The organism is Arthrobacter sp. Z1-9, from assembly GCF_054792695.1.
The window spans coordinates 1,021,896-1,137,238 of the sequence record NZ_CP096456.1; the positions used below are offsets into that span (position 1 = coordinate 1,021,896).

The following is a 115,343-nucleotide window of genomic DNA, read 5'->3' on the forward strand; positions in this document are numbered from 1 at the left end:
GAGCTGGACGAGTCCAAGAAGGAACTGCCCCTGCCGTTCCGGACGGCCGCCGAACTGCTGGAGCACTGCCGGGAAACCGGCCTGAGCATCAGCGAGGTGATGCGGGTCAATGAGGAAGACAGCCGCACGCCGGAGGAAATCCGCGAAGGTCTGCTGCACATCTACTCCGTGATGGAGGGCTGCGTGGCCACCAGCCTCAAACGCGAAGGCGTGCTGCCGGGCGGGTTGAAGGTCCGGCGCCGTGCCCCTGACTGGTACGAGCGGCTCAAGAAGGAAAGTTCCCGCCCTGACGGTGATGGCCAGGATGAGGACTTTCACGACCCGAAGTATTGGCAGGAGTGGGTTAACTTGATCGCCCTTGCCGTGAACGAAGAGAATGCCTCCGGCGGCCGCGTTGTCACCGCTCCGACGAACGGTGCTGCCGGGATCATCCCGGCGGTGCTGTACTACGCGCTGCACTTCGCGCCGGGGATGGAGAACGCCACCCAGGAGGACCGCGACGACGTGGTGGTGAGGTTCCTGCTCGCCGCGGCCGCCGTCGGGGTGCTGTACAAGGAGCAGGCGTCGATTTCGGGGGCTGAGGTGGGCTGCCAGGGTGAGGTGGGGTCGGCGTCGTCGATGGCTGCGGCCGGGCTGGCCGAGGTGATGGGCGGTACCCCGGCGCAGGTGGAAAACGCCGCTGAGATCGCGATGGAGCACAACCTGGGGCTGACCTGTGATCCGATCGGCGGGTTGGTGCAGGTGCCCTGCATTGAACGGAACGCGATTGCTGCGGCGAAGGCGATCAACGCCGCGAAGATGGCGCTCTGGGGCGACGGGTCCCACCGCGTCTCCCTGGACGAGGTCATCGTGACCATGCGCGAGACCGGCAAGGACATGAGCTCCAAATACAAGGAAACGGCGATGGGCGGCCTCGCCGTCAACGTGGCCGTGTGCTGACGCCGGCCGGCCACGTCGGCGCGCTGCGCCGTCAGTTGTGGACGGCGGCCCAAACGTTGAGCGTGGCTGCGAACACCAGCCAGGTGATGTACGGCAGCAGGAGCAGTCCGGCAGTCCGGCTGATGGGGCCAAAGTACAGAACTGTCACCGAGACGGCGGCGATGAGGGCGACAATGATGACCATCGCCAACCATAAGGCAGCCGTCCCGATGGCGGGATAAAGTCCGAAAAATACGGGGGTCCAGGCCAGGTTCAGCGCCAGCTGGACCGCGTAGGCCGTCAGGGCGCGCCTGGTACCTGATGCCTGTTTCCGCCACACCAACCAGGCCGCAACCGCCATCGCCGTGTACAGGATGGTCCAGACCGGCCCGAAAACAGTGTTCGGCGGCGACCAGGGGGCCTTGACGGCAGTGGTGTACCAGCCGTTCACGTTGCCTGCGGTGGCAAGGGCACCCAGCCCGGCGACAAGGGCGGATGCGGCAAGGAACACAGCCAAGGCCACGATCTGCCTGCCAGGCCCCGACCGCTCAAGACGTCTATCCTGGTGGCGCCTCAACTGTCCGGGATACGGCTGCATGCTTCAACCCTTGCCAAGACGCAATCCCCAGTCAAGGCAGCGGGCTCCGGCATCTCCGGCAGCGTCGGCAGGAGGGCTTGTGCCCGCCACGCTGGAAAGCCCGCACCCCGCCAGGCTTTAGACTTGAGGCTGCATGTCCGCACGCAGCCACGAGTACAGAACCGCGCACAACCCCTGATTGGACACGGCCCCCTTGCGAGAATTCACCGCACGTTTTGCCACAGCCGAGGAAATTGAAAACTGGGACAAGCACGTCACGGCCAACCCGAACGGCGGCAACATGCTGCAGTCGGCGGCATACGCGTCGGTAAAGAACGGCACTGGCTGGAAGGTCCGGTTCCTGGTGCTGGAAAGCTCCGGCACCGCCAGCTACAACCTGGTCCTTGAAAAGAAGTTCCCGGTGCTCGGCCGGCTCTGGTACCTCATCAAGGGCCCTGACCTCGCTGATGCCGGAGACCTGAAGCAGGCCCTTCAAGCCTGCGCCGACTTTGTCCGCGCCCGGAAGCTCAACGTCTTCACCATCAAGATCGAACCGGACGTCGTGGACTCGACCGAAGCCCAAGCCCACTTGGCCGCCGCCGGCCTGGTCAAGGCCCCCAACATCCAGTCCAACGACTCCACCGCCCTGTTGAACATTTCCGGCCCGGAGGAAGCGGTCTTCAAGGCCATCTCCTCCCGCGCACGCAACGCCATCCGCCGTGCCGAGCGGGAAGGCTGCGAAGTGCTCCGGAAGGAACACAGCCCGGAGACCTACCGGGCACTCTACGACCTGATGGCGGACACTGTCAGCGCCAAGGGTTCCATGCCCCTGCGCAGCTATGAGTACTACGCCGCGTTCTGGGAGGAGTTCTGCAGCCGCAGCCAGGGCAATTTCTTCTTCGTCTACGAGGACGGCAAACCCAGCGTGGGTGCGTTCGTGATCAACTACGGAGCCAAAGCCACCTACAAGGACGGCGGTTCCACCCAGAACCGCAAGCAGTACGGTGACTCACACCTGGTCCAGTGGGCAGCCATCCGGCGCGTGCAGGAACTGGGCTGCACCGAATACGACTTCTGCGGCACGCCGCCCTCCGCCCGGATCAAGGACAAGAGCCACAACCTGTACGGCATGGGCATGTTCAAGACCAGCTTCACCAAAACGGTCACCGATTTCGTAGGCTGCCACGACTACATCCTTGCGCCCCTGAAGCACCGTTTGTGGGTCAAAGGCGCCGAAAGGGTCTTCCGCCGGATCGAAACCGCCCGGACCGGCCAGCAGTTCTACTGACCTGTTACCCGGACCAGCCGCGCGCGGTTGGCCGGCCCCCTGCCCGTCATTGCCCTGCGCCTGCCACTGCCAGGCCGCACAACAGCGAATGAGGAAATCCCTTGAATCCAGTCACCACCGGCACCGATCTTGAATTTAACCTCCTCAGCGACGCGGACTTCGAGGCCTATGCCCTGAAGCACCCGCAAAACAGCTTCCTCCAGTCCGTTGACTTCGCGGCGTTCCAGCGTGCCCGCGGCCAGCAGGTGGAGCTTTTCGGCGTGCGCCGCAACGGCGAACTCGTGGCTGCCGGGAAACTGAACTACACCACCACCCGACTGGGCTACACGGTGTGTGAATGCGCCAAGGGACCCCTGATGGACTACACGGACGCAGACCTGGTGCGCGCCGTCGTCGGACTCCTCCGCCAGCGCGCCGCGGAACGCAAGGCCGCCGAGCTGCGGATTTCGCCCAACCTCAAGTACATCGCCCGCGACGCAGACGGCGCGGAACACCCCGAAGTTGAGGACAACCGCCCGCTGGTGGCCCGGCTTTCCGGGCTCGGATTCCAGCACCAGGGGCTGGACATGAACTTCGTCAACGTGAACTGGATGTTCATCAAGAGCCTTGCCGGCGTGAGCGATGCCGAAGAGCTCATCATGGGCACCAGTTACCGGACCCGCAAAGCCATCCGCAAGGCAGAGAAAAACGGTGTTTTCCTGGAACAGGCCACGCTGGAAACCCTCGACGATTTCTACGGTGCCCTGAGCAAGGCCGGGGACGAAAAGGGCTTCGTCTACCGCGAACGTGCCTACTACGAGCACCTGCTCCGGACCACCTCGGCAGAGTTCACCAAGCTCATGATGGCCAAGATCGATATCCCGGCCTACCGGAAATCCATCACCGAGCGGCTGGAGGCCGAATCCGCGACGGCCGCGGAGCTGCGCCGCGAGGTGGAAGAGACAGGAAGCAAGAAAAAGGCGAACCGGCTCAAGGTGGTCCAGGACCTCGTGGACAGCTACGAACGGAGCCTGAAGGACATTGAGCGGTTCCCCGACTCGGTGGGAGTCGCCACCGTCGCAGCGATCCACTTCGTCTGCTACGGGGATGAGGTGGTCTGCGTCATCGGCGGCACCGTGCAGGACTACATCTACTTCAACGGCGCCACCTCCCTGTACTGGGGCATGATGCTCCACGCACTCGAGAAGGGCTACCCGCGCTACAACTTCTACGGAACATTCGGCATCTCCGGGCAGGACGAGGAAGGCCACGGCGGCTATGAGTTCAAAAAGGGGTTCGGGGGAGAGGTTGTCCAGCTGGTGGGTGACTTCGTGATGCCGGTCCGCCCCGCCGTGTTCCACGCCAACAGGCTGGCCCGCGCGGCGGCCGGGGCTGCCCGCACCCTGCTGGGCAAGCTGCCCCTGAAACGATCCGCCTGAACTACCAATCACAGCACCGCACCGGGAGGAGGCAACCATGACTGACCGGCCCGAACGTCCCGGGCGCAGGCCGCACACGGACGGCCTGCCCCGAACAGAGCCGCTGACCCCTGCCCAGGCCCGTCAGAACGCCGCAGCCAAAAAAATGCTGCGGCGCCTGGTGCAGGGTGAAAACCCGCCCACCGCACCGATGAGCATCGTGGACCGGTTGACGGGAAGTCCCTACGCCAACCCCACCATCCAGGTGGGCGGCGTTGACACCTCTGCCCGCAAGACCCTCGACTTCGCCCTGCACCTGGCCGAAACCATGTTCCGGTACGGAGCCGGTGCGCTGGAGGTGGAGACGAGCATCATCGCCGTCACCGCTGCGCTGGGCCTGAAGAACATCGAAGTGGACATCACCAACCAGTCCGTCGGCATCAACTACGCGCCCAAGGACCAGACACCCATCTCGCTGCTGCGGGTGGTCCGCTCCTGGACCAACAACTACGCCGGCCTGGCCAAGGTGCACCAGCTGGTGACCGACATTGTGGCCGGGGGAGTAGGCCGGGACGAGGCGATCCGCCGGCTGGATGAGGCCATCACCAGCCCCAAGCCCTTTCCGCGCTGGATGGTCACCGTGGCGTTCGGTACGTTCGCGGCTGTCTTTGTGGGAGTCCTGGGCGGTGGACCGGTGTCCTCGGCGATCGCCTTCGTGGCCAACATCGGAATCAGCCTGCTGGCGCGCCAGCTGGGGCGCTGGCGCGTCCCCGACTTCTTCATCACCGCCAGCTGCTCTTTCGTGGTGACACAGCTGGCACTGGTGCTCTGGCAGTTCGGGCTGACAACATCTCCGGCCATCGTGGTGGTGGGCGGCATCCTCCTGCTCCTGCCGACAGGACGCCTCGTCTCGTCGGTGCAGGACGCCATCAACGGCTTCCCGGTGACGGCAGCAGGACGGTTCCTGTCAACACTGCTGACCTTCGGCGCCATTGTTGCCGGCATCGCCGTCGCCTTCGTCGTGGGTGAGCTGACCGGGATGCAGCGCATCGACGTCACCGAAACTTTCCCGCCGGCCTACGATCTGTGGGTCCTGGTGATCTTTGTGGCGGTGGCCGTGATGGCGATTGGCATCACCGAACAGACCAGCTGGCAGCTCCTGCTGCCTACAGCGGCCGTGGGAGTGGCCGGCTACCTCGTCCTGCTCGCGGCCGGCCAGCTCGGCGTGGGTGACCGCTTTTCACCGGCCCTGGCCGCCGTGGTCATCGGCCTGCTGGGGCGTGTGGTGGCCCTCAGGATGGGCGCGCCGCAGCTGGTGGTTGCCGTGCCCGCAGCCCTGATCCTGCTGCCCGGCCTGACCATCTTCCGGTCCATGTATGTGCTCACCATCGAGGAAGCCGAGATCCTCCTGGGCGCCGGCGGAATGCTCAACGCCGGTGCCATCGTGCTCGGTACGGCCGGCGGGATCGTCCTCGGTGACACGCTTGCCCGGCCGTTGACACGCAGCCTCGCGAGCAACGAACGGCGGCGAGCCCGCCGGCGTTGACGCCGGAGCTGACGTCGGGATAAGGGCTGTGGATGGGCCAGGGCCGGCCAGGGCTGTCCTGGCCGGCCCTGGCCCGGCTGGAGTGGGCTTGGCTTGATCCGGCCTGGCTAGATCTGGCCCACCGGCAGCTTTTTCTCGGCCTGGAACACGTCCTCGACGCGACCCTTGGCCCAGTAACCCGAGAGGGAGACCTGGCCGCGTTCCAGGCCCCGCTGATCAAAAAGGATCCGGCGCAGCGCCTTCATGTAGCCGCGCTCGCCATGGGCGAAAACGTCCACCCGGCCCGCCGGCCATTCAGCGTTTGCCACGGCCTGAACCAGGAGGTCGCTCTCGCCTGCAGGGACACCGTTGCGGACAAGCCAGTGGATTCTCACCCCCGCGGGGGCCGCGATGGACTGGATGTCGGCGTCGGAATCCACCTCCACAAAGGCCAGGCCATCCGCCTCCGGCGGCAGGGACTCCAGGCAGGCAGCAATCGCGGGCAGCGCCGCCTCGTCCCCCGCATAGAGGTACCAGTCCGCATCCGGGGCCGGATTGTAGGCACCGCCGGGGCCGGTGAAGATCAGGGTGTCGCCCGGCTGCGCCTTTGCCGCCCAGGGGCCAGCCAGGCCTTCGTCACCATGGACCACAAAATCAATGGCAAGCTCGCGGGCCACGGGGTCCACCCAGCGGATGGTGTACGTCCGGGTGAAGGGCCACTGTTCGCGCGGCATGGTCTCCCGGATGCTCCACAGGTCCAGGGGGGAGGGATACTCCACGCCCGGCTGGGGAAAGACAATCTTGACGTAGCGGTCCACGTAATCGTTGTTGACGAAGTCCGCGAAGCCGTCCCCGCCGGCCACAATCCGGACCATGTGCGGGGAAAGCTGTTCCCGGCGCAGCACGGAGAGGTTGATTTGCGGACGGCTTTTCTTGCTGGCGCTGGTAGCAGCGGGGAGGGCGTTCATAAGGTAAGCCTAAGCTAGGGGGCTGCGGGGAGCTCCCAGGTTACGCCCAGGGCACCCTGCGCCATCAGGAGTTCGTTGACGCGGCTGAAGGGCCGGGACCCAAAAAAGCCGCGGGACGCGGACAGCGGGCTGGGGTGGGCGCTCGCCACGGCAGGCGCCCCCTCCAGGAGGGGGCGGACGCTTTCGGCGTCCTTTCCCCACAGCACTGCAACCAGCGGCATCCTGGACCCGTCCTGGTCCTGCCGGCGGGCGACCGCGGACACGGCCGCCGTCGTGATCTTCTCCCAGCCTTTGCCGCGGTGTGAGCCGGCCGATCCCGCCCGCACCGTCATCACGCGGTTCAGGAGCAGCACGCCCTGGTCAGCCCAGGCGGAAAGGTCGCCGTGGATCCTGGCCGGCAACCCAAGATCAGATTCCAGCTCCCGATAGATGTTGGCCAGGCTGCGGGGGATGGGCCGGGTGCGCGGATCCACCGAAAAGGACAAGCCCACTGCGTGCCCCGGCGTCGGGTAAGGATCCTGGCCCACGATCAGGACCTTCACGTGGGCGAGGGGCTGCCGGAAGGCCCGCAGGACGTTCGACGGCGCCGGCAGGACGTGGTGCCCGGCCGCCACGTCGTCGGCGAGGAAAGTGAGCACCTCCCGAAGTTCGTGTTCGACGCCCGCGAGGGCAGCGGCCCAGTCGGGGGCCATAAGCTCCTCCAGCGGGAGCTGCGCCAGTTCGGCGAAACCGACGCCCTGCGCCGGTTCCTGCCCAAGTTCAAACAAGGCATCTGATTCAAACACGGTCCCATTCTTGCAGGGCAACCTTTCCCGGGCGCAGCCTGCCCTCGGTGCCGCAAATGACATTGCTGTTATTCGTCCGTAGCATGGGGGTCAGACATTTTTCGTAACCAGCTAAGGAGTACGCCGTGGCGGAACCAGCCCGGGAGCACCTGCCAGAGCAGGAACCCCGGCAGTCCCTTCTGGCCGACTTCAAGCTCCGGGAGTCGCCGCTCAGCGAGCGTGACCAGCAGATGCTTGCCCTGGAGCGGCAGTGGTGGAAGTACGCCGGTGCCAAGGAACAGGCCATACGGGAGCTCTTCGACCTCTCCGCAACCCACTACTACCAGCTGCTCAACGCACTGATTGACACCGAGGATGCGCTGGCCCACGACCCCATGCTCGTTAAGCGATTGCGTAGACTACGTACGTCGCGTCACCGTGCACGTACCGCACGGCGCCTGGGTTCCGACGCGTAAGACTCTCACGCTGAGCTTTCAGCAGCAATGAACAAGGATGTCATTCCATCATGACCAAATACGCCCGCGATGAATTCGACAAGGTCCCCGAGACCGCGTCGCGACAAGGTGTCCACCGCATGGCTTCAGCCCCCTCACGGGTACGCCTTTGGCCCATCCTCGCGGTGGGGGTGGCCGCACTGGCCATTGGGTTGGTGTCCTTCCTGATCCTCCCCAAGCTCGGCTTCAGCGGGCCCGGCAGCCAGGCCGCTGCGAGCCAGGAGGCGTCCCCGCTGGCCGCCACCGGTTCGGCACCTTCGGCTACTCCGGACGTTTCTGCGGAACCCTCTGCAGAGGCATCGCCCGCTCCGTCCAGTGAACCGGAACCCAGCGCGGACGCCGAGCCGGAACCAAGCGTTTCAGAACCGGCCCCCGTGTTTGTCGACAAGACGCAAAGCGTCGCCATCTACAACGCCGCCGGGACGGCAGGACTCGCCGGCCGGGTTGGCGGGATGGTCCAGGCGGACGGCTGGACGCTGGGACAGGTGGGCAACTGGGCAGGTTCTCCCCAGCAGGCCTCGATCGTCTACTACCAGGGGGCAGACCAGCTGCCCAACGCACAGGCCCTTGCGACGCTTCTCGGCATTCCCACGGTGGTCAACAGCACCGATTTCCAGGTACCGCTGGTTGTGGTGCTGGCACCTGGTTACCGGTAAGCAGTGTCCCGCCCGCCTGCGCCCTGTTGCAGCGGTCACGCCTCAGTAACTATTGAGGACCGGCCAAAGCCCGCCCCGCGCCACCGGCGCTGAATTGGCTAGAGTGATTTTTCAGGGTCGGTTCGGGGTCAGTCGACACACACCGGCGTGGGCGCCGGGAAACAACGGAAAGAGTGGTCATCATGGCACTGGGAACCGTCAAATGGTTCAACGCTGAAAAGGGCTACGGCTTCATCACCGTTGACGGCTCGGGCGATGACATTTTTGTCCACTGGTCCGCCATCCAGGGTGAAGGTTACCGGGCCCTCGACGAAGGCCAGCGCGTGGAGCTAGAAGTTGGCGAAGGCGAGAAGGGCCCGCAGGCAGAGAGCGTCCGGCCGGCCGAGTGAACCATCCGATCCTCCGTCCCGGACTCATCCGCCGGGCGCTCACCATGGCTGCCGCCTGCTCCACCCTGGCTCTGACTGCCTGTTCCGGCGTCACCGGTAATGCGCGGGTGGAAGCCGCAGAGGCTTCCGGCGACGGTACCCTGCGCGTAGGCCTGATTCTGGACAACACAGGCCAAAACGGCTTCCTCAACGCCCCGCAACTGGCCGCGGCCAAGCTCGCCGTGCAGGAGATCAATGCCGCCGGCGGGCACAAAGGCAGGCCTGTGGAGCTTCTTCCCGGCGACACAGGGCAGGACACGGCATTGCAGGCCCAGGCGCTGGTTGCCGCAAAGGCGGACGCCGTCATAGGTCCCACGGATTCGAGCCATGCCGCAGCGGCCATCGACATCCTTTCCCGCGCGCGGACTCCGCTCATCTCACCCGCCAACACCGCCGCAGGGCTGAGCAGTATCAGCAGCGGCGGCTATTACTTTCGAACCGCACCGGCCGACGTCGCGCAGGGTCCCGTCCTGGCAAAACTGGCCAAGGACGCCGGAGCCACGTCAGTTACGGTGATGTACCAGGAGGGCTCCTACGGCAGGGACCTTTCGGCTGCCGTCGCCGCTTCCGCCGAACAGGCGGGTATGGAAGTGCTGGCCAACACCGAATTCAAGGCGGGCGGTGCCGGCAGTGCGGCCAATGCTGCCGCAAACGCTGACCCGGGTGCCGTCATCGTCATAGCCCGTGATGGTGCGCAGGGCGCCCTGGCGGAACTGGCAAATTCGGGTGTTGACGGAAAGCGCATCATCCTCAGCGACGGCGCCTTCGGCCGTTACGGTCCAGGGCTGGCCGCCGGATACCTGGAGGGCGCCCGCGCGGTGGTTCCCGGACAACTTCCTGATGCCGATTTCCAGGCCAGGCTCCTGACGGTGGACCCGGGACTGAAGGACCTGTCTTTTACCGCCGAAGCCTATGACGCCGTCACCGTTGCGGCTTTGGCTGCTGCAAGGGCGCAGGACGACGGCGGCCGGTCGATTGCCGCCAACCTGATCGCTGTTTCGGGAGGATCAGCGGATAGACCAGCAGCGGACGCGTGCTTGTCCTACAAGGACTGCCTGGCACGGTTGAAAGCCGGGCCGGATGCCAATTACGACGGCGAATCCGGGGCGGTTGCCTTCGACGCCAACGGCGACATCACCACGGCCACCTTCACCGTCTACACCTACGGAGCCGACAACAACCCGGCAGCAAGCGGTCGCGAGACGGCGGGACGGGCTTCGCACTGAACCTCGCCGCCGCCGGCCGGCGGCACTGTTTTCCGCGCCCTTTCGCTTGCACTCTCACGTGGGGAGTGCTAATTATTGAGTTAGCACTCTGACGCACCGACTGCTAAAGCAAAGCTGGTTCCGGCCTGCGGCGCGCGGCACCGGGCGAGGAGCGAAGAAACACCTAACTGGAGTGAGATCCGCACCCGGAGGCATACAGAGGCCAACGGCAAAGGATCGTCCGTCGCGGGCACTGCAGCGAAGGTTCATTCTTAACGACTGTCCCGAAAGGACTATTGCCGTTATGGCCAAGATCATTGCATTTGATGAAGAGGCACGCCGCGGCCTTGAGCGGGGTCTGAACATCCTCGCCGACGCCGTTAAGGTCACCCTCGGCCCGCGTGGACGCAACGTCGTCCTCGAAAAGAAGTGGGGCGCCCCCACGATCACCAACGATGGTGTTTCCATCGCCAAGGAGATCGAGCTGGACGATCCTTACGAAAAGATCGGCGCCGAGCTGGTCAAGGAAGTTGCCAAGAAGACGGATGACGTCGCCGGCGACGGTACCACCACGGCTACCGTGCTGGCACAGGCGCTGGTGAAGGAAGGCCTGCGCAACGTTGCAGCCGGCGCCGACCCGCTGTCCCTCAAGCGCGGCATCGAGAAGGCAGTTGAGGCCGTCACGGCCGAGCTGCTGAACTCCGCCAAGGAAATCGAAACCAAGGAAGAGATTGCCGCCACGGCTTCCATCTCCGCAGGCGACGAGGAAATTGGTGCACTTATTGCCGAAGCCCTGGACAAGGTTGGCAAGGAAGGCGTCATCACGGTCGAGGAGTCCAACACCTTCGGCCTGGAGCTTGAGCTCACCGAAGGCATGCGCTTCGACAAGGGCTACATCTCCGCCTACTTCGTCACGGACACCGAGCGCCAGGAAACGGTCCTTGAGGATCCGTACATCCTGATCGTCAACTCCAAGATCTCCAACGTCAAGGAACTGGTTGCTGTCCTCGAAAAGGTCATGCAGTCCAACAAGCCGCTGCTGATCATCGCCGAGGACATCGAGGGTGAGGCACTTGCCACCCTGATCGTCAACAAGATCCGTGGCACCTTCAAGTCCGTCGCCGTCAAGGCTCCGGGCTTCGGTGACCGCCGCAAGGCCCAGCTTGCCGACATCGCTGTCCTTACCGGCGGCCAGGTTATCGCCGAGGAAGTTGGCCTCAAGCTGGAAACCGCCGGCCTGGAACTCCTGGGCAAGGCACGCAAGGTTGTTGTCACCAAGGACGAAACCACCATCGTCGAGGGTGCTGGCGACGCCGACCAGATCGCCGGCCGCGTATCCCAGATCCGCGCCGAGATCGAGAACTCCGATTCGGACTACGACCGCGAGAAGCTGCAGGAGCGCCTGGCCAAGCTGGCCGGCGGCGTGGCAGTCATCAAGGCCGGTGCCGCAACCGAGGTTGAGCTCAAGGAGCGCAAGCACCGCATCGAAGATGCAGTGCGCAACGCCAAGGCTGCTGTTGAAGAAGGCATCGTCGCCGGTGGCGGCGTGGCCCTCATCCAGGCCGGTGCCAAGGCATTCGCCAACCTGCAGCTCTCCGGCGACGAAGCAACCGGTGCGAACATCGTCCGCGTTGCCATCGATGCTCCGCTGAAGCAGATCGCCTTCAACGCCGGCCTGGAGCCGGGCGTTGTGGTGGACAAAGTCCGCGGCCTGCCCGCCGGCCACGGCCTGAACGCTGCAACTGGCGAATACGTCGACCTGCTGGCCGCCGGCGTCAACGACCCCGTCAAGGTAACCCGCTCTGCCCTGCAGAACGCGGCTTCCATTGCCGGCCTCTTCCTCACCACCGAGGCAGTTGTAGCCGACAAGCCGGAGAAGAACGCCGCTCCGGTTGGCGGCGGCGACGACATGGGCGGCATGGGCGGCTTCTAGCCTTCCTGCCGGGCCTGTCCCGCACGTACACACGCCAAAGCGGCCCCCTCGTATGAGGGGGCCGCTTTCGCGTGTTTCGGAGTTTTTGCCGGGCTGTTCTACTTCCTGGCGCCGGCCAGCATTCCTTCGACTTCCTTCTTGAACGCGTCGGCAGCCGCCTGCGGCGTCAGGCGGTCGTAGAGGACCTCGTCGGTGTACCGCTTGATGACGTTCTGCACGCTGCCGGCGCCTACCGGGGGAACGGGCGGCGCTTCCTTCATGTCGGGGGAGATGTCCTTCAGGAAGCTGACCACCGTGGTGTCCGCGGGCTTCAGAGAGGGCGTAATGCTGTCCACGATTTCCGTGTTGGTGGGAACGCCCCGGTCGGTCATCAGGATGGCGCCGGCATCCGGGCTGTTGGCCAGGTAGTTGATGAAGGTGGCCGCGGCTTCAGGGTGCTTGGACCGCGAAGAAGCAGACCAGAACATGGTGGGCTTGTAGTACATGCCGTTACCTGCAGCGGAGCCGTCCTTGCTGGGCGCCCGGAGCATCTTGATGCTGCTGCCAGTGGTGGCTTCGAGGGAGCCGAGCTGATTTGTCCACCACCATGCCATGCCCACCCTGTTGGTGCCGAAGAGGCTCTCCTCCAGGCCGGCGCCAGAGTCCTCGGTGGCGACTGTCGCCGGCGGGCTCGCCTTCGAATCGCGCTGTTCCTTCAGGCGCTCCCAGAAGGAGGCGGCCGTTTTGGTGTCGAAGTCCAGCTTGCCGTCCTCGGAGTAAAGGTTCTCCCCATGCTGGCGCAGCCAGATGATCAGGTCCGCCTCATTGCTGCCGTAAGCCGCGCCGTAGTTCTTGCCGTCTCCTGCAGCGCTGATCTTGGACGCAGTATCGATGAACTCATCCCAGGTCCATTTGGTGTCATCCGGCAGGGGCACGTTGGCGGCCTCAAAGACCTTCGTGTTCGCCATAATGACATAAGCGTTCTGGCCCGTGCTCAGCCCATACTGGGCATCCTCGTACTGGCCCGAGGCCAGAGCTTCCTTGTCCAGCTTGGAGGTATCGATTCCCTCCTGCTTGGACAGGTCCAGCAAGGCTCCGCGGCCGCCGTACTCGGCAATGTATTTTTGGTCCATCTGGATGACATCAGGGGCATCGTTGGCGGCCGTTTTGGTAGCCAGCTTGTCCCAGTAGCTGGCCCACTCGCCGGGTTCAGACTCGATTTTGATATTCGGGTGCTCTGCTTCGAAAGCGTCGATGACCTTTTCGGTCTGCGCATTGAGATACTCGTTGCCCCACCAGGCAAACCTCAGGGTCACTTCCTCGTTGCTGCTGGGGCTGGTGGACGCGCCACAGCCGGTTGCGAGGAGGGAGAGCGCCAGGGCTGCCGCGCCGAGCTGGAATTTCCTCCGGCTAACGGTTGGAATCGTCATTGATGTGCCTTCCTTGTTCTGATGAACGCGCTTCCCCAAGGGCTTCCCGTCCGGCATCTGCGCCTTGGGCGGAAGTGAGAAAGCGTTTTCTCGTATGACATCCGATTGTGCCGGTGCTTTGATCCCTGCGTCAAGAGGTTTGGTAAACGCTTTCCTCGTTTGCCTTCAGAGTGTCTTTGCTGCCGGCGTCCGTTCGTTATGCTGCAGGCGCTCTGAGGGTGGCGGAGGAGCCCGCATCCGCATTGTCACCGACTTCTGGCAGGATGGACCGGTGACAATTACTGCAGCGGCCGACGGTTCGGCTTTGGGAAACCCCGGCCCGGCCGGTTGGGCCTGGTACGTGAATGACGATTGCTGGCGGGCCGGCGGATGGCCCCATGGCACCAACAACCAGGGCGAGCTGATGGCTGTCCTGGATCTGCTGCGGGCCACCGCGCACCTCCGCCACGAGGACCTGCACATCCTCTGCGACAGCCAGTACGTCATCAACTCGATCACCAAGTGGATGCCGGGGTGGAAGCGCAAAGGCTGGCGGAAGGCGGACGGAAAGCCGGTGCTGAACGTCGATCTGCTGAAAGAGCTGGACCGGGAGCTCGCCGGACGTAAGTACAGGTTCGAATGGGTCAAGGGGCACGCCGGGCATGACCTGAACGAAGCCGCCGATGAACGGGCCCGGGCCGCTGCGGCCGCGTACCAGCAGGGGGTGGCGGCCAGGTCAGGACCAGGGTTTCCCGGCACCCACCCTGCACCAACCGGCGGAAGTTCGATAGTCGGCAAAGCCCCTGCGGCTGCCCAGCCACCAGCAGCCGCCTCCGGCGAGCCCGACCTCTTCAGCCAGCAGGACACCACTGAACAGGAAGCAAGGCGCCTGACCGACCTGCGGCAGGAACGAAGCCCCAAGGAACCGGCCCCCGAGGAATTCACCCAACTGGACTTTACCCAGCTGGACGGCGCTTTTGACCTGGCCGGGGCCGCAGGCCGGGCGGAAGCAGCACCGCCCGAAGCGCTCGTGGAAGAGCTGGAGCGCGAACTGCTCGGACCCCTGGTGCGCGGCGACATCGGCAGGACAGCAGTGCTGCTGCACCCGGATTTTCTGGAAATCGGCAGCTCGGGCAGGGTCTGGACGCGGGACGCCATGATGATGGCACTCGAGGAAGACCCCGGCGAGCGGAGCGACATCGAGATCCTCGGCGCGGACCGCATCGGCACCAGTGCGGTCCTGCTGACGTACCGAAGCTACGCACGCTCCGGCACAACGCTCAGGAGCTCATTGTGGGTCCTTGATGGCGGCCGGTGGCGGCTGCGGTTCCACCAGGGCACCCCCGAAGCGTAGGACGGCCGGCAACATCAGCTGAACCTTTGGGTGTTTCCCTGCTCCGCCTGCGCATATGTTGCCGCAGCCGAAGCGAGTGCCATGTTGATTGACGCCAGGGAGGCCTCCACCCGGCCCTGGGTGATGGTCCATTCCGTGATGAGTGCCTGGAAGTTTGTGGCAGCGGAGCCCCGCCAGCTGCCTTGGAGCTCGTCCAGGCCGCGTTTCATGGCCTGAACGTCGGCGCTGATCCGGTCCACTGTCGCTTGGACGTTGGCGGACTTGAGCTGGAGGAGTTCGGTGTCGACGGAAATGATGCTCATGGCGGTGCCTTTCACTGGAACGGGCAGCGTCTGCTCCCGCGCCCGGACTGTCCGGGCCACTGTTATGAGCCTAGAAACGCAGGGGTACCGGTGCCATAACCGGGAAACTATATGTGGATAACCCTGCCGTCGCTGCCCCGGGCGTCCGTGCCGGCCTGCCGGGGAAACGACCCCAGGCTCTCGGCCTCGGCGCCGTCCGCGGACTCATTCCCCGGTGCGTCATCGCGGTGCGGGAGGGTTACCACCAGTGTGGCGCCCCCGCCGTCGGTATTTTCCACACGGACCGAACCGCCATGGGAGCCCACGATCGCGGCGACGATGGCCAGCCCCAGCCCGCTGCCCCCCGTCTCGCGTGTACGGGAGGTATCCGCCCGGTAGAAGCGTTCGAAGACCTTTGTCGCGTCTTCCTGGGAAATCCCGGGTCCGTGGTCGCGGACTTCGATGACTGACCGGAGCTGCCCGCCCTCCATGGCGCGGACGCCCACGGCCAGTTCGATGGGGCTGTCCTCCGGGGTGTAGCGCAGGGCGTTGCCTACGAGGTTGCCCACCACCTGGCGGAGTTTGGCTTCGTCGCCCAGGACGGGGGCGGGTGCTGCCGGACCGCCGTCGAGCCCGGTGAGCGATATCGCCCGTGAGCGGGCGCTGGCCTGTGTGTCCACCACGGTGTCGTGGGCGATCAGCTGGAGGTCCACGGGCTTTTGCTGCAGCGGCCGCTGTTCGTCAAGGCGGGCCAGCAGCAGCAGGTCCTCCACCATGGAGCCCATGCGCTTGGCTTCGCTCTCGATCCTGCCCATGGCAGTGGCCACGTCCTCGTCCGTGGCCAAGGCGCCGTGCCGGTACAGCTCGGAGAAGCCGCGGATGGTCACGAGCGGCGTACGCAGCTCGTGGGAGGCATCGGCGGCGAACCGGCGCATCCTTGCCTCTGATGCAGTGCGCGCGGAAAAGGCCGTTTCGATGTGGGCGAGCATGGCGTTCAGGGAGCTGCTGAGCCGCCCCAGCTCGGTGCTGGCGTTTTCCACGTCCACGCGGCGGGAGAGATCGCCGGCGGCAATGGCGGCGGCGGTCTTTTCCACCCGGGCAAGTGGCCGGAATGAGCGCGATACAGTCCAACTGGCGATCAGGGATGCCAGCAGCAGCGTCAGCAGGCCCACTCCGGTAACAACCAGGCTGGCATGCTTCAGCACATCATCGACGCTCTGCAGCGGCAGCCCGATGACCACCACAGCATCAGATTCCTCGGTCTGCACAGGCACCGCTACTACCCGCCAATTCTGGCCGTCATCGCCGCGGACCTGGTAGGGAACCGCGCCGCGGTCCCGGGCCTGCTCCACGGTGATGGAAGGAATGTCCGGGCCGCCGTCGTCCGGGTCGCCGCCGAACGGATACGGCTTTTGCCCAGGAACAAAAAGAATCAGCGAATAGTCGGTAGGGACCATGGGGTTGCGTGCCTGCAGCGGCGTGAACGACTGCTGCTCCTTGGCGAGGTCCACGGCTGCGTACAGCTTGGCGTCCACCTGGTCCTGCAGGTAACTGCGGAGCAAGGCAAGTGTGCCTGCCCCGGTCACCGTCAGGGCAACTATGAGCAGCGCCATGATCATGGCCACAAGTTGCGTCCTGAGCGAGGCCGACTTCCACCGCTGCAGCAAGGTCAGCGCTTTTCTGCCGTCCGGAGCACGTACCCCACGCCCCGCTTGGTTTGGATCAGGGCCGGAGCCTCAGGGTCGATGTCCACTTTCCGGCGCAGGTAGGAGATGTACGACTCGACGATGGAGGCATCGCCGTTGAAGTTGTACTCCCACACATGGTCCAGGATCTGCGACTTCGACAGCACCCGGTTGGCGTTGAGCATGAGGTAACGGAGCAGCTTGAACTCCGTGGGGGACAGTTCGATGACGGTGCCGCCGCGCCGCACTTCGTGGGCGTCATCGTCAAGTTCCAGGTCATCGACACGGATCACGGCGTCGTCGTCAAGCAGGGGCTGCGTCCGGCGCAGGACGGCGCGGATGCGGGCAACTACCTCGTCGAGGCTAAAAGGTTTGGTGACATAGTCGTCCCCGCCGACGGTGAGGCCTGTGACCTTGTCCTCGGTATCGTCCTTGGCTGTCAGGAACAGGACGGGGAAGTGCTTGCCGGAAGCCCTGAGGCGGCGGGTGACGGTGAACCCGTCCATGTCCGGCAGCATAACGTCCAGCACGGCAAGGTCCGGTGCGTGCAGGTCGGCAGCGGCAAGGGCGTCGCGTCCGTTGGCTGCGGAGACGACGTCGAATCCGGCGAACCGCAGGGATGTGGAAAGCAGCTCCCGGATGTTGGGTTCGTCATCCACTACCAGGAGCTTCGCCTCAGGGCCGTTCTTGTTCATGTTCCCATCATGCTCCCGGAGTCTGGGAGTTGTCTGGATAGTTTGTGTAAGCCGGGTGGGGACGGCAGAGCTCACCAGTGCATTGTCCCCGGGTCGCCTTTGAAGGGACCCGCTACACTGTCAGTGATCCAACCGCCGTAGAAGCCGCCGGCCTGCGGGCGGACCCGCTCGCCCGCAACCTCGCAGTAGTCCATTTTGCCGGGGTACACCGCAACACGGTCAGCGAGGGCCTCGTAGCCCTGTGCAGGTTCCGGATAAAACCATGCGGCGGCCTCGGCCACCACACCGCCTCCGCGGACGGTAAGGTACTGCGCCGGGCCCTTGAACTCGCAGAAGCTGCTTCCCTGGGCCGGCTCCAGTACTCCCGGGCCAAACGCTGCCCGGGGCAGGTAGTAGACCGGAGGATGGCTGGTCTCCAGGACCCGAAGCGAATCCACGGTGTCCAGGATCAGCTCTCCGCCCAGTACGATCCTGATGCGTTCGGTGCTCGGTTCGACACGAGGGGGACGCGGGTAGTCCCACACGGATTCCTGCCCGGGCCGGGGGACCGCGGGGGTGGCTTCGCTTCGCATGTCTCCAGTGTGCCTGACGGGAACCGAACCTGTAACGAGAACGTACCCAGCTGCGCATCTTCCCCCGGGCCCGGGGCGGGAATACAGTGGTGGAGCCGGGCCCGTTCCCATCCTCGGATTCACTGATTGAAGGGGCGGCGCCGGTGCCCAGGCGCCCCGCGTTTGGCTGCCCCACACCGTGTTCTCCAAAAATTTCCGGCCCACTGAAGGGGACTGACATCATGACCGATTTGAGTGCTTCCGAAAACACCGCTTCCAACGACCGCAGCATCCGCGACTGGGCAGACCTGGCAGAGGAAATGTGGTCCTATCTCACGGGCAAGGGCGCTGCCATCAACTACCAGTTCGTGGATATGACGATCGAGGTGCCCCGGGACATCGGCCCTGATGCTCCCCGCGCCACCTGGAAACTTAACGGCACCTTGCGCGTAACGACCAGCGACAAGGATGCTGCCGGTTCCGATCTGAACCGCAGCTGACGGACATGCCTGAGTTCCGCCTGGACGTTGACCTGTCCTTCTCCTATATGGATGAGTCGGGCGCGGTAACGAAGGGGAGTGCTGTGTCCTCGGGCACGGACGTCAAGGTGGCACTGGACAGCCTGGCACCCCTGGGAAGCGGCCGCATGCCGTCGTTGGACGAGGTCAAACCGTTGGCTGAGATGCTCGCCGGCAAGGGAATCAGCGTCACGCTCTCCGGCCCCGGTGGAAGCATCATCAGCCTTGGAGCCGTGGACAGTCCAGCCTCGCAACGGCTCGTCACACGTTCGCCGTACATCAAGCTGGGGAAACTGGGGGCGCTGGTGCCGCTTATCCGGCCGCGCCGGCGCAAGCCCGCTGCCGCCCGGCTCCTGCCGCCGTCCACCCCCTTGCCCTTGCTGCCCACGGTCCGGCGAAAGATCAACCGCCGGATCACCACCACCCACTACACCCGGGGCAGCGGCCGCCCGCGGCTAATCTTCGTCCAGGACGCAGCCGTCTGGACGGGCCAGATCCCCCGGGAGGTCACACTGGCAGGGGAGACCACCACGATCGGAAGCGACCCCGGCTCCGACATCCTGCTCAAGGGGCTGGACGGACTGCACGCCGAGATACGGCACGATGAACAGGACGAGTACGTGCTGGTCCCCCATGGGGCGGTCAGCGGCAGCGTCGCCAGCAACGGCCCCTCGATACTCCGCACAGGTGCCAGGCTACAGATGGGGCAGTGGTGCCTCGCCTTCTTCCGGGAAGAATTCGCCGATCACGGCCGTCCCTACGGCGGCCGCAGCGGCGGCGAACTGGCTTATGAGCGTCCGCAGTTTGATCCGCGGTCGGGGCGTATCGAGCGCGACAGCTCAAGGGGGGTCACCTGAGCGGAGGCGACCTCGCTACTCCGCCGTTTCCACGTCCTTGGCGTCCATGATGCGGTAGGCGTACCCCTGCTCGGCAAGGAACCTCTGGCGCTTGGCCGCGAAGTCCTGGTCCAGGGTGTCCCGGGCCACGAGCGAGTAGAAGCGGGCTGCCCGGCCGTCCTTCTTGGGCCGCAGCAGCCTGCCCAGCCGCTGTGCTTCCTCCTGCCGCGATCCGAAGGAACCGGACACCTGGATCGCCACAGAGGCCTCGGGAAGGTCGATGGAAAAGTTCGCAACCTTCGAGACCACAAGCGTCTGGATCCCCCCGGCACGGAAGGCGTCAAAAAGCTTTTGGCGCACCTTTACGGACGTGTCGCCCTTGATGACCGGTGCCCCCAGACGCTCACCGAGGTCGTCCAGCTGGTCAATGTACTGGCCGATGACCAGCAGCTGTTCCCCGCTGTGCCGGGCCACCAGCTGTTCCACCACCTGCGTCTTGGACTCGGAGGTGGCACAAAGCCGGTACTTGTCGGCGTCGTCCGCCATGGCGTAGGCGACCCGCTCGTCCCGCGGCAGGTCCACCCGGACCTCCACGCAGTCGGCCGGGGCAATGTACCCCTGGGACTCGATGTCCTTCCACGGTGCGTCGTAACGCTTGGGGCCAATCAGGCTGAACACTTCGCCCTCGCGGCCGTCTTCGCGCACCAGGGTTGCCGTCAGGCCAAGGCGGCGCCGGGCCTGCAGGTCTGCGGTCATCCGGAAGATCGGTGCGGGCAGCAGATGGACTTCGTCATAGATGATCAGGCCCCAGTCATGCCCGTCCACCAGTTCAAGGTGCGGATACAGGCCGCCGCGCTTGGTGGTGAGGACCTGGTAGGTGGCAATGGTCACCGGCCGAACTTCCTTCACCGCTCCGGAATACTCACCGATCTCGTCCTCCGTAAGGGAGGTGCGCTTGAGCAGCTCGTCCTTCCATTGCCGGGCAGCAACGGTGTTGGTGACCAGGATTAGCGTGGTGGTGGAACCGGTGGCCATGGCTGCTGCGCCAACCAAAGTTTTGCCCGCCCCGCAAGGCAGCACCACAACCCCGCTGCCTCCTGCCCAGAAGTTGTCACTGGCCATCTGCTGGTACGGCCGCAGTTTCCAGCCGTCCTCATTCAGGGCAATCAGGTGCGGGGTGCCGTCCACATAGCCGGCGAGGTCCTCTGCCGGCCATCCGATCTTGAGCAGGAGCTGCTTGAGTTGTCCCCGCTGGGACGCGTGCACCACCACTGTTTCGCCGTCAATGCGCGACCCCAGGAGCGGCTGGATCTTTTTGGACCGAATCACTTCCTCGAGAACCGGGTAATCGTCAGTGCGCATGACCAGTCCGTGCTGCGGGTCCTTTTCCAGGCGCAGCCGGCCGTACCTGGACATGGTTTCCTCGACGTCGATCAGCAACGAATGGGGCACAGGGAACCGGGAGTATTTGAGGAGGGTGTCCAGGACCTTCTCGGCGTCCAGTCCGGCCGCCCGGGCGTTCCACAGGCCCAGCGGCGTCAACCGGTAACTGTGGACATGCTCGGGGGCACGTTCCAGCTCAGCGAACGGCGCGATGGCATGCCGGGCTTCAGTGGCGAGCTCATGATCAACCTCTAGCAGGATGGTCTTGTCGCTTTGGACTATCAGGGGTCCGTCGTTCACGCGGGGGAGTCCTTCACTGGCGCAGTTCCTCTGCGGCCTCAATGTCGATGATGCGGTGGATGGACAACACCCGCTCGGTGTCCTTCGCAGGGTCGAAGACCCGCACCCGTCCGCCGCTTACGGACAAGGGAACAACAATTTCCAGGTTGGCATTCCCCAGGCCGTCCACCACGTTCATGCTGATGCGCTGCTTGAGCCGGATGGCCCGCTGCAGCGCCTCCAGGCCAAGCTGCGTGGCTGCCTCACCGGAATGGTTTCCTTCCCCGCCGGGGTGCGTTTCGACGGCGGCAGGACGGTGGCGCAGCACATCGAGTTGTGCTTGCACTTCCTCCGCCGGCGGAGCTGTCCGCGGGGCAGTGTAGACGGGGCGGGAGGGGGTGTTGGCTGCCGGAACGCGCCGCAGCCGAAGCACCGGCTGCTCCGAATCGTCGATGGACGGGGAGAGGCCCAGGCTACGGAGGACATGCGCTGTTTCACGCGGCGGCGACGAAGAGATGAGGACCGTGGGTGCAATCCGGACCAGGCCAAGGCCCTCCGTTTTGGGCCCGGACAGCAGCTCCAGCAGTGCAGCTTCGTCCTCGCTCTGGACGAAACTGGCGGCTGCACCAACGCGCAGCCGGCCGTGCCGGGCGGCCGTATCCTCCACGAGGTATTGCAGCGGCTGGGGTATCGCGGTGGCCGAGTGCTCCCTCAGGAAATCCAGCACGGTGGAGGCATCATGGCCGTTGTCCAGCGCCCGCCTGATGGAGCCGGGTGAGAACCGGTAGATGGTGGCCGGTCCCTGGCCTTCGGCGTCGGCCATCAGCAGCAGTTTCTCCGTCAGCGCCGGGGCAAGGTATCCGGGGGCAACTGCGGTGAGGTCCGCCTGGAGCAGTACGTGGTTCAATGCCGCGGGCAGGTGCTCGCCCAGGATGGAGAGGGCGGCGTCGGGATCGTCGTCCGCGATGGCGCTTCCCAGTTGGCTCAGGGCTCCTGAACCCACCAGTCCGAGTATTTCGGCTTCGGCCAGGACTCCGCGGATCAGGGAGCTGAACCGCCGGGCCATCCGCGGCTGGGCCCACTCTGCGCGCTGGAGCACGGCTGCGGCGTCGAGGACCGGTGCCGTTCCGTCGGGGGCCGCTGCTTCCTGCGTGAGTTCGTTCAGGATCTCCAAAATCCGCTTGCGGATCACGGGGGCGTCGGGCCGCTGCGCCTCGGCGGACAACGCGATGATGGTGCTGCCGGACGCAGTACGGTGCGCTGCCGCTCCTGGCGTCCCGTTAATGGGCTGCCCTACAAGGGACGGTACGCGCTCGCTGGCCAACCACGCGTCGACGAGCCAAAGCCATTGTTCCTGCCTGGGCAGGATCAGCCACTCCAGCTCCGGCGGCTGGACCCATGATGATGAGTCGACATCCAGCCGGATCAGTCCTGCCAGCCCGCAGAGCTCCAGGAGAAGCCCGGCACGGGACTGGTCGATCCGGAGCGCCTCAGCCAACCGCCTCATCTCGCGGACTCCCACGCCCCCGCTGCGCAATGTGGCCAGAGGCTGTTCCCGCACCGCATGCAGGACTTCGCCCACCAGCCGCAGCGTTTCACTGATGGCACCCAGGGCAGCATTGCGCCGCAGCGCGGCGCTCGTCCGGCCGAGCTCGGGAACCGGCGGCGACAGCCTGAAGTCATTGATGATTGCACCGCCCCGCAGCGAAAGCCCAACGCTGTGCGGCAGCTCTACGTGGGCGGCGTCCAGCGGCACCAGCAGGCCGCGGGCCAGCAGCCAGTCGATGGGCCCGACGTCGGATCCCTCAGTGGTGATGGACGCCTTGCGTTGAGCCTGGGGAACGGCGCCCATGGCCCAGTTCCTGAAGCGGGCAAGCAGGGCGGTAGTCCGTTCCGGAGCTGTGGCCAGAATGTCCTGGAGGGCCTCCGGCGAGGACGTCCAGTGCTGCAGGGCAAGCGCTGCCTCCATGGGCGTTGTGGCTCCATGGATGGCTGTACCGCTGCGGTGAAGTTCGGAAACGAGCTGGACCGCCCGCTGCGCGAACGCCGGCTGGAGGCGCACCAGTTCCGTATAGCTGCGGCCAAGCCCGGCGGGATAAATCCCCACGACGTCCTTGAGGCTGCCGACCGGAAGGTAGTAGCGCTGCCTGGTGCCGGCAGCGGGTGATCCGTGCGGGGGTTCGGCGCGGTGTACCAGGGCGAGTTCCTGAAGCGACGCCAGGATCCGTTCCACAGCCGCCAGGGTGGAACCTGAAATCAGTTTGCGTAACCCTGCGGCGGAGGCGCTGTGCTCCGTATCAGTGTTGGTGCACAGGTGGAGGGTTTCCAGGACCTGCATCTGCGGCCGGTTGAGGCGCTCCAGGGCGCGCTGGACGCTGACGCGCCCGCTGGCACGGGCAGCAAGGGCGGCGAAGTCCGGTACCGCGGGGGAGATGAGGTCCGGCCGCGCGTCGAACAGCGCCCGCAACGAGTCGTCGCTGCGGGCCTCCAGGTCCTTGCTGAGCGCGCGAATAAGGGACATCAGTCCAACGTTACCGCCCGCCCGGTTTTCCTGCCCGGCGGCGTCCGGCAACACTGTCCAGAACAAGGAACAGCATCAGGAGGAACGCCAGCGGCAGGCCGTACAGGGCGGAGTAGGTGACCCAGGCGGGAGCGACTGAACCGGCGAAGGCGAATGCCATCACGGCAGCCACCGCCGCCAGCGAAAGCACGGCAATAACTGCCGCGAGGATCGTCAGGGGACGCCGGTAACGCGAGGGTGTCATGAACGTAACGCTAACAGGCCGGACTGACAGTCCCGCCACCTGTACCGGGTGCCGTTGCGCAGAGCCATCGAAAGCAGGTTTACGGCAGCGGGCAGGATAACCTTGAGGGATACAGACCAACACGGTCTTTAGCCGTCATACCTTGGACCCGCACAACACTGTGGATGCGGTGGCGGCTGGCCGTGTCTCAAGACGTCAGAACGAAGAAGGTTGATTACGTGCCTACCGGCAAGGTCAAGTGGTATGACAAGGAAAAAGGCTTCGGATTCCTCGCGGGCGAGGATGGCCAGGAAGTTTTCCTGCCCAAATCGTCGCTGCCCGAGGGCGTAACAGAGCTGAAGGCCGGCACCCGTGTCGAGTTTGGTGTGGCTGACGGCCGCAAGGGTGCACAGGCCCTGGGCCTGCGGGTGCTGGACAAGACGCCGTCCATCGCCAAGGCCAAGCGGCCCAGTGCCAGGGATCTTGCGCCGCTGGTCCAGGACCTGGTGACTGTTTTGGACAACCTGTCGGGAACCCTTTCCAAAGGCAAATACCCGGAAGGCAATAAGGGCAAGGCCATCGCCACCGCCCTGCGTAAGGTCGCCGACGAGCTGGACGTTTAGGCCTTTATGAACCCGGAAGCTAACCAGCCGGACCTGGAATCACCCGATCCGGAGTCGACGCCCCTGGAATCACTGGCCCTGGAGCCATTGGACCTGGAGCCACGGGACACGGAACCGACGGATCCGGTGCCGGTGGATACGGCGCAACTGCAGGCACGTTCTGCAGCGCCCGGTGTGGCCAAGGCGGCAAAGCGCCGTGCCGGTGTGCCCGTGTGGCGGACGGGCAAGCCGGATGCTTTCCTTGCCGCTGCCGTCGACACGGCACGGACCGCCATTGAGGGCATCACCGCGGCGTCGGACATCGGGCGGCACCTGGCAGCAAAGAGCGAAGGCGACCGCCTGGTGACCCACCTCTTTGAATGCAGGCTGCCCGGCTACGGCGGCTGGCAGTGGTTCGCCGTGCTGACCCGGAATTCAAGGTCCAAGGTGGTCACGGTCAACGAGCTCGGGCTCCTGCCGTCAGAGGAGTCCATCCTCGCCCCCGAATGGGTTCCCTGGGCCGAACGGGTCCGGCCCGAGGATGAGCAGGAACAGGAACCGGAAGCCGGCGAACACCAGGCCCGTGGGCGGGAAGCTGCCGCCACTGAGCCTGCCGCCACTGGGCCTGCCGACGCGGATGCTGGACCCGTGGAAGCTGCATCCCAGGATGACCAAGCACAGGTCGATGAAGCCGCGGAAGCGCCGGAATGGCCCTCAAACCACGACGACGGCGCGGCCTCAGGAGCCTAAGGCCGCGCCACGGCACGGAAGTAATCCTGCTAAGACGCACAACGGCGCCGGCCGGGCAGGACCCGGGCGGCGCCGTCGCAGTTTAAGGCTGAAGCGCTAAGGCTGGAGCGTTACGCAGACGGGTTACCTGCGGAGTTCAATCACTTGCGCAGTTCGCCCACCACGTAATCAATGCTGCCCAAAAGGGCGGAAACATCTGCCGGCTCGATGGCCACGAACGTTGCAATACGCAGCTGGTTGCGGCCGAGCTTGCGGTACGGCTCGGTATCCACGATCCCGTTGGCGCGCAGGACCTTGGCGACCACTGCTGCGTCCACGGACTCATCGAAGTCGATGGTTGCGATGACGTTGGAGCGCTCATCCGGCTTCGTGACGAAGGGGGTGGCGAACTCCGAGGCCTCTGCCCAGCTGTAGATCCGGCCGGCAGAATCAGCCGTGCGCGCGGAAGCGAAATCCAGGCCGCCGTTGGAGTTCAGCCACTGCACCTGGGCGTCCAGCGTTACCAGCGTGGACAGTGACGGTGTGTTGTACGTCTGGTTCAGGCGCGAGTTGTCAATGGCTGTCTGCAGGTCCAGGAAATCAGGAATCCAGCGCTCGCCCGCCTTGATCCGGGCTGCACGCTCCAGGGCGGCAGGGGAAAACAGCGCAAGCCAGAGACCGCCGTCGGACGCAAAGTTCTTCTGCGGCGCAAAGTAGTAGACGTCACTTTGCGCTACGTCCACGTCCAGACCGCCCGCGGCGGAAGTGGCATCGACCAGTACCAGGGCACCCTCGTCAGCGCCGGCAACACGCTTGACAGGGGCTGAAACGCCCGTGCTGGTCTCGTTCTGCGGCCAGGCGTAAACGTCCACGCCTGCTTCGGCCTGGGCCGAGGGCCGTGTGCCCGGCTCGGACTTGATGATGGACGAGGCACCCAGGAAGGGCGCCTTGTTGGTGGCTGCGGCGAACTTGGAGCCGAACTCGCCGAAGGAAAGGTGCTGGGCCTTGTTTTCAACCAGGCCGAAGGTTGCCACATCCCAAAATGCCGTGGAGCCGCCCACGCCCAGGACCACTTCGTAGCCGTCAGGGGCACGGAAGAACTGGCTGAGACCCTCGCGGACGGAGCCAACCAGGTTTTTGACCGGGGCCTGCCGGTGGGAGGTGCCAAGGATGTTCTTCGAGGCCGCGGAGAGCGCATCAATCTGCTCCTGCCTGACCTTGGAAGGCCCGGCGCCGAACCGTCCGTCCCGGGGCAGGAGGTCGGCGGGAATAGTGATGCTGGTTTCGCTCACGGGTGCTCCAATTTCGGCGTGGACATGGCTTTGGTCCGGACGGGTGTTGGTGGCCGGCAGCCGTCGACGACTGCAGCCAGGGGCCTTCCTCATTCTGCCTGAACCGCTGTATCGGCGGGAACCGGAAGCGTCATAGTCCAGCCAATGAGACGCCCCGCTCCCGTCCAGGTGAACTATTAGGACAAAGTCAAAATAGGCTAAGCTTTTCCACGGACTACGTCGCGGTGAAGGCGATACGGTGGGACAACGCTAGGTACTGTGCTCGAGGAGCTGAGCTGGATGACGGATCTGATCGATACTACGGAGATGTACCTTCGGACCATTCTGGAGCTCGAGGAAGAGAACATCGTTGCCCTTCGTGCGCGTATCGCCGAGCGGCTGCGCCACTCCGGTCCCACCGTCTCCCAGACCATCGGGCGTATGGAGCGCGACGGCCTGGTGGTTGTCTCCGGCGACCGCCATCTGGAGCTCACGGAGACAGGCCGGAAGCGTGCCACGGAAGTGATGCGCAAGCACCGCCTGGCTGAACGACTTCTGGCCGATGTGATCGGGCTGGACTGGGCCTATGTCCACGACGAAGCCTGCCGCTGGGAGCACGTCATGAGCGAGCGGGTGGAACGGCGCATTTATGAGTTGCTGAACCATCCCACAGAGTCTCCTTATGGGAATCCGATTCCGGGCCTTGCTGCCTTGGGCGGGGTATCGTCCCTGGGTTTCGCCGACGGAGCGATGAGCCTTCTGGAGGCGATGAAGTCCTACGGGCCAGCCTCCGTGGTGACCATCAGCCGCCTTGCCGAGCCCATCCAGGTGGAACCCGAGCTGCTCTCCCAGCTTGATGAGGGCGGCATCCGGCCGGGCGCCGCTGTGTCCCTGGAGCGGGTGGGCGACTATATCTCGGTCCGGGTTCCGGGGATCGAGGGTGCGCTGGAGCTGCCTCCGGAGGTTGCCGCACACGTGTTTGTGGCGCTCAGCTAGAAGGCATTGAGCTGGTGCCATACCCGGTGTGAAGTGCGTTACGCAAAGATAACGGAATTGTTACTTTCGGGCTTAAGCATCTATAGTTGAACCAAGCGTAGATAATAAAAAGTTACCTGATCTGGAGCCGAGCTCTGCCAGCGGATCAGGAGCACGAGTCGTAACTGGCAGAGGCGGGGGAACCACAAGCGGCAGCGGGGGACTGCCTTGGGGTGAAGTCCGTCAGCAGCAAGCCTCTTCCAGTGAAGGATTCCTCCGGGGATACCTCTGTGCCGAAGCTTGCTTACGGCGGACCGGGTCATTGAACTCTCTGACCCGAATCCGACAGCTAACTTCGCAGGCTTTCCAGAGAGGAACCCTTCTTGTCCATGCAGAATTCCAGGGGACGCCGCCGCGCGGCGGTCCCTGCTTCGACACCGCGTGTTGTCGAAGTCATCACCTCGGAGCGCCCCCGCGATCCGCACCGTGATGCGCGCCGCCGTCGGGGTCCCTTCCGTCAGGTCACAGAATTCGCTGCTGCCAGCGGGATCGGCCAGAAGGCCGGAATCGCCCTGGCCACGACCGGACTGGTACTCACCGTGACCGTACCGGCCACCAGCCCCGTGATGGCGACAGATGCCTCCGGATCCACTCCTGTTGCTGCGTCCGCTGTTGTGCCCCAGCCCCAGGTTTCCGCGGAAGCCGGGGCCCAAATCGACTTCAGCCGCTCCGCTGTGGTCACGCAGGCGGACCCGGACGGCAAGCTGAAGCAGCTGCTCAGCGCCCAGTCCGCGGGCGCCATCACCCCCGCCGCCTCCGCAGGAAGTCTTGGCGCCCCGCTCGCTGCTTTGAGCACTGCTTCCCCGTTCGGCTACCGGGTCAGTCCGATCACCGGAGGCTCCGGGGACTTCCACCGCGGACAGGACTACGTGGCCCAGTGCGGCACCTCTGTTCTGGCCGCAGCCACTGGAACGGTCACATTCGCCGGCTGGCACCAGTACGGCGGCGGCAACCGCGTCGTAGTGGATCACGGCAACGGCCTGGAAACCACCTACAACCACCTGTCGTCCTTCAGCGTGAAGGAGGGGCAGACAGTCTCCCGCGGTGACGTTGTGGCCCTCAGCGGGACCACAGGAGCTTCCACGGGCTGCCACCTCCACTTCGAGGTCCAGGTCAACGGCGAAGTTGTTGACCCGACCGGCTGGCTTTAGTCAAATGACGGTGAGCTATCACATGATGTTGACATCCCGTGACCTGAATGTGACATTCAGTCAAAACTGCTGTACCGTCTAACTCGCGTCAACTTTTCCGAAGTTGACGCTCTTGTGCGGATTGCCTAACTCTGCCACCGCTCAAGGTCCGTTCGCATTTCATCGTCTGGCAGGGGCGGGGGAACCAATTTTGGCCTTCAGCTCTTCGAAGGCCTTGGGGTTAAGTCGCACAAGCTTCCCAGGAAGCCGCGCGGCCGGGTGACTCCCATCCGAATCCGACAGCTCACCTCGTAGGCATTGGGAGAGGCTACCTTCGTGTCTTCACGCCATAATTCTGCGCGCCACCGTGCGCAAACGGTTCGCACCAACCCCCTGGACTCCATGTCCAAGGCTGTTAGTGCCAATGCCGGGACAGTAGGTCGCCAGGCTGCAGTCATCGCAGCTGCCTCGGGACTCATCCTGACCATGGGCCTGCCGGCCACCGCAGCGGACACCACCGCTGGTGTCTCCGCTTCCACGGAGTCCGGATCCGCAGAGACCGTCCTGGCCGTTACGGCGGCACCCACGGCTACGGTTTCCTTCGAGCGCCCCGAGGTTACGACCACCCCGGCACCCGTTGTTGAGCGGGTAGTTGCGCAGTCGACGGACTCAGACGATGACGAGGGTGTTGCCACTGCCTCCACCGCGTCCGTTGCGGAAAAGGCCGTAGAGACAGTAGCCTCCGCTTCCACCTCCGGAATTGCCGGCCTCGCCTACACCGGCATCGGCCGCCCGTACGTCTGGGGCGGCACCACCCCCAACGGCTGGGACTGCTCAGGCTTCACCCAGTGGGTTTACGCCCAGGCCGGGATCAGCATCCCCCGTGTCAACGCGTGGACTGCAATGAAGCCCACCTCCACGCCGCAGCCGGGTGACCTGGTCATGCAGAACGGCGGCGCGCACGTCGGCATCTACGTCGGCAACGGCATGATGATCAGCGCCCTGAACCCCTCCCAGGGAACGCTGCTGCACTCGGTAGCCGCTACCGGCTCCTCCGCATTCTTCACGATGAACTAGTTCTTCGACCCCACGGTCCAAGGGCTTTTTCTTTGCCCAAACACGCTCTTCGCTAAATCACCACACATCCCCGTTCGGGGCGTGCCGGCGTACCCCCAAGATGCCGGCGCGTCCAAACACCTATGGCTGCCTACATGCGGCCTAAGGCAAACGAAAGAGAGAACTGATGACTACTCGTGCAACCGCACGGCACCGCGCCGAGGTCACCAAAACCAACTCGCTCGCCATCATTGCCAAGGCTGTCGGCGACAACGCCGGCGGCGTAGGACGCCAGGCAGCTGTCATCGCAGCCGCTTCCGGCCTGGTCCTGACCAGCGGCCTCGCGGCCAACGCTGCTGATGCCAACGTCCAGCGTGATTCCGCTCCGGCCTCCACGCTGGAAGTTGAATCAACGGTTGAGGCTCCGATCTCGGCTGCTTCGACCATTGCCATCTCCTTCGAGAAGCCTGCCGTGACCACCACGCCTGCTCCCGTTGTTGAAGCTCCGGAGCCCGAGGTTGAGGTCCAGGAAGCCGCTCCGGCTCCCGCTCCTGCTCCGGCCGCAAAGACCGCCGCTGTCGCGAAGGTGACCGCCACGGCTCCGGCTGCAGCAGCCCCCGCAGCTCCCGCTTCGGCAAGCGGCAAGGGTGCAGCCATTCTGTCCGCCGCCTACGCCCAGCTTGGCGTAATGCAGGACTGCACCATGCTGGTCACCAACTCCCTGGCCGCCGTGGGCATCAACTTCCACGACTGGCCTGCAGGCTACCTTTCCCTGGGCCGCACGGTCAGCGCTGCCGAAGCCCAGCCGGGTGACCTGCTCTACTACGCCGACGGCGGATCCGGCATGGCGCACATCGCTGTCTACGCCGGAAACGGACAGGCAGTGCATGGCGGCTACAACGGCAACCAGACTGTTGTCTTCAGCGCCAACGTTGGCTCCGGCCCGGTCTTCATCCGCGTCAGCTAGTGATTCTCCAGCCCCGAACGGGTGGCTGATCAACACCGAACAGGACCCCTGCCCTTGCGGCAGGGGTCCTGTCGGTTAACTACCGGGGCAGCTGCGGGGCTCCATCGAATTTGGGCCGGACACGGCAACCCGGTTACAGCAATTAGCTGATAGTGCACTTCTTTGTTTACTCTTGTGGTGTCGATCCATAGCCCGGACATGCCGAGGGCAGCCGGCCCTCGTGCCCCTGACGGGTGCGGCCGTGAAGAGGTACGTGCATGCGCACTCTCGTTCTGAATGCTGGATATGAACCGCTGGCGGTTATTACTTTCCGCCGGGCGCTGGTGCTTGTGCTCACGGGCAAAGCGAGCGTTGTGGCTGAAGGGGACGATCCCGTGGTGGGCCCCCAGGAGATCCTGGGCCGCCCGTCCGTGATCCTCCTGAACCGCTACATCCGTCCCAGATACAACCACTCCACCGCCGTCAGCCGGAGGGGAGTGCTGCGACGTGACGGGCATAAGTGTGCTTACTGCGGAAAAGCTGCCCACACCATCGACCATGTCCACCCCAAATCACGCGGGGGTGCCGAATCCTGGGAGAACCTGGTGGCTGCCTGCCTGCGGTGCAACAACCTCAAAGGTGACCACACCCCGGCGGAGATGGGCTGGAAGCTGCGGTTCGTGCCTGAACCTCCACACGGCACCATCTGGCAAATCAAGGAACTCGAGAAGCCAACGCCCGCTTGGGACCCGTTCCTGCTGCCCGAGCGTGCTGCCTGATTCTGCTGCCCGGGCAGGATGCCCCGCCTCCCCGGGCTAGGCTGGGGGAGTGGAGCAAGAGCGGTTGGACTTTAGCGCCCTGATCCTGGCTGGCGGCCGGTCATCCCGGCTGGGCGGTGTACCCAAGCAGGGGTTGGTCTTTCAGGGCGCCACCCTCCTGCAGCGGTCACTTGCCGCGGCCTCCGGGGCGATCCGCACGGTAGTGGTTGGTCCGGACCCCGGCGCTCTCCCCCCGGGTGTGCTGTCCTGCCGCGAGGAGCCGGAGTTTGCCGGACCCGCCGCCGCGGTTGCTGCCGGCCTGGCGGCGCTCGCGCAGGCTGGAAGCGAAGGAATTTACACCCTGGTTCTGGCGTGCGACATGCCTGGGGTGTCGGCTGCGGTGCGGGCACTGACGGAAGCATTGGCGTCGGGGGAGTGCGGGGCTGACGCAGTCATCGCGTGCGCCGAGGACGGCAGGGCACAGCAGCTCGCCGGGTTTTACCGCACGGACGGGTTAAAAAGGGCCGCCGAGGAACTGGCCTTCCGGGGCGCCTTAATCAACGGCTCCATGCGGGCGCTCCTTGCTAGTCTTGACGTGCAGCTTGTCACCGTCCCCGCCGGTTCCACAGCCGATGTGGATACCTGGGATGATGCCGCCGCACTGGGAATTGACGCCGGAAGCCTGGACGAGGGCCAGGACCGGCGCGGCAGCAGCTAAATTGGGAGGCAGTTCGTGAAAAGCCAGGATGAAACTCTGGAGGAATGGTGCAGGTCCCTGCTCCAGGCTTATGAGCTTGAAGACGTCCAGGTGGACGTCAACGCCATCCTCGCCCTCGCCGGTGTCGCTGCGCACTCCGTTGTGCGGCCGGCGGCGCCGCTCACTACCTTCATCGCCGGCTACGCGGCCGGTCTGGCATCGGCGTCCGGACGCAGCACCGACGCCGCGTCCATGGAAGGAGCCCTGGCTGTGGCTCGTTCCCTGGCTGCGGATTACGACGCTGAAGCCGCCGGGACTCCCGGCGAATGACTGCGGAACCCGGGGAAGAACGGAGTTCAACCGACCTGCCTGAGGCGCCTGGGCACCTGGACCATACCTGGGCGGAAGCGCGGCAGGCCGCTTTTGACGCAGCCACGCCGATTCCTGCCGGCCCGGTTCCCCTGAACCTGGCACTGGGCCGCAGGCTGGACCAGGACATTGTGGCGTTGCAGGACATGCCCCACTACGCGTCCTCGGCTATGGACGGCTGGGCAGTGAACGGAACCGGGCCATGGATCCTGGCAGAGCCCGGTACCCGGCTGGCGCCACATCAGGCCAGTCCCATTGTCACCGGCGGACTCATTCCTCCCGGCGCAAAAGCAGTGCTGCGCAGCGAGAGCGCAGTGGTCAGCAAGGACGAGGACGGCCTGCCTGTCCTGATGACCGGGGGCAGCGCCAGGCCGGGCGAGCCGAGGACCGGCCAGCACATCCGGAAAGCCGGGGAGGAAGCGCTGGCGGGGGACGTCCTGGTTAAGGCAGGAGCGGAACTCAACCCTGCCCATCTTGCAGTGGCTGCCCTGGCCGGCTACGACGAGTTGCAGGTCCAGGGCAAACCCCTGGTCCGGTTGCTGCTGACCGGTGGCGAGGTGATGAGCCAGGGCGTTCCTGCTCCCGGCCAGGTGCGGGATACGTTCGGTCCGCAGTTGCCCGCCGTCGTCGGCATGCTGGGAGGAATAGCAGGGGGGCAGCAAAGGATCGGGGACTCCTACGACGAGTGGCTAGCCGCCCTGGAGGACGTGGTGCCGGAGGCGCCGGGCGCTCCTGACCTGCCGGCCGACGTCGTCATCACCACAGGCGGGACCGGACGGTCGGGCACTGACCATCTCCGTGACGCGGTGGCGGAACTGGGCGGGCGGCTCATCATCGACGGGATTGCGATGCGGCCCGGCCACCCCGCTGTCCTGGCTGAACTGCCGGATGGCCGTTTTGTGCTCGGTCTACCGGGGAACCCCCTGGCCGCGATGATGGCGCTGTGCACCGTAGGAGCGCCGCTGCTCGCCGCCCTCGGCCACGGCAGCCTGCCCGGGATCCAGGAGCTGCCCTGCGGAAGCACGATCGAACCCGATCCCGGGCGCACCCGGCTGATGCCGTTCCGGCTCCTCTACGGGATGGCATCTGCAGCCCAGCACACCGGGCCGGGCATGATGCGCGGCCTGGCGTCGGCCGACGGCGTGATGGTGGTGCCGCCGCACGGTGTCCAACTCGGCGAACTGGTGCCGGCGTTTGCGCTGCCCTGGGGGCCACCCATCCCGCCGGTCACTGCTGCTGCCGGCAAAGCCAGGCCAAGGAACGCGGCACGGCCAGGCAGGCCGGCCGCCAAAACGACGGCCGCCGGCCCCGTGGACTGGAGCGCGCTTCTTGGCTGATGATCCTCCGGCCCGACGTGCCCCGCTGGCATCACGCACCGGCAGTCGTCATGATGGACATATGAAAAGGCAGGGGTGGACATGGGCCGCGTGACCCAGCGCCGCAAGGTGCACAAGTATGTGCTCGACGGTTCTCCGAAGGCCCTCGAGTTTCCGGTACGCCACCGCGAGGATGTCCTCGCCGTGGAGGAGCCGCTGGAGATCCGGCTGGGCCAGCTCTCCTTCTCTGTCACCATGCGCACGCCAGGCGACGACTTTGACCTGGTTGCCGGGTTCCTGGTGTCGGAGGGCATCATTTGGACCTCCGAGCAGCTCGTGTCGCTGCGTTTCTGCGCCGGCGAGGATGAAAACGGCGTCCAGACCTTCAATGTGGTTGAGGTCCAGTTGCGGCCTGACGTCACTGTTCCGTCCATTGGCCGCCACATCTATACGTCCAGCTCCTGCGGCATTTGCGGAACCGATTCGGTGGAGTCCGTCCAGAAGTCCTCGCACTACAGTCCGGCTGCGGATCCGCTGGCCATCGACGCGGAGATCCTCGCATCCTTGCCGGGCCTGCTGAGGAAGTCCCAGCGCCTTTTCGAGGACACGGGGGGTGTGCATGCGGCCGGGCTGTTCAGGATCCAGGACGACGGCGACCCGGAGCTTTTGTGCCTCCGGGAGGACGTAGGGCGCCACAATGCCGTGGACAAGGTAGTGGGCTGGGCCCTGCGCGAAGGGCTGCTGCCGCTTCGCGGAACGGTCCTCCAAGTATCGGGGCGGGCCTCCTTCGAGCTTGTGCAGAAGGCTGCCCTGGCGGGGATCCCGGTGCTCGCCGCCGTCAGTGCTCCCTCCAGCCTTGCTGTTGAACTGGCAGAGGCAAGCGGCTTGACCCTCGCCGGGTTCAGCCGGGGAACCAGCCTCAACATCTATGCCGGGGACCACCGAATCGTCAGGCCCGTCGCCCAGGCCCCCGCCGCTGCGCGGTCCTGACGGATCCGTTGCGCTGCCCTGACGGATCCGTCGCCAGGCCCACTATTTCCAGAGACTCCAGGGATGTTATCCGCAGCGATGGGCGAGTAAGCTACCAGCGGGTAGGTTTTATCCACTGAATGGACACTATGGTCCATGTTTCCAGCGCTGAAGAGGGCCAACATTGCATGACGACCGCCGGATCACGGAAGTCCGCCTCGAAAGATTCATCCGCGAACGCATCACTCCCGCCGTATACAGCCGGAGCCTTCCCCTGACGCTCAGCAGTTGGGACGTGCCGGACGAACCGGTGCCGGCCCTCGAAGCCATGCGGCAAAAATTCCAGCCGCAGGAACACGGCGCCCCGTGGGGGAAGCCCTGGGGTACCAAGTGGCTCCGCCTGCAGGGCGAAGTCCCCGAGTTCTGGGGCACGGAACCGGACACGACCGTTGAAGTGGTGGTTGACCTCGGCTTCACCATCGAAGTGCCCGGCTTCCAGTGCGAGGGCATCGCCTGGCGCGCCGACGGCACCATCATCAAAGCGGTCTCACCCCGCAACCAGTACATCCCGCTGAAGCTGCTGGGAGGCGGCATGGCGGTGGACTTCTATGTGGAGGCCGCCGCCAACCCCGATGTGGCCCAAGGCTGGACTTTCGCGCCCACGCCGTACGGGGACAAGGCAACGGCCGGGGCCGCATCGCAGTACAGGCTGGGAACTGTCGCCATCGCGGAGTTGAACCAGACCGTCTGGGAACTCCAGCAGGACATCTGGACCCTGTCCGGGCTGATGGCGGAGCTGCCCCTGGAGCTTCCGCGGCGGCACGAGATCCTCCGGGCCCTTGAGCGCATGATGGACGTGATGGATCCCGACGACGTTGCCGGGACCGCAGCAGCCGGTCGCGCTGCGCTCGCCGAAGTGATGTCGAGGCCGGCCTATGCTTCCGCCCACCAGCTCGTTGCCACAGGCCATGCCCACATCGACTCGGCCTGGCTTTGGCCCGTGCGGGAGACTATCCGCAAATGTGCCAGGACGTTCTCGAACGTGGTGGCCCTGATGGATGAATACCCCGATTTCGTTTTCTCCTGTTCATCAGCCCAGCAGCTGGCCTGGATCAAGGAGTTCTACCCTGAGCTCTTCGGCCGGATCCGGGAAAAGGTGCGGGCGGGGCAGTTCGTACCTGTTGGCGGCATGTGGGTGGAATCGGACACCAACATGCCCGGCGGCGAAGCCATGGCACGGCAGTTCGTGGAGGGGAAAGGCTTCTTCCTGGCCGAATTCGGAGTGGACTGCCGGGAAGCCTGGTTGCCGGACTCCTTTGGATACTCCGCGGCCCTCCCGCAGATCGTTAAGTCCGCCGGCAGCCGGTGGTTCCTCACCCAAAAGATCTCCTGGAACCAGACCAACAGGATGCCGCACCATACCTTCAACTGGGAGGGAATCGACGGCACCAGGATCTTCACCCACTTCCCGCCGGTGGACACCTACAATTCCCAGCTCAGCGGACTCGAACTGGCCCACGCCGAGCGGAACTACCGTGATCACGGCCGGGGAACGGTGTCGCTCGTGCCGTTCGGCTATGGCGACGGCGGCGGCGGCCCTACCAGGGAGATGCTTGCGGCCGCCGCCCGGACGGCGGACCTCGAAGGCTCCCCGAAGGTTCGGATCGGAACCGCGGAGAGCTTCTTCCGGCAGGCGGAGGACGACTATTCCTCCCTGCCGGTGTGGGTGGGCGAGATGTACCTGGAACTGCACCGCGGAACCTACACCAGCCAGGCCAGGACCAAGAAGGGCAACCGGCGCAGCGAACACCTGCTGCGCGAGGCGGAACTGTGGTGCGCAACCGCTACAGTCCGGACAGGGGGCTCGTTTAGCTACCCCGCTGCCGAGCTCAAGAGGCTCTGGCGGCTGGTGCTGTTGCAGCAGTTCCATGACATCCTTCCGGGCAGTTCCATCGCCTGGGTCCACCAGGACGCCGAACGCAATTACCAGGCCATCGAAGCTGCCCTCGAAACGCTGATCGCGCAGGCTGCCAGGGCCGTGCTTGGCAGCGGAAAACGGCAGTTCCTGCTGAACGCGGCGCCACACGCCCGCGACGGGGTGCCGGCGCTGGCCGCGGGCGAGCCAGTGGCGTCGCCACTGCCGGCCCGTGCTGCCGCCCGGGACGGCGGCTTCGTTCTGGACAACGGCATCATCCGGGCAGCCCTGGACGCGGACGGCTTGCTCACCTCGCTTCGGGACTACGCCAGCGGACGCGAGGCAATTGCCCCCGGGGAGCGCGGCAACCTGCTGGAACTGCACCGTGACACCCCCAACGAGTGGGACGCCTGGGACATTGACGGGTTTTACCGCCGCAACGTCACACCATTGACGTGCGCGGAGTCGGTGCGGCTCGAGGAGAGCGACGGCGAAGCCGCTGTTGTGGTGGAGCGGGTGGCAGGATGCTCCGCCATCACCCAGCGCATCAGCCTTGCTGCCGGAAGCCCCTCCCTCTCCATCACCACGTCGGTGGACTGGCAGGAGCGGGAAAAACTGCTGAAGCTTGGCTTCGCACTGGATGTCAGGGCGGACCGGTCCGCGGCGGAGACGCAGTTCGGGCATGTTTTCCGCGCCACGCATACCAACACGTCCTGGGAAGCGGCGAAGTTCGAAATCTGTGCGCACCGCTGGATCCACGTGGGGGAGCCGGGCTACGGCGTCGCTGTTTCGAACTCGTCCACCTACGGCCACGACGTCACCAGGAGCATCAGGGAGGCCGACGGCGGCACCACCACCACAGTGCGTATGTCACTGCTGCGCGCCCCGAAGTTCCCGGATCCGGACGCGGACCGTGGCCAGCACGAGCTCACAGTCACTATCCGGCCTGGTGCCGGCATCGCCGATGCCGTCCAGGAAGGCTACCGGACGAACCTTGCTCCGAGGCTGGTCGCCGGCGCTGCACCTGTGGAGCCGCTGTTTTCCCTCTCCAATCCAGCCCTGGTCATCGAGGCGGTAAAGCTCGCTGAGGACGGTTCCGGGGACGTGGTGGTCCGGTTGTACGAGTCCCTGGGGCAACGCTCCGCTGGGCGGCTCTCAGCGAACTTCCCGGTTCAGCGGGTCGGCGCCGTCGATCTGCTGGAGCGCCCCGTGCAGGCGCCCGGCGTCGAAGCGGGGCCGGAGGGGGCGGAAATGCTCCTGCGGCCGTTCCAGCTGGTTACCTTGCGGTTTGTTCGTGCTCTGCCTGGGACACCGGCTTAGCCACGGCTTTGGCCACGGTTCCAGGAAAAGAGCAGAAAGGGCCTTAAATGGCTGAGTGGGGGCGGTCCCCAACGGCCGCCACCACTCATCCCCCCAAAGCGTGCAAAGGCCCCCGGGAGCCAAAATCGTTCAAGAAAGTAACCCCGTTCGTAAACGTCCGGCGCTCCCACCTTCACACATTCATGATTGTCTCACATTCTAATGTTTTTGTGAAAGCCCCAAAGGTTACGTTTCGGTAGATGTCCTTTTCGGCTTAAAGCTCTTGCCGTTCCTCACCCTGGCGGCCCAAATCAACGCCAGGCCGACGACGAAGCAGAGCACCGCTGTGTAATTGACGATGAACTCCAAAGCGACCCACTCCGGCGGCACGACAGGGAACAGCAGGGTCACGGCAATTGCCACTCCGCCTACTGCCAAAAGCCCGGCGGCGAGCCGCACCAGTATGGGGAGCCTGCTGCCCACTGCCCGAACCATGGCCGGCAGAAGTACCAGGGAAACGTAGGAGGGATAGGCGCGGCCAGCCGCTCCGTAGTACTCCACCAGGATGAAGTTGCGCTCGCTTTTGCCTGAGGTTGCCCACAACCCCGCAGAAGTGCCGGCAGTGTCCATCTGGAAGAACAGCAGCGACATTGCCAGGGAAACTGCCAGCAGGACAGCCATGCCGGCTTTTCCGGTGATGAGCCGGTAAGCATGGTCGGCACCGAAACCGCGGGTGACCCGGACTCCAACAAAGTAGATGGCGGCAAAAATGATGAAGCGCAGCAGCAGGTTGGCCAGGTTGACGCCGCCCAAAGCCGTGTCAACGGCGATGTAGGGAGCCTCGATGCTCAAAAGGATGGCCATGGTCAGCAGGGCAAAGATATAGAAAAGCGACCTGTTTTCTCCCCGGACGGCGCTGGGCACCCGGGCTGCGGCAATCAGGCCACAGATGGCCAGCGTTGACCACTGAAGCGTTTCGATCATCCCAGGTTCTCCCAAATCTTTTCCGTCTGCGCTTGGTCCTGCTCCTGGCGCCGCAGCACCTTGCCCAGTGCCTGCAGCCTGTCGCCGGCCAGAACCGCGAGGTCGCCGTCGGACAGGCTGTCCAATGCCGCCTGTCGCGCGTCGGGAGGCCAGCCTGCCTCTTCCTCCGTAATCAGCCCTGTGGCCACCAGTCCGTCTGTCAGTCCAACACCTGCCGCCCGGGCCGTGGCAACCGCCAGTCCAGCTGACAGCCGGTTGGCGGACAACTGGGCGGAATAGTTCTGCGGTGCGATGCCGGTAGCGGCGGAAACCCGGTGCCGCACTTCGCCGTCGTCAATGGCATCAACCCAGTTCTTGACGGACGTGGCGTGCGGTGCCGGCGACAGTGGCGGCCGCTTATCGCCCGGTTGCCCGGCAGGGTCCATCGCCGGGCGTGACAACAAGGCGCGGAGGAGGTCGGCAGTTGAAATCTGGCTTACCAGCTCGCAGCGCGTAGGCGGCTGCTGGGGAACGGCCAGTTCCCGATACGGTTCGAAGTCAGCCAGGGCCGCCACCGGGTTGATCCTGTACGCGCGGCTGATGCTGACCAGGGTGCTGACGGAGACTTTTCCACGGACCAGCTGCTGGGCCAGCGTGGTCCGCTTGATCCCGGAAATCCTGCAGACGTCTGCAGTACTGGCATCCGGCGCAATGCCTTGCAGCCAGCGCTGGAACGCCTTGGCGGGGAGGGTCATGAAGGGCTCTCTGGAGAACGGATGGTTTGTCGATTTTAGCCTGCCGTCATCGTGCCGATTTTACCCGCCCGCGTGTTTCGGCTATGCTTGATGGTCGAGCCCGTTGGTCCGTACACCCCCCAAGTCCGGACCAGCGGGTTCTTTTATGTCCGGGCTCCGGGCGCCGTCCTCCTGCCGGAATGCGCGAGGCTTTGCGGGCCGAAAGGCGCCCAGACCTGCTGCGCGCTCCGGTGAAAAAGGATGGACCCCATGACTGCGACCCTTGTTGCGAAGGATGTTTCCGGCGGCCACGACCACCGGCTGCTCTTTTCCCAGCTTTCCCTCACCGTCGCCCCCGGTGATGTTGTTGGTGTGGTGGGTGCCAACGGCGCCGGCAAATCCACCCTGCTCCGCCTGCTGGCCGGCGTCGACCAGCCGCAGGACGGGAACGTCAGCCTCGCTCCCGCCGACGCGTTCGTGGGCTGGCTGCCCCAGGAGCACGAGCGGGTTCCCGGGGAATCAGTTGCCGCGTACATAGCCCGGCGGACCGGCTGCGCCGAGGCCACGGCAGAAATGGAATCCACGGCAGAGGCGCTTGGTTCCGGCGCGCCCGGTGCCGATGACGCCTACGCGCGGGCTTTCGACCGCTGGATGGCCTCCGGCGCTGCGGACCTCGATGACCGCATCCCCGCCGTCCTGGCCGATCTGGGCATGGACACCGGGGCGGACGCCGAAATGACAGGTTTGTCAGGCGGCCAGGCAGCGCGCGTGGCTCTCGCGGCACTGCTGCTCAGCCGGTTCGACGTCGTCCTCCTGGACGAGCCCACGAACGATCTTGACCTCGCCGGACTCGCGAAACTCGAGGACTTTGTCCGCGGACTGCGCGGCGGGGTGGTCCTTGTGAGCCACGACAGGGAGTTCCTGGGCCGCTGCGTCACCACCGTGGTGGAACTGGACCTGGCGCAGAACTCCGTGGCCGTTTACGACGGCGGCTATGACGCCTTCCTCGAAGAACGTGCCGTGGCACGGCGCCACGCGCGCGAAAAATATGAGGAGTTCGCCGCCACCAAGGCGGACCTGGTGTCACGGGCAAGGACGCAGCGGGAATGGAGCTCGCAGGGCGTCCGGAACGCCATGAAGAAGAACCCGGACAACGACAAGATCCGCCGCGCCGCCAGCACCGAGTCCTCCGAGAAGCAGGCCCAGAAGGTGCGGCAGATGGAATCGCGGATCGCCCGGCTGGACGCGGTGGAGGAGCCCCGGAAGGAATGGCAGCTCCAGTTCTCCATCGGCAAGGCGCCGCGCTCAAGCGCCGTGGTGGCCACCCTCCGCGACGCCGTGGTGCGGCAGGGCAGCTTTACCCTCGGCCCGGTGAACCTGCAGCTCAATGCGGGGGAGCGGATCGGCATCACCGGCCCCAACGGCGCCGGCAAGTCCACCCTGCTGCGCCTTCTTTTGGGTGACCTCGCACCGGAGTCCGGCAGTGCTGCCATGGGCGCTTCGGTGGCCATCGGCGAGATCGACCAGGCCCGCGGGCTGCTTGCAGGCCACCTTGCCCTGGCTGACGCCGTCGAGGCCGTACTGGTGGACCTGAACGCGGCCGATGTCCGTACACTGCTGGCCAAGTTCGGCCTCAAGGCGGACCACACTGCCCGTACCGTCGACTCGCTGTCGCCGGGCGAACGGACCAGGGCCGCCCTGGCCCTGCTGCAGGCGCGCGGGGTGAACCTCCTTGTCCTGGATGAGCCCACCAACCACCTTGACCTCCCGGCCATCGAACAGCTCGAGGAGGCACTTGAAAGCTACGACGGCGCCCTCCTGCTGGTGACGCACGACCGGAGGCTGCTGGAAAACGTGCGGCTGGATGTACGTTGGAATGTGGACAACGGGACGGTCACCGAGCAGCGCATCGGCAGCAGCATTTGAACGGAAACGACAGTATGGGCAGTAACGTGAGCGCGGAGCAGCAGCTATGAGCATGGAAGGCGTTGCCTGGAACTCCCTGCACAAGATCACCCGGGCCAAGAGCGGTTCCAAGCCGTTCTCCAAAGAAACCCTGAAACGGGTCCTGGCCTTCGCCCGCCCGCACCGCGGCAAGCTGCTGGCCTTCGTGGCGCTCTCGATCGTGATGGCCTTCCTGGCCGTGGCCACTCCCGTCCTTGCGGGACAGGTGGTGGACGCCATCGTGGCCAAGGCCGGCGCCGGCGAGGTGCTCCGGCTTGCGGTGCTCATCGCCGTCGTCGCCATCGCCGAGGCAGGGGTGGGCCTGGTCAACCGCTGGCTTTCCTCCACCATCGGCGAAGGGGTCATTGTGGACCTTCGCACGCGTGTCTTTGACCACGTGCAGAAGATGCCCATCGCATTCTTCACCCGCACCCGGACCGGAGCCCTGGTCAGCCGGCTCAACAACGACGTCATCGGGGCGCAGTCAGCATTCGCCGGCACACTTTCCGGAGTGGTCAGCAACGTGGTGGCCCTGATCCTCACCCTGATCGTAATGCTGGGCACCTCCTGGCAGGTGACAGTCCTGGCGATGATCCTGCTGCCCGTCTTCCTCATCCCGGCCCGGCGGATGGGATCCAGGCTGGCGGACCTGCGGCGCGAGGCAGCGGAGCACAACGCCGCCATGGGCACGCAGATGACCGAACGCTTTTCGGCGCCGGGCGCCACGCTGGTCAAACTCTTCGGCCGCCCCGACGAGGAGTCCCGGGAATTCGCCGTCCGCGCAGGCCGCGTCCGCAACATCGGCGTCCGGACCGCCATGCTGCAGTTCACCTTCGTGACGGCCCTGACACTGGTCTCCGCGCTGGCCCTCGCCCTGGTGTACGGGCTGGGCGGGTGGCTGGCGATCACCGGCCAGCTCGCACCCGGCGACGTGGTGGTCCTGGCGCTGCTGCTCACCCGCCTGTACGCCCCGCTCACGGCCCTGTCCAACGCCAGGGTTGAGATCATGAGCGCCCTGGTCAGCTTTGAACGCGTTTTTGAGATCCTGGACCTCAAACCCCTGATCCAGCAAAAGCCGGACGCCGTGCCTGTTCCGCCGGGCCCGGTGGCCGTGGAGTTCGACGACGTCCGGTTCGCTTACCCCGCCGCGGACAAGGTCTCGCTGGCCTCCCTGGAGGAGGTGTCCACCCTGGACACCCGCGGCGGGGAGGAAGTGCTGCACGGCATCAGCTTCCGTGTTGAACCCGGCCAGACCGTGGCGCTCGTGGGCTCCTCGGGGGCTGGGAAATCGACCGTCGCCCAGCTGCTGGCCCGGCTCTACGACGTGGACTCGGGCGCCGTGCGCCTGGGCGGAACCGCTCCCGGGACCGGGCTGGACCTGCGTGACGCCACCTTTGACTCACTGCGGGACACACTGGGCATGGTGACGCAGGATGGCCATCTCTTCCACGAAACCATCGCCTCCAACCTCCGGCTCGCACAGCCGGAAGCCACCGAGGAGGACATGTGGGAGGTCATCCGGCAGGCGCGGCTTGAAGCCATGGTCCGCTCCCTGCCCGACGGGCTGGACACAGTGGTGGGTGAACGCGGCTACCGGCTCTCCGGCGGTGAACGCCAGCGGCTCACCATCGCGCGGCTGCTCATCTCCCAGCCCCGCGTGGTCATCCTCGATGAGGCAACCGCCGCGCTGGACTCCACCAATGAGGCGGCAGTGCAGGCTGCCTTGGGCGTGGCACTCGAGGGGCGCACCGCCGTCGTCATTGCCCACCGTCTGTCCACCATCCGTGCGGCTGACGCGATCCTGGTGGTGGAGGACGGCCGGATTGTGGAGCGCGGCACCCACCCTGAACTCCTGGCCGCTGAAGGCCGTTACGCCGAGCTGTACCGAACGGCCTACAAGTCTGAAGACCCTGTCTTAGGAGGTTGACAGTCTCACCAACAGCAAAAAGGAAGGACCTTACCTGTTTAGGTGAGGTCCTTCCTCGGTCTAACTAGAGGGCACGGAGCCAGGTGCTGGTTTCCGTGTTGTACGTCTCCGTGTAGGGCTTGCATGGTGGCGGCGGAGGCGATATTTACGGGTTGGTAGTGCAGTGGCTGCCTCACTTCCAGTCTGTCTGGAGAGCGGCGACGTACTGACTGTGTGGAAGTTGGATCGGCTCGGGCGCAACACCCGTCACGTACTTGAGGATGTTGAGGAACTGCGAAAACGGGATGTCGGGTTCCGTTCGCTGACGGAGGGCCTCGATACAAACGGCCCTATGGGGACAGCCATGCTGACGATTATGGCGGCTTTCGCTCAGCTGGAGCGGGACACCCTTGTGGAACGCACGCGCGCAGGCCTGGCAGCGGCTGCTAAAAACAACCGCCACGGCGGTCGTCCCCGAAAGATCGACGACGCAGCCGCTGTGCGCGCTGTAGCTCTCAAAGCCAAGGGGCTCAACGCGAGTGACATAGGCAAAATGCTCGGAGTCTCGCGGGCGACCGTCTACCGGTACCTGGCAGCCTAGGGGAGATAGGCTCTCCAGCCTGGGTTACCCAGGGCCGCATGAGGGTTGGTTAGGCGTATGCAGGTTTCAGCTCCGCGCGGTTCCCAAAGCTGGAATTACCTCGATCACTGTGCACCTGGCAGTTTTGCTTTGCAGTCTTTTAAGGCGGATGCAAGGCAAACGAGGTAGAAAGTTTTGTAATCGGAATTGCAACGCGGCTGGGCTTACAAAAACTTTTTGTAAGGTGAACAGAGGACTGCGGCCGTATGGTTTTCTGAGACAGCTTGATGGGAGCTTCGCTTCAGATGACTACGCCCAGAAGGAAATATGATGCCGCTTTCCGTGAGGAAGCAGTGCGGCTGGTTTTGTCCACGAACCGTTCGGTGAAGCAGGTCGCTGAGGAGATCGGGGTGAAGGAAAGCACGCTGGGGAACTGGCTTCACCGGCATCGGGAACGTCAACCAAACGCTTCTGTTGCACCTGAGGACCGGGGCCCGGTGGCGTGGGACGAGCACCAAAAGGCCTTGGCCGAGAACGCCCGGCTGAGGGCTGAGGTTGAGTTCCTGGGAAAAGTCAGCGCCTTCTTTGCCGCGAAGCAAAAGTAGAGGACTTCTACGAGTTTATCGAAGCGGAGAAGGCCAACCATTCCGTGGTGTGGCTGTGCCGGGCGCTGAAGGTCTCCCGGGCCTCGTTCTACCGGTGGCGCAACCCCGCCAGGCCCTCACCGCGCGCCGTGCGGCATGAGGACCTGACCAGTGCGGTGACCGGCCTGTACGAGAAGGAAGAGGGCCGCGCCGGGCGGGATCAGCTGACGTTGCTGCTGAACGCGGCCGGGACCAAGGTCTCGGCCCCGACCGTCGGGGCCATCATGCGTGAGAACGGCCTGCGTGCCATCCGCACCCAGGCCTGGAAACGGACCACGGTCCAGGACCCCCAGGCCAAGACCGCCCACATCGAAAACCACATGCTTGATGGCCAGGGCAAACGCGACTTCACCTCCAGCGTGCCCGGGACCCGGCTGGTCGGCGACATCACCTACCTGCGCACCGGCGAGGGCTGGCTCTACCTGGCCACCGTCATCGACCTGTTCTCCGGGATGGTCATCGGCTGGGCCATGGCCGAACACATGCGCGCCAGCCTGTGCACCGCGGCCCTGCAGATGGCCCGGAACCACGGCCGCCTCAACGAGCACTCTGTGGTCTTCCACTCCGACCGCGGCACCCAGTACACCTCCGACGAATTCCAGACCTGGTGCGGCACTCACAGGCTCACCCAGTCCATGGGCAAGGTCGGGGTCTGCTGGGACAACGCAGTTGCCGAGAACTTCTTCTCCCACCTCAAAACCGAGTTCTACCACCACCACCGCTTCGGCTCCCGGCTCGCCGCCAGGAGCGCCGTCATGGGCTACATCGAAGGCTGGTACAACCGCCGCCGGCCCAACCGCAGAGCCGGCGGCGTCCCACCAGCCACCGCCCACACCAACCACCAAGCCAGCGCCCAGAAACCCCTGGCCGCCTAACCAACAACAACAACGACCTGTCTCAAAAACTTGACGACCGCAGACGGTCTTTGAATCAAGGGAGGCTACGCTGGCCTTCACATCGGATCGCAAAATGATGATTTCGTCCACAATCCTAGCGAGGCTAAATTGAAGATGTTTGCAGTCGTGACAGACCAGCTCATTGCTATACCGGAGACTGCCCTTTGCCACGTCCACGCCGGAGGGTTAGTTGGCTCTGGCCTCCGCGTGGACGATTGCTCCGAGGATTTAGCTCTCGCGTGCCAAGTCTGTGGCGTAAGTCGTCACAACGAGCTGGATCCGATTTACCAGAACCGTCCGAGTTTAGAAGCTTATCCCGAGGACACGTGGGATTAGATCGCTCCTAGTTACCGGCGTTGCCTTGTCCAGCGGAATCTCCGCTGATCCGTGTTGGCTGCATTGCGGAGCGATGGTGGAAACATTTAGGTCGGTTTTTGGAAGTACAGCACCAGGGCGCTCGCCGAACTTGCGCAAAAAATTCCTAATATACCGCCCATCTGTCAACCATGGTTCAGCTCAGGGAACCTTGTACTCATGGAACCTTGTACTGATAGAACCGTCGCGAGCGTCTGGGCAAAGGGCACATCAAGTGATAGAGCGTCGGAGAAGAGGGCGCACCAAGTAACGAGCGTCGCAGTGGGGGCGCAGGGTGGTACCTCTACTCCGCTGCCGAGGCCTTGGGCCAGAACCGGGACGAGATGACGGACGCGCTGGCGGCCGGGCGGTCACCGAAGCGGGGCCAGGCCGGCGGCAAACGGAACCCGGCGAGCTGTGTCTCCAACGTCACCGGAGAGCTTTGCCGGACGCAAAGCGCGACGCCGTTGGAGCCGAGGGTGCCGTCAGTTGACCACCGTGAAGGGAACCACGGTCACGCCGGAGTTGGTCGATCCCAGTTTGTCGTCCCGGCATGAGGTCCGGAGGTGCAGCTTATGGACGCCGTTGGCCAGGGTCCTGGTGTCGATCGCGATGGGGGCCGCCCCGAAGGGCTCGGGTCCGTATGGGCCTGCGGAGTCCCAAAGGACCAGTCCCGGGTTGGCCGGAGCTGCGTGGAAGTCGGGGTCGATCGAGATGAAGGAGTGGCTCGCCGGGAGTGAATCATTGGGGTGGGTGGTCAGGCCCACTGCCGGCTTCCAGATGCCCGATACCGAGCCGTCGGGAAGGGGAATGCTCCGGAATGAGGCCTCACAGTACCCGGCATGTGTGTACCAGCCCTTGCCACGCAGAAAGGTGTACTTTGAGAAGTCGGACCGGGACTTTCCGTTTTGGATGTCCGCTTGAAAGTTGACGCTGGCCCGCATTTCGTTGCCGTCCGGCTCCGGGACAAACGCGCGAAAATGGACCTCCTGCAGGCCTGCATTCTTGAATTTCGATATTGGGACCGAGAACGTCAGCCAGCGCTCGCAGGTGCCGGTGCACACGAAGTCGCCTTTGCCTGTGCTGGACGGGCCGGGGCAGGTGAAGTCCGGTGCAGAAGCCCGCAGGTAGCACTTCTGAACGGCGCTTTCGCTGTCGGGGGTTACGAACACCATGGAGACGTAGTTCGCCTTGCCAGGGTTTTCGTGGAGAATCACCCTCACTTTCACGGTGAGGTTGCCCGAACTGATCGTTTCGCGCTCAGGTAGGCACGCCCCCAGATGCACATGGCCGGTGTTGGTGATGGAGTTGTTGGCCTGGTCAATGTCCGGCACCCACCACGCCTGGGTGTCCACGAACTGCCGGGTCTCCCCGTATACGGTGCCGTCGGCGGGAGGTGCCCCCACGCACAGTCCGGCCGCAGCCCGGGCAGTACGGGAGCCCAGTCCGGCGATGACAGTGCAGGCCAGCGCAACAGCAATCGAAAGTGCAAGGAACCGTCTCATGACTGTCCATCCGCCGGTGTCTGTCGAATCGGGAAAGCTGCGCGCCTGCGCTATGACTGTCGCCGGCGTCGAAATGCCGAACCGTGAGAATTCACTGATATTGGGCCCATAAGGCCCGGCCAGTATATGCCTGGGATGAGGGGCGAACCAGAGTCCTCGGGCAGGTATTACGACGGCGGCACGCGCCGGCCGCAGCATGTGATGGCGCATGGAGGTAGCGCTGTTGGAAGTAGGCCTCCTGGGACTATCGCTTTCAACCTGGTGTTGACACTGGGACCGAGTGCGAGGCTTGTAGTACCCAAGCCTCGCATCGCCGGCTCAAATCCCAGGGTAGTAACGCGCGATCCGTCTCACTTCGGAACTAACCAGGACGTCGTCAGCAATCCCGCTGATGTCCGGCGTTCCACCCTGAAACTTGCCCCCGCATGAGCACTCGCAGTTATCGGCTTTTGCGGCCCTACATGCCGCTGTGCAGGCTTGGTTTGTCCGGTAGTCCCGCGATACCGCGATACGCAGACGCCTTGATATCGCCTTTGAAGGGCCTCTGTGAGCCTCTCATGGTGCGTTTTAGATGTCTCCCACCAGACCGTTCCGTTTGTATCCGAAAACCAATTCAGAGCGGCTCGATCGCCAAGGATTTCCCTGAGGTATCCGCGTACCCACTTTCCCCCATCGGGGAAGTTGATGTGGAGCTTGGTCTGATCAAGTAGGGAGTAAATAGTTGCTTCTCGCATGATGCGATCCTTTGGTAGGTGTTGCTTGGATCGTCACTACGTCATTTCGTCTTTAGCGTTGTGCAGGTCGCCGTGCAGGTCTTTCAATTGCATCAGACCTGCACGACTTGCATTTATCGGGGTTCCACTTGCATATACCTGCATTTCGGTTGGGTCCTGCCACTAACCTGCACACCTGCATCTCCCCCTATAGGGGATGCAGTGCAAGAGGTGCAGCAGGTTCGTGACGCGATTTAGGCGGCCGGTTCGTCGTAGTCAGGAGAAATGATCTCCCAGCGGGGGCGGGTAGAAGTACCAAGGTTTTGGATGATGCCATCAGCCTGAAGAGTCTGAAGGTATCTACCACCTTGTTGCGACCGATACCCGTTGCTTTCTCGATTCCGGATGAGGAATGAGCACCGGTCTTGATCGCTTGACGAACCTTGCTGATATCAAGGATGCCCAGACGCTCTGCACGTTCTTTGATGGACAGGACGGCTCCCGAAGGAACAGCCACACCGCCGGAAGTACCGGACGCAGTTCGCTGAAGCCACGGCAGTGGCCCGGGAAGCAGTTCCCGGGCTCTAGCCTTCCGTCCGGACGGTGGGCCCGGCAGCCAGTTCCGGCAGGATGTGGTCGGTCAGCAGCGGGGCGAGGTCCCGCGGCAGTCCGCCGCCGAGTTCCAGCCAGCGGACCTCCGCTATCTCGGCGGAAGGATGGGCCTCCCACGTGCCCGGCGCCAGGAACACAGTGGCCTCGATGTCGGTGGCGGCCTCGTTGGCGGCGTCGGCAATCCAGACACCCATCAGCCGCAGGTCGCTTGGATCAAGGACGATGCCCACCTCTTCGGCCAGTTCCCGCGCTGCTGCCTGCGCTGCGTTTTCACCGGCCTCGGGTTTGCCGCCGGGGTGCATAAACATGGAAGTGCCGCGCTTTCGGACCGTCAGGAGCCGGCCGGCGGTGTCAAAGACGCAGACGGCGGACACCACGATGCGGTTTTTCATGCGTCCTGCTCCTGCCGCACCAGGTGCGAGCTCAGCAGGAGGTCCTTCTGCGGCCCCTGCACGTCCCAGCTGTAGCTGAACTGGTGCGGGCCCCCGTAGGAGTACGTCACGCGGTACGTGTCCGGATCGCACCAGTGCTGGTCCAGGTTGGCCTGCGGCGTGAAGCTCATGGTGTGGAAGGGGCGCCCGTCGGGGAAGAGCACGTCCAGGGCATCGGGCCGGTCCGTGGTCTTCAGCAGGTATTCACGGGAGGCGGGGCCGGTGAAGGTGGGCCAGCGCATGGTGCCTTCCTCGCGGAGGGCCAGGCCGCCGTCGTCCGTGGGGACAAAATGCACGACGCCGGAGAAGGTTCCGCGGGTGCCGTCCGTCCGGTCCAGCATTTCCCGCTGGACGGTCCACTGCCCGGCGTGCCCAGGGGTTGCCCGGCCAAGCAGGTAGGAGCGGAGTGCGAACTCGGGGGAAGGAAAGTTCAAGTGCCCTCGATTGGAATCGAACCAACGACACCGGCTTTAGGAGAGCCGTGCTCTATCCACTGAGCTACGAGGGCGGGCGTCCGATGGATCGGCAAGGCCGGTCCGGCCGGACACGGATACAAGCATACAAGGTGCGGAGCCGTACTACGCTCAAGGCATGAGTTCAGCGCCGTCCGCCGCCGCATCCTTGGCGTTCATCCCGGATACTGTTTCCACCCGGCAGTACATCGGTGCCTGGTCCGTACTGAGCGTACTGCAGTATTTCGCGGCGGAGGCCGCGGTGATTGCCGCCTGGGCAGGTCCCCGGCCCTATGACCTGCGCACCGGCTACATCAGCGACCTTGGTGCCATCAACTGCGGCGTTTTCGACGGCCGGGAGGTGTGTTCGCCGCTGAACTGGCTGATGAACGCATCGTTCGTGGTCCAGGGGCTGGGGATGCTGCTTGGGGCGTTGCTCCTGAGCTCGGGGCTGCTGCGTGTGGCTGCCCTTGCCGGCGCCCGGGTCCGGCCCGGCCGGCGGACACCCTGGCTGGCCGCCGTCGCTGTGCGGGTGCTGACGGGAACGGCGGGAGCCGGGACGGTGATCGTGGGGCTGGTACCGGAGGATGTTGGCTCCGGCTGGCACTTTACCGGCGCTGTTATGTACTTCATTGCCGGGGCCGTTGCCCTGCTGGTCCTGGGGATCCTTTGGCTGCGGAAAACAGCAATGGCCTGGTTCATCCTGGCCTGCGGCATCGTGTCCGCGGCTGCCCTGATAACGGGCGGGCTGACCGGGATGCGTGTGCCGGAACCGGGCACCCTGGAGCGGCTGATGGGCTACCCCGTCACCGTGGGGATGGCCACCGCCGGACTGGTGATCGCGCAGCGGGTACACCGGCACCGGAAGCAGGCCCGGGCAGCGGCTGGTCAGCGGCTTTAGGCGTCGGGGTTTCCGGGCTTCCGCGCCCGCAGGAACACCGCCGCAGCCCCTGCCAGCAGGCTCAGGACCAGCAGGACCCAGCCGGCGACGGTGAGGCCTGACGCAAGGGCGACCGCGCCGGCGTCGGGCGTTCCCGCCGCCAGCATGCCGTCGATGGCCGCGTTGCCCCACAGCCGGACCACCACAAACAGCAGGGGAAGGGCCCACAGCGCCCAGCGCAGGGCTTTCCTGGCCACGTTTGTTCCGATCAGCAGCAGCCAGGTGAACCCGAAGATCAGCGGGAACAGGGTGCCGGCCGTCTTGTGGACGTAGTTGAGCTGGCCGCGCGCGGCCTCGTTCATCGCCGGGTGCAGCTGGTTGATGTAGGCCGGGTCGAAGCCGCCGATCAGCGAATCCGGCATGGCCAAACCACCGGAGAGCTGCCGCAGCTGGTCCAGCGTCAGCAGGTGGAGGTACCAGAACAGGAACAGGCTGGCCACCACGCCGGCGATCAGGATCAGGTTGCCGTTGTTTTCGGCCTTCTGCGGCGTGCGTGCCGTGGTGGGATTGACCACGGGCGGGAGATGGTGCTGCGGTACAGCCGCCTTGGAGCCGTGCTTCTTGATCCGCTGGGCAGGGGTTTTGGCCATGGCACCATTATCCCGCCCCATAAACTGAAGCCATGACCATTGGCCGGCACAGCGCTGTTGAACTCGACCCCTCTTTGGACGACTACCAGCTGGCGGCAGCCCTGGTCCGCGAAGCCGGGCAGCTGGCGCTGCTCATGCGGATGGCAGGCCTGCAGTCGGAGCAGAAGACCTCCGTTTCGGACGTGGTGACCGCAGCAGACCACGCCGCCGAGGCGTACGTGCTGGAACAGCTGCGGCGCTGCCGGCCCGACGACGGAATCCTCGGGGAGGAAGGCGCCTCGGTGCAGGGGACCAGCGGACGCACCTGGGTGGTCGATCCGGTGGACGGCACCTACAACTTCCTGCATGGATCCACCTACTGGTGCTCGGCCATCGCGCTGAAGGATCCCTCCGACGTGGTGCTCGGGGCCATTTACCAGCCGGAGGAGGACAAGCTCTGGCTGGGCGGCAGGGCGCATCCGGCCACGCTTAACGGCGAAGCCCTGAGGGTGTTCCACGAGGACAGGGGAGCGCGCAACGGCACTGCCGTAGCCGAGCTCGGCGCTGCCACGTACATCCACCCCAGCTGGCTTATGGACCCACTCTGCGCGATGCCCTGGCATGCTGCTGCGACCTCTGCCGCCGCCTTGCGGATGCTCGGCTCAGGCTCCTGCGACCTCGGCCGGGTGGCTGACGGGCAGCTCGGATGCTGGTTTCAGCACAGCTGCCCCGAGTGGGACTGGCTGCCGGGAAAGGCGATCGTCCGTGCGGCCGGCGGTGCCGTGGACACTGTCCGGGTGAACGGCCTGGAATGGTTTATGGCAGGCGGCACGACGGCGGTGCGTGAGTTGCGCGCGGCGCTGGAGTCCGGCTCGGTGGCCTGAAACTCGGGGACGGCGTGACCCCGTAATCCACAGGCTGGAAGGAGGTGTCGGTCCCACCGCCTAGACTTGTAGGCACCATGGATATGTTGTTTGACCCGTACTCTGACGGACCTTTCAAGGCCGCTCCCGCAGCCGCTGCCCGCACCAAGGCCCGCCCTGACGGCGTGGTTACCTCGGCCGGTCCCGGCGGTGGCCTGCCTTGGGAGAGCCAGCCGGGCCCCGGTATACCCGGCAGCCAGGAGGGGGAGGGTCAGCACGCCGAAGTGCGCCGCCAGAGCAGCCACCGTCCGGATGCAGTCCAGCTGCTGGAGGGCCTGAACCCGCAGCAGGAGGAAGCGGTCAAACACGCCGGTTCCGCGCTGCTGATCGTGGCCGGTGCCGGGTCGGGCAAAACCCGGGTGCTCAGTAACCGGATCGCCTACCTGATCGCCACCGGGCGGGCCCACCACGGCGAAATCCTCGCCATCACCTTCACCAACAAGGCCGCGGCGGAAATGCGGGAACGCATTGAAGTCCTGGTGGGCGGCCGCGCCAAGATCATGTGGATCTCCACGTTCCACTCGTCCTGCGTCCGGATCCTGCGGCAGGAAGCTGCCAACGTCGGGCTGAAATCCAACTTCTCCATCTACGACTCCGCGGACTCCCTCCGGCTGGTCACGCAGGTCTCCAAGGCGCTGGACCTGGATCCCAAGAAGTTTGCGCCCAAGGCCATCCAGCACAAGATCTCCGCATTGAAGAATGAACTCATCGATGCCGACTCCTACGCTTCCGCCGCGAACTACAACGATCCTTTCGAACAGGCCGTAGCCGAGGTCTTCAAGGGCTATGCCCAGCGCCTGCGCCAGGCCAACGCCATGGACTTCGACGACCTCATCGCGGAGACCGTCTACATGTTCCGCGCCTTCCCGGCGCTCGCCGAGTCCTACCGCCGCCGGTTCCGGCATGTCCTCGTGGACGAATACCAGGACACCAACCACGCCCAGTACGCGTTGGTCCGCGAAATCGTGGGGGAGGGCCCGGGGGCATCCGAGCTCACCGTTGTGGGCGATTCGGACCAGTCGATTTACGCTTTCCGCGGCGCGGACATCCGCAACATCGTGGAGTTTGAAAAGGACTATCCCGAGGCGCGGACCATCAAGCTGGAGCAGAACTACCGCTCCACGCAGAACATCCTCACCGCAGCCAATTCAGTGATTTCGCGCAACCCCAACCGTCCCGAGAAACGGCTGTGGACGGCCGAAGGTGACGGCCACAAAATCGTTGGGTACGTGGGCGAGAATGAGCACGACGAGGCCCAGTTCATTGCCAAAGAGATTGACCGGCTCCAGGACGAGGACAACCTCCGTCCTGGTGATGTGGCCATCTTCTACCGCACCAACGCCCAGTCCCGCTCCATTGAAGACGTGCTGGTCCGGGTTGGCCTGCCGTACAAGGTGGTGGGCGGCACGCGCTTCTACGAGCGCAAGGAAATCAAGGACGCCCTCGCCTACCTTCGCGTCCTCGTCAACCCGGACGACGACGTCAACCTCCGCCGGGTGCTCAACGAACCAAAGCGCGGCATCGGCGACCGCGCCGAGGGAGCCGTGGCCGCCCTGGCCCAGCGTGAGCGCATTTCGTTTATGGCAGCAGCCCGCCGCGCGGAGCAGGCTCCGGCCATGGCGACCCGTTCCGTCAACGCCGTCCTCGGCTTTGTGAAACTGCTCGATGACCTCGCCGAAGTGGCCGCAGGATCCGGTGCCGCGGCGGCCCTTGAAGCAGTCCTGGAGCAGACCGGCTACCTTGCCGCCTTGCGCTCCAGCACCGATCCCCAGGACGAGTCCAGGGTGGAGAACCTCGCGGAACTCGTGGCCGTGGTGCGTGAGTACGAGCAGGAGAACCCGGAAGGTTCGCTGGCCGCTTTCCTGGAGCAGGTCTCGCTGGTGGCCGATGCCGACCAGATCCCCGATGCCCCCGGCGGAGACGCCGAAGACACCGCCGCCGCCGTGGCGGAGGCCAAAAGGCTGGGCGTGGTCACGCTGATGACCCTGCACACCGCCAAGGGGCTCGAATTTCCCGTGGTGTTCCTGACCGGCATGGAGCACGGACTGTTTCCGCACCAGCGCTCAGCCACGGACCCGAAGGAACTGGCCGAAGAACGCCGGCTCGCCTACGTGGGCCTGACCAGGGCCCGGAAACGGCTTTACGTCACGCGCTCCGAGGTCCGGAGCATGTGGGGCCAGAGCCAGTACAACCCTGCCAGCCAGTTCCTGGAGGAAATCCCCGCCGAACTCGTGGAATGGAAACGGGAAGGAACCAGCAGGCAGGCCGGCGGCTGGGGCGGCGGCTCAATCGGTTCGAACCGCTACAGCGGATCCTTCTGGGGTGCGGGAACAGCCAGAGGGGCAGCGGCCGATTCGTCGGCCGGTTTCAACGCGGATGTCCCGGCCGTTATTGCCCGGAACCGGGTGCAGCCGCAGAAGGAAATCGTTGCGGTCAGCGTGGGGGACAAGGTTAACCACACGAGTTTCGGCAACGGAACCGTCCTGGCGCTTGAGGGAGCGGGGGACAAGACCGTCGCAAAGGTGAAGTTCGATGTCGGTGAAAAGCGGTTGCTGCTGCGGTATGCGCCGCTCACCAAGCTCGACGCCTAGGACCGGAAGGGAGCCGTCAAGGGCCCTCGTCCGGGGCGTGGCCCCCTTGTCCGCTCCCGCCGTCGGGTTCTAGAGTTCAGGGACCTTTCCCAGCCGTAACAAGACGACGGAGCGGGCCATGAACATCCTGTTCGCCAGCCAGGCTATCGACGGACACTTCAACCCGATGACCGGCGTCGCCATGAGGCTTAAGGAGCGCGGCCATGACGTGCGCTGGTACACCGGCCGCGTCTTTGCCGGCAAGCTCCAGGGGCTCGGGATACCCCTGTTTCCCTTCAAGCGGGCCATCGAGCACCGGGCTGACAACCTCTTCGAGCTATATCCTGAACGCGCCAGGCTGAAAGGGCCGCGGGCCATCGGGTTCGACGGCGAAAAGATCTTCGCCAGCAACATCAGCAACTTCTTCGAGGATATCCGCGAGTTGGACCAGGCGTTTCCCTTCGACGCCCTGGTGGCGGACAGTTCCATGTTCATCCACCGCCTTGTCCAGCACCTGATGGCGAAGCCCGTGGTGAGCTTGGCGGTAATACCCAACCTGGAAAGCGACCCGCTGGTGCCCCCGCCCTTCTTCGGCTTCAGCCCGGCGCGCAACCCGGCCGAAAAAGCCGTGCAGGCCGCGGCGGGTATGTTGCTGGACAAGGTTATCCTCCGGCCCGCAAGCAGGAGTTACCGGCGGCAGCACGCCTTCTACGGGCAGGACGTACCCAAAGGCGGCAGGCTGACCGATGAGCCTTACCGGTGCTCGGACGCCATCATCCAGGCCGGCACCAGGTCCCTTGACTTTCCACGGCGCACCACAAACCCCAAAGTCCACTACGTAGGGGCGCTCCTGCCCTACCGGGTGCCGGGAGCTCCGGTACAGGAAACCGCGCCGGAGGACCGCGCCAGAACCACCATCGTGGTCACGCAGGGGACGGTGGACAACGTGGACCAGAACAAGCTCATCATCCCCGCGCTGGAGGCTTTGAAGGACATGGACGCCCTGGTCCTGGTGGCCACGGGAGGCCGGGGAACAGAGGAACTGCGGGCACGGTTTCCCCAGCGGAACATTCAGATCCGCGATTACATTAACTTTGACGCAGCCTTTGAGTCCACAGACGTCTTTGTCACGAATGGGGGCTTTGGCGGCGTCCAGCTGGCCCTTTCCAGAGGCGTGCCCCTGGTGGTGTCCGGAGTCAATGAAGGCAAAAACGACGTCAATGCCAGGGTGGAATACGCGGGCGCAGGCATCAACCTGCGGACTGACGCTCCCTCGCCGGAGAAGATCGGGCGGGCCGTGCGTAACATCCTGGCCGACCCGGCATGGAAGAACCGGGCGGAGCAGATGCGGAAGGACTTCGCCTCCCAGGACCCTGCCGAGGCTTCGGCCGGCATAGTGGAAGCTGTGCTCAGCTCCCGGTGAACCAGGACACCACACGCTATGGAGAATGCCGTTCCGGCGTCACATACAGGGAAGCAACGAACGGCCTCCAAGGCGGCAAGGCAGGTCCCGTGGCCGGGCTGCCGGTGCCGGCGGAGGGGCAGAACATGCGATGGAACCGGCTGCGCTGTTCCGTCTGTAACGGTGGCGTGGCATGCGGAAACGTGCCCGCCGGCGTCGGATTCTGCATGTCGAAGGACCGTTACAAGCTGATGTCCAGGCCGGCAGAAAGCGCCTCGGCGGCGCCCGGGAAAGCCTCAAAAACCCCGTAAATCCGCGGTTTTTCTACGCTCCATAGAATAGTGTCCTTACTCACATAAGCGGTAGTCTTGGACGGGCCGGTCCCGCCAAAGGACTAGAGTTCCCAGTGGAGCATCACGCCGCGTGGCTCGTTTCCAACAGGCCGCCGGTGCGTGCAATTCCGCAGCCCGGTCATCGTCTTCGATGGTGTCCGACTGTACAGAAACTACTTCGACGTAGAAGGACACTAAACCGTGGACCTGTTTGAATACCAGGCGCGCGATATGTTCGAGGCGCACGGTGTACCCGTGCTTGCCGGCATCGTGGCGCACACCCCAGAAGAAGCAAAGGCAGCTGCCGAAAAGATTGGCGGCGTAACTGTCGTCAAGGCACAGGTTAAGGTTGGCGGCCGCGGCAAGGCAGGCGGCGTAAAGGTCGCAAAGTCCGCCGATGAGGCACTTGAGCACTCCACCAACATCCTGGGCATGGACATCAAGGGCCACACCGTCAACAAGGTGATGATCGCCCAGGGTGCCGACATTGCCGAGGAATACTACTTCTCCGTGCTTCTGGACCGGGCCAACCGCAACTACCTGGCTATGTGCTCGGTTGAAGGCGGCATGGAAATCGAACAGCTCGCCGTCGAACGCCCCGAGGCGCTCGCCAAGATCGCCATCGACCCCGCCGTGGGCATCGACCAGGCCAAGGCCGACGAAATCGTCGCAGCCGCAGGCTTCGCTGAGGAACTCCGCGGCAAGGTGGCCGCTGTGATCCTCAAGCTCTGGGACGTCTTCAAGAAGGAAGACGCCACGCTCGTTGAGGTCAACCCGCTTGTCAAGACCGGCGCCGGCGAAATCGTCGCACTGGACGGCAAGGTCACGCTCGACGAAAACGCTGAATTCCGCCACGCCAAGCACGCCCTCCTCGAGGACAAGGACGCTGCGGACCCGCTGGAGGCAAAGGCCAAGGCGCAGGACCTCAACTACGTCAAGCTGGACGGCGAAGTGGGCATCATCGGCAACGGTGCAGGCCTGGTTATGTCCACCCTGGACGTTGTGGCGTACGCCGGTGAGAACCACGGCAACGTCAAGCCCGCGAACTTCCTGGATATCGGCGGTGGAGCTTCCGCCGAGGTCATGGCTGCAGGCCTTGACGTCATCCTGGGCGACGAGCAGGTCAAGTCCGTTTTCGTGAACGTCTTCGGTGGCATTACCGCATGTGATGCCGTCGCCAAGGGCATCGTGGGTGCGCTGGCAGAGCTGGGCAACAACGCGAACAAGCCGCTGGTAGTCCGCCTCGACGGCAACAACGTCGAGGAAGGCCGCCGCATCCTGGCCGAGGCGAACCACCCGCTGGTTACCCTGGCCGCAACCATGGACGAGGGCGCCGACAAGGCCGCCGAGCTCGCCAACGCAGCGAAGTAAAGGGACAGCCACATGTCTATCTATCTGAATAAAGACTCCAAGGTCATCGTCCAGGGCATCACCGGCGGCGAAGGCACCAAGCACACCGCGCTGATGCTGAAGGCCGGCACCAACATCGTCGGCGGCGTCAACGCCCGCAAGGCCGGCACCACGGTCCTGCACGGCGACAACGAGATCAACGTTTACGGCACCGTCAAGGAAGCCATGGCAGAAACCGGCGCTGACGTCTCCATCGTCTTCGTGCCGCCGGCATTCACCAAGAACGCTGTTGTCGAAGCCATCGAGGCTGGCATCGGCCTCGTCGTCGTCATCACCGAGGGCGTGCCGGTCCAGGACTCCGCCGAATTCTGGGCACTCGCCCAGGCCACGGTGGATGCCGACGGGAACCAGGTCACCCGCATCATCGGCCCGAACTGCCCCGGCATCATCACCCCGGGCGAGGCACTGGTGGGCATCACCCCGGCAAACATCACGGGCAAGGGCCCCATCGGCCTGGTTTCCAAGTCCGGAACCCTGACCTACCAGATGATGTACGAGCTGCGCGACCTCGGCTTCTCCACCGCCATCGGCATCGGCGGCGACCCGATCATCGGCACCACCCACATCGACGCCCTGGCCGCGTTCGAGGCAGACCCCGAGACCAAGGCGATCGTGATGATCGGCGAAATCGGCGGCGACGCCGAAGAACGCGCTGCCGACTTCATCAAGGCCAATGTCACCAAGCCGGTTGTCGGCTACGTGGCCGGCTTCACGGCCCCGGAAGGCAAGACCATGGGCCACGCCGGTGCCATCGTCTCCGGTTCTGCCGGAACCGCCCAGGCCAAGAAGGAAGCCCTTGAGGCTGCAGGTGTAAAGGTCGGCAAGACGCCGTCCGAAACCGCCAAGCTGCTGCGCGAAGTGTACGCAACCCTCTAGGCCCAGAACTAAAGCAACCAGCACCGCGGGGTCATTTCCTGCCCATTCCAAAAGCTTGGAAGGGCTCGAAGTGGTCCCGCGTTGCTGTTACGGACGACGGCGGCAGGTCACCTTTCCCCGGGGAAGGTGACCTGCCGCCGTCGTGCTTTATCGCGTCTTAGACCTTGGCGCCGCTCAGCAGTTCATCCAGCCGCTCGTAGCCCTGGCTCATGCCGCCTTCCATGCCGGACTGGGCCATGCCGTCCCGTGCCTCCTGTGACGGGTAGACCGAGTGTCCACGCAGCCGGGTCCGGCCGTTACCCAGGTCCTCAAAGGTCATGAACTCCAGGCTGACAACGTCCGGGTATCCGCCGAACTCGAAGGTCTGGATGGCGAACTCGTTCTCGCGGACAGTGTGGAAGATGCCCTTGAACTCGTAGGGCACGCCCTCGGGCCCGGTGTGAAGGTAGCTGTAGCTGCCGCCGGTCCGGAAATCGTAGTGGTCGATGTCCATCTTGTAGCCCCGCGGGCCGAGCCACTGCACAATCAAGTCCGGTTCCTTGTGGGCGCGGAAGACATCCGCGACGGGGAAATCGAACTCCCGCTCGTAGTCGATAAAGGGAAGGCCTTCGGGGACTGAGAGCTTCAGTGCGTTGGTCATTGTTTTTCCTTTGCCTTGGCGCCGTCATGCCCGGCGCTGGATTGAAGCACGGCATCGAGACTGCGGAACTGCCCCTCGCGGACCAACCTGTACTGGTCAATCCAGGCGGTGAGTGCCTCCAGCCGTGCGGGATTCAGGTGAACGGGCCTGCGCTGGGCCTCCCTGGTGCGGGTGACCAGCTGCGCCTGCTCGAGTACCTGGATGTGCTTCGAGACCGCCTGCTTGGAGATCTCGAAAGGTTCCGCCAATTCATTCACTGTTGCCGGCCCCCGGCTCAGCCGGGCGATGATGCTCCGCCGGACGGGGTCGGCCAGGGCCATAAAGGCCGAGTCCAATTCCGCGCTCTCGGTGTTCATCAGGCCTCTTAATCAATGACTTCGTTTATCAACCTGTTGGTTGTTAAAGACTACGCCCGCTTCGTAACTACTTCAATACCCCTCAACGCTTGTTTGGCCTCGGCTGACCTTGTTAGTATGTCAGTACAAACTTCCGAAGGAGCAGAACGTGCCACTTGTACGAATTGACGTTAACGAAGGACGCCCGGCAGAGGACCTGCAGCGGCTCAGTCGGGGAATCCATGATGCGATCCTGGCCGAGTACGGCATCCCCGAGCGCGACTACTTCCACATCCTCACCGAGCATCCGCAGGGGCAGATCTTCGCCCAGGATGCAGGCCTCGGCTTCGAGCGGACCGGGGGAGTGGTGATGATCCAGATCTTCACGCAGGGTGGCCGGTCGCAGGAAGCCAAGCAGCGGCTGTTCGCCGCCGTAGCTGAAAAGCTTGCAGGGGTAGGCGTTTCCGGCGAGGACGTCTTCATAGGTTATGTCGAAAACACCGCCGGCGACTGGTCCTTTGGATTCGGCCGGGCCCAGTACGTCACCGGGGAACTGGCCGTTCCCAAGAAGTAGTGGCGCGTCCGTTCATTGGGGGCGGACGAGCTGGACAGCGTGTTGTAAGTATGTCATTACAAACCTTTGACAGGACATGTGATCTAGGGCAAAGTAGTGGCTGTGGCCTCCGCCACGGCCTGCCAGTCCCGGAGCTCCTGATACACAGAGGCCCAGAGTTCCACACCAGAAAGGTCCACGATCACCGTGACCCACGAGCTTCTTACGATCGGGCGCATCAGCGTTGATATCTACCCGAACGACATCGGGGTTGGGCTGGAGGATGTTAATTCCTTCGGCAAATACCTTGGCGGTTCCCCGTCCAACGTTGCCGTTGCCGCTGCCCGGCACGGACGCCGTACGGGCGTCATCACCCGCACCGGAGACGATGCCTTCGGCACGTACCTCCACCGCGAACTGCACAAGTTCAATGTCGATGACACCTTCGTGTCCCCGGTGAAGGAATACCCGACGGCGGTCACGTTCTGCGCGATCAAGCCGCCGGAAGACTTCCCCCTGTACTTCTACGGCCGCTTTCCCACCGCTCCTGACCTGCAGATCAAGGCCGACGAACTGGACCTGGACGCCATCCGGAACGCCGGAATTTTCTGGTCCACCGTGACAGGCCTCTGCCAGGAGCCCAGCCGTGAGGCCCACATCAAGGCTCACGAGGCACGCCCGCGGACCGGTTTGGCCGATGGCCAGTACACCATCCTTGACCTTGATTACCGGCCTATGTTCTGGGCCTCCAAGGAAGAGGCCCGGGCCGAGGTGGCCAAGGTCCTGCCGCACGTGACCGTCGCGATCGGCAACGACAAGGAATGCGCCGTTGCGGTGGGGGAGGGCACCCCGGACGAACAGGCTGACAGGCTGCTGGCCGCCGGCGTCGAGATCGCCGTCGTCAAACTCGGCCCTGAAGGCGTCATGGCAAAGACCCGCAGTGAGCGCGTTGTCTCCGCACCGGTTCCGGTGGAAACCCTCAACGGCCTGGGCGCAGGTGACTCATTCGGCGGTGCCTTCTGCCATGGGCTGCTGTCCGGCTGGCCACTGGCGCAGGTCCTGGACTACGCCAATGCCGCCGGCGCCATCGTCGCCTCCCGCCTCTCGTGCGCCGATGCGATGCCGACGCCGGAAGAGGTCACCTCGCTGCTCGCTGAACGCGGCCGCCCGGTTCCCGGCATCGCTGCGCAGCTTGCCACCGAAGGAGCAGCACTGTGAGCATCAATGTTTCCAGCACCAGCCAGAGCGGCCCTGAAACCGCGGCCTTCACACTTGAGGTAGACGACGATCCCCGCCGCTACGAACACCTGAGCACCATCCGGCTCGAAGACCCGGAAGCTGTGGCCCGGGCAGCCGCCTCGCGCCGCCGCCACCCCGGCCTGAAGTCCGGTCAGCAGAACTTCATTGTGGCGGCTGACCACCCGGCCCGCGGTGCGCTCGCCGTCGGCGCAGACCCCGTAGCCATGGCCGACCGCCGCCAGCTCCTGGACCGGCTGCAGATCGCCCTGGCCAACCCCGCCGTGGACGGGGTCCTGGCGTCCCCGGACATCATGGACGACCTGCTGCTGCTGGGTGCCCTGGACGGCAAGCTGGTGTTCGGCTCAATGAACCGAGGCGGTCTGTCCGGGCTGGTCAACGAATTGGATGACCGCTTCACCGGCCACACCGCTGCGGCGCTGGAAGCACTGGGCGCTGATGGCGGCAAGATGCTCACCCGTATCTGCCTCGGTGACCCGGACACTGTGGTGACCCTGGAGGCCACTGCCAAGGCCATCGATTCCTTGGCGGAGCGCAAGCTGATCGCGATGGTGGAGCCGTTCCTGTCGGTCCGGGAAAACGGCAGGGTCCGCAACGACCTGTCCACCAACGCCGTGATCAAGTCCATCGCCATCGCTGAAGGCCTGGGTTCCACCAGCGCCTACACCTGGATGAAACTGCCCGTCGTCGCCGAGATGGAACGCGTTATGGCCGCCACCACCATGCCCACCGTCCTGTTGGGCGGGGACCCGGACGGAACCCAGGACGAGGTTTTCGCCAGCTGGCAGGCCGCCCTGGCCCTCCCGGGCGTCCAAGGCCTCACCGTCGGCAGGACACTGCTCTACCCCGCAAACGGGGACGTCGCAGGCACCGTCGCCACGGCTGCCTCGCTGCTTAACACCAAGTCCCAGTGAAAGTATCGGAGTAAAACAGAATGGGAACTGCAACGCGCAGAATGACGGTGGCGCAGGCCGTCGTCGAGTACCTTTCCAAGCAGTACACGGTCGATTCGATCGGTGGTGTTGAGTACCGTGAGCGCCTGATTCCGGGAACGTTCGGTATTTTCGGGCACGGCAATGTGGCCGGTGTGGGCCAGGCCCTGAAGCAGTACCAGCAGCTGGACCCGGCCATCATGCCGTACTACCAGGGCCGGAACGAGCAGGCCCAGGTCCACCAGGCCGTGGGCTACGCCCGGCATACCCGCCGCCGCCAGACCTTCGCTATCAGTACCTCGATCGGCCCGGGTTCGTCGAACCTGCTGACCGGCGCCGCGCTGGCCACGACGAACCGGCTACCCGTGCTTTTGCTGCCCAGCGACACGTTTGCCACCCGCGCCGCGGACCCGGTCCTGCAGCAGCTGGAACAGCCCTACGCCTACGACATCACCGTCAACGACGCGTTCCGGCCGCTGTCGAAGTTCTTTGACCGGGTCAACCGGCCCGAGCAGCTGTTCTCCGCGTTCCACCACGGCCTGCGCGTCCTGACCGACCCGGCTGAAACCGGCGCGGTGACCATCTCCCTGCCCCAGGACGTGCAGGCCGAGGCCTTCGACGTCCCGGAGGAGTTCCTGGCCGAGCGGGAGTGGCGGATCCGCCGCCCGGACGCGGACGACGACGACATCCGGCGCGCCGCCGAAGCGATCCGTGCCGCGAAGCGGCCGCTGATCATCGCCGGCGGCGGTGTGCTGTACGCCTATGCCAACGAGGAACTCGCCAGGTTCGTGGAGCTGACCGGCATTCCGGTGGGCAACACGCAGGCCGGCGTCGGCGTCCTGCCGTGGGACCATCCGTTCTCCCTCGGTGCCATCGGCTCCACGGGCACGACGGCGGCGAACGCCATCGCCGCGGACGCGGACCTCATCATTGGGATCGGCACCCGGTATGAGGACTTCACCACCGCGTCCCGGACGGCGTTCCAGAACCCGGACGTTCGGTTCATCAACATCAACGTCGCCGCGATCGATGCCTACAAGCACGGCACCACCCTGCCGATCGTGGCCGACGCCCGGAAGGCACTGGTCAAGCTCAACCAGGCCCTGGGCGGCTACCGCGTCGGTGCCGACCTTGAGCAGACGATCGCTGCCGAGAAGAAGCGCTGGGACGCCACCGTGGATGAAGCCTTTGACACCCGCTACACCCCTTTGCCGGCGCAGAACGAGATCATCGGCGCCACCTCCCGGGCCATGGACACCCAGGACGTGGTGATCTGCGCGGCAGGTTCCCTGCCGGGTGACCTGCACAAGATGTGGCGCGTCCGGGACCCCTTCGGCTACCACGTCGAATACGCGTACTCCTGCATGGGCTACGAAATCCCCGGCGGCCTTGGCGTGAAGCGCGCAGCCCTCGCCGAAGCCGCTGCCGGAGGGGCCCAGCGCGACGTCGTTGTGATGGTGGGGGATGGATCCTATCTGATGATGCACACCGAACTGGTCACCGCCGTCGCCGAACGGATCAAGCTGATCGTGGTGCTGATCCAGAACCACGGCTATGCCTCCATTGGCTCGCTCTCCGAGATGCTCGGTTCCCAGCGGTTCGGTACCCAGTACCGGGCGCTGAACGAGGAACAGCACAGCTTCGACGAAGGCGAAACCCTGCCGGTGGACCTGGCCCTGAACGCCGAATCCCTGGGCGTCAAGGTCATCCGGATCGAACCAGGTGAAAAAGTCATCGCCGAACTCGAACAGGCCATCCGCGACGCCAAGGCCGCACCGGAACGCGGCGGCCCCATCCTGATCCACGTCGAATCCGACCCGCTGCTGGACGCCCCGTCCTCCGAGTCCTGGTGGGACGTTCCCGTCTCCCAGGTCTCCGAACTGGATTCCACAAAACAGGCGTTCCAGACCTACACCGACCACAAGAACCGCCAGCGCAAACTGCTCGGCTGAAACCCTCCTCGACCCCGCACGTTTACAACTCAAGGAAGAGTCGCCATGACTGTCACCACCGAGACCACTGTCATCAACCACTTCATCAACGGCGCCGAAACCGCCGGCGAGGGTGACCGCACCACGAACGTGTACAACCCGGCCACCGGAAAGGTCAGCGCCGAGCTGCGCCTGGCCAACCGGGCCGACCTGGACGCCACCGTCGCCGCGGCCCGCAAGGCCGCCGACACCTGGGGCGACATTTCCCTGGCCAAGCGCACCGCCGTCCTCTTCAAGTTCCGCGAACTCGTCGCAGCGCACGTGGACGACCTCGCCGCCCTGATCACGGCCGAGCACGGCAAGGTCCTCTCCGACGCCAAGGGCGAGATCGGCCGCGGCCTGGAAGTCATCGAATACGCCTGCGGCATCCCCACCCTGCTCAAGGGCGACTACTCGGACCAGGTCTCCACCGGCATCGACGTCTTCAACTTCCGCGAACCCCTCGGTGTGGTCGCCGGCATCACCCCGTTCAACTTCCCCGTCATGGTGCCGCTGTGGATGGCCCCGATGGCCATCGCAACCGGCAACGCCTTCATCCTCAAGCCCTCCGAACGCGACCCGTCCGCGTCCATGCTGCTGGCGAAGCTGTGGAAGGACGCGGGGCTGCCGGACGGCGTGTTCCAGGTCCTGCATGGCGACAAGGAAACCGTGGACGAACTCCTGACGCACCCGGACGTGGACGGCATCTCCTTCGTCGGCTCCACCCCGATCGCCCAGTACGTCCACGAAACCGCCACCAAGCACGGCAAGCGCGTCCAGGCCCTGGGCGGGGCGAAGAACCACGCCATCATCATGCCCGACGCTGACCTGGACAACGCCGCCGACCACCTCGCCGCCGCCGCGTTCGGCTCCGCCGGCGAACGCTGCATGGCGATCTCCGTCGCCGTCGCCGTGGGGGACGCCGCAGACCTGATCGTGAAAAAGGTCGAAGAGCGCGCCCTGGCCGTGAAGGTGAACAATGGCACTGCCCCCGACGCCGAAATGGGCCCGGTCATCACCCCGGCCTCCAAGGAACGCATCGTCAAGATCGTCACCGAAGCAGAAGCCGCCGGCGCCGCCATGGTGGTGGACGGCCGCGACCTCGTGGTCCCCGGCCACGAGGACGGCTTCTGGGTTGGCCCCACCGTCATCGACCACGTCAAGACCGGAATGACCGCCTACACCGAGGAAATCTTCGGACCCGTCCTGGTCGTGGTCCGCGTCGAGAGCCTTGAGGACGGCATCAAGCTCATCAACGCCAACCCCTACGGCAACGGCACCGCCATCTTCACCTCCTCCGGCGCAGCCGCCCGCAAATTCCAGCGCTCCGTCACCGTGGGCATGATCGGCATCAACGTGCCCCTGCCCGTCCCGGTGGCCTACCACTCCTTCGGCGGCTGGAAAGCCTCCCTCTTCGGGGACAAGCACATCTACGGCCCCGAAGGCGTATCGTTCTACACCCGCGGCAAGGTCATCACCTCCCGCTGGCCCGAAACCCACCACGCCTCCGGCGCCTCCTACAACTTCCCTTCCAACTGACTTCACACCCAGTAGAAAGACAACGCTGTCATGACTGAGAACAAGCTGATCATCGGCACCGCTCCGGACTCCTGGGGTGTGTGGTTCGCGGACGACCCCAAGCAGACGCCATGGGAACGGTTCCTGGATGAGGTTGCCGAATCGGGCTACAAGTGGATAGAGCTGGGACCCTACGGTTACCTACCCAACGACCCCACCCGGCTGGCGGAAGAGCTCAAGGCCCGGGACCTGCAGATCTCGGCCGGCACCGTATTTACCGCATTTCACCGTGGCTTGGACCAATGGGAAACCGCGTGGGAGCCAGCCCGCAAGGTCGCCGAACTGACTGCGGCCATGGGTGGCGAGCACATCGTCGTTATCCCGGCCATGTGGCGGGACGACGTGACGGGCGAAGCAGTGGAAAGCGGCACGCTGAGCGACAAGGCCTGGAGTGACCTCTTCGACGGACACAACCGCCTGGGCAAGACCCTCCTGGAGGACTTCGGCCTGAAGCAGCAGTTCCACTCCCACGCTGACTCCCACGTCGGCGCCCAGGCGGACATCGAGACGCTGCTCGGCGCCACGGATCCGCAGTACCTGAACCTGTGCCTCGACACCGGCCACGCGGAATACTGCGGGGCGTCCAGCCTTGACCTCATCAAGAATTACCCTGACCGGATCGGCTACCTGCACCTGAAGCAGATCAACCCGGAGATCCTCAAACAGGTCAACGAGGAGAACATGACCTGGGCCGCCGCCAACCTCGCCGGCGTTATGACCGAACCGCCGAACGGCCTGCCGGACCTCCGCGCCGTCGTTGAAGCCGTCGAGGCGCTGGACCGCCCCATGTTCGGCATCGTTGAGCAGGACATGTACCCCGTCGCCTTTGACGTGCCCATGCCCATCGCCAAACGGACCCGCAACTACCTGCTGTCCTGCGGCTCCCGTACCGCCGTCAGCTAACCCCATCAACTCCAGACATCGAAGGACAGAACAATGACTGAAACCCTCCGCGTAGCCGTCATTGGCGCCGGACGCATGGGCGCCGACCACATCCAGCGCCTCCACAAGCGCATCCACGGCGCTGAAGTTGCCGCCGTCGTGGACGTCGACCTGGCACGTGCCCAGGGGGCCATCGAAGGCATCCCGGGCGCCGTTGCCCTTGCCGACGCCGGGGAAGCCCTCAATAACGGTGATGTGAATGCAGTACTCATCGCCACTCCCGGCTTCCTGCACGAGGACATCCTGCTCAAGGCGATTGCCAAGGACATTCCGATCCTGTGCGAGAAGCCGCTGACCCCGGACGCCGAGTCCTCCTGGAAGATCGTCCAGGCCGAGGTTGACCTGGGCCGCAAGCGCATCCAGGTGGGCTTTATGCGCCGCTTCGACGCAGAGTACGCCTCGCTGGGCAAGGTCATCCGCAACCAGGAACTGGGCGAACTGCTGATGCTGCACCACCAGCACCGCAACCCCGCAACTCCCGCAGGCTTCACCAACGAGATGCTGATCAATGACTCGGTAGTGCACGAGTTCGACGCCATCCGCTTCTTCACCGGTGAGGAAATCACCTCCGTCCAGGTACGCCTGGGCAAGGCCACCAAAAACGCACCGTCCGGCCAGCACGATCCGCAGCACGTCCTGCTCGAGACCGAATCGGGTGTGCTCGCCGACGTCGAAATCTACGTCAACGCCAAGTTCGGCTACGAAGTGGCCACCCAGGCCTCCTTCGAAGAGGGCATCGTCAGCATCGGTGGGGACAAGGGCCCTTACACCCGCAGCGCGGGACGCTGGGGCGGCAACGTCACCCCGGGGTTCGAAGAGCGCTTCGGTGCGGCCTACGACGTCGAAATCCAGTCCTGGGTGGACGCAGCCCTGAAGGGCGAAATCGGCGGCCCCTCCGCCTGGGACGGCTACGCCACGGCTGCCTGCTGCGAGGCCGGCGTCGAGGCGCAGAAGAACGGCGAAAAGGTTGCCGTGAAGCTGGCCGCGAAGCCGGACCTCTACAAGTAGGACATCCTTCGCCCTCCTCGCCTTCTTAGTTATCCACACTGGAGTGTTACGTGAAAATCGCACTTGATCCCACCCCGTTCCACCACACGCACAGCTTGCTCGAGTTCCCCAAGGTGGTTGCGGACCTTGGCTACAAGTACATGCAGATGACTCCGCATGCGGACTTCATCCCGTTCTACAACCACCCCAAAGCGGACGATGAACTGGTGGGCCAGCTGAACAAGGCCTGCAAGGATGCGGGGATCGAAATCGCCTCCGTCCTGCCGGTGCTCCGCTGGTCCGGTCCGGACGAGGACGCCCGCGAGGCGGCGGTCCGCTACTGGAAGCGCGCTATCCAGATCACCGTGGATCTCGGGGTCTGCACTATCAACACCGAGTTCAGCGGCCGCCCGGAAAAGGCGGAGGAATCCGAGCGGGCCTTCTACCGGTCCATGGAGGAACTGCTCCCGATCATCGAGCGTGAGGGCATCGACCTGCTGATCGACCCGCACCCGGACGACTTCGTCGAAGAAGGCCTCGCCGCCATCCGCGTTATTCGCGGGCTCAACTCCCGGAACGTGGGCCTCGTGTACGTGGCGTCGCACAGCTTCCACATGAAGAACCAGCCGCTGGAGATCATGCGTGCGGCAGGGGACCGGCTGCGCCTGGTCCACGTGGCCGACAGCATGAACCACCACGCCTCCCACGGCCTCCGCTACATCACCAACCCGCCGGGCAACCCGGTCCGCGTCCACCAGCACCTGAAAATCGGCGACGGCGACGTGAACTGGGACGAGTTCTTCGGCGGCCTGAAGGAGATCGGCTTCCTGGACCGGGACGATACCGTCATGGTGTCCAGTGTCTTTGCGGAGGACGAACACGCGGAGGACGTCTCCCGGTACCAGCTGGAAACGATGAAGCAGTACGTACAAAAGGTCAGCGTATGACTTCCCCTGTCCCTGCAGACACCCGGACGAAGCCCGGCAACCACAAAAAGGCACTCCGGACCGTCACCATCATCTCCACCTTCGGCGGCCTGCTCTTTGGTTACGACACCGGTGTTATCAACGGCGCCCTGCCCTACATGCAGGAGGACCTGGGACTTACGCCGCTGACCGAGGGGCTGGTAACGTCCTCCCTGCTGTTCGGCGCAGCATTCGGCGCCCTGTTCGGCGGCCGCCTGGCGGACCGTAACGGCCGGCGCAGGATGATCATGGTGCTTGCGGTCATTTTCCTCGTGGGCACGCTCGCCTGCACCTTCGCGCCCAGCACCGAGGTGATGATCGCAGCCCGTTTCGTGCTGGGCCTGGCCGTCGGCGGCGCCTCCGTGACCGTGCCCGTGTACCTCGCAGAGGTCTCGCCCAGCGCACGCCGTGGACGGATTGTCACCCAGAACGAACTGATGATCGTCACCGGGCAGCTGTTGGCCTTCATTTTCAACGCCTACCTGGGCAATACCTTCGGCGAAGCCGGCGGGATCTGGCGTTGGATGCTGGTGATCGCCACGCTCCCGGCCATCGCGCTGTGGATCGGTATGAACTTCATGCCGGAGAGCCCGCGCTGGCTGGCGTCCATGGGCAGCTTCGGTGAAACCCTCAGCGTGCTGCAGCGCATCCGGTCGCACTCCGAGGCGCGGACGGAGTTCGAAGAGGTCAAGGCCATGGCCGTGGAGGACTACAAGTCCAAGATGGGCTCCTGGAAGGACCTGAACATCCCGTGGCTCCGCCGGATCTTTGTGGTGGGCCTGGGCCTGGCCGTCATCCAGCAGATTACGGGTGTGAACTCCATCATGTACTACGGTACGCAAATCCTTTCCCAGTCAGGTTTCGGCCGGGAGGCAGCACTGACGGCAAACATCGCCAACGGGGTGATCTCGGTGCTCGCCACGTTCGTGGGCATCTGGTTGCTGGGCAAGGTGGGTCGCCGGCGGATGCTGATCACCGGGCAGGTGGGAACGACGTCGGCCCTGCTGCTGATCGGCCTGTTCTCGCTGATCCTGCCTGAAGGCGCAGCCCGCGGTTTCGTCATTCTGTCCCTGACAGTCACCTTCCTGGCCTTCCAGCAGGGAGCGATCTCGCCGGTGACCTGGTTGATGCTCTCCGAGATCTTCCCGCTGAAGATGCGCGGCCTGGGCATGGGAGCTTCCGCTTTCGTGCTGTGGACCGTGAACTTCCTGGTGGGCTTTGGCTTCCCGCTGCTCCTGGCAGCCATCGGTCTGTCCACCACGTTCTTTGTGTTTGCCGTGCTGGGAGTGGGTGCCATCGCCTTCGCGGCGAAGTATGTCCCGGAAACCAGGGACAAGAGCCTTGAGGACCTGGAGCACTACTTCAAGAATGTGGCGGGAACAAAGGCCGCCGCCGCGGGCCGGAGCGTTTAGCTGCCTCCGCAGCAGGACGCCATTGAATGATGCCCCTTTGAGACTGTCTCGAAGGGGCATCATTTTTTGCCTTACGCCCGGGCGTGCAGCCTTGGCAGGGCGTCCACGAGCGGGGCCAGTTCGGGGATGCCCTGGGCCTCGTCCAGGGCACGCTCCAGTGTTGCATCATGAACCGGCCGGGCTCTTTCCAGCAGGCTGATCCCGCTGGAAGTGAGTTCGGTGTAGATCCCGCGCCGGTCGTCGTCGCAAAGAATGCGGGTGAGGAGGCCCCGGTCTTCCAGCCGGTTGACAAGCCGCGTGGTGGCGCTGGGGCTGAGGGCGCTGGCGCGGGCGAGCTGCTGCATCCTCATGTGCCAGCCGTCCTGCCGGCCGAGGGCGTCCAGGACTGTGTACTCCACGACGGACAGCTTCGACCCGGCCTGAAGGGCGCGCTCCAGTTGGTTCTCGATCAGGCCGTGCAGGGCCGCCAGCGTCCGCCAGCCCTGCGCGCGGACTTCCACGGCGTCGTCCTTGATGCCCATGACATCGCTCCTAAGGGGGCGGCCCGGAGGCGCACCTGTTGCGTCGAAAGATAGTTGCTTGCGCGGCATATTTGCATCTGCAACAATAAATACCGCGTCTGCAACTATCTTAGGCGCCTCTCGATACCCAGTACAGCTCGAAGGAGCACCCGTATGCCTATTGGCCTTCTTGCCCTCGCCCTTGGCGGGTTCGGAATTGGACTGACGGAGTTCGTCATCATGGGGCTGCTCCCTGAAGTGGCGGCCGATTTCGGTGTCACTGAAGCGTCCGCAGGATGGCTCATTTCCGGCTACGCGCTGGCTGTAGTGGTGGGAGCTCTGGGGCTGACGGCAGCGGTAACGCGCCTTGACCGTAAGCCCGTGCTGGCCGGCCTGCTGGTCCTCTTCATCGTGGGTAACCTATTGTCCGCCACAGCTCCGGACTACTGGCCCATGATGCTTGGCCGGATTATCGCCGCACTCGCCCATGGAGCCTTCTTCGGCATCGGTGCAGTGGTGGCCGCGGACATGGTGGCCCCAACAAAGAAGGCCGGAGCCATTGCGCTGATGTTCACCGGCCTGACGGCAGCCAACGTCCTGGGTGTTCCATTCGGAACCCTGCTGGGCCAGGCGGCGGGATGGCGGGCCACTTTTTGGGCCATCACTGTCATTGGTATGGTGGCGCTCGCCGGGATCCTGGCGCTCGTCCCCGCCACCGCCGGTACAAAGGCCGAAGCCGATGGGCTGCGCCGCGAGCTGCAGGCCTTCCGCTCGGGCCAGGTATGGCTCTCCATCGTGGTGACAGTCCTCGGATTCGGCGGCATGTTCGGCGCCTTTACCTACATTGCCTACACGCTCACCGAGGTCTCCGGTTTCGCTTCCACCACCGTTCCGTGGCTGCTGATCATCTTTGGCGTGGGCCTCTTCGCCGGCAACACCCTGGGCGGCAGGGCAGCTGACCGCAACGTGGACCGGACCTTGGTGGTGGTGCTGGCTGCACTCTCCGCCGTCCTGGTGGCCTTCGCGCTCACTGCTGCCAACCAGGCAGTCACCGTAGCATCCCTGGTCCTGATGGGCGGCTTCGGCTTTGCCACTGTTCCCGGCCTGCAGATGCGGGTCATGAAGTACGCCAGCACGGCACCCACCCTGGCCTCCGGAGCCAACATCGGGGCGTTCAATGTGGGCAACGCCTTGGGTGCGTGGCTGGGCGGTGTCACCATTACGGCCGGCTTCGGCTACACCTCGCCCATTTGGGCCGGTGCCGGCATCACGCTGCTCGGACTGGTCGTCATGGCGTTTGCCGCCGCAGCCGCCGGGCGCAGCAGGACGCTAAACGCCGGGGTCAGTGGAGCGGCGGACCAGGAGCACGGGCTCGAGCTTTCGGGTCACGCCCGGTCCTGACCCACCGGCCACCCGGTCCAGCATGACCTGCGCAGCCAAACGGCCCAGTTCCCCCGCATGCTGGTCGATGGACGTGAGCCCCACCAGGGGGGAAGCTGCTGTTTCGATGTTGTCGCACCCTACGATGGCCACGTCCCCGGGGACGGATACGCCATGAGCCGCCAGGGCCTCCATGATGCCAATTGCGGTGAGGTCGTTGTGGGCAAAGATTGCTGTGGGCAGTTCCGCGCCGGACGCCAGGAACTTTTCCATCACGGCCCGGCCGCCGCGTTCGGTCATGTCGCTGTGAACCAACAGTGGCTCAAGGCCGAATTGCCTCATGGCTGAAAGGTAGCCCTCCCGCCGGTCCGTGTAGGGAAGCCAGTCTGAAATGTCCACGTGGGCGATGCGCCGGTGCCCCAGCTCGTGGAGGTGCTCCACAGCCAGCACCCCGGACTGGAAGTCGTCAGTGAGGACAGAATCAACGCCGTCGGCGTCCAGCTCCCGGGTGATGACGACGGCGGGTGTCCCGCGGAGTGCCGTTGCAAGGTCTGCGGACGAGCCCGTGTAGCCGGCCAGGAGCACGCCGTCCACCCGCAGGTCCACGAAGGATCGCACCGCCTCGAGTTCGGTGCGGGGATCTGCGGAGCCGACGGCGACCATCACGTGGTTGCCGCTGCCCGCGGTTCCTTCGATGATGCCGTCGTATATGTCGGCGAAGACTGGATTGTGGAGGTCCAGGAACAGCACACCCAAAGTCTTGGTGCGGTGGCTCGCCAGGCGGCTCGCCAGCCGGTTGGGGGAATAGCCCAAGGCAGCGGCGCTTTCAAGGACCGCCGTCCGTTTGGCCGGTGAAACATTGGGGGAGTCGCGCATCACCAGGGACACCAGTGCCCGACTCACCCCGGCCGCGCGGGCCACATCCTCCATCGTCACGGACCTGGGGGCGGTGGGAGTCTGCTTCACAAGACTCCATCATGCCAGCCGGCGTGGGTGACTAGGACCCGAACGGCAACCGGGGATCGATGTCCTGGCCGTCCCAGCTCTGGCGCACCCAGCCGTGGTGCGGGTCGTCGCTGATGAGCCATTCGCGCACGGGGCCGGGGCCTGCCATGACATTGAGGTAGTACAGGTCATAGCCCGGTGCTGCCATGGCGGGGCCGTGCCAGCCGTAGGGGACCAGGACCACGTCACCCGTGCGGACCTCCGCTGAGACGTCAATGGGCCGGTCATCGGAGGCGTAGACGCGCTGGTAGCCGATGGCGTCGGCGTGGGCGGGCGCGGCAGAACCGGCTGCCACCTGGGTCTCGAAGTAGTAGATCTCTTCGAGGCGGGTTTCGCCGTCCTTCTCCTCGTCGTGTTTGTGCGGGGGATACGAGGACCAGTTCCCGGCGGGGGTGAGGACCTCGCAAACGATGAACCGGTCGGCTTCCAGTGCGGCGGGAGTGCCGAAGTTGTGGACCTGGCGGGAGCAGTTGCCGGCCCCGCGCAGCTCCATCGGCGTCTCCGCCGCGGTGATGAGGCGGGTGGGGTACGAGGCGTTGGCGGGCGCGGTGGCGACGGCAACCCGGCCGCCGTCGGCAGAACTGATGGTGACTTCCCGTCCAGTACCGGAATAGAGGACGTCACTGGGACCGGAGAACACCGATGAGCGGCCGCTCAGTTCGTAGGAGTCCTCGTCCACCTTTAGGGTGAAGGATCCGTTGAGCGGCACCACGATGCGTTCCTCATCGGCGGCGGGAAGGACGACGTCGGCCCCTGCGGCAAGGGTGGCCACCTTCAGTCCCGTGTGTGCCCACCCCTCCACGGCGAGGGAGGAATCCGAGGTTCCGATCGAGACGTCCCACTTGCCGTCCGTTGCTGTGCCCAGCGGATAGACCCAATTGGTCATGGAGTGTGCTCCTTGCGGTTAGCGCTGTACGAGTGTCATCTCAAAGCTGTAGGAATCTGCCCGGTACACGTGGTGGCCGGTTTCTACGCGGCGGCCGGTGTCGTCCACAGCGGTGCGTTCCATGGTGACCAGTGCGGACCCGGCCCCGGTGTCGAGCATCGAGGCCTGGTAGTCGTTGGCGATGATGGCGCCGATCCGCTGGTTGGCCAACCGGAAGTTGACCCCGCCCCGGCGGAGGATTGCGTAAAGGCCTTCGGCTGCGAGCATTGCCTCGTCCATGGCGGCAATATCGTCGCGCACCCAGTTCTCCATGAGTGCCAGCGGTTTGCCGCCGACTTTCCGGAGCCGGGTGAAGTGGTAGACCCTGGAGCCGGCGGGAAGCTGGAGGGTAGCGAGGGTGGCATCGTCGGCCTCCAGATGGGAGAAGCTCAGGACCTCCGTCGTGGGCTTCTTGCCATTGTTGGTGAGGTCGTCGTAGAGGCTGGAAAGCTCCAGCGGGCGGCGTACCTGGCTTGACACCACTTGGGTTCCAACGCCCCGTTTGCGCACCAAAAGCCCGGACCTGACCAGCTCATCCATGGCCTTGCGCATCGTCGGTCGCGACAGGTTCAGCTGGGCCGCGAGGTCGATCTCGTTGTCAAGCCGGCTGCCCGGTTCCAGGACACCGCTGTAGATCGCCGCCTCTATGCCCTGGACCACCTGGTGATACAGGGGAACGGGGGAAGATCGGTCGATGCTGAGACCCAGGTTATTCGCCACTTTTACGTTCCTGCTCCTCGGTTACAGCTTCGGCCCGATCGGGCCAGGAAGCGCTGGGCCATTTTGCCACTATGTTCGCTTGATAGGACATAGTTTCCTCCTCGATCGTAGCAGGCGGGATAGGCGGGTCAAGAGCGCCTGCTGAGTCAGGCTCACAGAGCGGCGGCGTAGGCCAATTGTTCTGACATTAGGACTTACCATTGACAACCGTCGTTAGAGCGCTCTAAAGTCAGTGGCACGCATCACATTCCTGACCGGTCTCGGTCCCAAGAGAATCTGAGAGGCAACAATGCTGTTGCAGAAACCATCCCCTGGCGCCGCCGGCACCAAGAGCCGCGGCTACCTCGCACGGCTAACAGTGATCTCCACCCTCGGCGGCCTGCTCTTCGGTTACGACACCGGAGTGATCTCCGGTGCGCTTTTGTACATGAACGACTCGCTGAACATGAACTCCGTTGAGGAGGCAACAGTGGTGAGTGCACTGCTGTTTCCCGGCGCAGCCGTTGGCGCCCTTGCCGGCGGCCGCATGGCCGACAAGCTCGGACGCCGCGGTTCCCTGCTGGTTTGCGCGCTCCTGTTCCTGTTTGGCGCCATTGGCTGCGCCATCGCCCCCACTGTTACGTTCATGATCGCGGCCCGAATCCTGCTGGGGCTCGGTGTGGGCGCCGCCGCCGTCACCTGCCCGCTCTACCTCGCCGAGATGGCACCCGCCCACCTTCGGGGCCGCATGGTGACCATCAATGAGCTCATGATCGTGACGGGCCAGATGCTGGCCTTCGCCATCAACGCCCTCCTGGACGCACTGATCCAGGACACGGAAGTCTGGCGCACCATGCTCGGCATTGCCTCGCTGCCCGCCCTCGCACTGCTGGCAGGCATGCTGCTCCTGCCTGAATCTCCCCGCTGGTACGCCATCCGCGGCCGCTTCGAGGACAGCCGACGCGTCCTGAACCTGAGCCGCACCCCGGAGGAAGCAGCCGCCGAATTCGAAGAAATCGCCCTGACCGCACAAACCGCAAAGAAGGAACGCGGCCACGTCTGGCGGGACCTGCGGGACAATCCGTGGATGCGCCGGCTGCTGTGGATCGGCATTGGCCTTGCCACAGTTCAGCAGGCCACTGGTATCAATACGGTGAACTACTACGCCCCCACCATTCTTGAAAAGAGCGGCCTGGGTGTGAGCGCGTCCCTGGTTGCCACCGTCGGCGTCGGTGTCACTTCGGTCCTGATGACCATCCTTGGAATCTGGCTGCTGGGCTTTATCGGCCGCCGGAAGATGCTGGTCATTGGCTTCTCAGGGGTTGTGGGTTCGCAGGCCCTGCTGGCAGTCGTCTTCCTGCTTCCCCAGTCTGACCTGGCCAGCTACACCATTCTCGCCGCGATGATGCTGTTCGTTGCCTTCGTCCAGTGCTTCATCGGAACCTGCGTGTGGCTGCTCCTGTCGGAAATGTTCCCGCTGGCCATCCGCGGCTTTGCGATGGGTGTCGCCGTCTTCGCGCTGTGGACGGTCAACGCCGCTATTTCCTTCCTGTTCCCGATCGTCGTCGAAGCCCTGGGATCCACCGGCACGTTCGGACTCTTCGTCCTGGTCAATGTTGCTTCCCTCGTGTTCGTCACCAAGTTCGTCCCCGAAACCAAGGGCCACTCGCTCGAAGATCTGGAAGCGCACTTCCGGGAAGGCGTAGCACCGGCCCGCGTGTAACCGGAGCTCCAATCCTCCAACCAACGCGGGGTCAGATTCCGCCCGTTCCGGCGCTCCGGACGGGCAGGACCTGACCCCGCGTTGCTTTTGCCGGTGGCCTACGCTGGGTGGATGAGCAGGAAGGCACGCGTGAATTTCTCCGGAAACCTCGGCCCCAGCCCCCGCAGCCTCGATGTGGACGACCTCGCCACCTTCGACCGGCTGGTCGGGGCGGACAGTGCGGATTTGGAGGGCTGGCACGCCCAGTCGCTTGACCTCCGTGGGCGTGCCCCGGCCCTGGAGCGGGTAAACGTTCAAGGCGCCATTTTCCTGGGCTGCACCTTTGACGAGGGAATGGAGTCCGCCCTCCGCCGCCGGGGAGCCCTGATCTTCCCACGCCTCGAGACAGCCCCTTTCAACCCCTACCGGGCCAGTTTGTACTCGCCCGCAGAGCTTTACGCCGGCCTCGCCAATGCCCCCTATGAAGAACTTCCGGACGCGCGGATTTACCAGTGGAGCATCCAGCCGGGGCAACGGCACCGGCTCGACGCCACCCTCGCGTCGGCGCTGCACGACCACGCCATCGGCGAAGCGCTGGATGAAGCGCTCCATTCCGGGTCCTTCTCCGCCCGGTCCGTGGTGGGCGTGATGGGCGGCCACGCTGCGCAGCGGGGGAGTGCGGATTACGCCCAGGCTGCGCAGCTGGGCAGGCTGCTGGCGCGGGACGGCCACGTGGTAGCAACGGGCGGGGGACCGGGAGCCATGGAGGCAGCCAACCTGGGCGCCTACCTGAGCAACGCGGACGACGGCGGGTTGCAGGCTGTGCTGGCGGTTCTTGCCTCCGTCCCGGGGTTCCGTCCGTCGGTGTCCGCGTGGGCGCGGGCCGCCGCCGCCGTCGTCGAACGCTTTCCGGGCGGAACGCCGTCGCTTGGCATCCCCACCTGGTTCTACGGCCATGAGCCGCCCAACTACTTCGCCACCCACATCGCCAAGTACTTCGCCAACGCCATCCGGGAAGCCATCCTCCTCGAGCTCTGCCAAGGGGGCATCATCTTCCTGCCCGGAGCCGCGGGAACGGTGCAGGAGATCTTCCAGGACGCCTGCGAGAACTACTACGGCGCCCGCGAGAAAATCACCCCCATGGTCCTGGTGGGCAGGCATCACTGGGAACACCAGTATCCGGCGTGGCCCATGCTCCGCCGTCTGGCCGCCGGCAGGCCCATGGCGGACCGGATCTTCCTGGTGGACACGGTGGACGAGGCAGTGGCGGCCCTTCGCGGCTAGCCTGGATGGCCGGCGCGCCTGTGAGCACGAATCGAAGGGCCTTACCGGTGCTGCCGCTGCGCGAGCGCCTCCCGGTGTGGCGCGGTGGAAGCCCCTCCACTACTGCATCCAGATGATCCTGTCCCCCCACCTATTCACTGCTGCCAGTGAAACCCTGCTGCTAGTGGACGACAGTGCCGAAGACCAGCCCCAACAGGTAGGTGACGGCGGCGGCGCCCAGGCCTATGGCGAGTTGCCGCAGGCCGCGGGTCAGCGGCGAAGTGCCGGAGAGCAGGCCCACGATGCCGCCGGTCGCCAGCAGTGCAATCCCCACGAGCACGCCCGCCACCACCAGGGCAGCCACTCCCGTCAGGCCGAACAGGAACGGCAGGATGGGGACGATGGCGCCCGACGCAAAGAAGCAGAAGCTGGACAGCGCTGCGCCCCACGCGGTGCCCACGGCCTCATGCTGGTCCTCGGCCTCCGGAAGCTCCGGCTGCAGGGACAGGCTGGGGTCGCAGTCGCAGGACAGGAGGCCCATGCGTTCGGCAACACGGTGCTGCGCTGCTTCCTGGGACATTCCCCTGGCCAGGTAGACGAGCAGCAGTTCGTTGTGCTCAAGGTCCAGCTTCGGCGCCGCTGCCAGGGTCACCTGGGTGGGGCGGGTGGCTGCCAGGAGTTCGCGCTGGGACCGGACCGAGATGAATTCGCCGGCTCCCATGGACATTGCGCCGGCGAGCAGCCCGGCAATGCCACTGAGCAGCACCACAGTGCTGGCCACCCCCGACGCTGCCATGCCCATCACCAAGGACAGATTGCTGACCAAACCGTCGTTGGCACCGAAGACGGCGGCGCGGAACGTGCCCGCCAGCCGGTTACGGCCCCGCGTGGCCAGCCCCCGCACTACTTCCTCGTGGATCTGCTCATCGGCAGCCATCGCGGCAGTGGCGTTGGGGTCCTTGGCGTAGGGGGAGCGGCCTTCTGCGCGCTGGGCCAGGGCCAGGACGAAGACGGAGCCGAAGTGCCGGGCCAGGAAACCCAGCAACTGGCTCCGAATGGACGCGGGGCGGGCCTTACCGGCGTGTTCGCCGAGGAGACCCAGCCAGTGGGCCTCGTGCCGGCCCTCTGCTTCGGCCAGGGCCAGCAGGATGTCCCGTTCTTCACCCTGCCGGTTCTGCGCCAGGTCCCGGTAGACAGCGGCCTCGGCGCGCTCGTCGGCCAGGTACTGGCGCCAGCGCCGGATGTCAGCGGACGTGGGCTGGGATTTAGACCGGGCTGCGGCGGCAGGCAGGGACGGAGCGGAAACCGGAGGGACGGAATCGAAGGGAGGGGACCCGGCGGGGGAGTCGCGGTGGGGGTCTGGATGGGCGTGCTGGGACACGGAAACTCCTGGGCTGGACGGGGCATGGTTCGGCCCCATTGCACCGCCAGCTTACCGCGGAAATCCGCGGATTTTCGGCTGGCTTCCCTCACTCCGGGGTTTCGGTGGCCCTCAAAATTCATGAACTTTCGAAGGCACGGGGCGGCCACCGGCGCGCCCTTGACCACGGCCCCCGGCGGTGCTGAGATGAAACTGTGGCGCGCCCCACCGCCACCACCTTAACGAGCACGTCAGGCGAACAAACGGAGGTTGCACAATGAACGCCACCGGACAGCACCCGGGCATGCCCCACCTTGACGCCGTAGAAGCCGATCCCGCTTACGACTACGCCGAGGATGCGCCCGTCACTGATGAAGACTGGGACACCGAAGATGAATTCCTGGACGCGGAGGAGCCCGTGGTCCAGACGCCGCCTGTAGTAATCGACGCCGAGGACCGCCCGGTCCCGCTGGATGACGACGAGGTCCGCGAAACTGAATAGGACAGACGACGGCGGCACCTTCCCTTCGGTGGAAAGCGAAGGGAAGGTGCCGCCGTCGTGCGTGCCGCCGGAGCTGCTGCCGCTAGGGGGCGGAAACCGGTTCCGCCGGGGCCTCCGGAGCTGCCTGCCCGGCGACCCGGCGCTGCCAGTTGCGCATCACCTGGGGATCGGTGGGCTTGGTCAGCAGGGAGACCGCCACGTACACCACGGCTGACGCGAGCAGGCCGTAGTAGATGGGCTCGTTCGCGTAGATGCCGTCCAGCGGCGCCTTGGCGTTGATTTCCAGGATGATCATGGTCCCCAGCGTGACGACGGAACCCACTGCCATGGAGGCGGCTGCGGCCACACCGGTGCCGCGCTTCCAGACCAAACCGCCGAGGATGGCCACAAGGAGGCCGCCCACCAGGATGTCGTACGCGATGGTCAGGGCAGCCACCACGTCCTTGGTGATGATGGCGATGACGATCGCGATGATGCCCAGGGACAGGACCCAGATGCGGTTGGCCTTGACGTCGTGCTCGGGGTTGTCCGTGTCCTCCGTGTTGATGGTCTTGCCGAACCAGCTGGCCACAAAAGGCAGGACGTCGGCGCGGGCAACCGTTGCGGCGGCGATAAGGGCGCCTGAGGCGGTGGACATCATTGCGGCCACAGCAGCTGCCAGGACCAGTCCGCCGATGCCGACGGGCAGCAGGGTCTGGGCCACTTCGGCGTAAACGTCGTCCTTGGCGGCAATTTCCATGTTTGCCAGGGCAACGCTGGCGCCCATGCCGATCAGTGCGCCGGCGACACCGTAGAGGATGCAGTAGATGCCGGCGGTGGCGCCGCCCCACCGGGCCACCTTGGCCGTCTTGGCCGTGAAGACGCGCTGCCAGATGTCCTGGCCGATCAGCAGGCCCAGGGTGTACACCACAAAGTAGGTGATGATGGTCTGCAGCCCAATGCCGTCGATCTGGAAGAAGCTCTCATCCACACGGCTGCGGATGCCGTCGATGCCGCCCGCGGCGTTGAGGGTGAAGGGGAGCATCAGGAAGAAGATGCCAACAGTCTTGATGATGAACTGCACCTGGTCCGCCAGGGTGATGGACCACATGCCGCCCACCGTGGAGTAGACCAGCACAATGGCGCCGCCGACCGCGATGGCCATGGCACGGTCCCAGCCGAAGAGCACCACGAAGATGGTGGCGTAGGCGCCGGTGGACGTGGCGCAAAGCATCAGCGTGTAGGCGAGCATCACGATGCCCGAAGCCTCGGTGGCCCTGCTGCCGTAGCGCAGGGTAAGCATCTGCGAGACCGTGTAGATCTTCAGCTTTTGGATGGTCCCGGCGAACAGCAGGCTGAGGAGCAGGACGCCGGCGCCGATGGCGACAACGAGCCACATGCCGGAGATGCCGAACTTGTAGCCGAGTCCTACTCCGCCGACCGTGGAGGCACCACCCAGGACGACCGCCGCCATGGTGCCGGTGTAAAGGAAGGGGCCAAGGCGACGGCCGGCGACAAGGAAGTCGCTGTTGTTTTTGGTGCGGGACTTGCCCCACCAGCCGAATGCCAGCATTGCGAGAAGGTACACCACCACTATGGCGATGTTGATGACATTTGCGTCCACGTTGGACTCCTTGGAGCTGTTTGGCAGCCGAAGTGGCCTGGCGGGAAGGGGATCCGGAGACCGCTGCGCGAAGGGTGGGGTGAGAGTAGGTTCTCAGATATTGCCTTATAGGCAACAAGTGTTTTCCGAAGAGTAGGCTGTGACCGTGGTAACAGTCAAGGAAGCGCTGCTGCCCGCAGCCACGCGCGCCATGCAGGCGTCACAGAAGCGGCTGGCTATTAGTATTGCTGCAGAGTGGGGCCGGGCGGCCGGCCATGAAAGGTTCGCAGATGAAGGCACTGCCAGTTGAGCCGAGCAACGTCCCCGTTGCCATCGGTTCCAGGATTCGGGCCGCGCGGCAGTCCCAGCGGCTCACCATTGAGCAGGTAGCGGACGCCACCGGATTGACCAAGGGATTCCTCAGTCGGGTGGAGCGCGACCTGACCTCCCCCTCCGTGGCTTCCCTCGTGACGCTTTGCCAGGTCCTCTCGATTTCCATTGGGGAGCTCTTTGCCGCGCCGGAGACACACCTGACGAAGCGCAATGACGGGCCGCGGATTTCGCTCGGCGGCGAGGGGATCGTCGAGCGCCTCCTCACGGCCCGCTCGGAGCGGCGCATCCAGATCATCCAGGCCTGCATCGAACCGCACGGCCGCGGTGAGACCGAGCTCTACGCTGTGGACTGCGACGTTGACGTCCTCCATGTCATCAAGGGCAATATCCGGCTGATCCTCACCAATGAGGAATACGACCTCGGTACCGGGGATACCGTGACTTTCCCCGGCCGGGAGCCACATACGTGGGTCAATCCCACGGACGAGCCCGTGGAAGTTCTCTGGGTCCTGGTCCCGGCTGCCAGCCGCTGACCGGCGAGCTGATTCCTGTCCCCACCTTTGCTCCTGCCCCTGATTGCCCGCACCCTCCAGAAGGGCGACAAGTAAACAGCTGGTGCACATAGGGAAACAAGCTGTATGATGGCAGTCACATCAGTCCCTCAACTCCTCGAAGGAGAGGCCTCCATTGGAAGAGCTGCGCATTGAAGCCAACGGCAACCTTGGCCCCATTGATTCATCCCGTATTCCCCGTTACGCCGGGGCTGCCACCTATGCCCGTCTTCCGCGCCTGGACCAGGTGGAAAAGGCCGATGTCACCGTCGTCGGCGTTCCCTTCGACTCCGGCGTCTCCTACCGCCCCGGCGCCCGCTTCGGTGCCAACCACGTCCGTGAAGCGAGCCGGCTGCTGCGCCCCTACAACCCCGCCTGGGACGTCAGCCCCTTTGAAAACATCCAGGTGGCCGACGCCGGGGACATGGCGGTCAACCCCTTCAACATCAACGAGGCCATCGAGACCGTCCAGCAGAACGCGCTCGACCTCACCGCCGGCGGCAGCAAGCTGGTGACCCTGGGCGGTGACCACACCATCGCGCTGCCCCTGCTCCGCGCCGCCGCCGAGCGTGCCGGTGAACCCATCGCCATGCTGCACTTCGACGCGCACCTGGACACCTGGGACACCTACTTCGGCGCCGAGTACACCCACGGCACGCCGTTCCGCCGCGCCGTCGAGGAGGGCATCCTGGACACGGAGGCCATTAGCCATATCGGCACCCGCGGCCCGCTGTATGGCAAAAAGGACCTCGACGACGACCATCGCTTTGGGTTCGGCATTGTCACCTCCGCGGACGTCTACTACCAGGGCGTCTTGGAAACCGTGGCCAAGGTCCGGGACCGGATCGGCAATCGCCCCCTGTATATCTCCGTGGACATCGACGTCCTGGACCCGGCCCACGCCCCGGGCACCGGCACCCCCGAAGCCGGCGGTATCACCAGCCGCGAACTGCTGGAAATCATCCGCGGCTTCCGGGGCATGAACCTGGTGGGTGCCGACGTCGTCGAGGTGGCTCCCGCCTACGACCACGCCGAGATCACCGGCGTCGCCGCAAGCCACGTCGCCTTCGAAATGGTCACCCTGATGGCAGACAATGCCGTGGCCGGGGACCGCTTTGGAGCAGCCACGGGCTACGCCGCCCAGGCCCTCGGCCAGGAAATCCGCCGCCCGGCGGGCTTCGCCGCAGCCGGCAAGGAGTAGAGGCGTGATCGATTTCGACCCGGCAACTGAGGCTGCGCGTGCGGGGGACAGCGCAGGCGCGGGTGCCCGAAACGGCGGGGACCTCGTCGTCGAGACCCTGGAAGCGCTGGGCGCGAAAACGGTGTTCGGCATCCCCGGGCAGCACGCCCTCGGGCTTTTTGACGCGATGGGCCGCGGCAACCTGCAGTTCGTGTCGTCGCGGGTGGAGAACAATTCCGCGTTCGCTGCTGACGGATATTCACGGGCAACCGGTGAGGTGGGGGTCCTGTTCCTGTCCACCGGCCCCGGCGCCCTGACGTCCCTGGCCGGGCTGCAGGAAGCGTATGCCTCCGGCGTTCCCATGGTGGTGGTGGCGAGCCAGATCCCGCTCGAGGGGCTGGGCGCCCGGCGCAAGGGCATGCTGCACCAGCTTGATGACCAGAAGGCCTCGGCCGCCAACGTCACGAAGAGTCAGCGGCTGATCCAGCACGCCTCGGGCATCCCGTCCGCCATCCAGGACGCCTGGACCGAAGCCATCTCATCGCCGCAGGGTCCGGTGTGGATCGAGATTCCGCAGAACGTGCTGCTGGATCCGATCATGGTGCCGCCGGTTGAGGACGCGCTTGCTGAAGCGGCGGACAACCCGCCGCGGGTGGAGTTGGTCCGTGAAGCCGTGAAATGGCTGCAGGCTGCCGAGCGTCCGGCGATTATTGCCGGCGGCGGTACCCGGCGGGGCCGCGCGGAGAAGTCCCTGCTCTCCATCGCCGAAAAGCTTCGCGCCCCCGTGATCTGCACCCCGGGCGGCAACGGCGCGTTCCCCTGGAACCATGAGCTGTCGCTGCAGTCCTGGATCGAGGACCGCCACATGACCGATGTGCTGGAGGACGCCGACGTCCTGGTGGTGATCGGTTCATCCCTGGGTGAGGTTACCTCCAACTACTTCACCTTTGAGCCGCGCGGCAGGATCATCCAGATCGACGCCGAACCCCGGGTCCTGGAATCCAACCGACCTGGCCTGGGTATCCGCGCCGACGCCGGGCAGGCGCTGACCGCCCTGGACGAAGCGCTGGTGGTTGAGCCTTCCGAAGCCAGGCCGAACTGGCACGGCATGTCGCCGGAGGACCTGGTGAAGGAATCGCTCGCCAAAGTCCGGGAGCGCCTGGAATCCCAGGACCTGGGCAAGGAACTGAAGTTCATGGCGGACATCCGTGCGGCCGTCCCGGCGGACATGCAAACGTTCTGGGACATGACCATCGCCGCGTACTGGGGCTGGAGCTGCTGGGATGCCCGCGAGGGCCAGTTCCACTCCGCGCAAGGCGCCGGCGGGCTGGGCTACGGCTTCCCCGCAGCCATCGGTGCGGCAGTGGGACTGGAAACGGTGGGCAGGCCTGGCCGGGTACTCGCAGTCTCCGGCGACGGTTCCTCGATGTACTCCATCTCGGAACTGGCCACCGCCAAGCAGCACAACGTGCCGGTCACCTGGCTGATTGTGGACGACGGCGGCTACGGCATCCTGCGCGAATACATGGTGGGCGCGTTCGGCAAGGCAACCGCCACCGAACTCGCGCGGCCGGATTTCGTCAAGCTCGCCGAAGCGTTCGGCGTGCCTGCCACGAAAGTGGCCCCTGAGGATGTGGGGGAGGCGCTGAAGGCGGGCTTCGCAGCCGACGGTCCCAACGTCGTCGTGGTGGAAACGCTCCTGAAGATGTTCGCGCCCACCCACTTGCCTGCATAACTGCCCCGGTCTTGAACCGGCACCGAGACAGTAAAAGGCCCCGCAGCACGAGTTCGTGCCGCGGGGCCTTTTTGGCAACCGCTCCGCGTGATGGGGGACAAGCGGAGAAGCTGAAACCAGAGTAATAGAAAGCTTGCTTATGTTTCAAGCTGCATCTGCAGCGCGCTCCATTCACTCCATCCAGCACTTAGTTTCCCAAAGCAACCAATCAGGTATATAGTTGCTTCAGGCAAACAAGCAGGGAGCGCTTGAAAGCATGGCAGTAGCACCTGATACGGCAGCGGATCTCGTGTACCAAATTTTCGATCTCCAGCGCGCAGTGCGGTGCATAGCCACCGCCAGCGTTCGTGGGCAGGACACCGGAGTAGCGCTCCAGGGTGTCCTGCGGTTCGTGGGGGAGGGGGAGTCCCGGGCAACGCGTCTCGCCGACCGGCTCGGAGTCAGCGCCCCGGTGCTCAGCCGCCACATCGCGGACCTGGAAGAGCACGGGCTGGTGGTCCGCAGGCAGGATCCCGACGACGGCCGGGCCCAGCTGGTTGCCCTTACACCCTTGGGAGCGGCGAAACTCCGGCACATCGAGGAGCAACGAACGGCGGTCCTGCAGGACTACCTGCGCGACTGGAGCGAGGAAGACGCCGGCCGCACCGCGGCAACCCTTCAGAAGCTCACGGACTCACTTAAACAATCAGCCCGGGCAAAGGCGGCCGGCACCATCACAACCCACACCTCCTAGGAGCTGAACCCATGGCAACCCATACCGCGGCAAGCCAAACTGCCGCCCCGGCCAAAATATCCGCAGCACCGGCGGGGGCACCGCCCGAGATGTCCCACCGCCAGATCATGGAAGCCCTCACCGGGCTCCTTGCAGCCTTCTTTACGGCGATCCTCAGCAGCACCATCGTGGCCAATGCGCTGCCCACCATCATGTCCGACCTGCACGGCACGCAGACGGACTTCGCCTGGGTCATCACCGCCGCGCTGCTGGCCAACGCCGCCACCACGCCGATCTGGGGCAAGCTCGCGGACCTCTTCAACAAAAAGGTCCTGGTCCAGCTGAGCATTGTCATCTTCGTGGCCGGCTCCGTGATGGCAGGCCTGTCCGAAACCATCCCGCTGCTCCTTGGTGCCAGGGTGATCCAGGGCGTCGCCATGGGCGGCCTCACCGCCCTCGCCCAGGCCATCATCGGTACCATGATCCCGCCGCGCGACCGCGGAAAGTACTCCGGCTACATGGGCGCGGTGATGGCAGTCGGCACGGCCGGCGGCCCACTGCTCGGCGGCTTCATCGTCGACAGCCCCCTGGGCTGGCGCTGGACCTTCTTCGTCTGCGTGCCGCTCGCCGTCGTCGCCCTGATCCTGCTGCAGGTCACCCTCAAAATCAGCCACGTCCGCCGGCCCGCCAAGATCGACTGGCTCGGCTCCATCCTGCTCACGTCCGGCGTGAGCCTGCTCTTGATCTGGGTCTCGTTCGCCGGCAACCCCGCCTACTACGACTGGGTTTCCTGGCAGTCCGCCCTGATGGTGGGCGGCGGCATCGTCCTGCTGGCGCTGCTGGTCCTGGTGGAATCCAAGGTTGAGCAGCCCATCATCCCGCTCAAAATCATCTCTGAGCGCACCACGGCGCTGGCCATCATCGCGTCGGTGGCGGTGGGCGTCGCCATGTTCGGCTCGTCCACCTTCCTGGGCCAGTACTTCCAGGTTGCCCGCGGCGCAACCCCCACGGAGGCAGGGCTCCTCACGCTGCCCATGATCGCGGGGAACCTGACCGGCTCGGTGGCATCCGGCCTGCTGATCAGCCGGACAGGCAAATGGAAGGGCTACCTGATCGCAGGCTCCATCCTGCTGATCGGCGGACTGGGACTGGCCGGAACCATGGACCACACCACAGAGCTCTGGCACGCAGGCGTCTTCACCGCGGTGCTCGGCCTGGGCCTGGGCATGCTGATGCAGAACCTCGTCCTGGCAGTGCAGAACACGGTCCGGGCCGCGGACATTGGAACGGCCAGCGCCTCGGTGGCGTTCTTCCGCTCCGTGGGCGGCGCCATCGGCGTCTCCGTGCTGGGCGCGGTCCTGGCCAACAGGGTCAGCGAGCTGGCCACCAAGGGCCTCGCAGCGGCCGGCATCCCGGTGCAGGGCGGTGCGGCCGGCTCCAGCATGGACCTGGCGCACATGCCGGAACCGGTCCGCGAGATCATGCGCGCCGCCTATGGAGATGCCACCGCCGAAGTCTTCCTGATCTCCGCGGCGGTGACCGTCGTCGCGCTGGTATCGGTGCTGTTCATCAAGGAAAAGCCGTTGCGGCGCACCGTTGACATCCAGCCTGCGCAGGAGGCGGCCCGACAGAAGGACAGCACGACGGCGGAACCCGCCTCCGCTGCCCGGTAGGCCGTTGGCGCTACTCCTCCCGGATGATCTTTCGCCGGGCTGTATCACCCCCGGAAGGAGTTTCGTAGAGTGGGAAGGCTAAGGATGTCAGCCCCGGCTGGTACTACTTAAGCCTCACCACTTCGCGAACTCTTCCTAAGGACCCGTGGGCATGCTCCTCACCCTCATACGGCGGTTTTCCAGGCCGTACATGCCATACATCGTGGCCGTCATCGTCTTCCAGCTGGCCTCAACGATCGCTGCGCTGTACCTCCCCAGCCTGAATGCACAGATCATCGACGAAGGGGTATCCCGCGGGAACACCGACTTCATCTGGCGCACAGGAGGGGTGATGCTCCTCGTCGCCTTCGTCCAGGTGGGCACGGCGATCGCCGGGGTGTACTACGGCTCCAAAACGGCTATGGCGGTGGGCCGCGACCTTCGGCGCGGGGTGTTCCGTAAAGTCACCAGCTTCTCGGCCAAGGACGTCAACACCTTCGGTGCCCCCACCCTGATCACGCGCGGCACCAATGACGTCCAGCAGGTCCAGATGCTGGTGCTGATGGGGCTGAACTTCATGGTGGCCACTCCCATCATGTGTATCGGTGGCATCATTATGGCCCTGCGGGAGGACATCAACCTGTCCTGGCTGGTCTGGGTGTCCGTGCCCGTCCTGGTAGTGGTGGTGGGTTACCTGGTGGTCCGCCTGATGCCGCTCTTCCGTGCCATGCAGAAGAAGATCGACCGCATCAACGGGGTCCTGCGTGAACAGATCATCGGCATCAGGGTGGTGCGGGCCTTTGTCCGCGAGCCCTATGAGGCCGAGCGGTTCGGCGAAGCCAACAAGGACCTCACTGACGTATCCCTGAAGATCGGCGCGCTGTTTGTGCTGATGTTCCCGGCCATCGGCATGATCCTGCACCTGTCCACCGCTGCCGTGCTGTGGTTCGGCGGCCAGCGCGTGGATTCGGGCGAGATGCAGGTGGGCGCACTGACAGCGTTCCTCCAGTACCTGCTGCAGATCCTCGTGGCCGTTATGATGGGCACCTTTATGGCCATGATGATCCCGCGCGCGTCCGTATGTGCGGACCGCATCGGCGAGGTGCTCGACGTCGAACCCTCCATCCACGATCCCGAACGGCCGGAGACCCGGGCTGCACTGGCCGGCGTAGTGGAATACCGGAACGTCACCTTTGCATACCCCGGTGCGGAGTCGCCAGTGCTGAGCAACATCAGCTTCACTGCCATGCCTGGCCAGACCATCGCGATCATCGGTTCCACGGGTGCAGGGAAGACGTCCCTGTTGTCCCTGCTGCCGCGCCTCTATGACATCGCCGAGGGTGAGGTGCTCCTGGACGGGGTCTCCGTCAGCAACCTGGACCGGGCGGAAATCACCAGGCGCGTGGCACTGGTTCCGCAGCGGCCTTACCTCTTCTCCGGCACCATCGAACACAACCTCCGGTTTGGAAAGACCGAAGCCACGGACCAGGAACTTTGGGACGCGCTGGAGGTGGCGCAGGGCGCCGACTTTGTCCGGGACAAGAAGAACGGGCTGGACTCCCGGATTTCGCAGGGCGGGACCAACGTCTCCGGCGGCCAGCGGCAGCGCCTTTGCATCGCCCGCGCACTGGTCACCAAGCCCCGGGTCTACCTCTTTGATGACTCCTTCTCCGCCCTTGACGTCGCCACTGACGCCCGCCTGCGGGCCGCGCTCAAGCGCACCACCGCCGACGCCACGGTCATCATCGTGGCCCAGCGCATTTCCACCATCACCGAAGCGGACCAGATCCTGGTCCTGGACAACGGCCGGATCGTGGACCGCGGAACACACGAGGAACTCCTGGAAACCTCACCCACCTACCAGGAAATCGTTGAATCCCAGCTGAGCGTGGAGGAAATGGCATGAGCCCCCGCAAGAAAGACTCCACCGGCATGAAAGAGGAAACGGGCTCTCAGGACCAGGCTTCCGCGGGCCCCGTGGAAGACGGCGCGGTTGAGGACGAGGAATTCTTCGAAGAGGAATACAAGCCCTCTGAAGCCGACGGCGACATGTTCGGCGGCATGCCGGCGAAGAAAGCCGAACACTTCTGGCCGTCCGCCAAGCGGCTCATGGGACTGCTCAAGCCGGAAGCTGCGGGTATCTACGCCGTGGTTGCGATGGTGGTGGTCGCGGTGGTCCTGAACGTTATTGCCCCCAAGATCCTGGGTCAGGCGATGGACGTGATCTTTGGCGGTGTGGTGGGCAAGCAGCTCCCGGCGGGCGCAAGCAAGGACGAGTTCGTGGCCGGACTGCGCCAGCAGGGGCAGGACAACTTCGCGGACATGATCGCCAAGATGGAACTGGTGCCCGGAAGCGGCATCGACTTCCAGAAGCTGTCCTTCCTCATTGCCGTGGTGCTGTTGATGTACTTTGTTGCCAACATCTTCCTGTGGCTGCAGGGCTACGTCCTGAACCGCATCGTGATGAAGGTAATCCGCCGGCTCCGCGATGACACCGAGAAAAAGCTCAACCGGCTTCCGCTGAACTACTTCGACACCCGCCAGCGCGGCGACGTCCTCTCCCGGGTGACAAACGACGTCGACAACATCCAGCAGGCGCTCCAGCAGGCGTTCGCCCAGCTGATCAACTCGCTGCTGACGGTCATCGGCATTGTGATCATGATGTTTATCGTCTCCTGGCAGCTAGCCCTCATTGCCTTGGTGGCGCTTCCGCTGTCCGGCGTCGCTGCCGGGATCATCGGCTCGCGCAGCCAGAAGCTCTTTGCCGCGCAGTGGAAAAACACCGGCGCCTTGAACGGGCAGATTGAGGAGTCGTTCTCCGGCCATGACCTGGTGCGGGTCTTCGGCCGGGACGCAGACATGCTGGAACGGTTCGAGGAACGCAACGAGGCCCTGTACAAGGCCAGCTTCGGGGCGCAGTTTGTCTCCGGCATCATCTTCCCGGTGATGCAGTTCGTCTCTTACCTCAGCTACGTGGGCATTGCCGTGGTGGGCGGACTCCGGGTGGCGTCAGGTTCCATGTCGCTGGGGGATGCCACGGCCTTTATCCAGTACTCCCGCGAGTTCACCCAGCCGCTTGGCCAGATGGCGGGCATGGCCAACATGCTCCAGTCCGGCGTGGCGTCCTCTGAGCGGGTATTCGAATTCCTCGATGCCGACGAACAGGACGTCGAGACAGCCACGGAGCACCTTCCGGCCAAGACAGACGGGCACGTTGAGTTCAAGGACGTCACGTTCAGCTACACGGAAGACAAGAAGCTCATCGAAAACCTGTCCTTCACAGCGGAACCGGGAAATACGGTAGCCATTGTTGGGCCCACCGGAGCCGGAAAGACCACCCTGGTCAACCTCGTGATGCGCTTCTACGAGCTCAACTCCGGATCCATCACCCTGGACGGAGTGGACATCACCCACCTCAGCCGGTCCGAACTCCGCTCCAAGGTGGGCATGGTGCTCCAGGACGCCTGGCTGTTCGGCGGCTCCATCTACGACAATATCCGCTACGGCAACCTGGACGCCACCGAGGAACAGGTCATGGCCGCGGCCAAAGCCACTTTCGTGGACCGCTTCGTCCGTGCCCTGCCCGACGGCTACGACACCGTGATCGATGAGGAAGGCAACAACGTCAGCGCCGGTGAAAAGCAGCTCATCACCATCGCCCGCGCTTTCGTAGCCAACCCGTCGCTGCTGATCCTCGATGAAGCCACCAGTTCCGTGGACACCCGCACTGAGCTGCTGGTGCAGAAGGCCATGGCAGCGCTCCGTACGGACCGCACCAGCTTTGTGATCGCCCACCGGCTCTCCACCATCCGCGACGCGGACACCATCCTGGTGATGGAAAACGGCAGGATCGTGGAGCAGGGCAACCACAAGGTCCTCCTCACTGCGGAAGGCGTCTACTACCGGCTGTACATGTCCCAGTTCGCGGGTGCAGACGCCGGGGAACTGCCGGTGGATGATTCGACGGCGGTGCACAGCTGAGCGGGCAGGAGGCCCCGATGCAGGAGAACGCCTTAGTGCAGGAGGACGGCTTGCAGCAGCAGGAGGGCACAGCGCAGCAGGAGGACGGCTTGCAGCAGGACGCGCAGGTGAAGCCGCTGAGCAGCGGCCGGCGGATCGAGGTCCTGGTTCCCATGCGGTGGGGCGACATGGACGCGTACGGGCACATCAACAACGTGCAGATTGTCCGGATGCTCGAAGAAGCGCGCATTGCCGCTTTCGGGCCGCCGCGGGGAGCAGGGCTGCCGGGCATCGAGCCGCACGTCTCGCTTTTCAATGACGTCCCGGAGGGAACCATGGCGCTGGTGGTGGACCACAGGATCCGGTACGTCAGGACGCTGGAGTACCGGAACGTCCCGGCTGTGGTCCAGGTGTGGATCGGCGCCGTCAAGGGAGCGAGCTTCGATATCCACTACCTGGTCCAGGATCCGGTCACCCGGGAGGACTGCGTGAAGGCGAGCAGCCACCTGGCGTTCGTGCACGAAGCCACAGGCCGGGTGCAGCGGCTCACGCCCGAACAAAAGGAACGGCTGGCGCCGTTCACTGCGTGAGCCGAATCAGCATGCGATCCGCAGGTGCAGCCCCGTTGCGCAGCGCAGCCCCGTTGCGCAGGCGGAGCCTTCAGCGGAAACTAGGAACCCAACCAAGGAGTAGTCATGGCCCAGAAAAAGACCTGGAAGGAAATGTCCCCCTCCTCAAAGGCCGGCACCATACTGGTGGCCATCGCGCAGGTGTCCCTGTTGGTGGCGGCGCAGCGGGACATTTCCAAGCGCCCTGCAGCGATGATCAACGGTCCCAAGGCTGCCTGGCGGGCGGCATCGTTCATCAACTTCATCGGACCGGTGGGCTACTTTACATTCGGCCGGAAGAAGCCGGGAGCGGGCACGTAGCGCCCCAGGAATCACCGGGCGGTCACCAGCTCTGAGTGCCCGTCCAGTTTCACCCTGTAAATTTGAATCCATGACCCCCACCTCCACTGCTGCCATGCCCCGTGCCCTCGGTGTCTCCCGCGCCCTCGGAGTCTCCCGGGAAATTGAGGAGGCTGCGTGGTTCGTGCTTGGTCCCGGGCTCCTCGGTAAGCCGTCTGCCCTGGATGGGCGCACCATGACGTGGACGTCCGAGGCGGCGGCAGAGCTTCTGGACAGGCTGGAACGGGGCACCCCGGATCCGAAGGCGCCCATGATGACCAACCTTCGGCAGAACCTCGAAGGCGCGTCCCGGGAAGCGAAGCAGCTGGCAGTGGAACTGCTGTTCCTGCAGTCGCTGCCCCTGGCCCACGAGGTGAAGTCATTGAAGGTCAAGCGCGCCCGTGTGGCCGAGGCCGCGTCATGGCTGGAACCCCCGCTGGAGCTGCCCGAGGAGCTGTACCAGGGCCTCACGGATCACGGCGTTATCCGTGATCGGACGGCGGAGTTCAACTGGACAATCTGGGACCACCTGAAATGGCTCTGCCGTTTTGTGCAGCAGGTGGACCAGCTGCCCACCGCGGCTATAGCCGGCGCGCTGCAGGACCCGCTGAAGTTCCACCGCCTCGCCGCTGCCACGCCGGGGGACCAGCCCGCCATCCGCCGCAGCATCGAGTTCCTCACCTGGCCCAGCTACTTCGAGCCCGTGGTGGCGGACGTTGAGCGCCAGGAAATCCGCGATGCCTTCGCTTCGCTGGTGGGCGGCGCAAAAGGCGACGCCGAAGAGGACATCACCGCGGATATCCACCGCATCCGCCTGCACCTTGATGAGCAGGCCGGGCAGCGCATCGACTGGTACGCCCGCCAGCTGGTCAGCCAGTGGCGCAAGGTGGGCGACCCCGGCCGCCGGGCCTGGCTGCTGCGCACGCACAGCGACAACACCGAGCTGCTCACCGCCTGGCAGGGCGAGGAAAAGGTGACGCTCGACGTCGAACATCTCCGCCTGCTGGGGCCAGGCGTCACGGCGGGGGTGGTCCAGCATGCCGTGGACGAGGACTACAAGCACCTTGGCTATGTGGAGCGCGAGGACACCAAAACCGCTGTCTTTGCGTTCCTGACAGTGATGAAGCCCGGGGACCTGGCGCTGTACCAGCACGCCGGAACGGTGCGGCTCGGCGTCGTACTGGGGGAGCCTGAACACAACGAGGACAACCGGCGGCTGCGCCGGAAGGTCCGCTGGTTCGACGAAGGCCACACCACCACCAGCCTTCCCCGCCACGTGCAGCGGCAGCTGGCCACCCCAGGGATCGTTGTTGACCTGACCAGGGTGGTGCAGGCGCTGCAGGGCCTGCTGCCGGCAGAAGCGGAAACAGAGCCCGACGGCGATACTGAAGCCGCCGCCGTCGTCCCTCCCGTCCAGGAGGGCTTCCGCCCGCTGACCCGCGAGTTCGCGGAGTCACTGCACATGGAGCTGGAGCCGCTCCAGGAGATCGCCGAGCTGCTGGAGGAGAACCGGCAGCTGGTGCTGTACGGCCCGCCGGGCACCGGTAAAACCTACCTCGCCAAGCACCTCGCGGCGGAGCTTGCCGACGACACCACTGATGAGCGGGTCAAACTGGTCCAATTCCACCCTTCGTATGCCTACGAGGACTTTTTCGAAGGCTACCGGCCGGACAAAACGGACGAAGGCCAGGTGTCCTTCAAACTTGTCGCCGGTCCGCTCCGCCGCCTCGCCGAAGAAGCGGCCAAGCCCGGCAACGAGAAGAAACCGTACTTCCTCATCATCGACGAGATGAACCGCGCCAACCTCGCCAAGGTGTTCGGTGAGCTGTACTTCCTGCTGGAGTACCGCGATGACCGGATTTACCTGCAGTACAGCCCCAATGAGCCGTTCACCCTGCCGGACAACCTCTACATCATCGGCACCATGAACACCGCGGACCGGTCCATCGCCATGATGGACGCCGCCATCCGCCGCCGTTTTGCGTTCATCGAACTGCACCCGCAGACCGAACCGGTGAAGGACTCGCTGCTCCGTTTCCTTGAGGCCCGGCAGCTGGACACCACCCCGGCACTGCTTTTGGATGCCCTCAACGCGGCCATCGACGAGTGGGACCGGGACCTCATGATCGGTCCCTCGTACTTCATGAAGCCGGCAGCCCAGACCCCTGCCGGGCTGCGGCGGATCTGGAAGTACGAGCTGATGCCCCTGCTCGAGGAGCACTACCACGGCCAGCTGACCCGGGCCCAGCTTGAGGAACGCTTCGGGCTGGACCGGCTGCTGGAACGCCTTGCGGCCCGCTGACCCGGGTGCGTCTGTCCGGCACCTGGTGCTGGACGAACTGTCCCGCGGGATGGTGGAACGGCTGGATCCTGCCAGCGCCTCGTTCCTGAACGCCAGTGGTCTCGCCAAGGCGTCGCCCATGGGGCTTGGGCTGTACCGGATCGAGCCTGTAGGCAAGGTGGGCTCTGTGCGGACTCCCAGGGTGCAGCTGGATGTCCGGCCCAAGGACCGGCTGGGGCTCAGCCGGCTCCTGTTCCTGCTCAGCTACGCGGGGGAACAGGGGTTCCGTCCCGACACCGTGGCTGCCGTCGAGGACCGGGAGCTCTGGAGTGCGCTGGCTGAGTCGTTGGCACAGCTCGCCGAACGGGCGCTGGGACGCGGTGTGCTGCAGGGCTACCGCACGGTGGACGAGTCGCTCCGCACGGTCAAAGGACGGATCCGCATCTCGGACCAGATCTCCCGGCGGCCCGGCATGCTGGTGCCCCTGGAAGTGTCCTACGACGAGTTCAGCGAGGACATCGCCGAGAACCGCATCCTGCGTGCCGCCCTTGAGCGGATGGGCCAGGTGCCGCGGGTCCGGCCCGCGGTGCTGAGCCGGCTGCGCCAGCTCAAGGGAAAGCTCGACGCCGTCACCCGCCTTCCCGCCGGCGCCCCGCTTCCGCCGTGGACGGCCAGCCGGATGAACCTCCGCTACCACGCCGTCCTCCGCCTCGCGGAACTTATTCTCCGCAACGCCTCGGCTGAAGCCGGCCAGGGCAAGCAGCAGACCGCTGCGTTCGTGGTGGACATGGCGCAGGTGTTCGAGGATTTTGTCGGCACGGCCCTGCGGGAGGCGATGGGCGCGTACCCGGGGGAGCTCCGGCTCCGGTACAACGCACTCCTGAGCGAGGCGGTGCGGGACGCGGACCGGTTGTCAGTGCGGCCGGATGCCGTGCACCTGCTGGGCGGACGGCCCGTGGTGGTCTACAACGCCAAGTACAAAGCCGCGTCCGACCTCGGTGCCTCGCTGACGGCCGACCATTACCAGATGCTCGCCCACTGCACCGCCCTGGCAGTGCCCACCGCCTGGCTGGTCTACGCGGGGTCCGGCGAGGTCAAGCTCCGCCGCATCCTGAACACGGACATCGACATTGTGGAGTTCCCGCTGGACCTGTCGAGGCCGCCGTCGGAAATCCTCGCCTCGATCGGGGAACTCGCCCGCCAGTCCTGGGGCGAGGTGGTCCGGCAGGCCCGCACCGGCGCGTAAGGCTGGGACTGCCCTGCCGCCGTCGTACGCTCTGGCCGTGTTGCACCGGAACCCTGCGGGCGAGGTCGTCCGGCAGGCCCGCGTTGGCGCCTAACGCTGGGACTGCCTGCCGCCGTCGTACGCGCTGGCCTTACTACACCGGTACCCGGAACGTGAAAGTGGTTCCCTGGCCCAGGGCGCTTTCCACTTCGATGGTCCCGCCGTGGGCCTCAACGATCGCTTTGCTGATCGGCAGGCCCAGACCGACGCCGGGGATGGCTGTCCGGCGGACGTTGCTGGTTCGGAAAAACTTCGCGAAGACCTCCGAGGCGTCTTCCGCGCTCATGCCCATCCCGGTATCGCTGACCCGGCATGCCAGGTGGCCGTCCTCCTGGGCCAGCGAGACCAGTACGTTCCCGCCGTCGGGGGAGTACTTAATGGCATTGGACACCAGGTTGTCCAGCACCTGGGAAATCCGGGCCCCGTCCACGTGGGCCTCCAGCCGCTCCGGTGTGTCGGCGGCCAGCACCACGCCGGCAGCGGCCGCCTTGGGCATGGCCGAGGAAACGCTGGTCCGCACCAGGTCCGCCACGTCGACGGAGTGGGGCGTGACGATCAGCTGTCCGTTGCGGCTGGACAGCAGGTCGCTGACCAACGTCAGCAGGCGCTCGGAGTTCCTGCGGATGATCTCCAGCATGCCGCGCTGCGACTCCTCCGGCTCATCCCCGAGCAGGATCTCCACGTAGCCAAGAATGGACGTCAGGGGTGTCCGGAACTCATGCGAGACGCTGGAGACGAAGTCGTCCTTGGCCGTCAGCGCGTTGACGAGGTCCGTGACGTCGCTGAAGGCAATGACGGATCCGGAGAACTTCCCGTCGGCGTCCTTCATGGCCCGGGCTGTTGTCACGAAAGCGCGCTGCTCTTTTCCCGACCCCAGCCAGACAAGGTAATCCGTAAAGGTTTCCCCGAGAACGGCACGGCGGACAGGGCGCTCCTGGACGGGGACCGGCGTCTTGCGGTCCGGTCCGAAGACCAGCAGCTGGGACTCGTTCGGGTCCGCTATGTCCCTGGGCCGCGCCAGTTCGTGGTTAATCCGCTGCTTCCGGTTCATCAGCACGTCATGCCCGTCCGCGTCCACGGCAAGGACGCCCAGATGGACAGTGTCCAGGACAGTGTTCAACAGCGCTTCCTGGCGCTGGCTGGTGCGGAGGTTGGCCTGCAGCTGGGCGTCCTTGTCCTCCAGTTCCCGCTGCTGCCGCGTCATGCTGAGCGTCAGGACGCTCACGGAAACACCGATGCCGAGCATCATCACGGGCAGCAGCAGCGACCGTGCCAGGTCCTGTGCCGTAAAGGTTCCCTTGATCAGCAACGGAACCCAGATGATTGCCAGCGGCGCCAGGAAGGACAGCCACAAGGCAGCCCTTGGGTAGTACCCGGAGGCGCACAGCCAAATGACCGGGAACACGGCAAGCAGGCTGATACCCGTCAGGCTTTCCTGCCCGCCTTCCCTGCCCAGGGCAATGGAGACGAAATCCAGCAGCGGAAGAATCAGGAAGCTTGTGTAGGGCAGCCGCTCCCAGGGAACCAGATAGCACAGGGCCATGATGGCCCCCTGGGACACCAGGAACGCGACAAAGAACGGGTTGGTCATTGTGGCCGGGAAGAACGCCCAGATCAGGAAGGCTGTGAGGAGCGTCGTCACAAACAGCGGCATCTGGCTCAGCGCCACCCGATCCGTCAGCCGGTACTCGTGGAAGGGGCGCCGGAAGAATCTGATTCGGCCGGATGACCACGCAGCAGGGTTAGTCATGGCGCAGAAACTTACGGGACAGGGTGTGCGAGGCCATATCAGCAGGATATCCGCAGCCAGCTATACTTCTGACGTTGGCTGCTGAGGGGGCACTATGAGTGATGCACGTGTGGGACTGGTCATCGAGGATGACCACGACATCCGGGAACTGGTTCGCACTGTGCTGACCCAGGCAGGCTTTGAGGTGACAGTGGCCAGCAGCGGCGCCGAAGGCGTACTGACGGCGAAGACGCTCAACCCGGATGTCATCACGCTGGACCTTGGCTTGCCGGACATTGACGGGTTTGAGGTCTCCCGGCAGATCCGCGAGTTTTCGGACGCCTACATCGTGATGCTGACAGCCCGCACCGAGGAGCTGGACACCCTCATTGGCCTTGAATCCGGCGCGGACGATTACCTGACGAAGCCGTTCCGCCCCAGGGAGCTGCGCGCCCGCATCGCTGCCATGATGCGCCGCCCCCGTACCGTCCCGGACCCGGCCGACGCTGCCGGCGGGGAGGCAGCCATGGAGGGCCAGGCGCATCCCGAGCGGGGGAATTACAGCCATAACGGCCTGGAGCTAAGCTATGCATCCCGCACGGTAACCGTGGACGGCGCTGAGATGAACCTGACCCGGACCGAGTTTGAACTCCTGCACGCCCTGCTGGAAGCCGGCAGGACTGTCCGTACCAAATCGGACCTGGTGCGCCGCCTACGGGACGAGGATTACGACGTCGGCGGTTACATCAGCGAAGCGGACGAAAGGTCCGTCGAGGTGCACATGGGAAACCTGCGCAAGAAACTTGGTGACTCGCCGCAGAAGCCGCGCTGGCTCCAGACGGTCCGCGGCGTCGGCTACAGGCTGGCCCCCGGCGAGCACTGAGCCTGCAGCCTGTTCGTTGTTTGCCGGCTGCACTGGCTGATTTGTCTTAGGAACGCGGCCGCGAGCCTGGGAAGGACGACGGCGGCGGCGTCCGGCCCACCGCTCCGGATTTCGCCTTCCAAGGCCATGGCGAGGCCGGCAAGCCGCTCGGCGCCCACCATTTGGCTCGATGTCTTCAGGCTCAGGACGGCGTCCACCGCCCCGTCCAGGTCTCCGGTAGTCAAGGCCAGCCGCAGGCGGCCGACGCGCTGCGGGAGGTAGTCAATAAAGTTCCCCACGAAGACCCTGCAGTACCCCTCGTCTTCCTCGAGTTCCTCACGCAGCCGGTCCATGACTGTCCGGTCCACCAGTGGCCGACCGGCATCATCGGAAGGGGTCATCATTGTCCTTTCGGCTGTGGTCTTCCACTCCGGAAACCGGGGGGTTAGATGGCGCATCAACTCTTCTTCAGATTAGGGCTGCTCTGCATACTCAAAAGTGGTTTCCGATGAGAATTGTGGGTTTCTTGATGAGACTGCGGGTTTTTACGTCCAATGCTTGAGCCTGTGCATTTCGTGCCGATAAGCAGTGGGTGCGGCCGCAAGTAGGTGTTGGGAATAGCTTCTTTCCGGCACGGGATTTCCGAGCGTCAACAAACGGAGCGGTTAGGTTCGTTCCGCTGCAATCTTTTCCACTCACGAAGATGGACGCGGCATGCGCCCGTGGTGCGGTTCCGCCGGTGAGGTGGGAGCCGTGGGCATGGAGCGGCGGCTGCGAAGCCGAATGGAATAAGAGCCTGGTGCCCTACCTTGCTGCCCAGCCCGTCATTATCGGCTTCGTGCGGTTCCGGCTGTGGAAGGAGGCCTAGAGGCGCATCAACACCAGTGCTTCCTCGGCGTCCGCTTGGAATGCGCGCCTGTTGGCGCGGGGCAGTTAGCTGGCGAGAGGGGATGTCGTTGCTCCGGATCTTGGTGCTGTGGTCCTCCAAGCGGGACAACGCAGTTATCCTTACGGACCAACATCAAGGGTGGACAGGGCAAATACTTAAGATTGCCTCAAGATTGCTTTCTGTTGAGGCGCTCAAGGTCTGAGGAGGAATTTGTTTCCAGGAACTGCATCAAGTGGGTTTCAAGTGCGGACGCATCTTTGAGTTCGCATTCCCAGACAGTGAGCACTTCCCAGCCGGAGTCCTCCAGCAGACGGCGCTGCCCGGCGTCGCGTTCCCTGGTGCGTGAGCGCTTTGCCTCCCAGAATTCGGCGTTCGCTTTGGGGGCGTGCTGGCCCACCCGGCAGTCGTGGAAATGCCAGAAGCAGCCATTGACGAAAATCACCTTACGGCGGCCAGCGAAGACAAGGTCCGGATTGCCCGGAAGGCGGGTGCTTCCCGCTTGGCCATGCAGGCGATACCGGTAACCCTTGGCGTGAAGGAGTTTGCGGACCAGCAACTCTGGCTTGGTGTTCTTGCCCCGGATGCGGGACATGTTCCAGCTGCGCTGCTCCGGGCTCAGCTTATCCGCCATGCTTTCAGTCTAGATTCCTAGAAACCGCGCTCCGGCTGGTCCCCGAGCTGGAAATGGCGCCCGCTGACGGAGACGGGCTCGATCTCGACGTAGAAGTCCTTGAGCGTTGGAACCCACGACTTCAGTCCTAGCTCCTCGACGGCTGCCAGTTCCGCCGAGTTGCTCAGCACCCGGGCTTTCCCCCGAAGAACCACGGACCACGCCTCGTCCGACAAGATGCCGTCGGCTTCGAAGAGCACGGCCGAATTGATGGTCAGTTGGGCGAGCTTGTTCCCTGGGGCTGTCCTCAAATAGAGCTTGCCGTTTGAGCTGACGTAGTTGACCGGAAAGATATCCGGTTCCCCGGCTACGGAGACCACCAACCGTCCGTGCTTCGTCCCTTCCAGCAGGCGCCAGGACTGTTCGTCGTTGAGTTCCAGGACTGGATTGCCATCCTTGTGTTTGAACATCATGCCGCCATTCTTCTACGTTATGTAGAAATGCGCTAGGGCGGTTTGTTGGTTCTTGCCTTCGTTCCTATTGCTGTGCGATCGGGCCAGCGCTTTGGTCAGGGCATTCTTAGGCGCCCGCCTCCTTATGACCTTCTAGTCTTTTGCGCCAGTGATAAAACCAGGTCGAAGTTCCTGTGGATAAGTTTGATCGCCCAAATGTGACCTGGGCTACCCTTAAGTCACTGTCCCGAGCATGCCGTCTGGAAACTATTGGGGGATTAGCGGCCCATGACATCGCACAATGTATTCACGTCCCGCCTTATGCGTTCCGGCGTTCTAGCAGTGGCTGTTGGTGCTGCACTTACATTGGCCGGCTGCGCGGGCGGAGCACCTGCAGATCCAGGCACAGCTTCCCCGACAGCCACGGAAGTGACTTCACCAAGCCCTTCCCCCACGCCTACGCCTACAGCCAGCGCCCTATACAAACCCGCTGATGCATCTGGCCCCGCCCAGAATGTGCCAGTCCCTGTGCTGCCGGAAGTGGCGAAGACGGAAACAAAGGAGGGGCTAGAAGCTTTCATCCGGTACTGGTACGCAACGCTAAATTACGCATTCGAGACCGGTAAAACGGAAAAACTTGTAGAAATAAGCGGACCAGGCTGTGTTTTCTGCCACGGACTAAAAGACGGAGTGACGGAAGCGTGGGGCGAAGGCCGCTGGGTATCGGGAGGAAAAATTGAAACTCCTGCTATCTCAGTTGTATTCGAACCCGGGGTAGAACCACACGCCGTAGTCCAGGTGCTACAGCAAGAGATCGAGATTAGAGAATCGGACGGAAGTCTCTTCCAAGCTCCTACAGCCGCCACCAATACTGGAAGTCGGGCGGCGGCTACTTTTGGCTCCACGGGTTGGGTGATGACTGACCTTGGCCTGATTAGGTAAAGAGGATGAAGGTGCGCTCGCTGAAAGTCATTTTTATGACCTTGCTGCTGCTGCTTGTCGCTCCGACGCTCGCGTTCGCAGACATCTCACTGGGCTATGAAGAGAAGGGGCTCGGGGTTGGTGCAGATCAATGGGTAATTGACGAAACCACAGGCCAACTAAGCCGTGCAACACCCGGAACTGCAAATGCCGACCCCAACGACTACAAGTACGAACTTCAGTGCCACCTTGGCGGGGGCGACTTTGACACGCCCTGCCTTGCGCGGCAACTCGAATGCAAGGACGGCCCTGACGGTGAAGCCGGTATTCCTGTCACTTGGCTATCGAGGCCCCGTGGAGTTCCCGGCGCCGTCTGGGCCTACCACTCGGGCCCGACCTGCCTCTACGATGCTCGGCCCGAGGACCTGCTGCCCCGTATTGCCGCCGAGATCCAGCGGCAGTTCCAAAGCCTGCCGGTAAACGCCGGAACGGTCGTGGCCCAGCCCAGCCCGCACACGCTTAGGGGCGCTGAGACCAACTTTTACGCAGAGGCCGTGGAACAGCAGTTCGATGTCACCATGTTCGGACAGCAGGTGCACATTGTCGCAACACCGGTTCAGTACACCTGGAACTACGGCGATGGCACCGTATTCGGTCCCCAGCCGTCGATGGGAGGCCCGCTGCCGCAGGACCGATGGGGTGAAAAGACGAGGACCAGCCACGCCTACGGAGCCACGGGTGACTTCCAAGTCGTGCTGACCACATCCTTCCAGGGAACCTATTCCGTCAACGCCGGGCCGCCCCTGCCTATCCCGGGCCAAGGCCAATTCAGCGCGCCACCTCAGACCATCAGTGTTTGGCGGTCGCTCACCCGCAACTACGCCGACGACTGCAACGCGAACCCCCAGGGGCAGGGCTGCCCTGGAGTTGGGGCAGAGCGCTAACCCCGGCATCAGACCGTCCGGCATGAGAACGACCCCGCCCCGACGGCAGCACAACCGGAAGGGCCAGGATGTGATTCGCGCCGCATTCGGAATAGTTGCAAGCGCCTCTCAGTTGGGCCAAACAGAACATTGAAATCTTCGAAAGGACGCGCATGCTGTTTTCCCCTCTGGCCCTTGGCGAACTTGAACTCCCGAACCGACTGGTGATGGCACCCCTGACTCGGCTCCGCGCCGGCGAGGAAGGCGTCCCCGGTCCTCTCCTTGCTGAGCATTACCGCCAGCGTGCTTCCCTCGGCCTCATCGTCAGCGAAGGAACCTACCCGAGCCCCGCTGGTCGTTCCTACCCGGGCCAGCCTGGCATCGTCACCGAAGAGCAGGTGGCCGGCTGGAAGAACGTTACCGACGCCGTCCACGCAGAAGGCGGCCGCATGTTCGCCCAGATCATGCACGGCGGCAGGGTTTCGCACCCGGACATCACCGGCGGCAACACCATCGTGGCTCCCAGCGCCGTAGCTATCGAGGGTGACGTCCGCACCCCGTCCGGTAAGCAGCCGTACCCCGTGCCGCACGCACTGACCACTGACGAACTGCCGCTGGTGATCCAGGAATTCGTCGCCGCCTCGCTGAATGCCATCGAAGCCGGTTTCGACGGCGTCGAACTGCACTCTGCCAACGGCTACCTCCTCCACGAGTTCCTGGCGCCGAACGCCAACGTCCGCACCGACAGCTACGGCGGTTCCCCGGAGAACCGGGCACGTTTCGTGATCGAGACAGTCAACGCGGTAGTGGCAGCGGTCGGAGCCAACCGGGTGGGCATCCGCATCTCTCCGGAGCACAACGTACAGGGCATTGCCGAGGTTGACGCAGCCGATGTCCGTGCCACCTACGAGGTCCTGGTGGACAGCATTGCCCCGCTTAACCTTGCCTACCTCAGCATCCTGCACCACGAACCCAGTGGCGAGTTGGTCCAGGATCTCCGGGCGCGCTTCGGTGGCACCTTCCTGGTCAACACCGGCTTCAGCGTTGTCACTACCAAGGAGGAAGCCGCTGCCCTGGTGGCCGACGGTCATGCGGACGCAGTAGTGGTGGGCCGTCCCGCCATCGCCAATCCGGACCTGGCGCGGCGCTGGAACGAGAGCCTGCCGCTGAATGAACCGGACCCCTCCACCTTCTACGCTGATGGAGCCGAGGGCTACACGGACTACCCGGCCTACGCCGGCTAAGGCTCCTTAAACAGTAAGTGCGAGACAGCAGCGACGGCGGCACCCGACTAGGGTGCCGCCGTCGTTTGCTGCTCGGTGTGCTGTCCCGGCAGCGGGCGCCAGAGGCCATCCGACGGCCTTTGGCTGATGAAGTTGGCCCACCGGGCTCCTCTGGGGTCCCGGCGGTGATCAGATGCTACTCCAGCAAATGGAGTTTTACTAGAGCCCGGTCAGGCACCGGCAAAATGGGCTAGAGAAGTGCCTCCCGGCCGGTTCCTTCCGTCATAACGAGCTTTCCGTCCTCGATGGATACGAGGACGCTTTTGGGCTTGCCGCTGACCTTCGTGATCGCTTTCAGGCCCCGGTTGGTTACCTCGACTCCCACCTGTGCGCCCTTCGCCGGCAGCTCTATGGAAACCTCGGATGCAATGCCGAGTATCGGGTTGGTGGAAACATCCAGGTCCCGCCGCGCTTGCTTGCCGTTCACCGTCACGGTGATGTTGGCTTCTTCGAACCCCTCCTGAAACACGATAAGCAGTTCCCGCATGATGCCCTCTTCCTCGAGCGTTCGGTGCCTGTGACGGCATTTCAACTACAGCACTTTGCGGGCGGCAGTGGAATACCCTTGCCGAACGTCCCTGACTGCCGCGGCAGTGGAGCCGGGCAAGCGCTTAGGGCAAGATGTTCTGGTGACTCAACTGCCGCACCCCCCGTCCGCTGCTCCGTCAACGCCCACAAAAAGGGAGGACGGAATCTACAGCCAGATCGCAACTGAACTGGGCGTCAAAGCCTGGCAGGTGAAGGCGGCTGTGGAGCTGCTCGACGGCGGGTCAACAGTCCCGTTTATTGCCCGGTACCGCAAGGAGGCCACCGGGACGCTGGACGACACCCAGCTTCGTGAGCTTGACGAGCGCCTGCGCTACCTCCGTGAACTGGAGGACCGCCGTCGTACCGTGCTCGACGCCGTTGCAGCGCAAGGCCAACTGACGCCCGAACTGCAGAAGGCGATCCTCGCCGCTGACACTAAATCTCGGCTCGAGGACATCTACCTGCCGTTCAAGTCCAAGAGGCGGACCAAAGCACAGATCGCGCGAGAGGCGGGCTTGGAACCGCTGGCCGAGGCACTGCTGAAACGGCCAGAGTTTCATCCGGAACGCGAAGCCGCCAAATACCTCAACCCGGAACATGCTGTTGGGGACGCCGCTGCCGCGCTCGCCGGTGCCCGTGCCATTCTGGTTGAGCGCGTCGCCCAGGATCCCGACCTTGCGGCCACCCTGCGCGAGCGCCTCTGGACGCAGGGCCGCATGGTGTCGCGCGTGAAGAAGGGGAAGGAGTCCGAAGGGCAGAAGTTCGCTGACTACTTCGAGTTTGCCCAAGCGCCGGCCGGGATGCCGTCGCACCGCGTGTTGGCTTTGCTGCGGGGGGAGAAGGACGGCATCCTTGAACTCGACCTCGCCGAAGCAGACCCCGCGGACGACGCCGCCCTTGCAGCCGCGCGCTTACGGTACGAGTCGGCGGTGGCCAGGTGCCTAGGGGTCGCCGACCGTGGGCGTCCCGCCGATGCCTGGTTGATGGAAACGGCCCAGCTGGCGTGGCGGTCCCGAGTGTTGGCGAGGCTGACAGCTGACCTCCGCGGCAAGATGTTCGCAGCGGCCGAGGATGAGGCGGTCCGCGTTTTCGCCGCAAACCTTCGCGATGTGCTGCTGGCCGCGCCGGCCGGGAACAAGGCCACGCTCGGCCTGGACCCCGGACTTCGAACCGGCGTCAAGGTAGCCGTGGTTGATGGCACCGGCAAGGTCGTGGCCACGGATACCGTCTACCCTCATGCCCCGGCACGCAAGTGGGACGAAGCACTGGCGACTCTTGTTCGGTTGGCGCGGCAGCACGCCGTCGAACTCGTGGCCATTGGCAACGGAACAGCATCGCGCGAAACTGACAAGCTCGCAGCCGAACTGATAAAGCGCTTGCCGGACGTGGAACGGAAACCGCAAAAGCTCGTGGTCTCCGAAGCGGGGGCATCGGTTTACTCTGCTTCCGCTCTCGCTGCAGCAGAGCTGCCCGGCATGGACGTGTCCCTGCGCGGAGCCGTCTCTATCGCCCGGCGCCTGCAGGATCCGCTTGCGGAGTTGGTGAAGATCGATCCCAAGTCCATCGGCGTGGGCCAGTACCAGCACGATGTCACAGCGTCCAAGCTGGACCGCAGCCTGGATGCGGTGGTGGAGGACTGCGTGAACGCCGTGGGCGTGGACGTCAACACTGCCTCGCCAGCGCTGCTCAGCCGCGTGGCCGGCGTCGGGCCCCTGCTCAGCGAGAACATCGTGGCGTACCGGAATGAGCATGGCCCCTTTGCCAAGCGCAGCGACCTGAAGAAGGTGCCGCGGCTTGGCGCGAAGGCGTTCGAGCAGTGCGCTGGCTTCCTTCGGATTACAGGGGGATCGGAGCCGCTGGATGCCTCCAGCGTGCACCCGGAGTCCTATCCCGTGGCGCGGAAGATTCGTGTGGCTGCCGGCTCTGCGCCTGCTTCATCGCTGGACCCGCGTGACTTTGTGGATGACACGTACGGGCTCCCCACGGTTCAGGACATATTGTCCGAGCTGGACAAACCCGGGCGCGACCCGCGGCCGGCATTTGCAGCCGCGACGTTCTCGGAGGGGATCGAGAAGATTTCCGACCTCAGGCCCGGGATGGTTTTGGAGGGGACTGTGACCAACGTTGCGGCGTTCGGGGCGTTCGTGGATGTGGGCGTGCATCAGGACGGACTGGTCCACGTCTCGGCCCTGGCGAACCGCTTCGTGGCCGATCCGCGCGAAGTGGTGAAGTCAGGACAAGTGGTTCGGGTGAAGGTCCTGGAGGCAGACCCCGAACGGAAGAGGATTTCGTTGACGTTGCGGCTGGACGACGAGCCCTCCTCCGGGGCCGCGGGTTCGGGTGCTACATCGTCGGGGAAGTCCGGCGGTCGGCCGCAAAACCAGGAGCGGGGCAAGAACCAAAGCGGCGGGCGCGGCGGAAACCCCGGCACGGGGCGGGGCGGCACGCAGGGTTCGGAACGCGGCGGACGGCAGGAGCAGGCACGATCGGGTGGAAAGACGGCACGTAACGAGGCAGTGCCTGGCCGCACCTCTGCTGCCCAGCCGGCTCCGGTGAACACGGCCATGGCTGAGGCGCTGCGGAAGGCCGGGCTGGGTAAGTAGCTTGTTCGGCGACTCGGTGCCGTATTTGAGGCTGCGGCCTTGCGCTGCGGCTTAGGCAAGCGACAACACGAACGCGAGGACGAATCCTGCGGCCGTGCTCAGGGCGACGGCTGGTCCGCCATGTTCATACGCTTCCGGCATCAGGGTGTCCGCCAGCGAGGCGATCACTGCACCGGCTGCGAACGCCAGAGGTATGGAGATCGCCTCCGGGTCCGCTCCGGACAGCGGTCCAGCTCCTATGACGACGGCGATGACGAGCAGAACCGCACACGCCAGCCATAGTCCGAGGATGCTGCCTGTCGAACGGCCCTGGCTCCGCATGGACGCCGAACCGACCAGTGCTTCAGGGAAATTGGAGACGAAAATAGCGGCAAGGAGCGCCAAACCGCCGGTTCCTTCCCCCAGCGAGATTCCTAGGGCAACGTTCTCCGGCACGCCGTCAAGGGTGACGGCGGCCAAGAGCGCCAGCCCGGCCGCTCCGCGGGTTGATGCAGAAGTGGCAGCCTTATCGGTAGCGGCGGCATCAGTGTCGAGCTTGGCGCTGCCCTGGAACTCGTCGGCAGGTGTGGCGTGTTTCTGTTCTCCGGCCTGCGCCCACCGGTCCAGCAGTGCGCTGAGGACCGTGAACACCACAGCGCCGCCCATGAGGCCGATGGCTGCGCGGATGATCCCGCCGTGCTCATAGGCATCTTCGAACAGTTCGAAAGCGAGTGCCGTGATGAGTGAACCGGCGGCGAAGGCCAGCAGCATGGCCAAGAGACGCTTGGGCAGCTCAAAACGGACGCCAACGAAGGCACCTACGACTAAGGCGCTGGACGCTATGATGCCAAACCACAGCGACATCATCATGCGGCAAGTATAGGAGTGCGCGGCTGACGTGGGAATACGTCACGGGCCCTTCACCCGGTGGGCGTACTTTCGATGACGATGGGTTTCTGCAAAGGTGGGTTCATGACCTATTTCCTGGAGTACATCATCCCCGCAGCCGCCGACGATGCCGAGTTCGAGTTCCCGCACGACGAGATCAACTCCGGTACTACCATCCCCCTGACCCAGACGGATGCCGAGGTTGTGCACACCCCTGAACTCCCGGCGCGGACGGGCATCATAGGCGCCACTGTCCCAGAGGCAAAACTGGAAGCCGAGCAGCTGATCACCCACAGCCGTGCCTCTGAAGCGTCCCTGTACTTCGACCCGTCCAACTCCCTCAACGCTGGAGTGGGAACCCTCGTGGCCACCTTCAGTGAAGGCCGCGGCTGGCAGGACGTTTAGGACATAACGCTTCGGGGCCGGTTAGTGCCCGGGGAAGCTAGGTCATAGCGCTTCGGGTCCGGTTAGTGCCCGAGGAAGCGGGGCCGGCCAAATTGGGTCCGGACACCGGGGGAGTACAGCACGGACTCCGGCGGGCCGTCCACTGTGATTCCCGCGGCTCGCATCAGCCCATCCTCCAGCTCGACCAGATCCGCCGTGTAAAGCGGCCACGGTTCATGCGTATTTGGGATGTAGACGGTCCGGCCCCAGAAAACGCTGTGCAGCCCGAATCGTGCAGTCAGAAATGTTGAGAGGGGATCCTCCGCGGGCGAGCCGAGATCTGGCGCAGCACGAAAGATGCTTTGGGCGCCTCGCCGGAATCTGCGGACGGAGTAGCTGGTGGCAGGGGTTCGGTCTGAGGGTGGCTGGTAACCCGTCCTCGACCAGACGTACCGTATGCCAACCGCCCTGGCGGCCAGGACTACGGGCAGCCGGTTTGCGTCGAGGGTCAAAAATACGACACCACGGGTTCCGTCGGGTTCCCTGGAGTAAAGACGGACGTTGACCTCATTGAAGCTCCCCAGGTAGGGGATGCCTGGTCCGCGTCCAATCCCTGCCTCCTTCATTCGGAAGCCGATGAGGCCCGCCCAGGAGGTTCCGTCGAAAGTGTCTGGCTGCACGCCAGGAGGCATAAACCGTGCAGCAACTGACTCCGGAATGCGCCAGTGGAGGAATATGGCGTCCATCCAGCGCTGGTCCATAATGACAGGAAGATGCAGTTCCTCCGGCAGGGGCCACCGTGCCGAATTGTCCTGGTGCAATGTCACGGTTCTCTCTCCTGCTGATTCAGCGCGCGAGTACCTGCGGGAGGCTCCCAGTCACCGATAGGGGTGGTCTCGGGACAAGCTCGCCGGCCTTAGCACTAGGGCGAGTCTCCTTGGTGTCGTAGCAAGATGACGAAAGCGTAGAGGACGACGTCCTAGTGGTGGCAGTCCTGCTCATGCTGTGAAGCCTAGCGGAGCCTTTTGGAAACCAGCAGGGCGCTTCCTGAGGATCGCCGCCTTAATGAAAGCACGACGGCTGTTGAAGGCACCATGGCTTGTTGAAGGCATTACGGGCCATCAGCCGGGGCCGTCTGGTGTCAGCCCCTTCCCGCCGGGCGCTGCTCATTCCCGGGGTGGGGGTGGTGGTTTGAAGTAGGTGTTGTGTTGGGGTTTTTGGTGTGGGTCGAGGTGTTTTGGGGGTGTGTACCAGGGGGTGCCGTTGATGATGGTGATGGTCCATTGTTCTTTGTGGATCAGGTGGTGGTGGCCTGAGCAGAGGAGTGCGCCGTTGTCGACGGTGGTGGTGCCGCCGTTGGACCAGTAGGTGACGTGGTGGGCTTCGCACCAGGGGGCGGGGATGGTGCAGTTGGGGAAGGTGCAGCCTTGGTCGCGGGCGGTGATGGCTTGGCGTTGGGCTGGGGTGAAGAGCCGGGTTTTGCGGCCGAGGTCCAGGATTTCGCTGTGGGTGCCGAGGAGGGCGGGGATGATGTCGGCGTCGCAGGCGATTTTGCGGATTGTGGCGGCGGCGACGGGGCCGGTGAAGGCGAAGTTCCCGGTACCGGTACCCGTGCCGGTGCCGGTGCCGGTGCCGGTGCCTGCGCCGGTGCCGGGATTGCGTTCGGGGTGGGGGAGGAGGTCCTGGTAGTTGATGGTGGCGATGATTTGGGGGCGGTTGCCGCCGGTGGCGGGCAGGGTGTTGGTGGTCAGGGCGGTTTTGACGGCGCCGATGAGTCCCTCGAGTTGTTTCTGGGGCCGGGTGCGCCGGTCCAGGTCCACGTCGCCGTCCCGCCAGGGATCCCGGCCGGTCCCGGTACCCATGCCAATGCCTGTTACGGTCCCAGCGCCAGCGCCTGTGCCGGTCCCAGCGCCAGCACCTGTGCCTGTGCCTGTGCCGGTGTCTGTGTCGGTTCCTGTTGCTGTGGTGGTGCGGGGGTTGGTGGCGGTGTTCATGACGGTGAGGAGGTGTTCGTACTGGTCGGTGGTAGCGAAGATTTCGATGTGGTGCAGGCCGTGGCGGGGTTTGCGGATGAAGGCGCCTTGGCTGTGGCGGAGGGCTTCTTCGCTGGGTTCGGTGCCGTCGGCGTCGATGGTGTCGGCCCAGCGGCGGGCGACGCGGGCAAGGAAGTCCGGATCGGCGGTGGCGGCTGTGCTGGTGAGGTTTTCCTCGATCAGGACCAGCCGTTCGGGTGTGACGAGGTGGCGGAGCCGGTTCAGGGTCAGACTGATGATGGTCCCGGCACGGGAAGAGACCGCAGGACTGGTAGCAGCCCGGGTCGTTGCGGTGTCCTCGCCCCCGTCCCCGATGTCCCCGGTGTTGGTGGAGTCTTCTTCGCTCCCGGTGGTGTTCGCGGTGTCCTCGACGGTGCCGGCAGGTGCAGGTGTGGGTGTGAGGGCTGCGGCGAGGTGTTCGCGGGTGGCTGGGATGATGTCGCCGGTGAGTGTGGTGGTGGGGAGGATGTCTGCTGCGAGGGCGAGCCGGCGGTGGGCTTCGCTCTTGGCGATCCGCAACCGCAGTCGCAGGAACTCTGCAGTGTTGGCGCACCCGTCATCGGCAGGTGAGGTGACTACCCGGCTGGGGCGGTCTGGCTCGATCGGGTTCCCGGCGCCGTTGGCCGCTGACTCGCTGGCCAATGACTCGCTGGCCACCGAACTGCTGACTACGGAGTCTCCGGGCCAGGCGGCGTCTGTTTCGTTCAGGGCTTCGGCGCCGTTGTCCCAGCCGGTGACCCAGCCCTTGCCGACACGGGAGCGGCCGGCTCGGGCGGCGTCCGCCGCGGCAATGGCCTGTGTGCGGGTCCGGTCCACCGTCCCGGCGGCCAGGATCTGCAGGTACTCCACGGACCGGGAGAAGTCCTCCACGTGCCCGGCAAAATCGGCGGCCTCAACGTAATCAGCGGCCGCAAGAATCGTGGGGGCAGCAGCAGCGGCAGCAGCCAGTAATCCGCCGATCTCGCTTAGGCTAAGCAGCCCATGAGCACCGGACGGGTTGTCAGCCGGAAGCGACGCCGCGGTAAGGGATTCATCTGCACCGGGAGGGTTGTCAGCCGGAAGCGACGCCGCGGTAAGGGATTCATCTGCACCGGGAGGGTTGTCAGCCGGAAGCGACGCCGCACCAAGGGTTTCATCCGTACCGGACGGGTTGCCTGGCTGAAGGGGAGCCTCAACGAGGGCCCCACCCTCCCATTGTGCAGCCTGGCCGGGAACGGCACCTAGCCGGCCCGCGCAACCTTGGCGCGAGTCGCCGTCGGACGCCTTTGACCCAGGGGCAGAAACCCTGCCAGCCCGCATCAGAACAGCAGTAGAACCGCCGTACTCCGCAAGCTGCTCACCGATGGCTTCCATAGGACAACTCTGCCAAAGACCACCGACAAAACTGCCGGCAAAAGACGCTATGTGGATAACCTGAACCGGATGAAATCAGCGTGCAGGGGCTTCGGCGGAATCCGAGGATTGGGGCTCCTTCTGCCACGGCCATCGGCCCGTGATTTCCAGCTCCAACGAGAAGCTGAGGAACGTCCGGATCAGCACGATGATGGCCAGCACTCCAACGCTTTCGAACGTAGGAGTGACAGCCACGGTGCGGATGATATCGGCTGCCACCAGAAGTTCGAGGCCCAGCAGGATGGACCTGCCCAGCAGCTGCCGATAAAGGCGGTAGACGCTGAGTTTTTCAGCCCCTGCAGGCAGGTTACGCTTACGCGGCTGGTGTCCGCGCAGCGCCATAGGAATGGAAATGAGGGCACCGATTACCATGACGGCCACCCCAGCGAAGTCGACAAACTCCCCGACCGTCTCAATGATGTGCCGAAAATCCAAGGTTTCCTGCCTCACTCGCATCGCGTCAAAGTTGCTGCCGTCCAGGAGACAGCCTAAACGCTGGCACTTCAGGGGAAGGTTCTTGGCCTACGGGTGCCGTACCCCGTTGCCAACGAGAATGTCCCGGTAGCCCTCACGGAACGACGGAAAAGTGAACTCGAAACCAGTGCTGCGCAGGAGAGCGTTGCGGCAGCGCTTGTTGCCGCCGCGGGCCGTCCCTGCATCTCCAACCGGGGGCTCAGCTAAGCCTATTTCGGCGGCCAGGAAACGGAGCACGGCGCCGAGGTCGGCAGGGTCGTCGTCCACACCAATGTAGACGGGCGCCGGCTCTGAAGGCAGAGTGGCCAGATGGACGATGGCAGCCGCAGCGTCATCCCGATGAATGCGGTTTGTGTAGCGGACATCTTCCGGGATGATGGCTGAACCGCTGCGCACCTGGTCGATCAACCGCGTCCTGCCCGGGCCGTAGATCCCGCCAAGACGAAGCGACACTGCTGCTGTCCGGGTCCCGTCGAACCGGCTGTGCAGCAGTTCCTCGGCCTCCAGAAGGATCCGCCCGGAGAAGCCGCCGGGAACCGCTGCGGTACCCTCATCAACCCAGCCGCCGCCGGCGTCGCCGTACACAGCGGTAGAGGAGACGAAGAGCACCCGCTCCGGCGTCACGCCGTCGCGCTTCAAGGCGTCGAGGACGTTGGTGAGGCCCTGTACGTACGCGGCTCGGTAGGCCTCCTCCGTTGGTGAGTCGGCGGCTACGGCTATGACGACGGCGGTGGTGTCCGCCGGGACCGGCGGCAGGTTGGGTGCGCCCAGGTCAGCCGCCACACCTTCGATAGCGGCCGGCAGCTTCTGCGCCGAGCGGCGCCAGCCAACCACACGGCGGCCTTGGGCAGCGAACCGCAATCCGGCTTCAGTTCCGAGATCACCACAGCCAGCCAGGAGGATAGTCATGGCTGACAGTCTGCCATTCCCGCCGCCTCGACCTGTATTCGCCGAGTAAGGGTTAGGGCGCTGGAGGGGTGGACACTACCGCGGGTGGTGAAGGAACCGGGGCTCTTTGCGGCTGGGGTGAAAGTTGCGAAAGCACGTTAAGAAGCACGCCGAGGGCGAAAATCATCAGCGCCAACCGGAAGAGCACCCCAAGGCAACCGGGTTTTTTCCTGCCCGCAGCCGGACGCCGGGGTGTGACCGGGGGACGAATGGTGCGCGGGTCGTCGGCAGGGTCACGAGCCGTGCGCCATTGGGCGAGGGACGCGGCCGGGCCAGAGGAGTGGGCGAAATCCGCTGACCCGGCGGGTACGTTTCCTGTGGTCAGCAGCGAGGGACTCTTGCTGCCGGCGAGCAGGTTGGTGAGGTAATGGTGGATCGCCCGGATGGTTTCCGGATCAAGCACGGCCGGCAGGGCGGTTACAGCGTCACGCAACGTGTCGATGCCCTGGATCCGTGCACCGCTGGCGGTTGACCCTTCCAGGACGGGCTGCCCCACCATGCACAGCCACGCCTGAACAAAGCGGCGGTGTTGCGGCTCCAGCAGGGCGGCAACTGCTGCTCCCTGCTGCAGCACTCCGCCAACTTCCCGCTCCCGGGAGTAGCCGTTTTGGCGGAGCACGCCGTTGCGAAGTTGTACGTCCCCGGACCAGTTCTTCGCATCGACCACGATGACACCGCCGGGGCCGACCAGGACATGGTCCAGGTTGGCTTTGGGCCGCCCAGGCCAGTGCACGTCGTGCAGGGCCATCCAGCCCTGTGACTCAGGCATCTCGAGGATGGCGGCCACCCGGGCTTCGCCCGCCGCCCCGGCTGCCCAGGCCCGCTCGGCCCGTTCTGCATAATCAAGCTGCCGCCGAAGCTTGGCTGCACGTTCAGCCGCCATTCTCGCCTGCTCAGCAGCGCCGCCGCCTGCACCCATATCTTGCCCCCATGCTGATGGTGTGGTCACACGCACTTCGGGCACTACTGTATGCGATCAGCTGCTGGCGGATAGGTCCTTTACGGTGCCTTCACCGGGAAGAACACGCGGGGGTCCTGCAGGAGTGCGGGGTAGGCGAAGGCAGACCGGTCGATGATCTCCGTGACAGTGAAGTTCCGGCCGAACCGGCCGTCGTCGAGCGTGATGGGCCGGCCCACCACCTGTCCCACGGCAAACTTGGCGCCGTGTTCGAAGGGGACGGCCACGGGCGTCTTTCCAGGCAGCGTGGAGAAGGCCTCCTCTTGCGCCAGGCGCTTGCGGGTGGGCTTCTTCACCAGTTGCTTCGGCGGGGCCTTCCGGGGCTGCTTCGAGGGGCGGCGGGAACCGTCCTCGATATACACCGGGGTGTAGTCATCGTCGGAATCAGCAGCCACGGCAGCGGTAAACCCGTGCACCGGCGGCAGGGCCACGGTGTTCAGTGTCTGGGGATCGACGTCGGCATGCGGCGAACGGAGGATCCAGAGAATGTCGCCCTCGGGCTCATGCGGCAGGAACTCATGCTTGGGTTCGGGCCAGAGGTAATCCATGTCCGGTACCGCATCAGTAAAGATGGAGCTGTAGAACTTGGGTTCCTTGCGCACCAGCTTGGAGCGGTGGCTGAGGTGGAAATCCGGATCTCCCAGCCACGGCGGCATAGGTATCTTCGAGGCGTAGTCCGGGTGGGCGGCCTGCGGGGCGAACTCGGTGATGTTCTCGCGGGTCTTGTCGGGGTGCCCGCGTTCGGTCCACTCGTCCACCATCGCCAGCCCGTACATGGTCAGGGCGGGTACGTAGCCCATCCACATCCGGATCGCCGGGTGGGTCTGCCAGCCGTATCCGGGAATCACCAGGGACCGGAGCGTCTGCAGCGCTTCGACGCGCTGCTTGCCGAGCCGGGCAGTATCCAAGGCGGCGGCGCTCTGCCGGAAGTCGGGGTACGGGAGGAAAGTTTGCATCCCTTCAGTCTGACGGCAGCAGGCGGATGTGCCAATTGCAGTGCCCGGCGCCACAATCGCGGCACCAAAATGTTCACATCGTGGACCTATGCATACACGGGGTAGCCGGAACCACTAAGATCACCGCAACCACCCCAGCGTTTTGGAAGCCTTCTCATGACATCTTCAGTTGAAAACACCACCGGAACCACCCACTCCTTTGTGCCCCGGTACGGGCAGATGCTCAGTCCGGAATCAAACGGCATCCTGGTCCTTGACGAATTCACGCTTGACCCCGAGGCAGCGCGCAAGGAGCAGCACGGTTTCCGCGCCGGCATGGCCGCCGTCGCCACCACTATGCGCCGCATCGCAGCTGCGCGTGTCATCATCGCGATCGTTGCCATCGCTAATCTGCCGCTCTTCCTGCTCTCCAGCGGATGGTGGATTTACGCGGTTTCGCTCACACTTGTCGTCAGCGTTCACGCCGCAGTCACCTGGCTGAACCGCCACGAGCCAAGGCTCAAGCAGCAGTCGGCGCTGGAGCTGCACCTGCACCGCGAACGCAGCGCCAACTACCGCAAGGTCCGCGACGCCGTGAAGTACATGATCGACACCCCCAGCCGGATGAATGAGCACCTCTACCTGGAGCTCCTGGCCGCCAAGCGCGTCGCCCTCAACCTGGCCCACGGCA

106 protein-coding genes, 1 tRNA gene and 2 riboswitches (2 of these 109 cut by a window edge) are annotated in these 115,343 nt (G+C 64.7%); of the genes, 67 read left to right on the top strand and 40 right to left on the bottom strand.

The annotated features are described in order from the left end of the window. Positions 1-939 carry the 3' portion of an L-serine ammonia-lyase gene (locus M1D93_RS04770; protein WP_461174017.1) on the top strand. It extends 489 nt beyond the left edge of the window, so the window shows 939 of its 1,428 coding nt (coding positions 490-1,428); its start codon lies off the left edge, out of view; its stop codon occupies positions 937-939. 31 nt (positions 940-970) lie between these two features. Here the strand turns inward: M1D93_RS04770 and M1D93_RS04775 are convergent, their stop codons facing one another. After that, positions 971-1,516 carry a TspO/MBR family protein gene (locus tag M1D93_RS04775; protein ID WP_461174018.1) on the bottom strand — a complete coding sequence of 182 codons (546 nt, stop codon included), beginning with the start codon at positions 1,514-1,516 and terminating at the stop codon, positions 971-973. Positions 1,517-1,709: 193 nt separating this feature from the next. On the opposite strand from M1D93_RS04775, the gene M1D93_RS04780 reads away from it, so the two are divergent. The 3 genes from M1D93_RS04780 to M1D93_RS04790 all read left to right on the top strand — a co-directional run bounded on the left by M1D93_RS04780 (position 1,710) and on the right by M1D93_RS04790 (position 5,726). Continuing rightward, positions 1,710-2,783, top strand: coding sequence for a lipid II:glycine glycyltransferase FemX (locus tag M1D93_RS04780; protein ID WP_461174019.1), 1,074 nt, complete (start codon positions 1,710-1,712; stop codon positions 2,781-2,783). A gap of 101 nt (positions 2,784-2,884) precedes the next feature. After that, positions 2,885-4,201: a peptidoglycan bridge formation glycyltransferase FemA/FemB family protein gene (locus M1D93_RS04785; protein ID WP_461174020.1), complete on the top strand. Its 1,317-nt coding sequence runs from the start codon at positions 2,885-2,887 to the stop codon at positions 4,199-4,201. A 37-nt stretch (positions 4,202-4,238) separates the two neighbouring features. Next, positions 4,239-5,726, top strand: a complete 1,488-nt coding sequence (locus M1D93_RS04790; RefSeq protein WP_461174021.1) for a threonine/serine exporter family protein — start codon at positions 4,239-4,241, stop codon at positions 5,724-5,726. Positions 5,727-5,833: 107 nt separating this feature from the next. Here the strand turns inward: M1D93_RS04790 and M1D93_RS04795 are convergent, their stop codons facing one another. Next, entirely contained in the window at positions 5,834-6,673 is an 840-nt protein-coding gene (locus M1D93_RS04795) for a siderophore-interacting protein (RefSeq protein WP_461174022.1), read from the bottom strand. Between the two features lie 14 nt (positions 6,674-6,687). Continuing rightward, a complete protein-coding gene (locus M1D93_RS04800; RefSeq protein WP_461174023.1) occupies positions 6,688-7,458 on the bottom strand; it encodes a uracil-DNA glycosylase in 771 nt (256 codons plus the stop codon). Between the two features lie 125 nt (positions 7,459-7,583). Here M1D93_RS04800 and M1D93_RS04805 point away from each other — a divergent pair, with 125 nt between their 5' ends. The 5 genes from M1D93_RS04805 to groL all read left to right on the top strand — a co-directional run bounded on the left by M1D93_RS04805 (position 7,584) and on the right by groL (position 12,174). After that, positions 7,584-7,913, top strand: a complete 330-nt coding sequence (locus M1D93_RS04805) for a DUF3263 domain-containing protein (protein ID WP_461174024.1) — start codon at positions 7,584-7,586, stop codon at positions 7,911-7,913. Between the two features lie 50 nt (positions 7,914-7,963). Continuing rightward, positions 7,964-8,608, top strand: coding sequence for a LytR C-terminal domain-containing protein (locus M1D93_RS04810; RefSeq protein ID WP_461174025.1), 645 nt, complete (start codon positions 7,964-7,966; stop codon positions 8,606-8,608). Positions 8,609-8,790: 182 nt separating this feature from the next. Then, positions 8,791-8,997 (top strand): cold-shock protein, encoded by a 207-nt coding sequence (locus M1D93_RS04815; protein WP_015936110.1) that lies wholly within the window; start codon positions 8,791-8,793, stop codon positions 8,995-8,997. Between the two features lie 44 nt (positions 8,998-9,041). Next, positions 9,042-10,262 (top strand): ABC transporter substrate-binding protein, encoded by a 1,221-nt coding sequence (locus tag M1D93_RS04820; protein WP_461174928.1) that lies wholly within the window; start codon positions 9,042-9,044, stop codon positions 10,260-10,262. Between the two features lie 283 nt (positions 10,263-10,545). Then, on the top strand, positions 10,546-12,174 hold the full coding sequence (gene groL, locus M1D93_RS04825; protein ID WP_461174026.1) for a chaperonin GroEL: 1,629 nt from the start codon (positions 10,546-10,548) through the stop codon (positions 12,172-12,174). Between the two features lie 98 nt (positions 12,175-12,272). On the opposite strand, the gene M1D93_RS04830 is transcribed toward groL, so the two are convergent. Beyond that, a complete protein-coding gene (locus M1D93_RS04830) occupies positions 12,273-13,583 on the bottom strand; it encodes an ABC transporter substrate-binding protein (protein WP_461174027.1) in 1,311 nt (436 codons plus the stop codon). A 271-nt stretch (positions 13,584-13,854) separates the two neighbouring features. On the opposite strand from M1D93_RS04830, the gene M1D93_RS04835 reads away from it, so the two are divergent. Next, the gene (locus M1D93_RS04835) at positions 13,855-14,916 is read left to right on the top strand and encodes an RNase H family protein (protein ID WP_461174028.1); all 1,062 of its coding nucleotides are present in this window, start codon (positions 13,855-13,857) and stop codon (positions 14,914-14,916) included. 14 nt (positions 14,917-14,930) lie between these two features. Here M1D93_RS04835 and M1D93_RS04840 read toward each other — a convergent pair whose 3' ends face one another. The 4 genes from M1D93_RS04840 to M1D93_RS04855 form a co-directional block, all read right to left on the bottom strand. Next, positions 14,931-15,218 carry a WXG100 family type VII secretion target gene (locus M1D93_RS04840; RefSeq protein ID WP_163165680.1) on the bottom strand — a complete coding sequence of 96 codons (288 nt, stop codon included), beginning with the start codon at positions 15,216-15,218 and terminating at the stop codon, positions 14,931-14,933. Between the two features lie 107 nt (positions 15,219-15,325). Continuing rightward, positions 15,326-16,864 carry a sensor histidine kinase gene (locus tag M1D93_RS04845; protein ID WP_461174029.1) on the bottom strand — a complete coding sequence of 513 codons (1,539 nt, stop codon included), beginning with the start codon at positions 16,862-16,864 and terminating at the stop codon, positions 15,326-15,328. A gap of 2 nt (positions 16,865-16,866) precedes the next feature. Then, positions 16,867-17,577 carry a response regulator transcription factor gene (locus M1D93_RS04850; RefSeq protein ID WP_461174030.1) on the bottom strand — a complete coding sequence of 237 codons (711 nt, stop codon included), beginning with the start codon at positions 17,575-17,577 and terminating at the stop codon, positions 16,867-16,869. A gap of 71 nt (positions 17,578-17,648) precedes the next feature. Continuing rightward, positions 17,649-18,149 (bottom strand): DUF427 domain-containing protein, encoded by a 501-nt coding sequence (locus M1D93_RS04855; RefSeq protein ID WP_461174031.1) that lies wholly within the window; start codon positions 18,147-18,149, stop codon positions 17,649-17,651. Positions 18,150-18,370: 221 nt separating this feature from the next. Here M1D93_RS04855 and M1D93_RS04860 point away from each other — a divergent pair, with 221 nt between their 5' ends. Further along, positions 18,371-18,628 (top strand): hypothetical protein, encoded by a 258-nt coding sequence (locus M1D93_RS04860; protein WP_461174032.1) that lies wholly within the window; start codon positions 18,371-18,373, stop codon positions 18,626-18,628. Positions 18,629-18,633: 5 nt separating this feature from the next. Then, positions 18,634-19,503: an FHA domain-containing protein gene (locus tag M1D93_RS04865; protein WP_461174033.1), complete on the top strand. Its 870-nt coding sequence runs from the start codon at positions 18,634-18,636 to the stop codon at positions 19,501-19,503. Positions 19,504-19,518: 15 nt separating this feature from the next. On the opposite strand, the gene M1D93_RS04870 is transcribed toward M1D93_RS04865, so the two are convergent. From M1D93_RS04870 to M1D93_RS04880, 3 genes are read right to left on the bottom strand one after another with little or no spacing between them, the layout of a single operon-like run. Continuing rightward, positions 19,519-21,165 (bottom strand): DNA repair helicase XPB, encoded by a 1,647-nt coding sequence (locus M1D93_RS04870; protein WP_461174034.1) that lies wholly within the window; start codon positions 21,163-21,165, stop codon positions 19,519-19,521. Between the two features lie 13 nt (positions 21,166-21,178). Next, the gene (locus tag M1D93_RS04875) at positions 21,179-23,665 is read right to left on the bottom strand and encodes a helicase-associated domain-containing protein (RefSeq protein WP_461174035.1); all 2,487 of its coding nucleotides are present in this window, start codon (positions 23,663-23,665) and stop codon (positions 21,179-21,181) included. A 10-nt stretch (positions 23,666-23,675) separates the two neighbouring features. Then, positions 23,676-23,909, bottom strand: a complete 234-nt coding sequence (locus tag M1D93_RS04880; RefSeq protein WP_461174036.1) for a hypothetical protein — start codon at positions 23,907-23,909, stop codon at positions 23,676-23,678. A gap of 218 nt (positions 23,910-24,127) precedes the next feature. Between M1D93_RS04880 and M1D93_RS04885 the strand changes: the two genes are divergently transcribed. Further along, complete coding sequence (locus M1D93_RS04885) at positions 24,128-24,511, top strand: cold-shock protein (protein ID WP_461174037.1); 384 nt, start codon at positions 24,128-24,130, stop codon at positions 24,509-24,511. Between the two features lie 6 nt (positions 24,512-24,517). Beyond that, on the top strand, positions 24,518-25,240 hold the full coding sequence (locus M1D93_RS04890; RefSeq protein ID WP_461174038.1) for a DUF3027 domain-containing protein: 723 nt from the start codon (positions 24,518-24,520) through the stop codon (positions 25,238-25,240). A gap of 140 nt (positions 25,241-25,380) precedes the next feature. Here M1D93_RS04890 and serC read toward each other — a convergent pair whose 3' ends face one another. Then, a complete protein-coding gene (serC, locus tag M1D93_RS04895; protein WP_461174039.1) occupies positions 25,381-26,511 on the bottom strand; it encodes a phosphoserine transaminase in 1,131 nt (376 codons plus the stop codon). 279 nt (positions 26,512-26,790) lie between these two features. On the opposite strand from serC, the gene M1D93_RS04900 reads away from it, so the two are divergent. The 10 genes from M1D93_RS04900 (at position 26,791) to M1D93_RS04945 (ending at position 38,001) form a co-directional block, all read left to right on the top strand. Continuing rightward, entirely contained in the window at positions 26,791-27,486 is a 696-nt protein-coding gene (locus tag M1D93_RS04900) for a metal-dependent transcriptional regulator (RefSeq protein WP_461174040.1), read from the top strand. Between the two features lie 146 nt (positions 27,487-27,632). Next, positions 27,633-27,844: riboswitch (cyclic di-AMP (ydaO/yuaA leader) on the top strand. 10 nt (positions 27,845-27,854) lie between these two features. Further along, positions 27,855-28,676: a M23 family metallopeptidase gene (locus M1D93_RS04905; RefSeq protein WP_461174041.1), complete on the top strand. Its 822-nt coding sequence runs from the start codon at positions 27,855-27,857 to the stop codon at positions 28,674-28,676. Between the two features lie 128 nt (positions 28,677-28,804). After that, positions 28,805-28,987, top strand: a riboswitch (cyclic di-AMP (ydaO/yuaA leader). Positions 28,988-29,057: 70 nt separating this feature from the next. After that, positions 29,058-29,732 (top strand): C40 family peptidase, encoded by a 675-nt coding sequence (locus M1D93_RS04910; protein ID WP_461174042.1) that lies wholly within the window; start codon positions 29,058-29,060, stop codon positions 29,730-29,732. Positions 29,733-29,898: 166 nt separating this feature from the next. Further along, on the top strand, positions 29,899-30,678 hold the full coding sequence (locus M1D93_RS04915) for an NlpC/P60 family protein (protein WP_461174043.1): 780 nt from the start codon (positions 29,899-29,901) through the stop codon (positions 30,676-30,678). 257 nt (positions 30,679-30,935) lie between these two features. Beyond that, positions 30,936-31,436, top strand: coding sequence for an HNH endonuclease (locus M1D93_RS04920; protein ID WP_461174044.1), 501 nt, complete (start codon positions 30,936-30,938; stop codon positions 31,434-31,436). 49 nt (positions 31,437-31,485) lie between these two features. Then, complete coding sequence (mobA, locus tag M1D93_RS04925; protein WP_461174045.1) at positions 31,486-32,133, top strand: molybdenum cofactor guanylyltransferase; 648 nt, start codon at positions 31,486-31,488, stop codon at positions 32,131-32,133. A gap of 15 nt (positions 32,134-32,148) precedes the next feature. Continuing rightward, on the top strand, positions 32,149-32,442 hold the full coding sequence (locus M1D93_RS04930) for a DUF6457 domain-containing protein (RefSeq protein WP_461174046.1): 294 nt from the start codon (positions 32,149-32,151) through the stop codon (positions 32,440-32,442). Continuing rightward, positions 32,439-33,818, top strand: coding sequence for a molybdopterin molybdotransferase MoeA (locus M1D93_RS04935; protein WP_461174047.1), 1,380 nt, complete (start codon positions 32,439-32,441; stop codon positions 33,816-33,818). The genes M1D93_RS04930 and M1D93_RS04935 overlap by 4 nt, the downstream gene beginning before the upstream one ends. A gap of 81 nt (positions 33,819-33,899) precedes the next feature. Further along, positions 33,900-34,787, top strand: coding sequence for a formate dehydrogenase accessory sulfurtransferase FdhD (fdhD, locus tag M1D93_RS04940; RefSeq protein ID WP_461174048.1), 888 nt, complete (start codon positions 33,900-33,902; stop codon positions 34,785-34,787). A gap of 163 nt (positions 34,788-34,950) precedes the next feature. Then, on the top strand, positions 34,951-38,001 hold the full coding sequence (locus tag M1D93_RS04945; RefSeq protein WP_461174049.1) for an alpha-mannosidase: 3,051 nt from the start codon (positions 34,951-34,953) through the stop codon (positions 37,999-38,001). A 225-nt stretch (positions 38,002-38,226) separates the two neighbouring features. Here M1D93_RS04945 and M1D93_RS04950 read toward each other — a convergent pair whose 3' ends face one another. Both M1D93_RS04950 and M1D93_RS04955 read right to left on the bottom strand, forming a co-directional pair. Further along, the gene (locus tag M1D93_RS04950; RefSeq protein ID WP_461174050.1) at positions 38,227-38,964 is read right to left on the bottom strand and encodes a hypothetical protein; all 738 of its coding nucleotides are present in this window, start codon (positions 38,962-38,964) and stop codon (positions 38,227-38,229) included. After that, positions 38,961-39,698: a hypothetical protein gene (locus M1D93_RS04955; protein ID WP_461174051.1), complete on the bottom strand. Its 738-nt coding sequence runs from the start codon at positions 39,696-39,698 to the stop codon at positions 38,961-38,963. The genes M1D93_RS04950 and M1D93_RS04955 overlap by 4 nt, the downstream gene beginning before the upstream one ends. A 249-nt stretch (positions 39,699-39,947) precedes the next feature. Between M1D93_RS04955 and M1D93_RS04960 the strand changes: the two genes are divergently transcribed. The 4 genes from M1D93_RS04960 to M1D93_RS04975 all read left to right on the top strand — a co-directional run bounded on the left by M1D93_RS04960 (position 39,948) and on the right by M1D93_RS04975 (position 45,626). Then, positions 39,948-41,603, top strand: a complete 1,656-nt coding sequence (locus tag M1D93_RS04960) for an ABC-F family ATP-binding cassette domain-containing protein (RefSeq protein WP_461174052.1) — start codon at positions 39,948-39,950, stop codon at positions 41,601-41,603. 46 nt (positions 41,604-41,649) lie between these two features. After that, positions 41,650-43,548 (top strand): ABC transporter ATP-binding protein, encoded by a 1,899-nt coding sequence (locus M1D93_RS04965; RefSeq protein WP_461174053.1) that lies wholly within the window; start codon positions 41,650-41,652, stop codon positions 43,546-43,548. 163 nt (positions 43,549-43,711) lie between these two features. Next, the gene (locus M1D93_RS04970; RefSeq protein WP_461174054.1) at positions 43,712-44,128 is read left to right on the top strand and encodes a recombinase family protein; all 417 of its coding nucleotides are present in this window, start codon (positions 43,712-43,714) and stop codon (positions 44,126-44,128) included. Positions 44,129-44,412: 284 nt separating this feature from the next. Beyond that, positions 44,413-45,626 (top strand): IS3 family transposase gene (locus tag M1D93_RS04975; RefSeq protein WP_461173310.1). Its coding sequence is split into 2 segments (ribosomal slippage): positions 44,413-44,674 and positions 44,674-45,626, totalling 1,215 coding nucleotides; the frame shifts between segments, so codons are not numbered across the junction. A 679-nt stretch (positions 45,627-46,305) separates the two neighbouring features. Here the strand turns inward: M1D93_RS04975 and M1D93_RS04980 are convergent. From M1D93_RS04980 to M1D93_RS05000, 5 genes are all read right to left on the bottom strand, one after another. Continuing rightward, positions 46,306-46,434 (bottom strand): hypothetical protein, encoded by a 129-nt coding sequence (locus M1D93_RS04980; protein ID WP_461174055.1) that lies wholly within the window; start codon positions 46,432-46,434, stop codon positions 46,306-46,308. A gap of 52 nt (positions 46,435-46,486) precedes the next feature. Continuing rightward, on the bottom strand, positions 46,487-47,506 hold the full coding sequence (locus M1D93_RS04985; RefSeq protein ID WP_461174056.1) for a hypothetical protein: 1,020 nt from the start codon (positions 47,504-47,506) through the stop codon (positions 46,487-46,489). A 1,297-nt stretch (positions 47,507-48,803) separates the two neighbouring features. After that, complete coding sequence (locus tag M1D93_RS04990) at positions 48,804-49,223, bottom strand: NUDIX hydrolase (RefSeq protein ID WP_461174057.1); 420 nt, start codon at positions 49,221-49,223, stop codon at positions 48,804-48,806. Beyond that, positions 49,220-49,696, bottom strand: a complete 477-nt coding sequence (locus M1D93_RS04995) for a DUF6314 family protein (RefSeq protein WP_461174058.1) — start codon at positions 49,694-49,696, stop codon at positions 49,220-49,222. Before M1D93_RS04995 ends, M1D93_RS04990 begins: the two co-directional genes overlap by 4 nt. Position 49,697: 1 nt before the next feature. Beyond that, positions 49,698-49,770: transfer RNA gene (locus M1D93_RS05000), tRNA-Arg, on the bottom strand. 83 nt (positions 49,771-49,853) lie between these two features. Between M1D93_RS05000 and M1D93_RS05005 the strand changes: the two genes are divergently transcribed. Then, on the top strand, positions 49,854-50,615 hold the full coding sequence (locus M1D93_RS05005) for a DUF998 domain-containing protein (RefSeq protein WP_461174059.1): 762 nt from the start codon (positions 49,854-49,856) through the stop codon (positions 50,613-50,615). Here M1D93_RS05005 and M1D93_RS05010 read toward each other — a convergent pair. Continuing rightward, complete coding sequence (locus M1D93_RS05010) at positions 50,612-51,244, bottom strand: hypothetical protein (RefSeq protein WP_461174060.1); 633 nt, start codon at positions 51,242-51,244, stop codon at positions 50,612-50,614. The two genes, M1D93_RS05005 and M1D93_RS05010, sit on opposite strands and share 4 nt — an antisense overlap. Positions 51,245-51,276: 32 nt before the next feature. Between M1D93_RS05010 and M1D93_RS05015 the strand changes: the two genes are divergently transcribed. From M1D93_RS05015 to sucD, 5 genes are all read left to right on the top strand, one after another. Next, entirely contained in the window at positions 51,277-52,107 is an 831-nt protein-coding gene (locus M1D93_RS05015; RefSeq protein WP_461174061.1) for an inositol monophosphatase family protein, read from the top strand. A gap of 83 nt (positions 52,108-52,190) precedes the next feature. Then, positions 52,191-54,737, top strand: a complete 2,547-nt coding sequence (gene pcrA / locus M1D93_RS05020; protein ID WP_461174929.1) for a DNA helicase PcrA — start codon at positions 52,191-52,193, stop codon at positions 54,735-54,737. A 118-nt stretch (positions 54,738-54,855) separates the two neighbouring features. Further along, positions 54,856-56,139, top strand: a complete 1,284-nt coding sequence (locus tag M1D93_RS05025) for a glycosyltransferase (protein WP_461174062.1) — start codon at positions 54,856-54,858, stop codon at positions 56,137-56,139. Between the two features lie 512 nt (positions 56,140-56,651). Next, positions 56,652-57,821 (top strand): ADP-forming succinate--CoA ligase subunit beta, encoded by a 1,170-nt coding sequence (sucC, locus tag M1D93_RS05030; protein WP_461174063.1) that lies wholly within the window; start codon positions 56,652-56,654, stop codon positions 57,819-57,821. Between the two features lie 12 nt (positions 57,822-57,833). Next, positions 57,834-58,736 carry a succinate--CoA ligase subunit alpha gene (sucD, locus tag M1D93_RS05035; protein WP_461174064.1) on the top strand — a complete coding sequence of 301 codons (903 nt, stop codon included), beginning with the start codon at positions 57,834-57,836 and terminating at the stop codon, positions 58,734-58,736. A 157-nt stretch (positions 58,737-58,893) separates the two neighbouring features. Here the strand turns inward: sucD and M1D93_RS05040 are convergent, their stop codons facing one another. Next, positions 58,894-59,376 carry an SRPBCC family protein gene (locus M1D93_RS05040; protein ID WP_461174065.1) on the bottom strand — a complete coding sequence of 161 codons (483 nt, stop codon included), beginning with the start codon at positions 59,374-59,376 and terminating at the stop codon, positions 58,894-58,896. After that, the gene (locus M1D93_RS05045; protein ID WP_461174066.1) at positions 59,373-59,732 is read right to left on the bottom strand and encodes an ArsR/SmtB family transcription factor; all 360 of its coding nucleotides are present in this window, start codon (positions 59,730-59,732) and stop codon (positions 59,373-59,375) included. The genes M1D93_RS05040 and M1D93_RS05045 overlap by 4 nt, the downstream gene beginning before the upstream one ends. A 148-nt stretch (positions 59,733-59,880) precedes the next feature. Between M1D93_RS05045 and M1D93_RS05050 the strand changes: the two genes are divergently transcribed. The 9 genes from M1D93_RS05050 to M1D93_RS05090 all read left to right on the top strand — a co-directional run bounded on the left by M1D93_RS05050 (position 59,881) and on the right by M1D93_RS05090 (position 70,307). Continuing rightward, positions 59,881-60,285, top strand: a complete 405-nt coding sequence (locus M1D93_RS05050) for a tautomerase family protein (protein ID WP_461174067.1) — start codon at positions 59,881-59,883, stop codon at positions 60,283-60,285. A gap of 186 nt (positions 60,286-60,471) precedes the next feature. After that, positions 60,472-61,482 carry a 5-dehydro-2-deoxygluconokinase gene (gene iolC / locus M1D93_RS05055; protein WP_461174068.1) on the top strand — a complete coding sequence of 337 codons (1,011 nt, stop codon included), beginning with the start codon at positions 60,472-60,474 and terminating at the stop codon, positions 61,480-61,482. Between the two features lie 2 nt (positions 61,483-61,484). Then, positions 61,485-62,435: a Cgl0159 family (beta/alpha)8-fold protein gene (locus M1D93_RS05060; protein WP_461174930.1), complete on the top strand. Its 951-nt coding sequence runs from the start codon at positions 61,485-61,487 to the stop codon at positions 62,433-62,435. A 20-nt stretch (positions 62,436-62,455) separates the two neighbouring features. Beyond that, positions 62,456-64,405: a 3D-(3,5/4)-trihydroxycyclohexane-1,2-dione acylhydrolase (decyclizing) gene (iolD, locus tag M1D93_RS05065; RefSeq protein WP_461174069.1), complete on the top strand. Its 1,950-nt coding sequence runs from the start codon at positions 62,456-62,458 to the stop codon at positions 64,403-64,405. A 45-nt stretch (positions 64,406-64,450) separates the two neighbouring features. Next, complete coding sequence (locus tag M1D93_RS05070; RefSeq protein ID WP_461174070.1) at positions 64,451-65,962, top strand: CoA-acylating methylmalonate-semialdehyde dehydrogenase; 1,512 nt, start codon at positions 64,451-64,453, stop codon at positions 65,960-65,962. A gap of 30 nt (positions 65,963-65,992) precedes the next feature. After that, positions 65,993-66,904 carry a sugar phosphate isomerase/epimerase family protein gene (locus M1D93_RS05075; protein WP_461174071.1) on the top strand — a complete coding sequence of 304 codons (912 nt, stop codon included), beginning with the start codon at positions 65,993-65,995 and terminating at the stop codon, positions 66,902-66,904. Between the two features lie 33 nt (positions 66,905-66,937). Continuing rightward, positions 66,938-67,951 (top strand): Gfo/Idh/MocA family protein, encoded by a 1,014-nt coding sequence (locus tag M1D93_RS05080; protein ID WP_461174072.1) that lies wholly within the window; start codon positions 66,938-66,940, stop codon positions 67,949-67,951. Between the two features lie 50 nt (positions 67,952-68,001). After that, the gene (locus M1D93_RS05085; RefSeq protein WP_461174073.1) at positions 68,002-68,877 is read left to right on the top strand and encodes a sugar phosphate isomerase/epimerase family protein; all 876 of its coding nucleotides are present in this window, start codon (positions 68,002-68,004) and stop codon (positions 68,875-68,877) included. Continuing rightward, positions 68,874-70,307: a sugar porter family MFS transporter gene (locus tag M1D93_RS05090; protein ID WP_461174074.1), complete on the top strand. Its 1,434-nt coding sequence runs from the start codon at positions 68,874-68,876 to the stop codon at positions 70,305-70,307. The genes M1D93_RS05085 and M1D93_RS05090 overlap by 4 nt, the downstream gene beginning before the upstream one ends. Positions 70,308-70,378: 71 nt before the next feature. Here the strand turns inward: M1D93_RS05090 and M1D93_RS05095 are convergent, their stop codons facing one another. Further along, complete coding sequence (locus M1D93_RS05095; RefSeq protein WP_461174075.1) at positions 70,379-70,828, bottom strand: MarR family winged helix-turn-helix transcriptional regulator; 450 nt, start codon at positions 70,826-70,828, stop codon at positions 70,379-70,381. A 153-nt stretch (positions 70,829-70,981) separates the two neighbouring features. On the opposite strand from M1D93_RS05095, the gene M1D93_RS05100 reads away from it, so the two are divergent. Then, positions 70,982-72,208 (top strand): MFS transporter, encoded by a 1,227-nt coding sequence (locus M1D93_RS05100; RefSeq protein ID WP_461174076.1) that lies wholly within the window; start codon positions 70,982-70,984, stop codon positions 72,206-72,208. Here M1D93_RS05100 and M1D93_RS05105 read toward each other — a convergent pair. From M1D93_RS05105 to M1D93_RS05115, 3 genes are read right to left on the bottom strand one after another with little or no spacing between them, the layout of a single operon-like run. Further along, entirely contained in the window at positions 72,137-73,153 is a 1,017-nt protein-coding gene (locus M1D93_RS05105; RefSeq protein WP_461174077.1) for a LacI family DNA-binding transcriptional regulator, read from the bottom strand. The two genes, M1D93_RS05100 and M1D93_RS05105, sit on opposite strands and share 72 nt — an antisense overlap. A 31-nt stretch (positions 73,154-73,184) precedes the next feature. Further along, a complete protein-coding gene (gene iolB / locus M1D93_RS05110; RefSeq protein WP_461174078.1) occupies positions 73,185-74,078 on the bottom strand; it encodes a 5-deoxy-glucuronate isomerase in 894 nt (297 codons plus the stop codon). Between the two features lie 18 nt (positions 74,079-74,096). Next, positions 74,097-74,837 carry a GntR family transcriptional regulator gene (locus M1D93_RS05115; protein WP_461174079.1) on the bottom strand — a complete coding sequence of 247 codons (741 nt, stop codon included), beginning with the start codon at positions 74,835-74,837 and terminating at the stop codon, positions 74,097-74,099. A gap of 289 nt (positions 74,838-75,126) precedes the next feature. On the opposite strand from M1D93_RS05115, the gene M1D93_RS05120 reads away from it, so the two are divergent. Further along, positions 75,127-76,539 carry a sugar porter family MFS transporter gene (locus M1D93_RS05120; RefSeq protein ID WP_461174080.1) on the top strand — a complete coding sequence of 471 codons (1,413 nt, stop codon included), beginning with the start codon at positions 75,127-75,129 and terminating at the stop codon, positions 76,537-76,539. A 129-nt stretch (positions 76,540-76,668) separates the two neighbouring features. After that, a complete protein-coding gene (locus tag M1D93_RS05125; RefSeq protein ID WP_461174931.1) occupies positions 76,669-77,802 on the top strand; it encodes an LOG family protein in 1,134 nt (377 codons plus the stop codon). A gap of 160 nt (positions 77,803-77,962) precedes the next feature. On the opposite strand, the gene M1D93_RS05130 is transcribed toward M1D93_RS05125, so the two are convergent. Then, a complete protein-coding gene (locus tag M1D93_RS05130) occupies positions 77,963-79,162 on the bottom strand; it encodes a VIT1/CCC1 transporter family protein (protein WP_461174081.1) in 1,200 nt (399 codons plus the stop codon). A gap of 256 nt (positions 79,163-79,418) precedes the next feature. Between M1D93_RS05130 and M1D93_RS05135 the strand changes: the two genes are divergently transcribed. Then, a complete protein-coding gene (locus M1D93_RS05135; protein WP_461174082.1) occupies positions 79,419-79,643 on the top strand; it encodes a hypothetical protein in 225 nt (74 codons plus the stop codon). An 82-nt stretch (positions 79,644-79,725) separates the two neighbouring features. Here M1D93_RS05135 and M1D93_RS05140 read toward each other — a convergent pair whose 3' ends face one another. Next, a complete protein-coding gene (locus M1D93_RS05140; protein ID WP_461174083.1) occupies positions 79,726-81,246 on the bottom strand; it encodes a sodium:solute symporter family protein in 1,521 nt (506 codons plus the stop codon). A 145-nt stretch (positions 81,247-81,391) separates the two neighbouring features. On the opposite strand from M1D93_RS05140, the gene M1D93_RS05145 reads away from it, so the two are divergent. The 12 genes from M1D93_RS05145 (at position 81,392) to M1D93_RS05200 (ending at position 95,822) form a co-directional block, all read left to right on the top strand. Then, entirely contained in the window at positions 81,392-81,535 is a 144-nt protein-coding gene (locus tag M1D93_RS05145; protein WP_461174084.1) for a hypothetical protein, read from the top strand. Beyond that, positions 81,516-82,091 carry a helix-turn-helix domain-containing protein gene (locus M1D93_RS05150; protein WP_461174085.1) on the top strand — a complete coding sequence of 192 codons (576 nt, stop codon included), beginning with the start codon at positions 81,516-81,518 and terminating at the stop codon, positions 82,089-82,091. Before M1D93_RS05145 ends, M1D93_RS05150 begins: the two co-directional genes overlap by 20 nt. A 154-nt stretch (positions 82,092-82,245) precedes the next feature. Further along, positions 82,246-83,310: an agmatinase gene (gene speB / locus M1D93_RS05155; RefSeq protein ID WP_461174086.1), complete on the top strand. Its 1,065-nt coding sequence runs from the start codon at positions 82,246-82,248 to the stop codon at positions 83,308-83,310. Between the two features lie 4 nt (positions 83,311-83,314). Continuing rightward, positions 83,315-85,024, top strand: a complete 1,710-nt coding sequence (locus M1D93_RS05160; RefSeq protein WP_461174087.1) for a thiamine pyrophosphate-binding protein — start codon at positions 83,315-83,317, stop codon at positions 85,022-85,024. Positions 85,025-85,280: 256 nt separating this feature from the next. Then, positions 85,281-85,757, top strand: coding sequence for a MarR family winged helix-turn-helix transcriptional regulator (locus M1D93_RS05165; RefSeq protein WP_461174088.1), 477 nt, complete (start codon positions 85,281-85,283; stop codon positions 85,755-85,757). Between the two features lie 11 nt (positions 85,758-85,768). After that, positions 85,769-87,409: an MFS transporter gene (locus tag M1D93_RS05170; RefSeq protein WP_461174089.1), complete on the top strand. Its 1,641-nt coding sequence runs from the start codon at positions 85,769-85,771 to the stop codon at positions 87,407-87,409. A gap of 151 nt (positions 87,410-87,560) precedes the next feature. Next, positions 87,561-89,294 (top strand): ABC transporter ATP-binding protein, encoded by a 1,734-nt coding sequence (locus tag M1D93_RS05175; protein WP_461174090.1) that lies wholly within the window; start codon positions 87,561-87,563, stop codon positions 89,292-89,294. Beyond that, positions 89,291-91,369, top strand: coding sequence for an ABC transporter ATP-binding protein (locus M1D93_RS05180; protein ID WP_461174091.1), 2,079 nt, complete (start codon positions 89,291-89,293; stop codon positions 91,367-91,369). Before M1D93_RS05175 ends, M1D93_RS05180 begins: the two co-directional genes overlap by 4 nt. A gap of 152 nt (positions 91,370-91,521) precedes the next feature. Continuing rightward, a complete protein-coding gene (locus tag M1D93_RS05185) occupies positions 91,522-91,938 on the top strand; it encodes an acyl-CoA thioesterase (RefSeq protein ID WP_461174932.1) in 417 nt (138 codons plus the stop codon). A 105-nt stretch (positions 91,939-92,043) separates the two neighbouring features. Then, positions 92,044-92,277, top strand: a complete 234-nt coding sequence (locus M1D93_RS05190) for a PLDc N-terminal domain-containing protein (RefSeq protein WP_461174092.1) — start codon at positions 92,044-92,046, stop codon at positions 92,275-92,277. A gap of 70 nt (positions 92,278-92,347) precedes the next feature. Further along, positions 92,348-94,597, top strand: a complete 2,250-nt coding sequence (locus M1D93_RS05195) for an McrB family protein (RefSeq protein ID WP_461174093.1) — start codon at positions 92,348-92,350, stop codon at positions 94,595-94,597. A 49-nt stretch (positions 94,598-94,646) separates the two neighbouring features. After that, on the top strand, positions 94,647-95,822 hold the full coding sequence (locus M1D93_RS05200) for a 5-methylcytosine restriction system specificity protein McrC (RefSeq protein WP_461174933.1): 1,176 nt from the start codon (positions 94,647-94,649) through the stop codon (positions 95,820-95,822). Between the two features lie 133 nt (positions 95,823-95,955). Here M1D93_RS05200 and M1D93_RS05205 read toward each other — a convergent pair whose 3' ends face one another. Then, complete coding sequence (locus tag M1D93_RS05205) at positions 95,956-97,611, bottom strand: ATP-binding protein (protein WP_461174094.1); 1,656 nt, start codon at positions 97,609-97,611, stop codon at positions 95,956-95,958. 94 nt (positions 97,612-97,705) lie between these two features. Here M1D93_RS05205 and M1D93_RS05210 point away from each other — a divergent pair, with 94 nt between their 5' ends. After that, positions 97,706-98,473, top strand: a complete 768-nt coding sequence (locus M1D93_RS05210; RefSeq protein WP_461174095.1) for a response regulator transcription factor — start codon at positions 97,706-97,708, stop codon at positions 98,471-98,473. On the opposite strand, the gene M1D93_RS05215 is transcribed toward M1D93_RS05210, so the two are convergent. Next, positions 98,446-98,853 carry an Hpt domain-containing protein gene (locus tag M1D93_RS05215; protein WP_461174934.1) on the bottom strand — a complete coding sequence of 136 codons (408 nt, stop codon included), beginning with the start codon at positions 98,851-98,853 and terminating at the stop codon, positions 98,446-98,448. The two genes, M1D93_RS05210 and M1D93_RS05215, sit on opposite strands and share 28 nt — an antisense overlap. A 302-nt stretch (positions 98,854-99,155) precedes the next feature. Here M1D93_RS05215 and M1D93_RS05220 point away from each other — a divergent pair, with 302 nt between their 5' ends. Beyond that, positions 99,156-99,320 (top strand): hypothetical protein, encoded by a 165-nt coding sequence (locus M1D93_RS05220; RefSeq protein WP_461174096.1) that lies wholly within the window; start codon positions 99,156-99,158, stop codon positions 99,318-99,320. A gap of 187 nt (positions 99,321-99,507) precedes the next feature. On the opposite strand, the gene M1D93_RS05225 is transcribed toward M1D93_RS05220, so the two are convergent. Beyond that, a complete protein-coding gene (locus M1D93_RS05225) occupies positions 99,508-99,972 on the bottom strand; it encodes a very short patch repair endonuclease (protein WP_461174097.1) in 465 nt (154 codons plus the stop codon). 17 nt (positions 99,973-99,989) lie between these two features. After that, positions 99,990-100,424 (bottom strand): pyridoxamine 5'-phosphate oxidase family protein, encoded by a 435-nt coding sequence (locus tag M1D93_RS05230; protein ID WP_461174098.1) that lies wholly within the window; start codon positions 100,422-100,424, stop codon positions 99,990-99,992. Positions 100,425-100,724: 300 nt separating this feature from the next. On the opposite strand from M1D93_RS05230, the gene M1D93_RS05235 reads away from it, so the two are divergent. From M1D93_RS05235 to M1D93_RS05245, 3 genes are all read left to right on the top strand, one after another. Next, on the top strand, positions 100,725-101,345 hold the full coding sequence (locus M1D93_RS05235) for a DUF6318 family protein (protein ID WP_461174935.1): 621 nt from the start codon (positions 100,725-100,727) through the stop codon (positions 101,343-101,345). A 5-nt stretch (positions 101,346-101,350) separates the two neighbouring features. Then, positions 101,351-102,268, top strand: a complete 918-nt coding sequence (locus M1D93_RS05240) for a hypothetical protein (protein WP_461174099.1) — start codon at positions 101,351-101,353, stop codon at positions 102,266-102,268. Positions 102,269-102,420: 152 nt separating this feature from the next. Continuing rightward, the gene (locus M1D93_RS05245; protein WP_461174100.1) at positions 102,421-103,491 is read left to right on the top strand and encodes an alkene reductase; all 1,071 of its coding nucleotides are present in this window, start codon (positions 102,421-102,423) and stop codon (positions 103,489-103,491) included. Between the two features lie 229 nt (positions 103,492-103,720). Here the strand turns inward: M1D93_RS05245 and M1D93_RS05250 are convergent, their stop codons facing one another. Next, on the bottom strand, positions 103,721-104,017 hold the full coding sequence (locus M1D93_RS05250; RefSeq protein WP_461174101.1) for a hypothetical protein: 297 nt from the start codon (positions 104,015-104,017) through the stop codon (positions 103,721-103,723). 142 nt (positions 104,018-104,159) lie between these two features. Here M1D93_RS05250 and M1D93_RS05255 point away from each other — a divergent pair, with 142 nt between their 5' ends. Next, on the top strand, positions 104,160-106,661 hold the full coding sequence (locus M1D93_RS05255; RefSeq protein WP_461174102.1) for a Tex family protein: 2,502 nt from the start codon (positions 104,160-104,162) through the stop codon (positions 106,659-106,661). A 51-nt stretch (positions 106,662-106,712) separates the two neighbouring features. On the opposite strand, the gene M1D93_RS05260 is transcribed toward M1D93_RS05255, so the two are convergent. Beyond that, entirely contained in the window at positions 106,713-107,510 is a 798-nt protein-coding gene (locus tag M1D93_RS05260) for a ZIP family metal transporter (RefSeq protein WP_461174103.1), read from the bottom strand. A 102-nt stretch (positions 107,511-107,612) separates the two neighbouring features. On the opposite strand from M1D93_RS05260, the gene M1D93_RS05265 reads away from it, so the two are divergent. Then, the gene (locus M1D93_RS05265) at positions 107,613-107,933 is read left to right on the top strand and encodes a hypothetical protein (protein ID WP_461174104.1); all 321 of its coding nucleotides are present in this window, start codon (positions 107,613-107,615) and stop codon (positions 107,931-107,933) included. 62 nt (positions 107,934-107,995) lie between these two features. Here the strand turns inward: M1D93_RS05265 and M1D93_RS05270 are convergent, their stop codons facing one another. The 6 genes from M1D93_RS05270 to M1D93_RS05295 all read right to left on the bottom strand — a co-directional run bounded on the left by M1D93_RS05270 (position 107,996) and on the right by M1D93_RS05295 (position 114,673). Then, positions 107,996-108,673, bottom strand: coding sequence for a YqjF family protein (locus M1D93_RS05270; protein ID WP_461174936.1), 678 nt, complete (start codon positions 108,671-108,673; stop codon positions 107,996-107,998). 405 nt (positions 108,674-109,078) lie between these two features. Beyond that, the gene (locus tag M1D93_RS05275) at positions 109,079-111,298 is read right to left on the bottom strand and encodes an HNH endonuclease signature motif containing protein (protein WP_461174105.1); all 2,220 of its coding nucleotides are present in this window, start codon (positions 111,296-111,298) and stop codon (positions 109,079-109,081) included. A gap of 75 nt (positions 111,299-111,373) precedes the next feature. Then, positions 111,374-111,772 (bottom strand): DUF1622 domain-containing protein, encoded by a 399-nt coding sequence (locus tag M1D93_RS05280; protein ID WP_461174937.1) that lies wholly within the window; start codon positions 111,770-111,772, stop codon positions 111,374-111,376. Positions 111,773-111,859: 87 nt separating this feature from the next. Further along, positions 111,860-112,720 carry an SDR family oxidoreductase gene (locus tag M1D93_RS05285; RefSeq protein ID WP_461174106.1) on the bottom strand — a complete coding sequence of 287 codons (861 nt, stop codon included), beginning with the start codon at positions 112,718-112,720 and terminating at the stop codon, positions 111,860-111,862. Between the two features lie 52 nt (positions 112,721-112,772). Beyond that, positions 112,773-113,642, bottom strand: a complete 870-nt coding sequence (locus tag M1D93_RS05290) for a nuclease-related domain-containing protein (protein WP_461174107.1) — start codon at positions 113,640-113,642, stop codon at positions 112,773-112,775. Between the two features lie 116 nt (positions 113,643-113,758). Then, positions 113,759-114,673, bottom strand: a complete 915-nt coding sequence (locus M1D93_RS05295; protein WP_461174108.1) for an MSMEG_6728 family protein — start codon at positions 114,671-114,673, stop codon at positions 113,759-113,761. Between the two features lie 156 nt (positions 114,674-114,829). Between M1D93_RS05295 and M1D93_RS05300 the strand changes: the two genes are divergently transcribed. Beyond that, positions 114,830-115,343, top strand: the 5' portion of a protein-coding gene (locus M1D93_RS05300) for a hypothetical protein (protein WP_461174109.1). The gene runs 77 nt beyond the window's last position; the window shows 514 of its 591 coding nt (coding positions 1-514); it begins with the start codon at positions 114,830-114,832; its stop codon lies off the right edge, out of view.

Coding starts and splice junctions, on each gene's coding strand:
- M1D93_RS04775 (WP_461174018.1), bottom strand. CDS start 1,516: ATGCAGCCGTATCCCGGACAGTTGAGGCGCCACCAGGATAGACGTCTT.
- M1D93_RS04790 (WP_461174021.1), top strand. CDS start 4,239: ATGACTGACCGGCCCGAACGTCCCGGGCGCAGGCCGCACACGGACGGC.
- M1D93_RS04795 (WP_461174022.1), bottom strand. CDS start 6,673: ATGAACGCCCTCCCCGCTGCTACCAGCGCCAGCAAGAAAAGCCGTCCG.
- M1D93_RS04810 (WP_461174025.1), top strand. CDS start 7,964: ATGACCAAATACGCCCGCGATGAATTCGACAAGGTCCCCGAGACCGCG.
- M1D93_RS04815 (WP_015936110.1), top strand. CDS start 8,791: ATGGCACTGGGAACCGTCAAATGGTTCAACGCTGAAAAGGGCTACGGC.
- M1D93_RS04820 (WP_461174928.1), top strand. CDS start 9,042: ATGGCTGCCGCCTGCTCCACCCTGGCTCTGACTGCCTGTTCCGGCGTC.
- groL (WP_461174026.1), top strand. CDS start 10,546: ATGGCCAAGATCATTGCATTTGATGAAGAGGCACGCCGCGGCCTTGAG.
- M1D93_RS04830 (WP_461174027.1), bottom strand. CDS start 13,583: ATGACGATTCCAACCGTTAGCCGGAGGAAATTCCAGCTCGGCGCGGCA.
- M1D93_RS04840 (WP_163165680.1), bottom strand. CDS start 15,218: ATGAGCATCATTTCCGTCGACACCGAACTCCTCCAGCTCAAGTCCGCC.
- M1D93_RS04850 (WP_461174030.1), bottom strand. CDS start 17,577: ATGAACAAGAACGGCCCTGAGGCGAAGCTCCTGGTAGTGGATGACGAA.
- M1D93_RS04855 (WP_461174031.1), bottom strand. CDS start 18,149: ATGCGAAGCGAAGCCACCCCCGCGGTCCCCCGGCCCGGGCAGGAATCC.
- M1D93_RS04860 (WP_461174032.1), top strand. CDS start 18,371: ATGACCGATTTGAGTGCTTCCGAAAACACCGCTTCCAACGACCGCAGC.
- M1D93_RS04865 (WP_461174033.1), top strand. CDS start 18,634: ATGCCTGAGTTCCGCCTGGACGTTGACCTGTCCTTCTCCTATATGGAT.
- M1D93_RS04875 (WP_461174035.1), bottom strand. CDS start 23,665: ATGTCCCTTATTCGCGCGCTCAGCAAGGACCTGGAGGCCCGCAGCGAC.
- M1D93_RS04880 (WP_461174036.1), bottom strand. CDS start 23,909: ATGACACCCTCGCGTTACCGGCGTCCCCTGACGATCCTCGCGGCAGTT.
- M1D93_RS04890 (WP_461174038.1), top strand. CDS start 24,518: ATGAACCCGGAAGCTAACCAGCCGGACCTGGAATCACCCGATCCGGAG.
- M1D93_RS04900 (WP_461174040.1), top strand. CDS start 26,791: ATGACGGATCTGATCGATACTACGGAGATGTACCTTCGGACCATTCTG.
- M1D93_RS04905 (WP_461174041.1), top strand. CDS start 27,855: ATGCAGAATTCCAGGGGACGCCGCCGCGCGGCGGTCCCTGCTTCGACA.
- M1D93_RS04910 (WP_461174042.1), top strand. CDS start 29,058: ATGTCCAAGGCTGTTAGTGCCAATGCCGGGACAGTAGGTCGCCAGGCT.
- M1D93_RS04915 (WP_461174043.1), top strand. CDS start 29,899: ATGACTACTCGTGCAACCGCACGGCACCGCGCCGAGGTCACCAAAACC.
- M1D93_RS04920 (WP_461174044.1), top strand. CDS start 30,936: ATGCGCACTCTCGTTCTGAATGCTGGATATGAACCGCTGGCGGTTATT.
- M1D93_RS04935 (WP_461174047.1), top strand. CDS start 32,439: ATGACTGCGGAACCCGGGGAAGAACGGAGTTCAACCGACCTGCCTGAG.
- fdhD (WP_461174048.1), top strand. CDS start 33,900: ATGGGCCGCGTGACCCAGCGCCGCAAGGTGCACAAGTATGTGCTCGAC.
- M1D93_RS04950 (WP_461174050.1), bottom strand. CDS start 38,964: ATGATCGAAACGCTTCAGTGGTCAACGCTGGCCATCTGTGGCCTGATT.
- M1D93_RS04955 (WP_461174051.1), bottom strand. CDS start 39,698: ATGACCCTCCCCGCCAAGGCGTTCCAGCGCTGGCTGCAAGGCATTGCG.
- M1D93_RS04960 (WP_461174052.1), top strand. CDS start 39,948: ATGACTGCGACCCTTGTTGCGAAGGATGTTTCCGGCGGCCACGACCAC.
- M1D93_RS04965 (WP_461174053.1), top strand. CDS start 41,650: ATGAGCATGGAAGGCGTTGCCTGGAACTCCCTGCACAAGATCACCCGG.
- M1D93_RS04985 (WP_461174056.1), bottom strand. CDS start 47,506: ATGAGACGGTTCCTTGCACTTTCGATTGCTGTTGCGCTGGCCTGCACT.
- M1D93_RS04990 (WP_461174057.1), bottom strand. CDS start 49,223: ATGAAAAACCGCATCGTGGTGTCCGCCGTCTGCGTCTTTGACACCGCC.
- M1D93_RS05005 (WP_461174059.1), top strand. CDS start 49,854: ATGAGTTCAGCGCCGTCCGCCGCCGCATCCTTGGCGTTCATCCCGGAT.
- M1D93_RS05010 (WP_461174060.1), bottom strand. CDS start 51,244: ATGGCCAAAACCCCTGCCCAGCGGATCAAGAAGCACGGCTCCAAGGCG.
- M1D93_RS05015 (WP_461174061.1), top strand. CDS start 51,277: ATGACCATTGGCCGGCACAGCGCTGTTGAACTCGACCCCTCTTTGGAC.
- pcrA (WP_461174929.1), top strand. CDS start 52,191: ATGTTGTTTGACCCGTACTCTGACGGACCTTTCAAGGCCGCTCCCGCA.
- M1D93_RS05025 (WP_461174062.1), top strand. CDS start 54,856: ATGAACATCCTGTTCGCCAGCCAGGCTATCGACGGACACTTCAACCCG.
- sucD (WP_461174064.1), top strand. CDS start 57,834: ATGTCTATCTATCTGAATAAAGACTCCAAGGTCATCGTCCAGGGCATC.
- M1D93_RS05040 (WP_461174065.1), bottom strand. CDS start 59,376: ATGACCAACGCACTGAAGCTCTCAGTCCCCGAAGGCCTTCCCTTTATC.
- M1D93_RS05045 (WP_461174066.1), bottom strand. CDS start 59,732: ATGAACACCGAGAGCGCGGAATTGGACTCGGCCTTTATGGCCCTGGCC.
- iolD (WP_461174069.1), top strand. CDS start 62,456: ATGGGAACTGCAACGCGCAGAATGACGGTGGCGCAGGCCGTCGTCGAG.
- M1D93_RS05070 (WP_461174070.1), top strand. CDS start 64,451: ATGACTGTCACCACCGAGACCACTGTCATCAACCACTTCATCAACGGC.
- M1D93_RS05075 (WP_461174071.1), top strand. CDS start 65,993: ATGACTGAGAACAAGCTGATCATCGGCACCGCTCCGGACTCCTGGGGT.
- M1D93_RS05080 (WP_461174072.1), top strand. CDS start 66,938: ATGACTGAAACCCTCCGCGTAGCCGTCATTGGCGCCGGACGCATGGGC.
- M1D93_RS05090 (WP_461174074.1), top strand. CDS start 68,874: ATGACTTCCCCTGTCCCTGCAGACACCCGGACGAAGCCCGGCAACCAC.
- M1D93_RS05095 (WP_461174075.1), bottom strand. CDS start 70,828: ATGGGCATCAAGGACGACGCCGTGGAAGTCCGCGCGCAGGGCTGGCGG.
- M1D93_RS05100 (WP_461174076.1), top strand. CDS start 70,982: ATGCCTATTGGCCTTCTTGCCCTCGCCCTTGGCGGGTTCGGAATTGGA.
- iolB (WP_461174078.1), bottom strand. CDS start 74,078: ATGACCAATTGGGTCTATCCGCTGGGCACAGCAACGGACGGCAAGTGG.
- M1D93_RS05120 (WP_461174080.1), top strand. CDS start 75,127: ATGCTGTTGCAGAAACCATCCCCTGGCGCCGCCGGCACCAAGAGCCGC.
- M1D93_RS05135 (WP_461174082.1), top strand. CDS start 79,419: ATGAACGCCACCGGACAGCACCCGGGCATGCCCCACCTTGACGCCGTA.
- M1D93_RS05150 (WP_461174085.1), top strand. CDS start 81,516: ATGAAGGCACTGCCAGTTGAGCCGAGCAACGTCCCCGTTGCCATCGGT.
- M1D93_RS05165 (WP_461174088.1), top strand. CDS start 85,281: ATGGCAGTAGCACCTGATACGGCAGCGGATCTCGTGTACCAAATTTTC.
- M1D93_RS05170 (WP_461174089.1), top strand. CDS start 85,769: ATGGCAACCCATACCGCGGCAAGCCAAACTGCCGCCCCGGCCAAAATA.
- M1D93_RS05175 (WP_461174090.1), top strand. CDS start 87,561: ATGCTCCTCACCCTCATACGGCGGTTTTCCAGGCCGTACATGCCATAC.
- M1D93_RS05180 (WP_461174091.1), top strand. CDS start 89,291: ATGAGCCCCCGCAAGAAAGACTCCACCGGCATGAAAGAGGAAACGGGC.
- M1D93_RS05185 (WP_461174932.1), top strand. CDS start 91,522: ATGCGGTGGGGCGACATGGACGCGTACGGGCACATCAACAACGTGCAG.
- M1D93_RS05190 (WP_461174092.1), top strand. CDS start 92,044: ATGGCCCAGAAAAAGACCTGGAAGGAAATGTCCCCCTCCTCAAAGGCC.
- M1D93_RS05195 (WP_461174093.1), top strand. CDS start 92,348: ATGACCCCCACCTCCACTGCTGCCATGCCCCGTGCCCTCGGTGTCTCC.
- M1D93_RS05200 (WP_461174933.1), top strand. CDS start 94,647: ATGGTGGAACGGCTGGATCCTGCCAGCGCCTCGTTCCTGAACGCCAGT.
- M1D93_RS05205 (WP_461174094.1), bottom strand. CDS start 97,611: ATGACTAACCCTGCTGCGTGGTCATCCGGCCGAATCAGATTCTTCCGG.
- M1D93_RS05210 (WP_461174095.1), top strand. CDS start 97,706: ATGAGTGATGCACGTGTGGGACTGGTCATCGAGGATGACCACGACATC.
- M1D93_RS05215 (WP_461174934.1), bottom strand. CDS start 98,853: ATGACCCCTTCCGATGATGCCGGTCGGCCACTGGTGGACCGGACAGTC.
- M1D93_RS05220 (WP_461174096.1), top strand. CDS start 99,156: ATGGACGCGGCATGCGCCCGTGGTGCGGTTCCGCCGGTGAGGTGGGAG.
- M1D93_RS05225 (WP_461174097.1), bottom strand. CDS start 99,972: ATGGCGGATAAGCTGAGCCCGGAGCAGCGCAGCTGGAACATGTCCCGC.
- M1D93_RS05230 (WP_461174098.1), bottom strand. CDS start 100,424: ATGATGTTCAAACACAAGGATGGCAATCCAGTCCTGGAACTCAACGAC.
- M1D93_RS05235 (WP_461174935.1), top strand. CDS start 100,725: ATGCGTTCCGGCGTTCTAGCAGTGGCTGTTGGTGCTGCACTTACATTG.
- M1D93_RS05240 (WP_461174099.1), top strand. CDS start 101,351: ATGAAGGTGCGCTCGCTGAAAGTCATTTTTATGACCTTGCTGCTGCTG.
- M1D93_RS05245 (WP_461174100.1), top strand. CDS start 102,421: ATGCTGTTTTCCCCTCTGGCCCTTGGCGAACTTGAACTCCCGAACCGA.
- M1D93_RS05250 (WP_461174101.1), bottom strand. CDS start 104,017: ATGCGGGAACTGCTTATCGTGTTTCAGGAGGGGTTCGAAGAAGCCAAC.
- M1D93_RS05260 (WP_461174103.1), bottom strand. CDS start 107,510: ATGATGATGTCGCTGTGGTTTGGCATCATAGCGTCCAGCGCCTTAGTC.
- M1D93_RS05265 (WP_461174104.1), top strand. CDS start 107,613: ATGACCTATTTCCTGGAGTACATCATCCCCGCAGCCGCCGACGATGCC.
- M1D93_RS05270 (WP_461174936.1), bottom strand. CDS start 108,673: ATGGACCAGCGCTGGATGGACGCCATATTCCTCCACTGGCGCATTCCG.
- M1D93_RS05275 (WP_461174105.1), bottom strand. CDS start 111,298: ATGGAAGCCATCGGTGAGCAGCTTGCGGAGTACGGCGGTTCTACTGCT.
- M1D93_RS05285 (WP_461174106.1), bottom strand. CDS start 112,720: ATGACTATCCTCCTGGCTGGCTGTGGTGATCTCGGAACTGAAGCCGGA.
- M1D93_RS05290 (WP_461174107.1), bottom strand. CDS start 113,642: ATGGCGGCTGAACGTGCAGCCAAGCTTCGGCGGCAGCTTGATTATGCA.
- M1D93_RS05295 (WP_461174108.1), bottom strand. CDS start 114,673: ATGCAAACTTTCCTCCCGTACCCCGACTTCCGGCAGAGCGCCGCCGCC.